Origin of the sequence: Sphingopyxis terrae subsp. terrae NBRC 15098 (genome assembly GCF_001598815.1) — a bacterium.
GTDB classification, from domain to species: domain Bacteria; phylum Pseudomonadota; class Alphaproteobacteria; order Sphingomonadales; family Sphingomonadaceae; genus Sphingopyxis; species Sphingopyxis terrae.
In genome coordinates, this window is the sequence record NZ_BCZQ01000021.1 from 1 (window position 1) to 107708 (window position 107708).

General features: G+C 65.6%; 102 protein-coding genes, 2 tRNA genes and 2 riboswitches. Of the genes, 34 read left to right on the forward strand and 70 right to left on the reverse strand.

Annotated features, from left to right (window positions below; genetic code table 11):
- Positions 1-110 precede the first annotated feature (110 nt).
- Genes STE01S_RS13720 through STE01S_RS13735 form a run of 4 tightly spaced genes read right to left on the reverse strand, consistent with a single transcriptional unit; the run spans position 111 to position 2407 of the window.
- Entirely contained in the window at positions 111-590 is a 480-nt protein-coding gene (locus tag STE01S_RS13720) for a GNAT family N-acetyltransferase (RefSeq protein WP_062768585.1), read from the reverse strand.
- Positions 587-1231 carry a tRNA (adenosine(37)-N6)-threonylcarbamoyltransferase complex dimerization subunit type 1 TsaB gene (gene tsaB, locus STE01S_RS13725; protein WP_062768587.1) on the reverse strand — a complete coding sequence of 215 codons (645 nt, stop codon included), beginning with the start codon at positions 1229-1231 and terminating at the stop codon, positions 587-589. The genes STE01S_RS13720 and tsaB overlap by 4 nt, the downstream gene beginning before the upstream one ends.
- Positions 1206-1799 carry a malonic semialdehyde reductase gene (locus STE01S_RS13730; protein ID WP_062768590.1) on the reverse strand — a complete coding sequence of 198 codons (594 nt, stop codon included), beginning with the start codon at positions 1797-1799 and terminating at the stop codon, positions 1206-1208. The genes tsaB and STE01S_RS13730 overlap by 26 nt, the downstream gene beginning before the upstream one ends.
- Positions 1800-1828: 29 nt before the next feature.
- Positions 1829-2407, reverse strand: coding sequence for a NifU family protein (locus STE01S_RS13735; protein ID WP_003039891.1), 579 nt, complete (start codon positions 2405-2407; stop codon positions 1829-1831).
- Between the two features lie 62 nt (positions 2408-2469).
- Between STE01S_RS13735 and STE01S_RS13740 the strand changes: the two genes are divergently transcribed.
- Together STE01S_RS13740 and STE01S_RS13745 are read left to right on the forward strand one after the other, a co-directional pair.
- The gene (locus STE01S_RS13740) at positions 2470-3342 is read left to right on the forward strand and encodes a hypothetical protein (protein WP_062768593.1); all 873 of its coding nucleotides are present in this window, start codon (positions 2470-2472) and stop codon (positions 3340-3342) included.
- Between the two features lie 18 nt (positions 3343-3360).
- Positions 3361-3436: transfer RNA gene (locus STE01S_RS13745), tRNA-Thr, on the forward strand.
- Between the two features lie 64 nt (positions 3437-3500).
- Here STE01S_RS13745 and STE01S_RS13750 read toward each other — a convergent pair.
- From STE01S_RS13750 to STE01S_RS13760, 3 genes are all read right to left on the reverse strand, one after another.
- The gene (locus tag STE01S_RS13750) at positions 3501-4628 is read right to left on the reverse strand and encodes a sensor histidine kinase (RefSeq protein ID WP_062768596.1); all 1128 of its coding nucleotides are present in this window, start codon (positions 4626-4628) and stop codon (positions 3501-3503) included.
- Positions 4629-4747: 119 nt separating this feature from the next.
- A complete protein-coding gene (locus STE01S_RS13755; protein WP_062768599.1) occupies positions 4748-6070 on the reverse strand; it encodes a sigma-54-dependent transcriptional regulator in 1323 nt (440 codons plus the stop codon).
- A complete protein-coding gene (locus STE01S_RS13760; protein WP_162928290.1) occupies positions 6067-7749 on the reverse strand; it encodes a sensor histidine kinase in 1683 nt (560 codons plus the stop codon). Before STE01S_RS13760 ends, STE01S_RS13755 begins: the two co-directional genes overlap by 4 nt.
- A 198-nt stretch (positions 7750-7947) precedes the next feature.
- On the opposite strand from STE01S_RS13760, the gene STE01S_RS13765 reads away from it, so the two are divergent.
- From STE01S_RS13765 to STE01S_RS13780, 4 genes are read left to right on the forward strand one after another with little or no spacing between them, the layout of a single operon-like run.
- On the forward strand, positions 7948-9333 hold the full coding sequence (locus STE01S_RS13765) for a dicarboxylate/amino acid:cation symporter (protein ID WP_082813341.1): 1386 nt from the start codon (positions 7948-7950) through the stop codon (positions 9331-9333).
- Positions 9330-10274, forward strand: coding sequence for an alpha/beta hydrolase (locus STE01S_RS13770; RefSeq protein WP_003039912.1), 945 nt, complete (start codon positions 9330-9332; stop codon positions 10272-10274). Before STE01S_RS13765 ends, STE01S_RS13770 begins: the two co-directional genes overlap by 4 nt.
- 29 nt (positions 10275-10303) lie before the next feature.
- Positions 10304-13369, forward strand: coding sequence for a TonB-dependent receptor domain-containing protein (locus tag STE01S_RS13775; protein ID WP_062768605.1), 3066 nt, complete (start codon positions 10304-10306; stop codon positions 13367-13369).
- A 4-nt stretch (positions 13370-13373) separates the two neighbouring features.
- The gene (locus STE01S_RS13780) at positions 13374-14576 is read left to right on the forward strand and encodes a M14 family metallopeptidase (RefSeq protein ID WP_062768607.1); all 1203 of its coding nucleotides are present in this window, start codon (positions 13374-13376) and stop codon (positions 14574-14576) included.
- Positions 14577-14652: 76 nt separating this feature from the next.
- On the opposite strand, the gene STE01S_RS13785 is transcribed toward STE01S_RS13780, so the two are convergent.
- The gene (locus STE01S_RS13785; RefSeq protein WP_062768610.1) at positions 14653-14832 is read right to left on the reverse strand and encodes a hypothetical protein; all 180 of its coding nucleotides are present in this window, start codon (positions 14830-14832) and stop codon (positions 14653-14655) included.
- Positions 14833-15102: 270 nt separating this feature from the next.
- Here STE01S_RS13785 and STE01S_RS13790 point away from each other — a divergent pair, with 270 nt between their 5' ends.
- Entirely contained in the window at positions 15103-15918 is an 816-nt protein-coding gene (locus STE01S_RS13790; RefSeq protein ID WP_255265961.1) for a hypothetical protein, read from the forward strand.
- 16 nt (positions 15919-15934) lie between these two features.
- Here the strand turns inward: STE01S_RS13790 and STE01S_RS13795 are convergent, their stop codons facing one another.
- Positions 15935-16768, reverse strand: a complete 834-nt coding sequence (locus STE01S_RS13795) for a TauD/TfdA dioxygenase family protein (RefSeq protein ID WP_062768616.1) — start codon at positions 16766-16768, stop codon at positions 15935-15937.
- A 75-nt stretch (positions 16769-16843) separates the two neighbouring features.
- On the opposite strand from STE01S_RS13795, the gene STE01S_RS13800 reads away from it, so the two are divergent.
- Complete coding sequence (locus tag STE01S_RS13800) at positions 16844-17584, forward strand: Crp/Fnr family transcriptional regulator (RefSeq protein ID WP_062768619.1); 741 nt, start codon at positions 16844-16846, stop codon at positions 17582-17584.
- A 16-nt stretch (positions 17585-17600) separates the two neighbouring features.
- On the opposite strand, the gene STE01S_RS13805 is transcribed toward STE01S_RS13800, so the two are convergent.
- The gene (locus STE01S_RS13805) at positions 17601-18236 is read right to left on the reverse strand and encodes a TetR/AcrR family transcriptional regulator (protein ID WP_231292851.1); all 636 of its coding nucleotides are present in this window, start codon (positions 18234-18236) and stop codon (positions 17601-17603) included.
- Positions 18237-18413: 177 nt separating this feature from the next.
- Here STE01S_RS13805 and STE01S_RS13810 point away from each other — a divergent pair, with 177 nt between their 5' ends.
- Entirely contained in the window at positions 18414-19271 is an 858-nt protein-coding gene (locus tag STE01S_RS13810) for a metal-dependent hydrolase (protein WP_003039937.1), read from the forward strand.
- Positions 19268-19693: a DUF2147 domain-containing protein gene (locus tag STE01S_RS13815; protein ID WP_062768622.1), complete on the forward strand. Its 426-nt coding sequence runs from the start codon at positions 19268-19270 to the stop codon at positions 19691-19693. Before STE01S_RS13810 ends, STE01S_RS13815 begins: the two co-directional genes overlap by 4 nt.
- 32 nt (positions 19694-19725) lie before the next feature.
- On the opposite strand, the gene STE01S_RS13820 is transcribed toward STE01S_RS13815, so the two are convergent.
- Together STE01S_RS13820 and STE01S_RS13825 are read right to left on the reverse strand one after the other, a co-directional pair.
- The gene (locus tag STE01S_RS13820; protein ID WP_003039943.1) at positions 19726-20664 is read right to left on the reverse strand and encodes a winged helix-turn-helix transcriptional regulator; all 939 of its coding nucleotides are present in this window, start codon (positions 20662-20664) and stop codon (positions 19726-19728) included.
- A gap of 100 nt (positions 20665-20764) precedes the next feature.
- Positions 20765-23050, reverse strand: coding sequence for a TonB-dependent receptor (locus tag STE01S_RS13825; protein ID WP_255265962.1), 2286 nt, complete (start codon positions 23048-23050; stop codon positions 20765-20767).
- A 124-nt stretch (positions 23051-23174) separates the two neighbouring features.
- Here STE01S_RS13825 and STE01S_RS13830 point away from each other — a divergent pair, with 124 nt between their 5' ends.
- From STE01S_RS13830 to STE01S_RS13860, 7 genes are all read left to right on the forward strand, one after another.
- The gene (locus tag STE01S_RS13830) at positions 23175-24146 is read left to right on the forward strand and encodes an NAD(P)H-dependent flavin oxidoreductase (RefSeq protein ID WP_062768627.1); all 972 of its coding nucleotides are present in this window, start codon (positions 23175-23177) and stop codon (positions 24144-24146) included.
- On the forward strand, positions 24143-25639 hold the full coding sequence (locus tag STE01S_RS13835; protein WP_062768630.1) for a carotenoid oxygenase family protein: 1497 nt from the start codon (positions 24143-24145) through the stop codon (positions 25637-25639). Before STE01S_RS13830 ends, STE01S_RS13835 begins: the two co-directional genes overlap by 4 nt.
- Before the next feature lies 1 nt (position 25640).
- Complete coding sequence (locus tag STE01S_RS13840) at positions 25641-27332, forward strand: class I adenylate-forming enzyme family protein (RefSeq protein ID WP_062768633.1); 1692 nt, start codon at positions 25641-25643, stop codon at positions 27330-27332.
- 1 nt (position 27333) lies between these two features.
- Positions 27334-28563 carry an acetyl-CoA acetyltransferase gene (locus tag STE01S_RS13845; protein ID WP_062768636.1) on the forward strand — a complete coding sequence of 410 codons (1230 nt, stop codon included), beginning with the start codon at positions 27334-27336 and terminating at the stop codon, positions 28561-28563.
- Between the two features lies 1 nt (position 28564).
- A complete protein-coding gene (locus tag STE01S_RS13850; protein ID WP_062768639.1) occupies positions 28565-29731 on the forward strand; it encodes an acetyl-CoA C-acyltransferase in 1167 nt (388 codons plus the stop codon).
- A gap of 85 nt (positions 29732-29816) precedes the next feature.
- The gene (locus STE01S_RS13855; RefSeq protein ID WP_062768641.1) at positions 29817-31025 is read left to right on the forward strand and encodes a serine hydrolase domain-containing protein; all 1209 of its coding nucleotides are present in this window, start codon (positions 29817-29819) and stop codon (positions 31023-31025) included.
- The gene (locus tag STE01S_RS13860; protein WP_062768644.1) at positions 31022-31513 is read left to right on the forward strand and encodes a MarR family winged helix-turn-helix transcriptional regulator; all 492 of its coding nucleotides are present in this window, start codon (positions 31022-31024) and stop codon (positions 31511-31513) included. The genes STE01S_RS13855 and STE01S_RS13860 overlap by 4 nt, the downstream gene beginning before the upstream one ends.
- A gap of 80 nt (positions 31514-31593) precedes the next feature.
- Here the strand turns inward: STE01S_RS13860 and STE01S_RS13865 are convergent.
- A tRNA-Trp gene (locus STE01S_RS13865) sits at positions 31594-31669 on the reverse strand.
- A 407-nt stretch (positions 31670-32076) separates the two neighbouring features.
- Here STE01S_RS13865 and STE01S_RS13870 point away from each other — a divergent pair.
- Together STE01S_RS13870 and STE01S_RS13875 are read left to right on the forward strand one after the other, a co-directional pair.
- Complete coding sequence (locus tag STE01S_RS13870) at positions 32077-33009, forward strand: DMT family transporter (RefSeq protein ID WP_062768646.1); 933 nt, start codon at positions 32077-32079, stop codon at positions 33007-33009.
- The gene (locus STE01S_RS13875) at positions 33006-33638 is read left to right on the forward strand and encodes a glutathione S-transferase family protein (protein ID WP_062768649.1); all 633 of its coding nucleotides are present in this window, start codon (positions 33006-33008) and stop codon (positions 33636-33638) included. The genes STE01S_RS13870 and STE01S_RS13875 overlap by 4 nt, the downstream gene beginning before the upstream one ends.
- On the opposite strand, the gene STE01S_RS13880 is transcribed toward STE01S_RS13875, so the two are convergent.
- From STE01S_RS13880 to STE01S_RS14035, 32 genes are all read right to left on the reverse strand, one after another.
- On the reverse strand, positions 33633-34841 hold the full coding sequence (locus STE01S_RS13880; RefSeq protein ID WP_082813344.1) for an acyl-CoA dehydrogenase family protein: 1209 nt from the start codon (positions 34839-34841) through the stop codon (positions 33633-33635). The genes STE01S_RS13875 and STE01S_RS13880 overlap by 6 nt on opposite strands.
- The gene (locus STE01S_RS13885) at positions 34838-36397 is read right to left on the reverse strand and encodes a fatty acid--CoA ligase (protein ID WP_062768652.1); all 1560 of its coding nucleotides are present in this window, start codon (positions 36395-36397) and stop codon (positions 34838-34840) included. Before STE01S_RS13885 ends, STE01S_RS13880 begins: the two co-directional genes overlap by 4 nt.
- Positions 36398-36521: 124 nt before the next feature.
- Positions 36522-37160 carry a DUF938 domain-containing protein gene (locus tag STE01S_RS13890; RefSeq protein ID WP_062768654.1) on the reverse strand — a complete coding sequence of 213 codons (639 nt, stop codon included), beginning with the start codon at positions 37158-37160 and terminating at the stop codon, positions 36522-36524.
- Positions 37157-37606 (reverse strand): ABA4-like family protein, encoded by a 450-nt coding sequence (locus STE01S_RS13895; RefSeq protein ID WP_062768657.1) that lies wholly within the window; start codon positions 37604-37606, stop codon positions 37157-37159. Before STE01S_RS13895 ends, STE01S_RS13890 begins: the two co-directional genes overlap by 4 nt.
- Before the next feature lie 12 nt (positions 37607-37618).
- A complete protein-coding gene (locus STE01S_RS13900; protein ID WP_062768660.1) occupies positions 37619-37963 on the reverse strand; it encodes a hypothetical protein in 345 nt (114 codons plus the stop codon).
- The gene (gene gcvPB, locus STE01S_RS13905) at positions 37963-39510 is read right to left on the reverse strand and encodes an aminomethyl-transferring glycine dehydrogenase subunit GcvPB (protein WP_062768662.1); all 1548 of its coding nucleotides are present in this window, start codon (positions 39508-39510) and stop codon (positions 37963-37965) included. Before gcvPB ends, STE01S_RS13900 begins: the two co-directional genes overlap by 1 nt.
- Complete coding sequence (gene gcvPA, locus STE01S_RS13910; RefSeq protein ID WP_062768665.1) at positions 39507-40865, reverse strand: aminomethyl-transferring glycine dehydrogenase subunit GcvPA; 1359 nt, start codon at positions 40863-40865, stop codon at positions 39507-39509. Before gcvPA ends, gcvPB begins: the two co-directional genes overlap by 4 nt.
- 3 nt (positions 40866-40868) lie before the next feature.
- A complete protein-coding gene (locus STE01S_RS13915; RefSeq protein ID WP_062768667.1) occupies positions 40869-41684 on the reverse strand; it encodes a glycosyltransferase family protein in 816 nt (271 codons plus the stop codon).
- Between the two features lie 45 nt (positions 41685-41729).
- On the reverse strand, positions 41730-42101 hold the full coding sequence (gcvH, locus tag STE01S_RS13920) for a glycine cleavage system protein GcvH (RefSeq protein WP_003039997.1): 372 nt from the start codon (positions 42099-42101) through the stop codon (positions 41730-41732).
- A gap of 3 nt (positions 42102-42104) precedes the next feature.
- Positions 42105-43259: a glycine cleavage system aminomethyltransferase GcvT gene (gene gcvT, locus STE01S_RS13925; RefSeq protein ID WP_062768669.1), complete on the reverse strand. Its 1155-nt coding sequence runs from the start codon at positions 43257-43259 to the stop codon at positions 42105-42107.
- 53 nt (positions 43260-43312) lie between these two features.
- Positions 43313-43432: riboswitch (glycine riboswitch) on the reverse strand.
- Positions 43433-43532: riboswitch (glycine riboswitch) on the reverse strand.
- Positions 43533-43591: 59 nt separating this feature from the next.
- Complete coding sequence (locus STE01S_RS13930) at positions 43592-44248, reverse strand: NAD(P)H-binding protein (RefSeq protein ID WP_062768781.1); 657 nt, start codon at positions 44246-44248, stop codon at positions 43592-43594.
- A complete protein-coding gene (locus STE01S_RS13935) occupies positions 44241-45413 on the reverse strand; it encodes a deoxyguanosinetriphosphate triphosphohydrolase (protein ID WP_062768672.1) in 1173 nt (390 codons plus the stop codon). The genes STE01S_RS13930 and STE01S_RS13935 overlap by 8 nt, the downstream gene beginning before the upstream one ends.
- Entirely contained in the window at positions 45410-47158 is a 1749-nt protein-coding gene (locus STE01S_RS20945; RefSeq protein ID WP_062768675.1) for an SPOR domain-containing protein, read from the reverse strand. Before STE01S_RS20945 ends, STE01S_RS13935 begins: the two co-directional genes overlap by 4 nt.
- Before the next feature lie 57 nt (positions 47159-47215).
- Positions 47216-48655 (reverse strand): cell division protein FtsZ, encoded by a 1440-nt coding sequence (gene ftsZ, locus STE01S_RS13945; protein WP_062768677.1) that lies wholly within the window; start codon positions 48653-48655, stop codon positions 47216-47218.
- A gap of 152 nt (positions 48656-48807) precedes the next feature.
- On the reverse strand, positions 48808-50064 hold the full coding sequence (gene ftsA, locus STE01S_RS13950; protein ID WP_003040016.1) for a cell division protein FtsA: 1257 nt from the start codon (positions 50062-50064) through the stop codon (positions 48808-48810).
- A gap of 5 nt (positions 50065-50069) precedes the next feature.
- Positions 50070-51008: a cell division protein FtsQ/DivIB gene (locus tag STE01S_RS13955; protein WP_062768680.1), complete on the reverse strand. Its 939-nt coding sequence runs from the start codon at positions 51006-51008 to the stop codon at positions 50070-50072.
- Between the two features lie 10 nt (positions 51009-51018).
- Positions 51019-51945, reverse strand: coding sequence for a D-alanine--D-alanine ligase (locus STE01S_RS13960; protein ID WP_062768685.1), 927 nt, complete (start codon positions 51943-51945; stop codon positions 51019-51021).
- A complete protein-coding gene (murB, locus tag STE01S_RS13965) occupies positions 51942-52841 on the reverse strand; it encodes a UDP-N-acetylmuramate dehydrogenase (RefSeq protein ID WP_062768688.1) in 900 nt (299 codons plus the stop codon). The genes STE01S_RS13960 and murB overlap by 4 nt, the downstream gene beginning before the upstream one ends.
- Positions 52838-54268, reverse strand: coding sequence for a UDP-N-acetylmuramate--L-alanine ligase (gene murC, locus STE01S_RS13970; protein WP_062768691.1), 1431 nt, complete (start codon positions 54266-54268; stop codon positions 52838-52840). The genes murB and murC overlap by 4 nt, the downstream gene beginning before the upstream one ends.
- A complete protein-coding gene (gene murG, locus STE01S_RS13975; protein ID WP_062768694.1) occupies positions 54268-55446 on the reverse strand; it encodes an undecaprenyldiphospho-muramoylpentapeptide beta-N-acetylglucosaminyltransferase in 1179 nt (392 codons plus the stop codon). The genes murC and murG overlap by 1 nt, the downstream gene beginning before the upstream one ends.
- A 10-nt stretch (positions 55447-55456) precedes the next feature.
- Positions 55457-56695, reverse strand: a complete 1239-nt coding sequence (locus STE01S_RS13980) for an FtsW/RodA/SpoVE family cell cycle protein (protein WP_120649342.1) — start codon at positions 56693-56695, stop codon at positions 55457-55459.
- 4 nt (positions 56696-56699) lie between these two features.
- Positions 56700-58007, reverse strand: coding sequence for a UDP-N-acetylmuramoyl-L-alanine--D-glutamate ligase (murD, locus tag STE01S_RS13985; RefSeq protein WP_062768697.1), 1308 nt, complete (start codon positions 58005-58007; stop codon positions 56700-56702).
- Positions 58004-59074 carry a phospho-N-acetylmuramoyl-pentapeptide-transferase gene (gene mraY / locus STE01S_RS13990; protein WP_003040039.1) on the reverse strand — a complete coding sequence of 357 codons (1071 nt, stop codon included), beginning with the start codon at positions 59072-59074 and terminating at the stop codon, positions 58004-58006. The genes murD and mraY overlap by 4 nt, the downstream gene beginning before the upstream one ends.
- Positions 59074-60450: a UDP-N-acetylmuramoyl-tripeptide--D-alanyl-D-alanine ligase gene (locus tag STE01S_RS13995; protein WP_062768700.1), complete on the reverse strand. Its 1377-nt coding sequence runs from the start codon at positions 60448-60450 to the stop codon at positions 59074-59076. The genes mraY and STE01S_RS13995 overlap by 1 nt, the downstream gene beginning before the upstream one ends.
- The gene (locus STE01S_RS14000; protein ID WP_062768703.1) at positions 60447-61886 is read right to left on the reverse strand and encodes a UDP-N-acetylmuramoyl-L-alanyl-D-glutamate--2,6-diaminopimelate ligase; all 1440 of its coding nucleotides are present in this window, start codon (positions 61884-61886) and stop codon (positions 60447-60449) included. The genes STE01S_RS13995 and STE01S_RS14000 overlap by 4 nt, the downstream gene beginning before the upstream one ends.
- The gene (locus tag STE01S_RS14005) at positions 61886-63580 is read right to left on the reverse strand and encodes a peptidoglycan D,D-transpeptidase FtsI family protein (RefSeq protein ID WP_003040048.1); all 1695 of its coding nucleotides are present in this window, start codon (positions 63578-63580) and stop codon (positions 61886-61888) included. The genes STE01S_RS14000 and STE01S_RS14005 overlap by 1 nt, the downstream gene beginning before the upstream one ends.
- Positions 63577-64173: a hypothetical protein gene (locus tag STE01S_RS14010; protein ID WP_062768706.1), complete on the reverse strand. Its 597-nt coding sequence runs from the start codon at positions 64171-64173 to the stop codon at positions 63577-63579. The genes STE01S_RS14005 and STE01S_RS14010 overlap by 4 nt, the downstream gene beginning before the upstream one ends.
- Entirely contained in the window at positions 64167-65159 is a 993-nt protein-coding gene (rsmH, locus tag STE01S_RS14015) for a 16S rRNA (cytosine(1402)-N(4))-methyltransferase RsmH (RefSeq protein WP_082813345.1), read from the reverse strand. The genes STE01S_RS14010 and rsmH overlap by 7 nt, the downstream gene beginning before the upstream one ends.
- Positions 65156-65656 (reverse strand): division/cell wall cluster transcriptional repressor MraZ, encoded by a 501-nt coding sequence (locus STE01S_RS14020; protein WP_003040056.1) that lies wholly within the window; start codon positions 65654-65656, stop codon positions 65156-65158. The genes rsmH and STE01S_RS14020 overlap by 4 nt, the downstream gene beginning before the upstream one ends.
- Positions 65657-65930: 274 nt before the next feature.
- Complete coding sequence (locus STE01S_RS14025) at positions 65931-67085, reverse strand: Gldg family protein (protein WP_062768708.1); 1155 nt, start codon at positions 67083-67085, stop codon at positions 65931-65933.
- Positions 67082-67468 (reverse strand): hypothetical protein, encoded by a 387-nt coding sequence (locus STE01S_RS14030; protein ID WP_062768711.1) that lies wholly within the window; start codon positions 67466-67468, stop codon positions 67082-67084. Before STE01S_RS14030 ends, STE01S_RS14025 begins: the two co-directional genes overlap by 4 nt.
- A complete protein-coding gene (locus tag STE01S_RS14035) occupies positions 67465-68445 on the reverse strand; it encodes a cysteine synthase A (protein ID WP_062768714.1) in 981 nt (326 codons plus the stop codon). The genes STE01S_RS14030 and STE01S_RS14035 overlap by 4 nt, the downstream gene beginning before the upstream one ends.
- A gap of 195 nt (positions 68446-68640) precedes the next feature.
- Between STE01S_RS14035 and STE01S_RS14040 the strand changes: the two genes are divergently transcribed.
- The gene (locus tag STE01S_RS14040) at positions 68641-70713 is read left to right on the forward strand and encodes a TonB-dependent receptor (RefSeq protein WP_062768716.1); all 2073 of its coding nucleotides are present in this window, start codon (positions 68641-68643) and stop codon (positions 70711-70713) included.
- 66 nt (positions 70714-70779) lie between these two features.
- Here STE01S_RS14040 and STE01S_RS14045 read toward each other — a convergent pair whose 3' ends face one another.
- The 4 genes from STE01S_RS14045 to STE01S_RS14060 form a co-directional block, all read right to left on the reverse strand.
- Positions 70780-71319 carry a hypothetical protein gene (locus tag STE01S_RS14045; protein WP_162928291.1) on the reverse strand — a complete coding sequence of 180 codons (540 nt, stop codon included), beginning with the start codon at positions 71317-71319 and terminating at the stop codon, positions 70780-70782.
- A gap of 29 nt (positions 71320-71348) precedes the next feature.
- Positions 71349-72089, reverse strand: a complete 741-nt coding sequence (gene fabG, locus STE01S_RS14050; RefSeq protein WP_062768722.1) for a 3-oxoacyl-[acyl-carrier-protein] reductase — start codon at positions 72087-72089, stop codon at positions 71349-71351.
- Positions 72090-72111: 22 nt separating this feature from the next.
- Positions 72112-73050 carry an ACP S-malonyltransferase gene (fabD, locus tag STE01S_RS14055; protein WP_062768725.1) on the reverse strand — a complete coding sequence of 313 codons (939 nt, stop codon included), beginning with the start codon at positions 73048-73050 and terminating at the stop codon, positions 72112-72114.
- A 127-nt stretch (positions 73051-73177) separates the two neighbouring features.
- The gene (locus tag STE01S_RS14060) at positions 73178-74005 is read right to left on the reverse strand and encodes an LD-carboxypeptidase (protein WP_062768728.1); all 828 of its coding nucleotides are present in this window, start codon (positions 74003-74005) and stop codon (positions 73178-73180) included.
- A 102-nt stretch (positions 74006-74107) separates the two neighbouring features.
- Between STE01S_RS14060 and STE01S_RS14065 the strand changes: the two genes are divergently transcribed.
- The 4 genes from STE01S_RS14065 (at position 74108) to rplI (ending at position 76899) form a co-directional block, all read left to right on the forward strand.
- Positions 74108-75487 (forward strand): Mur ligase family protein, encoded by a 1380-nt coding sequence (locus STE01S_RS14065; protein ID WP_062768731.1) that lies wholly within the window; start codon positions 74108-74110, stop codon positions 75485-75487.
- A 167-nt stretch (positions 75488-75654) separates the two neighbouring features.
- The gene (gene rpsF / locus STE01S_RS14070; RefSeq protein ID WP_003040085.1) at positions 75655-76020 is read left to right on the forward strand and encodes a 30S ribosomal protein S6; all 366 of its coding nucleotides are present in this window, start codon (positions 75655-75657) and stop codon (positions 76018-76020) included.
- Positions 76021-76031: 11 nt separating this feature from the next.
- Positions 76032-76256, forward strand: coding sequence for a 30S ribosomal protein S18 (rpsR, locus tag STE01S_RS14075; protein ID WP_003040094.1), 225 nt, complete (start codon positions 76032-76034; stop codon positions 76254-76256).
- A 13-nt stretch (positions 76257-76269) separates the two neighbouring features.
- Positions 76270-76899 carry a 50S ribosomal protein L9 gene (gene rplI / locus STE01S_RS14080; protein ID WP_003040099.1) on the forward strand — a complete coding sequence of 210 codons (630 nt, stop codon included), beginning with the start codon at positions 76270-76272 and terminating at the stop codon, positions 76897-76899.
- 172 nt (positions 76900-77071) lie between these two features.
- Here the strand turns inward: rplI and trxB are convergent, their stop codons facing one another.
- Positions 77072-78037 carry a thioredoxin-disulfide reductase gene (gene trxB, locus STE01S_RS14085; RefSeq protein WP_062768733.1) on the reverse strand — a complete coding sequence of 322 codons (966 nt, stop codon included), beginning with the start codon at positions 78035-78037 and terminating at the stop codon, positions 77072-77074.
- A 101-nt stretch (positions 78038-78138) separates the two neighbouring features.
- Between trxB and STE01S_RS14090 the strand changes: the two genes are divergently transcribed.
- From STE01S_RS14090 to STE01S_RS14105, 4 genes are all read left to right on the forward strand, one after another.
- Entirely contained in the window at positions 78139-78765 is a 627-nt protein-coding gene (locus tag STE01S_RS14090; RefSeq protein WP_062768736.1) for a class I SAM-dependent methyltransferase, read from the forward strand.
- Positions 78766-78829: 64 nt separating this feature from the next.
- The gene (locus STE01S_RS14095) at positions 78830-79303 is read left to right on the forward strand and encodes a hypothetical protein (protein WP_003040108.1); all 474 of its coding nucleotides are present in this window, start codon (positions 78830-78832) and stop codon (positions 79301-79303) included.
- Between the two features lie 184 nt (positions 79304-79487).
- Positions 79488-79733: a hypothetical protein gene (locus tag STE01S_RS14100; protein ID WP_040589328.1), complete on the forward strand. Its 246-nt coding sequence runs from the start codon at positions 79488-79490 to the stop codon at positions 79731-79733.
- 58 nt (positions 79734-79791) lie between these two features.
- Positions 79792-80553, forward strand: coding sequence for an alpha/beta fold hydrolase (locus STE01S_RS14105; RefSeq protein WP_255265963.1), 762 nt, complete (start codon positions 79792-79794; stop codon positions 80551-80553).
- Here the strand turns inward: STE01S_RS14105 and STE01S_RS14110 are convergent.
- Together STE01S_RS14110 and STE01S_RS14115 are read right to left on the reverse strand one after the other, a co-directional pair.
- Positions 80498-81541: an alpha/beta fold hydrolase gene (locus STE01S_RS14110; protein ID WP_062768741.1), complete on the reverse strand. Its 1044-nt coding sequence runs from the start codon at positions 81539-81541 to the stop codon at positions 80498-80500. The two genes, STE01S_RS14105 and STE01S_RS14110, sit on opposite strands and share 56 nt — an antisense overlap.
- Before the next feature lie 49 nt (positions 81542-81590).
- Positions 81591-82979 carry a DEAD/DEAH box helicase gene (locus STE01S_RS14115; RefSeq protein ID WP_062768744.1) on the reverse strand — a complete coding sequence of 463 codons (1389 nt, stop codon included), beginning with the start codon at positions 82977-82979 and terminating at the stop codon, positions 81591-81593.
- A 333-nt stretch (positions 82980-83312) separates the two neighbouring features.
- Between STE01S_RS14115 and STE01S_RS14120 the strand changes: the two genes are divergently transcribed.
- A complete protein-coding gene (locus STE01S_RS14120) occupies positions 83313-84785 on the forward strand; it encodes a glycerol kinase (RefSeq protein WP_062768747.1) in 1473 nt (490 codons plus the stop codon).
- A gap of 33 nt (positions 84786-84818) precedes the next feature.
- On the opposite strand, the gene rpmE is transcribed toward STE01S_RS14120, so the two are convergent.
- The 12 genes from rpmE to rpsB form a co-directional block, all read right to left on the reverse strand.
- Entirely contained in the window at positions 84819-85046 is a 228-nt protein-coding gene (rpmE, locus tag STE01S_RS14125; protein WP_003040127.1) for a 50S ribosomal protein L31, read from the reverse strand.
- A gap of 139 nt (positions 85047-85185) precedes the next feature.
- Positions 85186-85659, reverse strand: a complete 474-nt coding sequence (gene fabZ, locus STE01S_RS14130) for a 3-hydroxyacyl-ACP dehydratase FabZ (RefSeq protein ID WP_062768750.1) — start codon at positions 85657-85659, stop codon at positions 85186-85188.
- A 6-nt stretch (positions 85660-85665) separates the two neighbouring features.
- Positions 85666-86349, reverse strand: a complete 684-nt coding sequence (locus STE01S_RS14135; RefSeq protein WP_062768753.1) for an OmpH family outer membrane protein — start codon at positions 86347-86349, stop codon at positions 85666-85668.
- A complete protein-coding gene (bamA, locus tag STE01S_RS14140; RefSeq protein WP_062768756.1) occupies positions 86349-89012 on the reverse strand; it encodes an outer membrane protein assembly factor BamA in 2664 nt (887 codons plus the stop codon). The genes STE01S_RS14135 and bamA overlap by 1 nt, the downstream gene beginning before the upstream one ends.
- A gap of 73 nt (positions 89013-89085) precedes the next feature.
- Positions 89086-90219: an RIP metalloprotease RseP gene (gene rseP, locus STE01S_RS14145; protein WP_003040139.1), complete on the reverse strand. Its 1134-nt coding sequence runs from the start codon at positions 90217-90219 to the stop codon at positions 89086-89088.
- Positions 90212-91372, reverse strand: coding sequence for a 1-deoxy-D-xylulose-5-phosphate reductoisomerase (locus STE01S_RS14150; RefSeq protein ID WP_058812615.1), 1161 nt, complete (start codon positions 91370-91372; stop codon positions 90212-90214). Before STE01S_RS14150 ends, rseP begins: the two co-directional genes overlap by 8 nt.
- Position 91373: 1 nt before the next feature.
- Positions 91374-92051: a phosphatidate cytidylyltransferase gene (locus tag STE01S_RS14155; protein WP_003040145.1), complete on the reverse strand. Its 678-nt coding sequence runs from the start codon at positions 92049-92051 to the stop codon at positions 91374-91376.
- 3 nt (positions 92052-92054) lie between these two features.
- Positions 92055-92741, reverse strand: a complete 687-nt coding sequence (uppS, locus tag STE01S_RS14160; RefSeq protein WP_003040149.1) for a polyprenyl diphosphate synthase — start codon at positions 92739-92741, stop codon at positions 92055-92057.
- A 122-nt stretch (positions 92742-92863) separates the two neighbouring features.
- On the reverse strand, positions 92864-93418 hold the full coding sequence (frr, locus tag STE01S_RS14165; protein WP_003040152.1) for a ribosome recycling factor: 555 nt from the start codon (positions 93416-93418) through the stop codon (positions 92864-92866).
- A gap of 23 nt (positions 93419-93441) precedes the next feature.
- The gene (gene pyrH, locus STE01S_RS14170) at positions 93442-94164 is read right to left on the reverse strand and encodes a UMP kinase (RefSeq protein WP_062768759.1); all 723 of its coding nucleotides are present in this window, start codon (positions 94162-94164) and stop codon (positions 93442-93444) included.
- Positions 94165-94279: 115 nt separating this feature from the next.
- The gene (gene tsf, locus STE01S_RS14175) at positions 94280-95206 is read right to left on the reverse strand and encodes a translation elongation factor Ts (protein ID WP_062768762.1); all 927 of its coding nucleotides are present in this window, start codon (positions 95204-95206) and stop codon (positions 94280-94282) included.
- A 130-nt stretch (positions 95207-95336) separates the two neighbouring features.
- Complete coding sequence (gene rpsB / locus STE01S_RS14180) at positions 95337-96146, reverse strand: 30S ribosomal protein S2 (RefSeq protein WP_003040161.1); 810 nt, start codon at positions 96144-96146, stop codon at positions 95337-95339.
- A gap of 322 nt (positions 96147-96468) precedes the next feature.
- On the opposite strand from rpsB, the gene STE01S_RS14185 reads away from it, so the two are divergent.
- Positions 96469-96717: a hypothetical protein gene (locus STE01S_RS14185; RefSeq protein WP_058812614.1), complete on the forward strand. Its 249-nt coding sequence runs from the start codon at positions 96469-96471 to the stop codon at positions 96715-96717.
- Here STE01S_RS14185 and STE01S_RS14190 read toward each other — a convergent pair.
- Both STE01S_RS14190 and STE01S_RS14195 read right to left on the reverse strand, forming a co-directional pair.
- Positions 96701-97474, reverse strand: a complete 774-nt coding sequence (locus STE01S_RS14190; protein ID WP_062768765.1) for a CDP-alcohol phosphatidyltransferase family protein — start codon at positions 97472-97474, stop codon at positions 96701-96703. The two genes, STE01S_RS14185 and STE01S_RS14190, sit on opposite strands and share 17 nt — an antisense overlap.
- Positions 97474-98208 carry a phosphatidylserine decarboxylase gene (locus STE01S_RS14195; protein ID WP_003040171.1) on the reverse strand — a complete coding sequence of 245 codons (735 nt, stop codon included), beginning with the start codon at positions 98206-98208 and terminating at the stop codon, positions 97474-97476. The genes STE01S_RS14190 and STE01S_RS14195 overlap by 1 nt, the downstream gene beginning before the upstream one ends.
- 146 nt (positions 98209-98354) lie before the next feature.
- Here STE01S_RS14195 and STE01S_RS14200 point away from each other — a divergent pair, with 146 nt between their 5' ends.
- Both STE01S_RS14200 and STE01S_RS14205 read left to right on the forward strand, forming a co-directional pair.
- Positions 98355-99569, forward strand: coding sequence for an NADP-dependent isocitrate dehydrogenase (locus tag STE01S_RS14200; RefSeq protein WP_003040174.1), 1215 nt, complete (start codon positions 98355-98357; stop codon positions 99567-99569).
- A gap of 78 nt (positions 99570-99647) precedes the next feature.
- Positions 99648-101423 carry a cation:proton antiporter domain-containing protein gene (locus STE01S_RS14205; RefSeq protein WP_062768768.1) on the forward strand — a complete coding sequence of 592 codons (1776 nt, stop codon included), beginning with the start codon at positions 99648-99650 and terminating at the stop codon, positions 101421-101423.
- Here STE01S_RS14205 and STE01S_RS14210 read toward each other — a convergent pair whose 3' ends face one another.
- Positions 101424-104366 carry a M16 family metallopeptidase gene (locus STE01S_RS14210; RefSeq protein ID WP_082657413.1) on the reverse strand — a complete coding sequence of 981 codons (2943 nt, stop codon included), beginning with the start codon at positions 104364-104366 and terminating at the stop codon, positions 101424-101426.
- An 85-nt stretch (positions 104367-104451) separates the two neighbouring features.
- Here STE01S_RS14210 and STE01S_RS14215 point away from each other — a divergent pair, with 85 nt between their 5' ends.
- Positions 104452-105312, forward strand: a complete 861-nt coding sequence (locus STE01S_RS14215) for a carbon-nitrogen hydrolase family protein (RefSeq protein WP_062768771.1) — start codon at positions 104452-104454, stop codon at positions 105310-105312.
- Positions 105313-105439: 127 nt separating this feature from the next.
- Here the strand turns inward: STE01S_RS14215 and STE01S_RS14220 are convergent, their stop codons facing one another.
- Positions 105440-105766 (reverse strand): hypothetical protein, encoded by a 327-nt coding sequence (locus tag STE01S_RS14220; protein WP_162928292.1) that lies wholly within the window; start codon positions 105764-105766, stop codon positions 105440-105442.
- An 82-nt stretch (positions 105767-105848) separates the two neighbouring features.
- The gene (locus tag STE01S_RS14225; protein ID WP_062768773.1) at positions 105849-106640 is read right to left on the reverse strand and encodes an NUDIX hydrolase; all 792 of its coding nucleotides are present in this window, start codon (positions 106638-106640) and stop codon (positions 105849-105851) included.
- A 92-nt stretch (positions 106641-106732) separates the two neighbouring features.
- On the opposite strand from STE01S_RS14225, the gene STE01S_RS14230 reads away from it, so the two are divergent.
- Complete coding sequence (locus tag STE01S_RS14230; protein WP_082813346.1) at positions 106733-107395, forward strand: DUF4126 domain-containing protein; 663 nt, start codon at positions 106733-106735, stop codon at positions 107393-107395.
- Positions 107396-107398: 3 nt separating this feature from the next.
- Here STE01S_RS14230 and STE01S_RS14235 read toward each other — a convergent pair.
- The coding region (locus STE01S_RS14235; RefSeq protein ID WP_303745188.1) for an oxidoreductase C-terminal domain-containing protein at positions 107399-107708 on the reverse strand (310 nt) is incomplete at its 5' end.

Here is a 107708-nt window from a genome sequence, read left to right on the forward strand (position 1 = left end):
AACTCATTCCCCATATAAAGACCCGGATAATCAGCGATTTGATTATTGGGGGGTTTATACCCCGAGGAAATTCATGCCATTTTGGTGGGAATTTCGCAATGCCTCAATTGCTAATGATCGGCGTCCTTGACTGGGCGGCGCATCGTAATCGCATCGCGCATTACGCCGTCGCGCCCGCGATAATAAGCAGGGCGCCGTCCGCACTCCGTAAAACCGGATGTCCGGTAAAGATGAATAGCGTCATTGTCGGCCCGCATTTCAAGGAAATAGTCTTCGGCGCCTTCGCCCGATGCCCAATTCTGCCAGTCGGCCATGAGTTTTTTTGCGACGCCGCGGCCGCGAAAGGCCGGGTCGACGGCGAGCAGGAGCAACTCGCTTTCGGGACCGGCGATCCGCGCCGCATAAAAGCCGCACGCCAGCTCCCCTGCCCATGCCAGACAGATGCGTGCCGAAGGGAGCGCGAACAGCGTCAGCAGCTGACCTGCGCTCCATGCTTCGCCATAGGCGGGATCGAAGGCCGCATCCATGATCCGCATCGCCGCGTTCAGGTCCGCGACGCGCGCGGTGGCGATCCGCACCGCCTCGCTCATGGGGTCGCCATCGGTTTTGCGTCGGGCGCCCGCCCGTAAATGGGACGAGGGTCGTCGAACAGGGCTTCCGCCGGCAGCGCAGGCAGCGCCCGCGCGTCGGGCAGCATCGCCAGCGCCTCGCCGAAGCCGCGGCGCGCCACAAAGGCTTCAGCGCGATTACCGACGATCAACGCATCCCCGTTCGCGATGGCGGCGTCGGGCAACAGCGATTGCACCGGCCCGCGCGGCGTCAGGTCGGCGTCGAAGGGCTGGACGAACCATTGGCCGTGCCCGCCCTCCATGACGACGAGCGCGCCGCCTGCCGCCGCGATCGGCGCGGCCGCAGCCGCGGCGACGAGGGCCGGGGTCGAAAAGCCCCGCACGGGGACGCCCCAAGCCAGTCCCAGCGCGCGCGCCGCCGCGACGCCGATGCGCACGCCGGCAAAGCTACCGGGACCACAACCGACCAATATCCCGGCGGCCCGGCCGCCATCCTGAAGCTCGGCGATCAGGGGGACCAACCGCTCGGCATGACCGCGCCCGATCACCTCGTGCCGCGCATCCACCAAGCGCGCACCATCGATCAGCGCGACCGTGCAGGCCTCGCTTGCACAATCGATGACGAGCCGGAGCGCGTCAGGCGATGCGGTTGAAGCGGTCAAAGTCCGGCCGCGGGCTGCGGTCGAAGATGCTCGCCGGGTCGCCATAGCCCAGCGTCGAGATGAAATTGCTCTTCACATTGGGCGTATCGGCGAAAAAGGCGGCGTCGACAGCGTCGTTGTTGAACCCCGACATCGGCCCGGTATCGAGCCCCAGCGCCCGCGCGGCTAGGATGAAATAGCCGCCCTGCAGGCTGGAGTTGCGGAACGCGGTGGTCGCGGCGTGCGGCGCATTGCCCGCAAACCAGCTCCGCGCGTCGGTGTGCGGAAACAGTTCGGGCAGATGTTCGTAGAATTCATTGTCCATCGCGATGATCGCGGTGACCGGCGCCTTCAATATCTTTTCGGCGTTCGCGGGCATCGAGAGCGCGGCGAGCTTTTCCTTGGCGGCGTCCGAAACGCACCAGACGATGCGCGCCGGCAGACTGTTCGCGCTCGTCGGACCGAATTTCATCAGATCCCAGATCGCGCGAAGCTGTGTGTCCGACACCGGCTTGTCGAGATAGCCGTTATAGGTACGCGCGGTGCGGAAAAGCTGGTCGAGGGCGCTGTCGGAAAGCGGCTCGCTCATCGGGACATACTCCTGTGGCTGTGATCAGATCAGACCGCGTGGACGGCGGTGACTTCGGGAACATAATGTTTGAGCAGCGACTCGATCCCGTTCTTGAGCGTCGCGGTCGACGAGGGACAGCCGGCGCAGGCGCCCTGCATCTTCAGATAGACATTGCCCTTGTCGAACCCGCGATAGACGATATCGCCGCCGTCGTTGGCGACCGCCGGGCGGACGCGCGTTTCGATCAATTCCTTGATCTGATCGATGATGTCGGCATCGGCCGGGTCGTCGGCAAAGCCCCCCTCCGCCTCGCCCGGCACGCTGATCCCCGCGGCACTCGCCGGGTTGAACAGCGGCATGTCGCCCAGGAAATGATCCATGATGATACCCAGCACATCGGGCTTCGCCATCGACCATTCGGCGCCGGGCGCGATCGTCACCGACACGAAGTCGCGCCCGAAGAAGACGCCGCTCACATCGCCGAGGGTGAACAACGCCTGCGCCAAGGGCGAGGCTTCGGCCTCTTCGGGGCTGGCAAAGTCGCGGGTTCCCGTTTCCATGACCGGACGGCCGGGCAGGAATTTGAGCGTCGCGGGGTTCGGCGTCGATTCGGTTTCGATCAGCATGGGTCGCATTTGGGACCGGGCGGCCCTTTGTGCAAGGCGCCGCGCCGCGCTACACGCCAAATATGCGCCCATTCACCCATTTTGCCGCCATCGACTGGTCGGGCGCCCGCGGCGCGCGCCAGCGTGGTATAGCACTCGCCGTGGCGAGCGGCGCGGCGGCGCCCGCGCTCGTCCGGCCGGGGCATGTCTGGTCGCGCGCGGAAATATTCGACTGGCTCTGCGACGTCGCAGCACAAGGCACCGACATGCTTATCGGCTTCGATTTTTCGGCTGCTTTCGCCTTTGCCGACCGCGACGCCTATTTCCCCCAATGGCCCGACAGTCCGCCCGATATGCGCGCGCTGTGGGCGCTCGTCGCGCGCCATGCGGCGGACGATCCGCATTTCGAGGCGCATGGCTTTCTCAATCATGCGGAGGCCCGCCGCCATTTCCGTCACGCAAAGGGCGATGTCGGCGACTTGTTCGAGGGTGGCGCAGGACGGCTGCGTATCGTCGAACAGCATCAGCGCGCGACCCGCCAGGCGGCAAGCGTGAGCAATTTCAACCTCGTCGGTGCAGCGCAGGTCGGCAAGGCCAGCCTGTCGGGGATGCGGCTGCTCCACCATCTCGGCGGCGCCCTCCCGCTCTGGCCGCTCGATCCGGCGCCCCCGCGCGGCCCGCTGCTCGTCGAAATCTACACCGCGCTTGCCGCGCGCGCCGCGGGCGTGCCTGCCGGGCGCAGCAAGATCCGCGACGGCGCCGCGCTCGACACCGCGCTCGCGGCGCTCGGTTCGCCGCCGGCGGGACTTGCAGGGCCGGTCAGCGACCATGCGAGCGACGCGCTGCTCAGTGCCGCCTGGCTCCGGGCGATTGCCGCCGATGCCGCACCCTGGTCCCCCGCACCGCTCACCCCGGCGATCGCACGCACCGAGGGCTGGACCTTTGGCATAATTTGACGCAAGGGGCGCGAACGCGCCGGCTTAGCTCAGTTGGTAGAGCAACCGCCTTGTAAGCGGTAGGTCGTCAGTTCGAGTCTGACAGCCGGCACCATAGCGCTCTCGATGACACGCTCGTCGCGCCGTTCGCAATCTGCCTCGACAGCCAACACATTCCGTCAGGCCGTTCGCCAAGGCAGCTCCAGAGACACACCGAACCGGCCCTCGCCGACAGGCCCGGACTTCATGGCGTAGTTGCCTTGGAAGCGAGCGCGCAAACGCTCAGTCACATTCTTAAGGCCGACCCCCAGACCCGACGTCTTCGGCATATCCCCGTCATTTCGCGGCATGTCATTTTCGATTGCGATGCACAGCCGATCTCCCTCCCGGCAAGCCCTGAGCAATATTTCCACCCTGCCGCGGGTCGTCCCTACCCCATGCTTGAGAGCATTTTCGATGAGTGGTTGCAGGATAAGGCTCGGGACCAACGCATCGGCCACATCGGCGTCGGCGGCTATCGAAAAGCTCATGCGGTCGGAAAACCGCTCGCGTTCGATCTCCAGATATTCTCGCTGCAGGGCGATTTCGTCGGCAAGCGGAACGTCATGGAATGGATCGAGCGCCAATGTGGTTCGCAGAAAGATGGAGAGGGAAAGCACCATCCGTTCGGCACGCGTAGCGGCGCCGTCTTCGATCAGCCCGGCAATCGAATTGAGCGTATTGAACAGGAAATGCGGATTTATCTGATAGCGCAGCGCGCGCATCTGGGCACTCAGCGCCTCTTCTCGTATGGCGGCGAGACGCACCTTGCGGTCGTTCAACTCGAACGCATAGATCAACGCGACGAACAGACAGCCCCACGCAAAAAGAATCCCCCACGCAGCTCCGAAGTAGACCATGACGTTCGTCGTCCCCGTTGGCACGAGACTCAGAATTGCGGCGATTACAGGGTAGAGAGCATGGGAGCCTGCCCATAATGCAGCCAGCGCAACCGATAGAAAAAAGGACGCGATGATGAGGAGAGGTAGCGAATCTTCCGAAGTGCGGCGCTGTACCGATTTCTCGTGCAGCAAAAAGATGAGATACGACAGGGCAAGCGCCAACGCAGAGAGCGATACAAAATCGACGAATCTGTAAAACAGGAAGGATCGCGAGACATCGCTCGTCGCGCCGATGATGAATGACGCAACAATCATGACAAAAACCCAGAACGCGATGCCGAATCTGATCGTGGCAATACGAATGCCCCGCGCATTTGCCGGTCGGTTTCTGAAATTCACGTCCAGCGCTATGTCATCGGGATTCATGACAGCCCCCTCCGGCCCCTGTTGCACGCCGCAAGCTCTGCACCGGCGTTTCGGCCGACACCAGCCGAAACACCATATGTCGCGACTTGCCGTCCGTTGTGAACGATCATCGCGCCGCCTTACCGCCGATAATCCTTGGCCCTGAGGCCATATTTCGTCAGGCGGTCGTAAAGCGTCTTGCGCGGCAGCGACAATCGTTGCTGCACCTCGTCCACCTGTCCCTTTGCGTCGCGTAGCGCATCCTCGATCACCGCGCGTTCGAAGCGGGCAACCATTTCGCGCAGGCTTTGCGGCTCTGCACGGTCCGCCGAGCCTTGCGCGATGCGCGTCAGACCCGTGGCGAAGTTGCGCGCGAAGGTGCGCAGTTCGCGTATATTGCCCGGCCAGTCGTGGCTCAGCAGATGGCGCCATTCGGCTTCGCCGAGATCGCTCGTCTCCAGTTCCAGTTCGGCCTCGAACGCGGCCACAAATTCGCGGAAGAGATCGGGAATATCCTCGCGCCGGCTCGCCAGATCGGGCAGCGCGATGACAATGCCGCCGAGCCGGTGGAGCAGTGCGGGATCGAGCGGCCGGGCGCCTTCTCCTTCGCCCGCGCTGCGCGAGATGGCGATGATACGGACGTCTACCGAACGTGGTCGCTCGGCGCCGATCGCGAGGAAACGGCGCGTGTCGATCAGACTTAGCAACTGGGCTTTGGCGCGCTCGGGAATGCTCTCGATCTCGTCGAGAACCAGCGTGCCGCCTTGCGCCCGTTCGACGAGGCCCGACCGTGACAGCGCCACCGAAGGATCGCGCCCGAACAGGATCAGATTCGCGTCGTCGTGCATCAGAACGCCGGCATCGACGGTCACGAACGGCCTGTCGCGCCGCGGGCTGAGGTCGTGGACCAGCCGCGCGACGAAATTCTTGCCCACGCCCGTCGGCCCGGAGATCACCAGATCGACATCGGCACGCGCGACTTCGGCGATCAGGCGCTGCAGCCGCTCGGCGGTCTGCGACGAGCCGCCGATCCGCCGATGCTCCCGCTCGCGCAGCGCGTCGCGCAGGCGCCGGTTTTCGAGCACCAGCGCCCGCCGGTCGTGCGCCCGGCCGATCGCATGCACCAGCCGCGAGACCGAATAGGGCTTGGTGAAAAAGTCCGCCGCACCATTTTTCATCGCCTCGACGGCCATCGCGACATCGCCATGCGCGGTCGTGAAAATCACCTGCATTTCGGGATCGAGCGCGCGCAGATGGTCGAAAAAGGCGATCCCGTCCATTCCGGGCATACGGATATCGCTGACGATCACGCCGGCAAAGGCGGGGGTGACGGCGCGCAGCGCAGATAAGGCGTCGGCGTGGGCCGAGACCTCGAAACCTTCGAGCGTCAGCGCCTGCACCGTCGCCTCGCGCAGCGTCTCGTCATCCTCGACGAAAAGGACCGTTGGCCGCACGCCGGTCATGCGCGCGGGATCGTCATGACGAAGGTCGTCGCGGATGCATCCGCATCATAGGCAAGCTCGCCGCCAAGATCGCGCATGATGTCGCGCGCGATGACAAGGCCGAGGCCGAGGCCGTCGGGCTTGGTCGTCGCGAAGGGCCGGAACAGATCGTCGGCCTGCGCCAGCGAAAGCGGCGTCCCGCTGTCGATCACGCGCAGGCAGACGGCATCGCCGCCCGCATCGACGGCGACTGTCACCCTGCCCCCTTCTCCGGCGGCATCGAGCGCATTTTGCAGCAGGTTGACCAGCACCTGTTCGAGCCGGACATGTTCGGCGGCGACGACGACCTGCGTTGCCTCCTCGGGCGGCAGGTCGATGGCGACGTGCATCGACCGGATGCGATCGCGCAGCAGCAGCAGCGCCCCGTCGATCGCCTCGCCGAGCGGCATTTCGCGGCGGTCGGCCGGCTGCCGCCGACTGAAGCGCCGCAGTTCGCCGGTGATCCGTCCGATCCGATCCGCCAGATCGACGATGCGGGCAAAATTGCCCGACGCCTGCTCGACCTCGCCGGCCGCGAGCATCTTTTGCCCATTTTCCGCAAAAACCCGCGTCGCGGCGACCGGCTGCCCGATCTCGTGCCCCACGCCAGCCGATATCTGGCCGAGTGTCGCCAGTCGGTTGGCCTGCGATAGCTGTTCGCGCAGCGTGCGGGTTCGCTCGTCGAGCAGCGCCTGCGCGCGCGCATCGCGGCGTCGGCGCATCACGACGCCCGTCGCGGCAAGAACCGCCAGCACCAGAAAGCCGAGCGCCAGCGCCAGCCGCCCGGTCGCCACCGCCGCATCGACGCGCTGCGCCGGATCGGCGAGCAGGTGCAGCACCCATCCGTCGGGAAGGATCGGCTGCCGCGTGTCGAGCAGCGGGATACGCACCGCCTCGCCCTCATTGGGCGAAACGATCGCGAGCGGGCGCAGCGTCCGGATGCCGAACTGTCGCAGATCGGCCTCGGCATCGCGCGCGTCGGTGCTCGCGCCTTGGGCCAGATGAAACCGCCAACGCTCGTCGCTTGCCAGCAGCACTACCCCGTCGCGATCGGTCACATAGACGCGCTGGGCCGTGTCGCGCCAACTCCTCTCGAGCCCGTCGAACTCCACCTTCACCGCGACGACGCCGAGCGGCGCGGCGCGCGTCCCGATGCGCCGCGCGATGTATAGCCCCGGCTCGCGGCTGACGGTGCCGAGCGCGAACTGGGTGGCCGATCCGTTGGCGAGCGCATCGTGAAAATAGCGGCGAAAGGCGTATTTCGACCCGACGAAACTGGTCGGCAGCCGCCAGTTGCTCGCCGCGAGCGTCGTGCCATCGGCGCGCATCACATAGATCGCCGCCGCCGCCGATTGGCGCGCAAGCGCCTCGAGCCGCCCGTTGAGCGCCGCCACCGAAGCGCCGTCGCCCGCAGCCAGCGCGCGCACCTGCGGATCGTCGGCGAGCGCGATCGGAAGCAGGCTGAACTTGTCGAGCTCGCTGCGCAGGCTCGACGCCAATATCGCCGCGTCGTTACGCGCAAGTCCGGCCTGCTCGGACAACGCGCGATCGTGCATCACCCGATCGGTGATCGCGACCGCGAGCGCGACGACGAGCAAGGCGCATAGCCCCGCAGCCAAGGCCCAGCGCCGCGCGCGCAGATCGATTCCCAGCACCGTCATCGCTCGATTGATGTGCGAATATCCGCACTTTGTATATCCGAAATATGCGGAAATCTGCACAAATTTGATCGGAGATCATCATAAGCCGTTGTTTTATATAGAGCCGAAGGGAGGCAGCGCGATCGTTGCGCCCGCCGCGAACCATCCTAGAATTCCCGCAACGGCCGGTTCGAGCCGGCGGACAGGGGACAGGATGGCATGGGGTCGATCAGCATCGCGGCAGATGACGGCATGGGCGGACGCAAGCGCGTACCGCTCTATCGCCAGCTCTATTTCCAGGTTGTCGTGGCGATTGTGCTCGGCGCGCTGTTGGGGCATTTCTATCCCGATGCCGGCGAGGCGCTGAAGCCGCTGGGCGACGGCTTCATCAAGCTGGTGAAGATGATCATCGCGCCGGTGATCTTCCTGACGGTCGCGACCGGCATCGCCAGCATGAAGGACATGTCCTCAATCGGCAGCGTCGCGGCCAAGGCCTTCATCTATTTCCTGACCTTTTCGACGCTGGCGCTCATCGTCGGCCTGGCGGTCGCCAACATCGTGCAGCCCGGCGCCGGCCTCAACATCGATCCCGCCGCGCTGGATACCACCGCAGTCGCGACCTACACGCACACCGCCGAGGAACAATCGCTCGCCGGCTTCCTGCTCAACATCATTCCGACGACGCTGTTCAGCGCGATGACCGACGGCGAAATCCTGCAGGTCCTGCTCGTCGCGATCCTTTCGGGCGTCGCAATCTTCACGACGCGCCCCAAAAGCGACCTCGTGCTCGATCTGCTGACGTCGTTCAGCGAAGTGATCTTCAAGCTTGTTCACATGCTGATGAAGTTCGCGCCGATCGGCGCGTTCGGCGCGATTGCCTTCACCATCGGCAAGTTCGGGATCGGGTCACTCGCCAGCCTCGCGACGCTCGTCGCGACCTTCTACCTCACCTCGCTGCTGTTCGTGGTCGTCGTGCTCGGGTCGGTCGCACGCTTCACCGGCTTTTCGATCTTCGCGCTGATCCGCTATCTCCGCGAAGAGCTGCTGCTGGTGCTGGGCACCTCGTCATCCGAAGCGGCGCTGCCGAGCCTGATGGAAAAGCTCGAAGTCGCCGGCTGCCGCAAGACGGTGGTCGGACTCGTCGTGCCGACCGGCTATTCGTTCAACCTCGACGGTACCAACATCTACATGACGCTCGCCGCGCTGTTCATTGCGCAGGCGACGGGCATCCACCTGTCGCTCGGCGAGCAGCTCGCGCTCGTCCTGGTCGCTATGATCAGCTCGAAGGGCGCCGCCGGGGTGACCGGCGCGGGCTTCGTGATCCTTGCCGCGACGCTCTCGGTCGTCCCGTCGGTTCCCGTTGCGGGCATGGCGCTGATCCTCGGGATCGACCGCTTCATGAGCGAATGCCGGGCGCTCACCAACTTCATCGGCAATGCGGTGGCGACGATCGTCGTCGCCAAATGGGAAAAGGCGCTCGATACCGATCGGCTGGCGGCGGCGATGGCCGGCACGCCGATGGCGCTACCGAGCGAGGATAGCGAGCGCCACGAACGCTCCGGCCCGCACAGCCTTGCGATGAGCAAAGCAGGAGAAAGCGCATGATCTCGCGGCGGTCCATCCTTGCCGTCGGCGCGGCGCTCGCAGGTGTCGTCGGCGCCGCCAAATCAGCGCCGGCGCTTGCCTTTGCGGTCGAAGAAATTCCGCTCTGGCCCGGCAAACCGCCGGGGGGCAACGGCCCCAGCGGCCCCGAAAAGATCGGCGGCGCGGGGACCGGCTATGGCGCGGTATCGAATATCGCGACCCCGCGGCTGCGCGTCTACCGGCCCAATATCGCCAACGGCCGCGCGGTCATCGTCTGCGGTGGCGGCGGCTATTTCCGTATCCAGCTGTGGAAGGAAAGCACGCCCGCGGCGAAATGGCTCCAGCTGCACGGCTATACCGTGTTCGAGTTGATCTATCGCCTTCCGCGCGACGGCTGGGACGCGAGCGCGCCCTTCGCCGACGCGCAGCGAGCGATGAAGATCGTGCGCACGCGCGCCGCCGATTTCGGCATCGCGCCCGACCGCATCGGAATCATGGGCATGTCGGCGGGCGGGCACCTGGCAGGCTTCACGGCGCTGCGGCCCGACCAGAAATTCTACGACGGCACCGATCGTTTCGAAAACGCCCCGGCACGCCCCGACTTCGCGGCGCTGCTGTTCCCGGTGGTGCAGTTGCGCAAGCCGTTCGACACGACGCGGACGCGGCGCGAGATTATCGGCGAGCATCCGACTAAAGCCGCCGAAGACGCCTGGTCGCTCGATACGCTGGCGAACAGCGACGCGCCGCCGATGATCCTATTTTCGGCATCCGACGATCCGATCGCACCGCCCGGCCATAATCTGTCGCTGTTCCAGGCGCTGCTCGCCAAGGGCGCGAAGGCCGAGCTGCACATTTTCGAGGAGGGCGGCCACGGATGGGGTCTCGGCACGCCCGACCAGATCCTCAGCCAATGGCCCGATCTGTTCGAAGCCTGGATGACCAGGCGGCCATTCGATCGATGAATACAGACAACAGGGGAAGGGAAATATCCATGCGTGCAATCACCATCGCAAAGCTGGCGCTACTCTGCGGACCGAGCTTGCTTGCGGCGACCGTCGCACAGGCACAGGAACCGCTCGCCGCCGAAACCGCGGCGGACCAGAGCGCGGACCAGCCGGCACCGCCCGCAGACGCGAATGAGGCGATCGTCGTTACCGGGTCGCAGATTCAGGGTGCGAAGATCAACGACGTCCTGCCCGTCACGGTGCTCGACGAAACGGCGATCGAAAACACCGGGGCGTCGTCGGGCGACGAGCTGTTCCGGGCGATCCCGCAGGCCGGCACCGTCGCGTTCAACGAACAGAATTCGTCGACCGTCAACAATGTCCGCGGCGACGTCGGCTCGATCAACCTGCGCGACCTCGGCACCGGCAACACGCTTCTGCTGATCAACGGCCGCCGGATGACGCTTCACCCCGGCTTTCAGACCGAACTGCTCGTGCCGGTGGTGAGCTCCGACACCAATGAAATCGCGCCCGGCAGCGTCAAGCGGCTGGAGGTGCTGCGCGACGGCGCGTCGGCGATCTATGGCGCGGACGCGGTAGCGGGCGTGATCAACACCGTCCTCAAGGGCGACATGAAGGGCGGCTTCCTCGAAGGCGACTGGCGCGCCTCCGACGGCACCAGCCTCTACAGCTACCAGATTTCCGGCGGCTATGGCTTCGACTTCGGCGGCGGACGCGGCAACCTGACCGTCTATGGCGGCTATTTCTATGAAAACGGGCTGTCGAATGCCGCACGCGACTATGCCGCGGACGATAATCGCCTGCCGCTGGTCGAAGGCACCGATTTCGAGGGCGACGCGTCGTTCAACAATCGCAACACCTTCGGTCCGTTCGGACAATTCGATATTCAGGGTTCGTCGCCGTCGAGCCGGACGCCGATCGGCGACGATGATTTCTATCTCCAGCCGTCGAGCTTTCCCGGTTGCAAGCTGAGCTTCGGCGACGGTCTCTGCGCCCGCGACGGCACGACGCCGACCACTGCGGTCCGCTACAACACAATCTATGGCAACAGCCTGATCAGCCAGAAGCGTCGCTACAATGCGATGGCGCTGCTGAGCTACGAACTCAGCAACAATGTCGAGGCCTATTTCGAAGGCAGCTTCTACCGGTCGGAAAACAACCGCCAGCTCGATGCTTCGGCCATCCTGAGCGCGGTGCCGGTCGGCATTTCGAAAAATGCCTATTGGAACCCGTTCGGCCCGGTCGGCAGTCCCAACCGCCTGCCCGGCACCACCATCGCCGCAAGCGGTGTGGATGTCATCATGGAGCGCTATCGCTTCGTCGATGTCGGTAATCGCGATGTGTCGGTCGACAAGAATGTCTATCGCCTCGTCGGCGGTCTGCGCGGCAATATCGGCGCGTGGGACTTCGACACCGGCTTCGTTTATTCCGAAGCGAAGCTCAACGACCTGACGCGCAACCGTGTGTCGCTCACGCTGATGCAGAACCAGATCAACCTGACGACGCCTGACGCCTATAATCCGTTCAACGGCGGCTGCGTCACCTCCGATCCCGGCATCGGCGACTGCACACCCAACCCGGCCTCGTCGATCGATCCCTTCCGTATCGACGTCTACCGCAAGGGCGGTACCAGCCTCGCGCTCGGCGACTTCAAGATCAGCCGCAACGACCTCCTGTCGCTGCCGGGCGGCGATCTGGGTATCGCCGCGGGCGTCGAATGGCGCCGCGAAACCTTCTATGACGACCGTGATCCGCGGCTCGACGGGACGATCACTTTCACCGACAGCGTGACCGGCGAAGTTAATGGCAGCGACGTTGCGGGCACCAGCCCCTCGCCCGACACCAGCGGCTCGCGCGAAGTCTATTCGGCCTTCGCCGAACTGCTGGTGCCGGTCGTCAGCCCCGAAATGAATATCCCGTTGATCAACCGCTTCGATGTCCAGCTCGCCGGCCGCGTCGAGCATTTCAAGGATATCGACGCAACCGCCGCGGTGCCGCGCATCGCCGCATCCTGGTCGGTCTTTCCCGGCGTGACCTTCCGCGGCGCCTGGTCGCGCGGTTTCCGCGCGCCCAACCTGGTGCAGGTCAATGACGCCGGAACGACGCGGTCGAACACGCGCGACGATTTCGTCCTGTGCCAGGCACAGCTCGAAAAGGGGCTGATCTCCAGCCTCGGTTCCTGCACCGGCGCGGGCACGATCAGCTATCGTTCGGGAACCGAGAACCTTAAGCCCGAGGACAGCACCAGCATCAACCTGGGTATCGTGCTCGAACCGCGCTTCATTCCGGGGCTGACGCTGACTGCCGATTATTGGCGCGTCAAGCAGACCGGATTGGTCGGCACCTTCGGCGATGACAATGCCATCGCGCTCGACCTGCTGCGCCGCCTGAACGGCAGCAGCAACCCCAACGTGATCCGCGCCGATCCGACCGCGGAGGACATTGCGCTGTTCACCGGCACCAGCCTCGCCCCCGCGGGCAAGATCACCCAGGTGCTCGACCCCTATCTCAACCTCGACAGCCGCGTCTCGAAGGGGTGGGACTTCGGCCTGTTCTACAAGGTCCCCGATTTCGGGATGGGCAAATTCCGCCTGAGCCTCAACGTCGCGCACCTGATGAGCTTCGTCCAGTCGGCGGGTCCCGACGGTCAGGAAATCATCGACGGCATCGCCTCGGGCGTCCTGCCGCTCGACGTCACGGTCGGCGGTCTGGGCGAACTGGTCGAGATCGAGGGCCGGCCGAAATGGCGCGCGACCGGCGCGATCAACTGGGGAAGCGGCCCGGTCGATATCGGCCTGTTCGGCCAATATACGGGCAAGGTTTACGACACGAGCGTGATCCGCGACGTGCTGATCGATTCCGACGACCCGAACGCAAACTATTACCCGGTGCACGACCAGTTTACGCTGAACCTCTCGATCGCCTACACGATCAAGAATGACACCCCGCTCGACGGCACCCGCTTGCGCTTCGCGATCAACAATCTGTTCAACGAAGATCCGCCACTTGCTGACGAGGATTATGGCTTCTTCAGCAATCTCTACACCGCGCGCGGCCGCGTGTTCCATGTCGAGTTGCGCAAGAAGTTCTAGCGCAATGCGGCTGTCCAGCGCCCTGGCGCAGCGCGTCGCGCTTGCGCTGGTCATCGGAGGGACGGGGGCGTGCAGCGGCACACCCCCGCTTCCCCCGTCCCTCGCCGCCGCGCCGGTCGAGCGCGGTTCGGGGTGCGCGACAAGCACGGTACGGATCGACTTCGATTTCGACGAAGCGCCCGCATCGCGCTGCGTCATCCGGGGCGAGCGGTCGTTCGCGATATTGATCGGCCCTGAACATGCGCCGCCGATCAATCCAAGCCCTTGGTACGCCTTCCGCTACCGGTCGAGCGGGTCGGCCGATATTTCGGTCGAACTCGACTATCTTGGCGCGGCGCATCGCTATGCGCCCAAATTGACCGTAGGCGGCACCGTCGCGCCCCTTTCCGCCAGCGTTGCGGCGGACGGGATGAGCGCCACGCTCTCGCTGCCCGCCGGCGAAGGGATCGTCAGTGGGCAGGAATTGTTCGGCAGCGACCGCTATGATGCGTTGCTCGACCGGCTTGCGGCGCTTCCCGCAGCCGAGCGGCTGACACTTGGCGCTTCGCTCGACGGTCGGCTGCTATCGGCGGTCCACATCGGCGACACGAAGGCGCCGCGGCTCGTCGTCCTGATCGGACGCGCCCATCCGCCCGAAATTACCGGCGCGCTCGCGATGGATGCCTTTTTGCGCGCGCTCGCGGACGAGATCGCCGCGGGGCGCGTCGACACCGCAGCGACACAATTCCTTATCCTGCCCCTGCTGAACCCCGACGGCGTCCCGCGGGGTCACTGGCGCGCGAACCGCGGCGGCGTCGATCTCAATCGCGACTGGGGCATCTTTTCGCAGCCCGAAACGCGCGCGGTCAAAACCTGGCTCGATCGCCTCCCCGCAGGCGTGCGCCCGGTCGCCATGGTCGATTTCCATTCGACGCAGCACAGCCTCTTCTATGCGCAGGGCGCCGATGAAACGACGCCCGTGGAGGAGGCGTTCCTAGTGGCATGGCTTGGCGGGAAGGAGAAGGCGCTGCCCGGCTATCCCTTCACGATCGAGCGCCGCAATGCCAACCCCGGCTCGGGCACGTCGAAAAACTGGTTTCACGCGACTTATGGCATCCCCGCCTACACCTACGAAGCCGGCGACGAAGCCGACCGCGCCGGAATCGATGCCGCCGCAAGGAAACTCGCACGCGCCTTTCTGAGCGCGCTTCCGCTCCTCGCTCGATAATCTTCCGGCGCCGGACGCCGAAAGGCCGGCCCGCGTCGGCGGGCCGGCCTCGGCAACCAGGAACTGACGCTGGCGATCAGCCCTTGGTTGCGGCCTTCTTGTCGGCCTTTTTCATCTTGTGCGCTTGGTGGGTCGCCTTCTTGGCGGGCTTCGACGTCGCCGCCTTGGTCGGCGTCGCGTCAGCGGCGAAAGCCGAGCCGCTCACCATGGCGAGCGAAAGGACGGCGGCGGCAGCGAGTTTGCTATAGTTACGCATAAGACTTCCACTCCTTGACAGTTCAACCGCCCAAATCGGGGGCTGTCAGGGCGGCCGGTCCGTTCCAGGGACGGGGGAAACGGTTCGGATCGGCCTGCCCGACGACCGATCAATAGTCCCCGGCCCCTGCCCGGCCGATGGCGGCGGGATTACAAGTTGGTCATCTGTCGGCGCGCTCAGGCCGCGGCGAGCGTCCGCTTAGCGAGTAGCGCCCACGTCGGGCTTGCAGGCACCCTTGTCAAAAATCGCCCTCCCGCCTATCGCTTGCGCGTGCCTCCCCGGCCCGCGACCAGCGTGCGCCGCCACCGAAGATTGCGTCCGCTGAACCCTGTTCCAGCCACTCCCTACGTCGAACAGCTCAGCATCGGGGCGGGGCGCCGGCTGTTCGCGATCGGCCTCGCTGTCCTGATTCCGGCGCTGCTGCTCCTGCTGCTGCTCACCACCGGCCTGGGATCGCTGCCCGACAAGCAGCAGGAACGGATCACCATGGTGAGCCTGGAAGCCGCCGAAGTCGCCGAGCAGGCACCCGAGTCCGCCAGCAAGGCGCGCGAACAGCAGAAGGAGGCCCCGACACCGCCGGTGACGAGCACCCCCATCCCGGCGCCGCCGCCCACCCCGCTGCCATCGCAAGTCCCGCAGCCCGCGACGCCCCCGCAACCACCGGCGCCGCCAGCCACCCCGCCGACGAAACGCATCGGCGTCCGCCTCAACAGCGGGCAGTCTTATGGCCCGGCCGACAGCGGCGGGTCGGCGGCATCGCGCGACACGCCGCGCGTGGGAAGCGCGCCGAACGGCGAGCCGCTTTATGCCGCGGCATGGTATCGCGAACCGAGCCGCGACGAACTGCGCGGCTATCTGTCCACCGCCAGCGGGCCGGGATGGGGGCTGATCGCCTGTCGCACCGCCCCCGAATTCCGCGTCGAGGATTGCGTCGGGCTCGACGAATATCCGCAAGGATCGCAGATCAACCGCGCGGTGCTGGCGGCGGCGTGGCAATTCCGCGTGCGCCCGCCGCGGGTCGGCGGGCGCTCGATGGTCGGGGCCTGGGTCCGGATCAGGATCGATTACGGCATCGAACGACCTTAGGGGCTGGCCCCATAAATCAGGCGAGCGGTTCGCCCGAAATGGTGATGCGGTGCATCAGGCGGCGATGGCCGTGATAATCGTTCATCGCATAATGCCAGGTCGACCGGTTGTCCCAGATTGCCAGCGATCCGGGCGCCCATTGGACGCGGCAATGAAACTGCTCCTGCATCGCGACCTGATAGAGATAGGTGAGCAGCGGCACGCTCTCCTCGCGCGTCCAGCCGTCGAAATGCAGTGTGAAGGCCGGATTGACGTACAGGATCTCGCGCCCGCTTTGCGGGTGCCGGATCACCACCGGATGCACCGCGCGCGTTCGTTCCTCATGCCCCTTCAGGTCGACACCCTGATCGGTCTTCGAATAGAGGCCATCGGCGCTGTAGATATGGTCGGCCGAGTGGACGGCGCGAAGCGTCCGCAACATGTCCTTCAGGCCCGGTGACAACGAATCGAAAGCCGCGCCCATGCCCGCGAACAGCGTATCGCCGCCGGTCGGCGGGGTTTCGCGGGCGAGGAGGATGGAGCCCATGGCAGGGATCTGGTCATAGCTGTGATCGGTGTGCCACCCGCCGCCGATATTGGTCTGCTGGGTCTCCGACTTGCGGACCTCCGCAATTTCCGGGTGCCCGCCATTGGCAGGGAAATATTTGTTGATGTCGATCTCGCCCCAGCGGCGGGCGAAAGCGATATGCTGTTCGGGGGTGAGCGTCTGATCGCGCACGAAGAGGACGCCGTGCTCGGCGACGGCCTGCCGCAGAAGCCCGATATCCTGCTCGTCGAGATGGTTCAAATCGAGCCCGGTCGCTTCGACACCGACGTGCGGCGACAGGGGGTGCATCTGTATCGAGGTCATGGAACTCTCCCGCATTATCCCGGCAACGATAGCGCAAACGCTGGCAATCAAATGCCACTTTCGTTACAATTGTTCATGACGATTGCCGAACAGCTCCGCCAATGCCGATGGTTTGGTCGCTGCGATCCTGCGGTGCAGCAGGCGATTGCCGCCGATGGCCGGCTGGTAACGCTCGCGCGCGGGCAATGGGTCTATGGCGAAGGGGACATGGCGACCGGCATCGTCATCGTGCTCGACGGGATGCTGCGCCTCGAAGCCGCGGCGGGGGAAAAGACCGTGCTGGTCGGCATCGCCCGCGCCGGCGACGCCTTCGGTCAGTCGCGCCAGATGGGCGGCGGTCCGCGTATCGTGACCGCGATCGCCAGCCGGCCGAGCCGCGTCCTGACGATCAGCGACACGATGCTCGACCGGATCGGGCATCGCCTCCCCGCGCTCTGGAAGGCGACGAGCGAACTGGTGTACGGGCAACTCGACGCCAGCGTGCACGGACTGGCGCAGATGCTGTCGCTGAGGCCCCGCGGACGCATCGCCGCGCGGCTCCTGACCTTCGCGCGCGACGCCGACGTACCGCTCAGCCAGTCCGATCTGGCCGAACTCTGCGGCCTGTCGCGCAAGGTCGTGAGCGCCCATCTTGCCGCGCTCGAGCAAGCGGGCGCGATCCGGCGCGGCTATCGCACCATCCACCTGCGCGACATGGCTCAGTTGAGCCGCCTGGCAGGCGACGCGGATGGGTTCGTCAAGGCGATGGAACGCAGCGGCATCGCGCATCGCGTTTCGGCATCCGACGATAGCATCCTGCTCGCGGCCGGCCCCTGACCCCAAGATACTGCCCCTAGTCGTCCGCCAGCCCCAGAAAGCCGGGAGACAGGAACAGCGGCAGAAAGCGGGTGACGAGATCGCGCATCGCATCATCCTTCTGGCCCAGCATATCGCGTAGATAGGGGCCGATCACGGCATCGCCGAACGCGCTGACCGCGACCATCAACACTGCGGCGCGGACGCGCTCGCGCGCGGCGGCATCCTTCGACTGACCGACGATCGCGGTGACGAGCGCACCGACCGCTTCGCGGATCGGCTCGAGGCGGCCGACATCGCCCGACAGAACGATCCACGCCGCGAGCGGCCCGGCGCCGCCCTTGTCAAAGGCATCGAAAACATGATCGGCAATCGTACGCGGCGCCGCATCGTCGGTTTCCAGCAGGTCGACGACATTATCCAGCGCGCCCGTCAGATCCTGGATCATCGATCCCATCAGCGCCGATTGCAGACCCGCCGCCGAGCCGAAATGATGCAGCACATTGGCGTGCGACATGCCGATTGCTTCGCCGACGTTGGCAAGCGTCACGGCACCCGGACCGCCGTCGAGCAGCAGACGACGCGCCGCGGCCAGCCCTTCTTCGCGTACCTCCGCGCCCGATCGCTTGCGGCGTTTCGGGGCGGGCCGCGCCATCTTGTACATTCGCGCCATCGCTCTTTCCTCCACCTGCGGTCCACATGGCCTTAGACCAATGTACGCAAGCGAAACAGCCTTCCGATCGGCTTCCGAAAAAGCCGTTCTGAAACAGGATAGTAGCATCTCTTGCGAATGGCGAATATTTGCATTATAAACATTGATGTTAATGTTGATGATTCGCAGGAGTTGTTCATGACCCTCGACACGCCCACGCCTCCCGATCTCCGGATCGAGAAGCGCGACATGAAGTTCGGCCGCGAGCAGGCCCCGCCGCGCTGGTGGCACAGCGGCGACCCCGGTCGCACCGCCTTTTTCAACGCGCTGTCGTCCACCTTCCCTGTCGGCGAGAAATTCTTCATGACATCGGTCCGGCAGTATCGCGAAGGCACGCCGCAGCCGCTGCGTGGCCAGATCGACGATTTCATCTATCAGGAATCGATGCATTCGCGCGAACATGTCGTCTTCAATCGCCAGGCCGAAGATGTCGGCTACGACATCGCCCCGCTCGAAGAACGCGCGCGCCGGACGATCGCATGGGCGAAACGGCGCCCGCCGATCCAGCAATTGGCGGCAACCTGCGCACTCGAACATTTTACCGCGACGCTGGCGCATGACGCGCTCGCGAATCCCGGGCATCTCGGCGGCGCGAGCGAGGAAGCGCGGCGTTTGTGGCGGTGGCACGCGATCGAGGAAATCGAACATAAGGCGGTCGCCTACGACACCTATCTTCATGCGACGCGTGACATGATGCCGCTGCGGCGCTGGTTGAAGCGCTGCGCCGTCATGGGCGTTACGACTTTGCGCTTTCACTATGTGATTTTCCGCAATACCGCAGATTTGTTGCGGCAGGACGGTCGCAACGACTGGACGACGTGGCGGCACTTGCTCGCCTATCTCTATGGAAGGCACGGCCTGATGCGGCATCTGCTCAAAGGTGTGGTTGGCTATATGCGGCCGGGCTTTCATCCCTGGCAGCACGACGACCGCCCCCTCCTGGCCGAAGCGCTCGCTTTGCTGAACGCGCCCGCGAGCCGGGAGCAGGCGGCATGAGCCGCCGCGCGACCGCGATGGGCCTCGCTGCCGCCGCCGCCCTTGCCCCCGCAAGCGCCATGGCCGCCGATCCCGTTGGGCTGTGGGCGACGGGCAGCGAAGGCGGACGGGTCGAAATCTATCGCTGCGGCGCGGCGTTATGCGGCAAGGTGGTCGATGCAAAGCGGCTGCGCGCCAATCCCGATCTGCGCGACGTGCGGAACGGCGATCCCAAGCTGCGCCAGCGCCGGCTGATGGGACTGGTCGTGCTCCAGAATTTCAAGGGGGGCCCGTCCCAGTGGAAGGGCGGCCCCGTGTACGACCCCGAAACCGGCGACGGGGCGTCGCGCGGCGAACTGCGACTGCTCGGCAACGGCAAGCTGGAAGTGAAGGGCTGCCTCGCCTTTTTCTGTCGAACCAAGACGTGGACGCGGCTTAACTAGCGCGGCTGCGCTTCAATGCCGGCTCCTGACGCTCATTCGATCTCGAACGTCAGATTGTGTATGCCGATTTCGCCGTCGCAATGATTGCAGGCAACGACCATCCGAAGGTCGTGACCGCATGGCTTGTGCGTAAGGATCAGCGGCGGGCCGCGTTCGTCGGAAAACCAGCGGTCGCCCCACTGGAGCAGAGCCAGCAATACGGGATAAAGGTCGCGGCCCTTTTCGGTCAGCCGATATTCGACGCGGTCGGCGTGCGCCGAATAGGGAATGGTCCGCAATATGCCCTGCCGGATCAGCCGTTCGAGGCGGCCGGTCAGGATATTGGTCGCCATCAACGTGTCGCGCTGAATGTCATCGAAGCGGTTGATGCGCGTGAACATCGCGCGCACCACAAGCGTCGCCCATCGATCACCGAACAATTCGATCATCGTATCGACCAGCGGGCGTCCGCCCGGGCGGCGCGCCGTCACCGCGCCGTTGAAGCGCCGGCGTTCATAGTGCGGAACGACCTGGGCCAGCCCCGGCCCTTCGCGCCAGTCGACGTCGCGCGGGTCGATTTCCTTCCGGCAATGGGCGCAGATCGGAGTCGGCTCGGTTTCCGCGCCGCACGCGCTGTGCCGCAGGCGAACCCGAAAGTCGCGGCTCGCGGCTTCCCAGCGATGCTGCCAGCGCAGCATCATCAAGGCGTTGGGAAACTGGTCGCGCCCCTTCTGGGTCAACGCATAATAGGAACCGCGCCCTTCCTTCTTCGGCCGTTTGGCAAGGCAATCCTCGTCGACCAGCTTGCGTAGCCGCCCGCTGACGACCGACCGCGCGAGCCCGGTCCGCGCCACGAATTCGTCGAAGCCATGGGTGCCGAGAAAGGCCTGCTCCATGATGAGCAGCACCGGAACGTCACCGACGACATCGAGCGCGCGCCAGATCGAACAGGCGCGGATGGTGCGATCTTCTTTCACGGCTGATGCGTCCATTGCTGCGCCCGCCCTACTCCGCCGAACAGCACGCGACAAGGCCGGTCCGACGGAAGATGGGCGGTGCCCGCGCCCATGCTTCCGTCGGGGGAGAGCTGGTTCAAAAGCGCCCCGTGACCTGCACCGCTATCGTGCGCGGCCGATCGACGATCCCGTTATAGGCATTGCCCGCCCCGCCCGTGATCGTCGTCGCAAGCGGCATCGCGCTGCCGGTCTGAAGGATCCGCTGGTCGGTCAGATTGCGGCCAATCAGCGCCACTTCCCAGCGATTGTCGATCTGTCCCAAGGCGATGCGGGCGCCAAGCTTCGCATAGCTGCCCTGATAGGTCCGCGGGTCGAGATTCGCCGCCGCGATATAGGAGGAGGAAAAGTCGGCGTTGACGTTGAACGACAGCTTGAGGTCGCTGCCGACCGGCGTCCAGTAATCGACGTTGAGATTACCCGACCATTTCGGACTCAGCGCGTTACGCTTGCCGCTATAGTCGCAGAAGCCACCCGGTCCCGGCGTCTGCAGATAATAGCATTGGCCGTCGGTGAAGTTGGTGAATTTGAAATCGAGATAGGCGATCGCGCCGCTGATGGTCAGGCCTTCGGCGAGCGCCGCGCGAAAATCGGCTTCGATCCCCTGCGTCCGCGCCGCCGCCGCATTGCGGACGTTGAAGTTGAGCGTCCCGTCGAAGATGTTGACCTGCAGATCCTTGTATTTGGTGCGATAGAAGGACAGGTTGAAAGCGACGTCGCGGCCCTTGTATTTCAGCCCCGCTTCGAAATTGTCGGCGCTTTCGTCCTGGAATTCGAACGCGCCGGGCTTGGCGACCGTGGTCGACGTCGGCAAAGAATTGGACCGGATGTCGAAGCCCCCGGCCTTGGTTCCGCGCGCATAGGACGCATAGAGCATCAGGTCGTCGGTCGCGTCGAACTGGACGTTGACCATCGGATTGAAGCTGTCCTCGCTCAGCTTGCCGGCGATGCTGTGCGCCTCGATATTGAGCGCGCGGAACACCGCGGCGACAACGGCGGCGGGCGCGGTGCTGAGCGGGCCTTGCACGATGGCGAGCGATCGGCGGCCGCTCTTCTTCTCATGATTGAAGCGCGCGCCGGCCGTAACGCGAAGCTGGTCGGTCAACGACAATTCGCCCTGCGCAAAGGCCGAGATCAGGGCCGACGTCTGGCTGTAGTCGCGGTCGTTGCGCGTATCGCCGAGCGCGTTGAACGGCGCACCCAGCCCCAGAAAGGTCGGGTTGAAGAGGGTGAAATCCTGAACGTCCAGCTTGGCGTGCTGATAATAGACGCCGCCGATATAATTGAACGCCTCGCCGCCGGGCGACGTCAAACGCAGCTCTTGTGAAAACTGCCGATAATCCTCGCGCAAATTGGTGCCGTCGAGAAAGCTGATCCCCGAAAAGTCGACATCGACGATCTCGCGCGTCTTATAGTCGAGCAGCGACGTCACAGAGGTCAGCGTGTGCTCGCCGATTTCCAGATCGGCGTTCAGCGTCGCCCCGAACACCTTGTTGCGGCTTTCATAGCCATTATCCTCGCGCACATAGTCGGGGACAGTGCTGACGAAGAAGGGGCCCTGGAAGACCGCATTGTAATTCCCGACCGCGCCGAACACGTCGCGCGGCTGGCCCTTCATCGCAAAGTCTGCATATTCGAGCTTCAGTTCGGCCGCGAGCGGCCCGCCCTTGTCGAACTCAACCTTGCCGCGGACATAATATTCATCGACGTTGGGCTCGTTGCGCTTCAATTTCTGGTTGTAGAAATATCCGTCCATCGAGCGATGATAGCCAACCACGCGCGCTTCGATGCCGTCGCTCAGCGGCCCCGACAGGACGCCGGTCAGCTGCAGTTCCTTGTGATTGAATTCATAGAGGCCACTCACCGTCCCCTCGAATTCGTCGGTCGGGCTGCGTGTCGTGATATTGACCGCGCCGGCGATCGCATTCTTGCCGAACAGCGTCGGTTGGGGGCCTCGCAAAACCTCGACCCGCTCCATATCGACGAGCGGCAGGCGCGAAAGCTGGTCGCGTCCATAATAGACGCCATCGACGAACATCGCGACCGACTGTTCGAACCCCTTGTTGTCGCCCGAGGCGATGCCGCGGATCGCGATGCGATTGGCGATCGCGGTCTGGGTGATCTTTAGATTCGGGACCGACGAACTGATCTGTTCGAGGTTGGTCTGCCCATAGCTTTCGACCTGCTTGCCGCTGACCGCGGAAATCGAGATCGGCACATCGGACAAGCCTTCGGCACGCTTCTGGGCGGTAACGATGATGTCGTCGAGGCCGCCCTGGCTTTCGGCGGGGGCGTCCTGCGCGAACGCCGCCGTGGGACCGGCAAGCGCCGACGCGGCCAACAGCATGGCAAGTGAATGCTTCATGATTCTCCCTCTCCCCACTGCCGGCGACGGGCCGGCATGTTTTGCTTGCAAATGCCTCTTGAACGGGCATAAGTTCTGTTACGCAAGTTAGTATCACTATGCAAGTAAGTTTTGGGAGACAGGAATGAAGCCGAAGCACGGCCTTCCCGCAGCTTTGACGCGCAATTTACGCCTGCCCGCAATCGCGGCGCCGATGTTCCTCGTGTCGGGCCCCGACATGGTCATCGCCGCCTCGCGCGCCGGAATGATCGGCAGCTTTCCCGCCCCCAACGCGCGGACGACCGCCGATCTGGAAGCCTGGGTGAGCCGCATCGACGCGGCGCTGTCGAATGATCCCGACGCCGCCGCCTGGGCGGTCAATCTGGTAGTGCATCCGTCGAACAGCCGGCTTGCCGACGACCTCGCCTGCGTCGTGCGGCACAAGGTTCCGCTCGTCATCACCGCGCTCGGCAGTCCCGCCCGCGTCGTCGAGCAAATCCACGCCTATGGCGGCATCGTTTTCGCCGACGTCAATTCGGTGGGCTTCGCCCGCAAGGCTGCGGCGGCGGGCGTCGATGGACTCGTGCTCGTCGCGGCGGGAGCCGGCGGCCATACCGGCGCCACCGCCGGTTTCGCCTTTGTCGAGGAAGTGCGGCAGTTCTGGGACGGCCCCTTGGTGCTGGGCGGCGCAATCTCGACGGGCCAGGCGATTCGGGCCGCCGAAATATTGGGGGCCGACTTCGCCTATCTCGGCACGTCGCTGATCGCCTGCACCGAGAGCATGGCGGCGCAGCCTTACAAGGACATGGTGGTCGCGGCGGGGGCCGAGGACATTGTGCCGTCGAAGGGCATCACCGGCGTGACCGCCAACTGGCTGAAATCAAGCCTGATCGCTGCGGGCTACGACCCCGCGAACATGCCTGAGGACAAGCGCCCCAATTTCTCCGATGCGCTGGACGACGCCAAGGCATGGAAGAATGTCTGGTCTGCGGGTCAGGGCGTCGGCGCGGTTCGCGCGACCGAACCGGTCGCGGACATCGTCGACCGTCTCGTGAAAGAATATGATGCGGCCGTCGCCAGGCCGCGCTTTGCAGCCGCCGAAGGAGCCATCGCATGACCGCTCAGCTTGTCGACACGATCCGGACCACCGTTCAACCGAACGACCATCCCTATATGAAGGGCGCGTGGCGGCCGACCTATAACGAGTGGAATGCGGTCTTCGCCAATGGCGAGGTCGAGGTGATCGGCACGATCCCGACCGACATCGATGGCGTTTACGTCCGCACCGGCGAGAACCAGATTCACGAACCGATCGGCCGCTATCATCCCTTTGACGGTGACGGGTTCATCCATGCGATCTCGTTCAAGGACGGCCGCGCGAGCTATCGCAGCCGCTTTGTCCGCACCAAGGGGTTCGAGGCCGAGAAGGAAGCCGGCCGCTCGCTCTGGGCCGGGCTGATGGAACCGCCACACAAATCGACCCGCCACGGCTGGGGTGCGCAGGAATGGCTCAAGGATTCATCGTCGACCGACGTCGCGATCCACGCGGGCAAGATCATCTCGACCTTCTACCAGTGCGGCGAGGCCTATCGGCTCGACCCCTTCACGCTCGAACAGTTCGGCACCGAAAGCTGGGTGCCGCTCGACGGCATTTCGGCGCATTGCAAGGTCGACCTCGCGACCGGCGAACTGATGTTCTTCAACTATTCGAAGCACGCGCCCTATATGCATTATGGCGTCGTCGGCGCGGACAATAAGCTCAAACATTATATTCCCGTCCCGCTCGCCGGGCCGCGCCTGCCGCACGACATGGCGTTCACCGAAAATTACACCATCCTCAACGACATGCCGCTCTACTGGAACGCGGAACTGCTCGAAAAGAATCTGCACGTCGTCCAGTTTCATCCCGATGAAAAGACGCGCTTCGCGATCATCCCGCGGCACGGAAACCCCGAGGATATCCGCTGGTTCGAAGCCGCGCCGACCTACACGCTCCACTGGCTGAACGCTTGGGAGGAAGGCGACGAGATCATCCTCGACGGCTATTATCAGGAAGAGCCGATGCCGAAATCCTATCCGAACGCGCCCGAGGGGCTCGAACGGATGATGGCCTATCTCGATCAGGGACTCCTGAAGCCGCGCCTCCACCGCTGGCGCTTCAACTTGAAGACCGGAAAGACAACCGAACAAAGGCTCGACGACCGCGATCTCGAATTCGGCATGTTCAACCAGCGCTATGCGGGCAAACCCTACCGTTACGCATACAGCGCGATCCCCGAGCCAGGCTGGTTCCTGTTCCGCGGCCTCGTCAAGCATGACCTTAACGCCGGAACGAGCGAATCCTATGAGTTCGGCCCCGGCCGCTTCGGCAGCGAGGCCCCCTTCGCGCCGCGCATCGATGCGAAGGATGAGGACGACGGCTATCTCGTGTCCTTCATCGCCGACCTCGAAACCGACACGTCCGAATGCGTGCTGATCGACGCCAAGAATGTCGCGGCGGGGCCAGTGTGCCGGATCATCCTGCCCGAGCGCATCTGTTCGGGTACACACACCGTCTGGGCGAGCGGAGACGATATCGGCATGGGCGAAAACAGCGTGCTGGCTGTCTGAGATGATCGTCGCGGGAGAGGATAAAAGGCGGCGGCATCGTGGCAGCGGTTGGTGGGGCGACAAGACCTTTGCCGACCTGTTCGTGGCCAATGCGGCCGCGCATCCGGACAGGCTCGCACTGGTCGATGCCCCCAATCGCGCCGACTTCGCTTTCGGCGATCCGCATCGGTTGACCTATGCCGAGCTAACGGCGGAGATCGATCGGCTCGCGGGCGCGCTCGTCGCGGCGGGGATCAGCAAGGATGATGTGCTGCTCGTCCAGCTTCCGAACATCAGCGAGTTCGTCGCGCTCTATTTTGCGGCGGCGAAGATCGGCGCGATCGTCAGCCCGGCGGCGGTGCAATATCGCAGCCATGAGCTGAAAGGCATGATCGGCGTGGTCGAACCCAAAGCCTTCGTCTGCGCGACGCAAATGAAGGGTTGCGATCATGTCGGCGTAGCGGCGCCGCTGCTTGACGGTATCCGGCTGATGACCTTCGGCCCCACCCCGCCCGTCGGCGCGATCGACCTGTCGACCGCCAGCGGCGACGCCGAAGCTCTCGCAGCCCATGTCGCCGCCAACCCGGTCGATGCCGACGACATCTTCACCATCTGCTGGACCTCGGGAACCACCGGCGTGCCCAAGGGCGTGCCGCGCAGCCATAACCACTGGATCGCGGTCGCAGGGGCAGGATACGAGGCGATGAAGGTCGGGCCGGGTGATGTCCTGCTCAACCCCTTCCCGCTCATCAATATGGCAAGCATCGGCGGCATCACCATGTGCTGGCTGACCAGCGCGGGCACGATGGTGCTGCATCATCCCTTCGATCCCGGCGTCTATTTGCAGCAGATCGCGACCGAGCGGCCGAGCCTGACGATCGCCCCGCCCGCGGTGCTCAACATGCTGCTGCAGAATGAGGCTTTGCTGGCGAGCGTCGATCTCTCCAGCCTGCGTGTCATCGCTTCGGGCTCGGCACCGCTCGCGCCTGCAATGGTGCGCGGTTTTCAGGAAAAGCTCGGCATCGTCATCGTCAACGTCTTCGGGTCGAACGAGGGGATGAGCTTCATCACCGGCGAGGGCGACATGCCCGATCCCGACAAGCGCGCGAGCCTGTTCCCGCGCCGCGGCACCTATCGGCGCCCCTATGGCGAGGGCCGCGCGCCGAATATCGAAAGCCGCCTCGTCCCGCCCGGCGGCGGCGATCCGATCGAGGCGGACGGCATCTCGGGCGAACTTCAAATCCGCGGACCGACCTTGTTCGAGGGCTATCACAACGCGCCCGAGCGCACCGCCGAAGCCTTCACAGCCGACGGCTGGTTCCGCACCGGCGACCTGTTCGAAATTGCCGAAGGCGGCGATTTCTATCGCTTCGTCGGGCGCTGCAAGGATCTGATCATCCGCGGCGGCGTGAACATCTCGCCCGAGGAGATCGACCAGCTCTTGGGCGGCCATCCCTTGCTCGCCGAGGCTTGCTCCTTTTCGCTGCCCTGCGCGAAGATGGGCGAGCGGATCGGCCTCGCCTATGTCCCGCGCGGCGGCGTGGATGTGGGGCTGCCCGACGTAACCGACTATCTCCGCGAAAAGGACCTCGCGGTGTTCAAACTGCCCGAACGGCTGTTCCGCTTCGCCGCCTTGCCGCGCAACGTCACGAACAAGGTGATGCGCAGCGAAGTGCGCGAAATGGCGCTCGCCACTCTCGAAAAGGAAGCCTGACATGGCAAAGGACGTCTTCATCCTCGGCGGCGCGCAAACCGACTTCGCGCGCAATCTCGAACGCGAGGGCGGCGGGTTGTTCGAGCTGTTCCGCGACGTTGCCGAAGCCGCGTTCGCCGCGACCGGTATCGAACCCCGCGAGGTCGAAACCGCGCACGTCGGCAATTTCGTCGGCGAACTGTTCGCGGGCCAAGGCCAGCTCGGCGGCTTCTTCGGCCATGTCCACCCCGACCTTGCGGGCATCCCGGCGTCGCGGCACGAGGCCGCCTGCGCCTCGGGCAGCATCGCGATCCTCGCCGCCGCGGCCGAGATCGAAGCCGAACGCTACGGCCTTGCGCTCGTGCTCGGGATCGAACTGATGCGCAACGTCCCCGGCCAGCGCGCCGCCGAATATCTCGGCGCCGCAGCCTGGGCCGGGCGCGAGGCGCAGGAGGCGCGCTACCTATGGCCGTATATGTTCGCGCGCGTCGCGGAGGAATATGACGAGCGTTTCGGGCTCGATCGCGCGCATCTGCGTGCCATTTCGGCCAATAATTTCGCCAATGCCAAGAAGAACCCCAACTCGCAGACGCGGGGCTGGGCGGTGACCGACGATCATCTCGGCGAGAATGACGAGGTCAATCCGCTGATCGAAGGAAGCCTGCGCAAGTCCGACTGCGGACAGGTGACCGACGGCGCTGCCGCCATCTTCCTCGCCTCGCGCGCGGTTGCTGAGGCTTATGCAAAGCGCCGCGGCATCCCGCTCGACAGCATCCCGCGCATCAAGGGCTGGGGCCACGCCACCGCCCCCCTGCTCTATTCGACCAAGGTCGCCGACAGTCGCGGCGGCGACTATGTCTTCCCCAGCGTGCGCAAGGCGATGATGGACGCGCTGCGCCGCGCCGAGATGCCCGACATCTATGCGTGCGACGGGGTCGAGGTGCATGATTGCTTCTCGATCACCGAATATATGGCGATCGATCATTTCGGCATCACCAAGCCAGGCGAAAGCTGGCGCGCGGTCGAGGACGGGACAATTGCGCTCGGCGGCAAGCTGCCGGTCAATCCGTCGGGCGGGCTAATCGGGCTCGGCCATCCGGTCGGCGCGACGGGCGTACGGATGCTGCTCGACGGCTGGCGGCAGGTGACGGGCAATGCCGGCGACTATCAGGTCGAAGGCGCGCGCAATTTCGCGACCTTCAACGTCGGCGGCAGCGCCACGACCGCAGTCAGCTTCGTCGTCGGCACCTGATTTGACCGACGTCTATATCCACGACGCGGTGCGGACACCGCGCGGCAAGGCGCGGCCGGACGGCGGCCTTGCAAAGCTCAGCCCGCAGGAACTGGTTCGCCAGCAGATTGTAGCGCTGCGCGCGCGCGGCGGCGATGCGGCGGCCGCGCCCGACGCGCTGCTGCTCGGCTGCGTAACGCAGAGCGACACGCAGGGTGGCCACATCGCGCTGGTCGCCAAACTCCATGCCGGTCTGCCGCACGAAACCGCCGCGCACAGCATCAACAATTATTGCGCATCGGGACTTTCGGCGATCGGCCATGCGATTGCGAGGGTGGCGAGCGGCGAGATGAATTCGGTGCTCGCCGGCGGCGTCGAATCGATGAGCAGCGCGCCCTTTCTGGGCGACCGGGCGAGCTTCTACACCGCCGCGGACTTGCCGCCGCACGCCCGCTTCGTTCCGCCGGTTCTCGGCGCCGATCGGCTCGCGCATGCCGAAGGCATCGCGCGTGCCGACCTCGACGCGGTCGCCCTCCTGTCACAGCAGCGCGCGGTGGCGGCGGAGGACAGACCGGCGCTGCAACGCTCGCGCATCGACACCGGCGCGCTGTCGCGCGAGGAATGCCTGCGCCCGCAAACCAGCGCGGAGACCCTCGCCGACACACCGCCGGCCTTTGGCGACCTGCAGGATCAATATGCCGCGGCGCTCGGCGGCGTGCGCTTTGCGCCGCTGCACAGCATCGCCCACGCTCCGCCAATCTGCGACGGCGCCGGCCTCGCGCTTCTCGGAACCGACGGGCTCGGCGACGCCCCGCGCGCGCGCGTCGTCGCCTTTGCCGAATGCGGCGGCGATCCGGCCGCGTCGCTGACCGCCGGCTTCGCCGCGATGGACAAGGTATTGGCACGCGCCGGACTGACGATCGACGCCATGGATCGCATCGAATTCATGGAAGCCTTCGCGGTCACCATCGCCAAATTCCTGCGCGATTATGATGTCGATCCGATGCGGGTGAATGTCGGCGGAGGCCATCTGGCAAAGGGACATCCGATGGGCGCCAGCGGCGCGATCCTGACATCGGCGCTGCTCGACGCGCTCGATGCGTGCGACGGGCGTTTGGGGCTCGTGGTCGTAACGGGCGCGATGGGGGTTGGCGCCGCCCTGATCGTGGAACGAATCGATCGCTCCTGAAGCAGCGGTGATGCGACGGCGAGCGCATAGGGACGCACGAATTACCTGTCTTGACAATATATGTAGGTACCTACATTGATGGCCGATGATCGATGATCCTTCGGCCGCATTGACGGCTTCCATCCATGCCACGGCGAGCCGCCGATCCTTTCTTGCCGGAGCGCTTTCGGCCGTTGCGCTCGCGCCGCCAGCGCTCGCGCGCTCGCCCGCCGCCGAAAACCTCGACCGCTTCCTTGCGGACCAGAGGCGCAGCGGCGGGATGGCAGGCCTTGCCGTCGGCCTTGCGCGATCGGGCAAAGTGCTGCTGTCGCGAACCTGCGGCCATGCCGACATTGCCATGCGGCGGCCCGTCACCGTCGATTCGATGTTTCACCTCGCGTCGGTGACGAAAACGATTACCGCCACCGGGATCATGATGCTGGCGGAGGAGGGACGGCTGGATATCGACGCGCCGATCAACCGCTACCTCGACTTCGCGGTCGTTTCTCCGGCAGCGCCCGAGCAAAATATTACCGCGCGCCACCTTCTCATGCATATGTCGGGCATCTCGGATGCCACCTATTATGCGGTGGATTTCCGGACGCACGGCGACGATTCGCCGCTCGCACTCGGCGATTTCCTGGGCAGTTATCTGGTTCCCGGCGGAACGCACTATTCTGCGACCGGGAGCTTTTCCGGCGCGCCACCGGGACGGGCCTATGACTATTCCAACGTCGGCTATGGCCTGCTCGGCTATATCGGCACGCGCGTCGCCGGCGTCGATTTCAGGACCTATCTGCAGCGCCGGCTGTTCAGCCCGCTCGGCATGGATCATCTGCCGTGGACCCTCGCCGATGTTCCGGCCGGGCTTCGCGTCACGCCCTATGAAATCGACGCGCAGCGCCTTGTCCCTGTTGCGCCCGTCGGATTTCCCGATTGGCCTGCGGGCATGCTCCGCGCTTCGATCTCCGGCCTCATGCCCTTCGTCGCGGCGTCGGCAAATCACGGCCGCACCGGGTCTTGCCGGATGCTCACCGAAACCTCGATGGACGAGATGCTCCACATGCAAAAGCCGCCAGGTCTGCCGGCCTGGCTGACCGGTCAAGGGCTCGGCTGGATGGAATCCGAGGGCGAAGGCGCGCCGCGCATCAATCATTGGGGCGGCGATCCCGGCGTTTTCACGGCGGTCTATGTCGATCCCGCGACGACGACCGGGATCGCAATCCTCACCAACGGCTCGGCGACCGCATCCAGCAAGGCTGCGATCAAGGCCATCGCGCGCAAACTGTTCACGCTCGGGAACGCGCTCTCATGAGCGAACAACCCGATTACAGCCGACTCGCCGGCGGCGCGGCACTGGGCGCCAGGCTGCGCCGGCTGTCCGAACGGATCGATCGCGAGAGCGCTCAACTATATGCCGCATTCGGCATCGAATTCGAGCAGCGATGGTTCGGGATTCTCAATCAGATCATGCGCAACGGGCCGATGACCGTAGGCGACATCGCGTCGGCGCTGCGTCTAACCCATGTCTCGATAAGCCAGGCGCGGCGTTCGCTGGAGGCCAAGGGCTTCGTCCACAGTCTCACCGACGGCAAGGATGCGCGAAGACGTCCGATAGCGCTGACGCCGAAAGGCGAGGCGCTGACCAGAGAACTCGCCGGACTCTGGCAGGCGCTCAGCGACAGCGCCGCCGAACTCAATGCCGAAGCCGGCGATCTGATACCGCTCCTCGACCGTCTGGACGATGCGCTGGCGGAGCGCTCGCTTCTCGACCGCGCTTTGGCACATGCGGCGCGGCCTTGACCACGACGCCACGAAAGCTCCCGCCAATTGCAATATGTCGCTGGAACGGCGCACACTTGGAGAGCCGCCGTGGTCCGGCCTGGCAGGGGCAGCAGGATTCGAACCCGCGACCCTCGGTTTTGGAGACCGATGCTCTACCAGCTGAGCTATACCCCTAGGCCGGAGTGCGCCCTTAGCCGTAACGAGGGGCCGCGCGCAAGGGGATTGCGCGCGGTGCCCCAACATTGTTGCCGCCCTTACCGCGGCGCAGGAACCCTAGGGTCAGGACCCATTGATTCCGCGATCGAGGTTTGAAGCGATTTTGCTCAGGGCGAGGAGAAAAGGCGAAGGAATATGAATATATTTCGAAACTTTTCGACGACGCCGTGGGCAAAATCGGTCAAATCCCGCAGGGACGCCGAAATGGCTTCGATCTCGGGCCCGCGCGGCCTTGCGGGTAGCGATGCTACCCGCTGCACCCGCCCAGCCCCGATATCTTCGCCATTTCGACGCCTCGAACGTGGAATCAATGGGTCCTGACCCTAGCTTGCAAAGCATCGGCAGGCTGATATGCGAAACGGCGCATGAGCACCGCCCCGTCCCCCGAGGTTCCGCAGCATTATCTGGGCGGCATCGCGCTGCGGCTGCTCGCCATGCTCAGCCTCTCCCTGATGTTCGTGCTCGTAAAGCGGATCGACGCCGCGGGCATCCATATCGTCGAGAGCCTGTTCTGGCGGCAGGCGATCGTGCTGCCGATGCTCGTCGGCTGGGCGCTGACGCGGGGCGGCCTTGCCATCTATCGCACCCACCGGATCGGCACCCATGCGCGGCGAGCGATGATGGGGCTGACCGGCATGGCTCTCAACTTCGGCGGGATGATCTTTTTGCCCATGGCCGAGGCGACGACGATAAACCTGTCGGTGCCGATCTTCGCGGTGATCTTTGCCGCGCTGTTCCTCGGCGAGCCGACGGGGTGGCAGCGGTGGAGCGCCGTGCTGGTCGGTTTCCTCGGCGTCCTGCTCGTCCTCAATCCGACGACGCTGATTGCGCAGGGCTTCACCGGCCATCACGGGCTCGGCACGCTGATCGCACTCGGCGGGGCGGTGATGACCGCGCTGATCACCATCCAGGTCCGCGACCTCGCGCGGACCGAAAGTCCGATGACGATCGTCTTCTGGTTCAGCCTGATCTCAATGCTGCCGCTCGGTCTGGCGCTGCCTTTCGTGATGACCGCGCACGGCGCCGGCGAATGGGCGTTGCTGATCGGGCTCGGCCTGCTCGGCGCGGTGGTGCAATTGTCGCTGACCGGCGCGCTGCGCCTCGCGCCCGTCGCCGTGGTGACGCCGATGGATTATTCGAGCCTGCTGTGGTCGATTGCCTGCGGCTGGTTCTTCTTCGGCACTCTGCCCGCCGAGACGACCTGGGTCGGCGCGCCGCTGATCGTCGCGAGCGGGCTGTTCATCGCCTGGCGCGAGCATCGCCTGCATATCGAACGGATGAAGGATATCACCGCATGACCCCGCCGATCCTCTACCATTGCCCCGATGCCCGCTCGCTGCGCTGCCTGTGGGCGGTCGAAGAGGTCGGCGCAGACGTCGACCTGCGCGTCCTGCCCTTTCCGCCGCGCGCCTTTGCGCCCGAGTATCGCGCGGTCAATCCGCTGATGACGGTCCCGGGCTGGGTCGAAGGCGGACGGTTGATGACCGAATCGGCGGCCATATGCGAACGCATCGTCGAGGGCAGCGCGCTCGAGGTGCGCCGCGACGAAGCCGATTATTGGGACTATCGCAACTGGCTGCACCGCAGCGATGCCACGCTGACCTTCCCGCTCGCGATCATGATCCGCTACACGCGGGTCGAACCCGCCGAGCGCCGGCTCGCGCAGGCGGTCGACGATTACAAGGCCTTCTTCGGCGGTCGCGCCAAGAGCATCGAGGCGGCGCTCGCCGACGGGCGCGAATGGCTGGTCGCCGGGCGATTCACCGCCGCCGACATCGCCATCGGCTATGCCGCATTCCTTGCGACGACGCTGGGCGCGGCCGACGTGCTGGGCGAAGCGACGGCCGACTGGCTGCATCGCTGCACTGCCCGCCCCGCCTTCCTTCGCGCCCGCGAACGCCAGCGCACCGACGCGCCGCAGCTATAGCCCCAGCATCAGCTTGGCCATGATATTGCGCTGAATCTCGTTCGACCCGCCATAGATCGACGCGGCGCGACCGTTGAAATAGCGGGCCGAGGCGGTGAGATCATCCTCGGGCCCGACGAAGGGCAGATTGCTGCCCGCTGCGCGCGCCGCGAACTGGTGCGGCGCCGCGTAGGGACCGGCGATGTCGACCGCTAGTTCCTGAATCCGCTGCTGCGCTTCGGTGCCCTGCACCTTCAGCATCGATGACGCCGGGCCGGGGCTACGCCCGCGCGCGATTGCCGCCATCATCCGCTGCTCGGCGGCATGGATCGCGTGTACATCGGTATAGAGCCGTGCGAAACGCCGCCGGATCGCCGGATCGTCGAGCAAGGTGCCGCCCTCGCCGAAAGCGCGCGCCGCCGCGCCGGCCAGCAGGCGATCGAGCGCCGCGGTCAGCCCCGCAGCGTAAGCCGCCGAGCGTTCGAACTCGAGCAGATATTTGGCGACGCCCCACCCCTGATCCTCTTCGCCGAGCCGGCCCGATTGCGGCACGCGGACATTGTCGAAAAAGACCTGGTTGAAATCATGGTCGCCCGACAGCGTCAGGATCGGCCGCACCTCGATCCCCGGCAGCGCCATGTCGAGCAACAGGAAGGTGATGCCCTGTTGCGGGCGGCCGTCGCGGCTGGAGCGCACCAGGCAGAACATGCGGTTCGCGAAATGGGCGTGGGTCGTCCAGATTTTCGACCCGTTCAGCACATAATCATCGCCGTCGCGCTCGGCGCGGAGCGACAGGCTGGCGAGATCCGATCCCGCCTGCGGTTCGGAATAGCCCTGGCACCAGAAATCCTCGCCCGACAGGATACGCGGCAGATAATGCGCCTTCTGCTCGGGGGTGCCGAAGCGCATGATGCACGGCGCCACCATGCGCAATCCCATCGGCGACAGGCTGGGCGCGCCGGCGGCGGCGAGTTCGGAATCGAAGATATGCCGCTGCGTTTCGTCCCAGCCGGTCCCGCCATATTCGCGCGGCCAGTGCGGCGCCGCCCAGCCATGGCGATGCAGGATCGCCTGCCACGCCATTGCATGCGGCTTGTCGACGAACACGCTCGTCGCGCGCGCCGCGGCGTCGCGCAGATCGTCGGTCAGATTGGCCGCGATCCAGCCGCGAACCTCCTGCCGGAAGGCCTCCAACCCCTGCCTCTGCATCGGATCGGCCGTCAATTCACCATCCGCTCATAGCCTTCCCAATAGGGGGCGCGGAGATCCTTGCGAAGAATCTTGCCGCTGGCGTTGCGCGGCAGCGCCTCGATCACGTCGACGCTGCGCGGACATTTGAATGGCGCTATGCGCTCGCGCGCCCAGGCAATGATGTCGGCCTCTTCCACCGTCGTCCCGGGCTTGGGCACGACGACCGCCTTGACCGTTTCACCCCATTTGGGATCGGGGATGCCGATCACGGCGACTTCCTGCACCGCCGGGTGGCCGTAGATCGCGCTTTCAACCTCGGCCGGATAGACATTCTCGCCGCCGGTGATGATCATGTCCTTCACCCGGTCGTGGATGTAGAGATAACCGTCCTCGTCCATATAGCCGGCGTCGCCGGTGTGGATCCAGCCGTCGCCCGTCATCGTGCGCGCGGTCGCCTCGGGCAGGTTCCAGTAGCCGAGCATATTGTTCGAAGAGCGCGTGACGACTTCGCCCACCGCCCCCACGGGCATGTCCTGCCCGTCGTCGCCGATGATCCTGATCTCCACGCCGGGCAGCGGTTTGCCGGCCGACCGCATGCGCTTGTTGCCTTCGGGATCATGATCCTCGGGCGGCAACATGCAGATCGTGCCGGTCGTTTCGGTCATCCCATAAGCCTGGATGAATTCCGCCCCGAACATCTTGATGCACTGGCGCAGCAGTTCGAGCGGGATCGGCGCCGCGCCATAGAGGATATATTTGAGCCGGCTGTAATCGACGGTGCCGCAGCGCGGGTGGAGCAGCAGCATCTGAAGCGCCGCGGGAACGATGAAGAAGCGCGTCACGCCATGCTGTTCGACCGCATCGAAAACCCCGTCGGGATTGAATTCGGCGAGGATGATACCGGGCAGTCCTGCCGCCAGTGCCATGATCCCCAGCCCTGTTCCGCCGATATGTGCGCACGGCATCGCGACGAGGACCGCCTCGTCATCGTCCCATTTCGTATAGGCAAGGTCGGCGTCGGCCGAGTTTTTCCGCAACGCGAACAAATTGCGGTTCGACAGCACGGCACCTTTGGGATTGCCGGTGGTCCCCGAGGTATAAAGTTGCAGCACGGCATCGTCGGGACCGGACGGGGTGAAGGGCGCGCGCGGCGTCGCCTCGATCAGCGCGCGTGCCTCGGTATCGCCGACGATGCGCGGCGCATGGTCGAGCTTGCCCGCCAACTGATCGGGCACCGCGTCGAAGCCGGGGCCGGTGAAGACGATCTTCGCCCGGGTATCGTTGATGATATAGGCCCATTCGACGGGCGACAGCCGCCAGCCGATCGGCGCCATCACGATCCCGGCGCGGGCGGCTCCAAAGAAGAGCGTGAAATAGAGGTCGCTGTTCTTGCCGATCCACGCGATGCGATCGCCCTTTTCAAGCCCCGCGGCGCGCAGCGCGCTCGCCACGCGCGCCGTCCGCTCCTCAAGCTCGGCATAGGTGAACAATCGGTCCTCTTCGCGCATCGCAATGCGCGACGGCCGGTCGGCGGCCCAGTGGGTGATGAATTCGTCGAAACTGACAAGATCCGAAACGTCGGCAGCCATCGATCCTCTCTCCTCGAATCGCGTTGCTATTTGCAATCGAGAAGGACGCTAAAGCTTCGGCAGCCAAGGTAAAGCGCCGAACGCCCAACCTGACAGCAGTGACAGCTTGGGTATGCCGCCGAACTCAGCCGCCCTTGCGGAAGAGCAACATCAGATTGTTCGCCGGCATCGCGCGCCGCTCGGCAAAGCGAAACCCGTGCGGCGCGGCCGCATCGACGACCGCCTCTACTTCGCGCAGCCCCCACGCGGGATTGCGGCTGCGCAGGCTGGCGTCGAAAGCAAGATTACTGTCAGCGGTCGCAACAGCGGCTTCGATATAGGGGCCGTAAAGGATCAGATGGGCGCCCGGACCCAGCAATCGTGCCGCCCCCGCGAACAGGCCCAGCGTCGCCGCCCACGGGCTGATATGCACCATGTTGATGCACAAGAGGGCATCGGCATGACCCAGCGGCCAGTCCGGCGCCGATGCGTCGAGATGCAGCGGCGCGGCGATGTTCGACAGCCCTGCCTCGGCGCTCCAGGCCGCAATCGAGGCGAGCGCGGCGGGGTCGGGGTCGCTCGGCTGCCAACCAAGCTTCGGGAAGGCGGCGGCGAAATGGACGGCATGCTCGCCCGAACCGCTTGCCACCTCAAGCACCGTGCCCGACGCGGGGAGCCAGTCGACAAGCACCGCGGCGATCGCGTCGCGATTGCGCAAGGTTGCGGGGGCATGGCGCTTGTCGCCCTCGCCGCCGTCCGACGGCGTCCAGGGGCGCGGTATCACGCCGCCTTGGCCTGCGCCCGCGCGCGACGTTCGCGCACGATCAGCCACGCCAGCAGCCCGACCGGCCCGACCATCAGCGTCAGGAACAGGAAAGGGAACTGGACGATCCGGCTGAAACCCTTGGCATCGGCATCGCGGGCAATCCACATGCCCGTGAACAGGTCGAAGGCCAGATAATGCGTCCATCCGAGCGTCGCGCCGCCGGGACTGTCGAACAATTTCATAACCCCCGCCAGCGTCGTGAAATTGCCGCCGCCGGTTCCGCCGGCATCGATCGTGCCGGAGAGGAAGCCGCCGAGCATCACGGCATAGGCGAGGCACAGCAGGAAGACCCCGGCATAGAGGATCAGCGCCAGCACTTTCGGCCCGCGCGGCGCGAAGGCGAGGAGCAGCCAGCCACCGATTGCCCAATAATTGGTCAGCAGGAAAACGCTATCCCAGCTCATCGCTTCTCCCCTTCAGATCAGTCCGCCGACGCCGAGAAAGAGGATTCCGCCGAACAATGCAACCAGCCCCGCCGACAAAATCAGCAGCGTCATTCGCGCCGCGGCCCGCCGCCGCATCACGACGAAGGCGGTAAGCAGCGCGAAACCCAGCGCGATGAGCGGCGCATAGCCAAACACCCAGTGGTGCGCGAGCGCGCGGCGGGGCCGGACGATTTCCCACTGTTCGGCGACAAGACCGTAGCCGGTTACCGCGGCCAGCCAGATCGCGGCGAAGACGATGAGCGACAAGGCGGCGGCGAGACCGCAGCCGCCCCGGCGCGGCGCGGCCCCGCTTTCATCCTTGCCCGCTGCGCCCATCAATCCTCCCAGCGAAGCACCGGCTTGCGCGCCGCCAGCGTCTCGTCGAGCCGCGCGCGCGGCGCGAAATGCGGCGCCGACTTGAGCGCAGGATCGCCGTTCTTTGCGCGAAGCGCGATGCTGCGCAGCGCGCCGACGAACTGGTCGAGCACCGCCTTCGATTCGGTCTCGGTGGGTTCGACGAGCATCGCGCCGTGGACGACAAGCGGGAAATAGACCGTCATCGGATGATAGCCTTCGTCGATCAGCCCTTTTGCGATGTCGAGCGTCGAGAAGCCCTCGGCGAGCCCGCGATCGCTGAACAGCGCCTCGTGCATGCACGGCCCCGATGCGGCGAAGGGGGCATCGAGCACGTCCTCCAGACTGCGCAGGATATAATTGGCGTTGAGCACCGCATCCTCGGCCACCTGCTTCAGCCCGTCGGCCCCGTGGCTGAGAATATAGGTCAGCGCGCGGGTGAACATGCCCATCTGGCCGTGGAAGGCGGTCATGCGGCCGAAGGTGTCGGGGTGCTCGGCGCCCGCGTTTTCTTCCTCGATCAGCTTGAACGACCCGTCGGCGTAGCGCGCCGAATAGGGGATCGGGCCATAGGGCGCGAGCGCCTTCGACAGCACGACCGGCCCCGAGCCGGGACCACCGCCGCCGTGCGGGGTCGAAAAGGTCTTGTGCAGGTTGATGTGCATCGCGTCGATGCCAAGGTCGCCGGGGCGAACCTTGCCGACGATCGCGTTGAAGTTGGCGCCGTCGCAATAGACATAGCCGCCCACCGCGTGCACCGCGTCCGAAATCGCTTTCATGTCGCGTTCGAACAGGCCGCAGGTGTTGGGGTTGGTGATCATCACGCCCGCCACATCGGGGCCGAGCCGCGCCTTGAGCGCCGCGAGATCGACGCGCCCCTCCGCGGTCCCCGGAATATCCTCGACCGTGAAGCCGGCAAAGGCAGCTGTTGCGGGATTGGTCCCATGCGCGCTTTCGGGGACGAGCAGCACCCGCCGGTCCTCACCGCGCGCTTCGAGCGCCGCCTTGATGCACAGGATCCCGCAAAGCTCGCCGTGCGCGCCCGCCTTGGGCGACATGGCGACGCCGTACATGCCGGTGAGTTCGATCAGCCACACCGCGAGTTCGTTAATGACCGCAAGCGCGCCCTGCACCGTTTCCTGCGGCTGGAGCGGGTGAACATCGGCGAAGCCGGGCATCCGCGCGACCTTTTCGTTGAGGCGCGGATTATGCTTCATCGTGCAGCTGCCAAGCGGGAAAAGGCCGAGGTCGATCGCATAATTCTGGCGCGACAGGCGCGTATAGTGGCGCACCGTTTCGGACTCGCTGAGCCCCGGCAGGCCGATGGGATCGCGGCGCATCAGCGCGCCGAGATCCGCAGCGGGCGCTGCCTCGTCGAAATCGACGCCGGTGGTCGCGGTCGAGCCGATCTCGAAGATCAACGGCTCCTCGAGCATCAGTGCGCGGTTGCCGGTAAAGGTCGCGGTATCGGCGGCACCACCGGCGCCGTGCATTTCGGGGCGCCAGCCGGCGGGGTTGAGCGCGGTCATGCCAGCACCTCCTTCAGCGCCGCGGCAAAGGCGGCGATATCCTCTTCGGTCGCGGTTTCGGTGACGGCGACGACCAGGCCGTTCGCCAGCGCGTCATTGTCGGGATAAAGGCGCCCAAGCGACACGCCGCCGAGCACGCCCTTTTCGGCGAGCTTGTGAACCGTCGCGCGCGCGTCGACGGGCAGCCGCAGCGTGAATTCGTTGAAGAAGCCGCTGTTGACGACCGACACACCGGGCACTTGCGTCAGTTCGGCCGCTGCCACCTTGGCGCGCCCGTGGTTGATGCCGGCAAGCTGCCGCAACCCCGCTTCTCCGAGCAAGGTCATGTGGATGCTGAAGGCCAGCGCGCAAAGCCCTGCATTGGTGCAGATATTGCTCGTCGCCTTCTCGCGCCGGATATGCTGCTCACGCGTCGACAGCGTCAGGACGAAGCCGCGCTTGCCATTGGCATCGACCGTCTCGCCGCACAGCCGCCCCGGCATCTGGCGGACATATTTGGTCTTGCACGCGAACAGGCCCACATAAGGGCCGCCGAACTGGAGCCCGACGCCAATCGCCTGGCCCTCGCCCACCACGATATCGGCGCCCATCTCGCCCGGCGACTTGATGAGGCCCAGGGCGACGGGTTCGGTCACGACCGCGATCAGCAGCGCGCCGGCGGCCTGACATGCCGCGGCGAGCGCGCTCATGTCGTCGATGCGGCCCAATATGTCGGGATATTGAACGACGACGCAGCTTGTATCCGTGTCGACCGCGGCGGCGAGCACAGCCCAGTCGGTACCAGCCTCCAGCGTCGGGTCGCCGTCGACAAGCTGATCGCCGGTATATTTCGCCATCGTCCGCGCGACGCTGCGATAATGAGGGTGGAGGCCGGTCGAGAGCAGCGCCTTGCCGCGCTTTGTGATGCGCCGCGCCATCACGATCGCTTCCCAGCAAGCGGTCGAGCCGTCGTACATCGACGCATTGGCGACGTCGGTGCCAAACAGACGCGCGACCTGCGTCTGGAACTCGAACAGCATCTGCAGCGTGCCCTGCGCGATTTCGGGCTGATAGGGCGTGTAGGCGGTCAGAAACTCGCCGCGCTGGATCAGATGGTCAACACTCGCCGGCACATGGTGGCGATAGGCGCCCGCACCAAGGAAGAAGGGGCCGTCGCCGGCGGCGCGATTCTGCCGCGCGAGCGCGGCCATATGGCGCTCGACCGCCAGCTCGCTGGCATGGCCGGGCAAGCCGGTGATCGGGCCGTCGAGCCGCGCTTCGGCGGGCACGTCGACGAACAGATCGTCGATCGAGGCAGCGCCCACCGCCGCGAGCATCGCGCTGCGGTCATCGGGCGTGAGGGGGAGATAACGCATGAACTACTCCGTCGAAGAAGCTGATTTTATAGCAAGAAGTTGGGCCAGATCGGGAAGCGACCCGGTAAAGATCGCCGGCCCGCTATGTGTGGTCTTCACCCAGGGGGCGAGCCAGATGCGAAGCCCCGCATCGCGCACGCGGCGGCAAAAGGCATAATCGTCCGACAACTGCGCCCGGGTGTCGGGTTCGATCATCGGCAGGAAATAGGCATAGGCCTCCTCGCCGATCCCGTGCGCGGCGCGCTCGGCGGGATCGGTGCGAAAGACCAGTTCGGGATGACGCGCGCGCAGGCTGTCGAACACGTCGCGGCGGATCATCATCATCCCGCTGCCGACGCGCGTCAGTTCGACCAGATCGGTGAGCGCGAAGGATTGATCGGGATGCAGGAAATGCAGCGCAAACTCCCCTGCAAAGTGCCCGAGCGCCGCCGGATCGGCGTCACCCAGCCCTGCCTTGGCGGCCAGCGCCGCATTGCGCCAGTTGAGCATCCGCCGCGGACAAGCAGCCCCCAGAATCGCGCAATCGTCGCGGCCGACCATCGCGCGCAGCATTGCGAACACATCCTCGGCGCCGAAGTCGATGTCGGCATCGACGAACAGCAGGTGGGTGCAGTCGCTTTCCGTGAAGATCGCGGCGAGCATGTCGCGCGCGCGCGTCACCGAAGGCTGGTAGAGGATGAACTCGAACCGCACCGTCAGGCCAATCGCCTGCGCCCGCAACGCAAGGTCGAGCAGCGCGCGGACATAGCTACCCTGCGCCCCGTCATAGATGGGCGTCGCCACCATCAGGCGGCAATTGGCAAGCGCAGGGTCCGTCATGGTCTTGCGGCCTTTCCCTCTCCCGCGACCGGAAGGGGTTTGCGATCACAGATCGGCGATGAAATCCTTGTACGCCTGCGCATTCATCAGCCCGTCGAGCTGGCTCTTGTCGCTGAGCGTCATGCGAAAGAACCAGCCTTCGCCTTCGGGGTCCGAATTGACGAGCGCGGGGTCCTCCTCGAGCTGGCCGTTGCCTTCGGTGACGGTGCCATCGACGGGCGCATAGACATCGCTCGCCGCCTTCACCGATTCGACCACCGCGGCGTCGCCGCCCTTCGACAGTTCGGCGCCCGTATCGGGAACCTCGACGAAGACGATGTCGCCGAGCTGGCCCTGCGCGAAGTCGGTGATGCCGACCGTCGCGACATCGCCATCGACATCGATCCATTCATGCTCTTCGGTATAAAAACGCGGCATCGATCAGCCTCCCTGTTTGCGCACGTAACGATGTGGAACGAAGGGCATCGGCGTCACCGTCACGGCGACGCGCTTGCCGCGGACTTCGGCGGCGAGCGCCGTGCCGGGCTCGGACAGGCCGGTGGGCACATAGCCCATCGCGATCGGGGCGCCGACGCTCGGCGCGAAACCGCCCGAGGTGACGACGCCGACTTCGCTGTTCCCGTCGAAAATCTTGGCGCCCTCGCGCACCGGCATCTTGCCATCGACGGTCAGGCCGACGCGCTTGCGCGGACTGCCGTCGGCAAGATGGCCGAGGATGCGCGCGGCGCCCGGAAAGCCGCCTTCCTCGCGGCGGCGCTTGCTGATCGCAAAGGCCAGATCGCCCTCGACGGGGTCTATGCCCTCGTCAAGGTCGTGGCCGTAGAGCGGCAATCCCGCTTCGAGCCGCAGCGAATCGCGCGCGCCGAGGCCGATCGGTTTTACCGCCCCCTGCGCGCACAGCGCATCGGCGAGGGCCGAGACGTCGCTCGCCGGCACCGAAATTTCGAACCCGTCTTCTCCGGTATAGCCCGAACGGCTGATCCCCAGCCGCACGTCGCCCCACAGATAAGGGCCGGCCTGCATGAAGACGAGGCGATCGACGGGAAGAATGTCGGGAAATTCGGGAACCACGCCGAGCGCCGTCAGCGCGGCCGCGGCCTTTGGCCCCTGCAGCGCGAGCAGCGCCTGTTCGTCGAGCAGGTTCATCTCGATCTCGTCGGGCAGATGTTCGCGCAGATGCGCGATGTCGTCCCACTTCACCGCGCCGTTGACGACCATGTAGAGGCCATGCCCCGTATTGGTGATCATCAGATCGTCGAGGATGCCGCCATCGTCGGCGAGCAGCAGCGAATAGCGCATCCGCCCCGGCTTCAACGCCGAAATATCGCCCGGAACCAGCGCTTCGAGCGCTTCGGCGGCGCCTTCACCTCTGAACACGAGCTGTCCCATGTGGCTGACGTCGAACAGGCCCGCATTGTCGCGCGTCCACAGATGTTCGGCCATGATGCCATCATACTGGATCGGCATGTGATAGCCGGCGAATTCGACCATCCGCGCGCCCCTTGCACGGTGCCAGGCGTCGAGCGGCAGCGATTCGATCGCGACCGTTTCGCCCATTTCTTCGGTTTCGCTCATATCGGCCTCCCGTCGTTGACATGACGCGGCGCGGCCCGATGCCGTTCCTTCGCCATGCCCCCTCTGTCACGGGAACCTGAGAGTTTTCGTCCATGCGCCCACAATGACGGGCCGGCATGGAGTTACCCCTTCGGTGGTCCGGGCGACGCCCGAACGCTTTCCAGAGTGTCCGTTCCAGCCGCGCGGTCCGTTGACCTGAGAGTTTCCGGGGCGGTTGCTCCTTCGGTGGCGACGGCCGGTTTCCCTGCCCCCGCGCTCTCCCGCGTGGCCGGTCGAATCTCTATGACGAGGCTCGACAGACGCCCGAGCCTTGGCGCTCGCCTTCGGCAGAGTCAATCGGCGAGCTGTTGCATCGCATCATTTTCGTGGACGAACTGCCCTGGCGCCGCGAGCGACGCCGCCGCCACGATCGCGCGCGCCACCGTTTCGGCCGGAATCGAGCGATAGCGGCGCAGCGATCCGTGCAACAGCGCGTCGGTGAGCGGCGCGGCAAGCATCGCCAGCCCCTCGCCAATCCGCGTCGGCCCCCGCCGGTCACCGGTGAGCAGGCCGGGGCGCATCAGGTCGAGCCGCAGGAAATTCAGCGCGCGCAGCGCCTCCTCCACCTCACCCTTCGTCCGCAGATAGAAATTGGCGCTATGCGCCGCCGCGCCGACGCTGCTGACCGCGATCATGTGCGCGGTCCCCGCCGCCTTCGCCGCGCGGGCGCAGGCGAGCAGCAGGTCATGATCGACCGCGCGAAACGCCTCCTGCGAGCCCGCCTGGCGGATCGTGGTGCCGAGGCAGGAGATCAATATCCTGGGGCGCTCCGCCGCGATGATCTCGGCCCATTTGCCCGGATCGGCGGTCACGGCGCGGTGGCTGGCCCCCGCCTCGACCGGACGGCGCGCCAGCAAGGTCAGTGGCAGGGCATGGCCGCAGCGGGCAACCGCCTGTCCGACAAGCCCCGTCGCTCCGATCAGAAGCGCGCGGGGCGCGGCATCAGACATGCGCCAGCGCCTCGGGCACCGCGGCACGCCCATTTATCTCTGCAAAGCGATCGATCGCGAATCGGTCGGTCATCCCGGCAATATAGTCGCCGATGTGGCGCACCGTTGCCCCGTCCGTATCGGGCAGCCGCGATGCCCATTCCTCGCCCATCAGCGCAGGATCATCCCTGTAGGCCGCAAACAGCCCCGATACGACGGTGCGCGCCGCGTCGGCGGCGGCGATCTGCGACGGATGGTGATAGAGGTTCGCATACATGAAGCGTTTGAGATCGCGTTCCTGCCGCGCCAGCGTTTCCGAAAAGCCGCCGAGCGTGCGGCCCGCCGCGCGCACTTCCGCCACGCTCTCCACCCCCGCATCGGCAACATTGGCCTTGGTCGCGGCGATCACGTCGTTGACCATCACGCCGATCTGGTCGCGCACCAGCTCGCGCAGCAACCGGTCGCGCGGCGCGCCCGGAAAGCGGGCTTCGACGAGGCGGAAATTGTCGGCGACGAAGGGCTGCGCCATCAACTGGTCGATCGTAAGCAGTCCCGCGCGCAGGCCGTCGTCGATATCGTGATTGTCGTACGCGATGTCGTCGGCGACCGCCGCCACCTGCGCCTCCAGGCTGGCGTGGCTCGTCAGGTCGAGCGGAAATTCGGCGTCGATTTCCGCCAACGCCCAGCCGGGGTGCCGCACCGGACCATTGTGCTTCGCCAGCCCCTCCAGCGTTTCCCACGTCAGATTGATGCCATCGAAGCGCGGATAGGGGCATTCGAGCCGCGCGAGCGTGCGCAGCGTGTGCCCATTATGGTCGAATCCGCCATGCGCCATCATTGCGGCTTTCAGCGCGTCCTCGCCGGCGTGGCCGAAGGGCGGATGACCTATGTCATGGGCAAGGCATAATGCCTCGGTCAAATCTTCGTTCAGCCCCAGCGCCCGGGCGATGCCGCGGCCGATCTGCGCGACTTCGATGCTGTGCGTCAGCCGGACGCGATAGTGGTCGCCGTCGGGCGCCACGAAGACCTGCGTCTTGTGGCGCAGCCGGCGAAAGGCGATCGAATGGATGATGCGGTCGCGGTCGCGCTGAAAGGCGTCGCGCGGCCCGCGCACAACGCGTCCCGGTTCGTCATGACGGCGTCCGCGCGTCGCCCTGGGGTCGCTGGCACAGGCCGACAGCGTCATTTGAAGAGATCGACCTCCTGCCCCGCATCGCTCGTGAAGACGAAGCCGTCGCCGCCCGCCTTCTTATATTGCGCGAGCCAGTCCGCAGCCGCCTTCTTGTCCTTGAACGGCCCGACGAGCAGGCGGCGCGTACGGCCCCATTCGGTCGAACCGCCATCCTTACCCTTGAACAGCGCGGCATTCTTTTTGGCGAAGCGGTTGAAATCGAAGGCGAGCGCCTTCTGGTTCGACCCCGCCGCGACTTGCACCCAGATGCGCGAGGGATTGGCCTTTTTCTTCGCGGCCTCTTCCTTCGCCTTGGCGTCGGCCTCTGCCTTGGCCTTGGCCGCGGCTTCTTCCTTTTCGCGCTTTGCCGCTTCGGCGGCGTCTGCCTTGCGCTTGTCCTCGACCAGCTTGGCAAGCGTATCGGCGCCGACCGCTCCGCTGGTGCGCTCAAGCTCCTCGGGCGGAATCTCGATCGAGCTGACGATCTGCGCCAACGAGGCGAGCGGAGCCGCAGCACTGGGCGCTGGCGTGGTCGTCGCCGACGGCGGCGCAGCGGCAGCGGCCGGCGGCTGGCCGACATCGCTCAGCGAGAAGCCCGGACCGACCGGACCGGCACCGCTGTTTACCGCGACGCCCACCGGTTGGGCCGCCGCTGGCGCCGGTGTCGGCGCGGGAGGCTTCGCTGCCGGGACGGACGGCGTATCGGCACGGCGCACCGGCACGGCGGCTGGCGGCTGCGCCAAGGTCGGCGCAGGCGCTGGCGTGGGCGCAGGTGTCGGCTTCGAGGTCGGCGTCGGAGCCGGTCGCGTCGCCGGTGGCGGCGTGGCAGTGGCCACCTGCACCGGTTTGCCTTTGTCGCCGCGCCGTTTGCTCGGCGTCGAAGTCGGGGAAGGCGCTGGTGTCGGGGCCGGAGCGGCCGCAGCCACCTGCACGGGCTTGCGCACCGGGCCAAGTTCGCCGGCCGGGAAGCGCCCGAAATGCGCGGCGGCGGCCTGCTGCGCCGGATTGAGCCGGTCCATCTGGGTCAGATAGGGCAAAATGCTCTGCGCCAGCAGCGCCGGCATCGTCGCCTTGACGATCTCGGCCGCCTCGTCGTTGCGGCCGTTGATCGCGAGGATCATCGCGCGCGACCGCCATGCGGCACGGTCCTGGGTACGAAGCTGCGGCGTGAGGAGCTGAATCGCGCGGTCGGCTTGCCCCGTGATGCCGAGCGAGATCGCATAGCGGCGGATCACTTCGTCGCTCGGCGCGATCGAGAGGGCGAGTTGATAATCGCGCTGCGCCGCATCCTGCTGGCCCAGCAAATCGCGCGCAAGCCCGCGGTCGGCAAGGAACAGTCGCTCGGGGGCGCCGAGAAGCTGCGCCTCGCCGAAATAGTCTAGCGCCCGCGACGGCTTTTCGAGATGGAGCATCGCCGACCCGAGCGCCGCCTTGACCGCGCCGTCGCGCGGACTCGCCTGCTCGGCACGGGTCAAAAACCCGAGCGCGGCGCGATAATCCTCCAGCTCGATCGAGGCGCGTCCGGCATCAAGCAGCGCGGCGCTGTCGGTGGCGTTCGAGGCGAGCCGAGCGATCGCCGACGACAGCATCGTCCGCGCGGCGGTGCGCTTTTCCATCGCCGCCTTGGTGGCCGCATCGGGCGGTGTCACCTGAAATGCATGCGCCGCCGCGAACGGTGCGGCAGAGAGGAACAGCAGGCCGAGCGCGCCGACATGAAGTCGAACGCGCCGCGGCCCCGCCGTCAATTTGGATCGCCGCATGGGCAAATCATCCCGTGTTCGGGCCGCCTGCCCATCGGGCGGCCGCGATGTACCCTGTTACTGGTTGTTCTGGCGGCCCAGGAAGCGCGGAATATCGACCCCGTCTTCCTTGTCGCCCTCTTCGGCGGGGGCCGAACCGCCGCGCGACAGGCGCGACATGCGTTCGAACAAGGTGCCGCCACCGATCGGGCGTGCCGGTTCGGCCGCAGGGGCCGGATCGGCGGCCGGCGCGGGCGCCGGTTCGGGTGCATCGAGCACGAGCTCGTCGCTGGTATCGTCATAGGTCGCGGCGACCTGCGACAATTCCATCGGTTCTTCCTCGGCCGGCGCCGACACTTCGGCCGCGGGGGCATCGCCCAGCGAGAAGCCCGGTGCGGGGTCGGTGTCGACTTCGGGTTCCGCGGCTTCGACCGGTGCTTCCACAGCCGCCGCCTCGACCGGCTCCTCGGCAAAGGGCGCTGGGGCTGGGCTACGCGCGGGCGCGAAGGAGAAGCTGCGCGCTGCCGGTGCGGCCGGAGCCGCCGCATCACCCGAACCGTCGATGCCGGTCGCGACGACCGATACGCGAATCTTGCCTTCCAGCCCTTCGTTGAAAGCGCTGCCCCAGATGATGTTCGCATCGGGATCGACAAGCTCGCGAATATGGTTCGCGGCCTCGTCGACCTCCATCAGGCGCATGTCTTCGCCGCCGGTAATCGAGATGATGACGCCCTTCGCGCCCGCCATCGACACGCCGTCGAGCAGCGGGTTGGCGATCGCCTTTTGCGCGGCTTCGAGCGCGCGGCCGTCGCCTTCGGCTTCGCCGGTGCCCATCATCGCCTTGCCCATTTCGCGCATCACGCTGCGCACGTCGGCAAAGTCGAGGTTGATGAGGCCGGGCATGACCATCAGGTCGGTGATACCGCGCACGCCCTGCTGGAGCACTTCATCCGCCATGGTGAAGGCTTCCTTGAAGGTCGTGTTCGGGTTGGCGACCAGAAAGAGATTCTGGTTGGGAATGACGATCAGCGTGTCGACATGGTCCTGAAGCTCGGCAATGCCGGCTTCGGCCGACCGCATGCGGCGGTTGCCCTCGAAGGTGAAGGGCTTGGTCACGACGCCGACGGTCAGAATGCCGCGGTCGCGGGCCGCCTTGGCAATGACCGGAGCCGCGCCGGTTCCGGTGCCGCCGCCCATGCCAGCCGCGACGAAGCACATGTGCGCGCCGTTCAGCGCCTCTTCGACCTGCGCGATGCTTTCCTCGGCCGCCGCCCGGCCGACTTCGGGACGCGAACCCGCACCCAGACCCTGGGTGATCTGCGTTCCGAGCTGGATGCGACGCTCTGCCGGCGAGGCGTTGAGCGCCTGCGCGTCGGTGTTGGCGACGACGAAATCGACGCCCTCGACCTTCGCCGCGATCATGTTCGCGATGGCATTGCCCCCCGCGCCGCCGACGCCGATCACGGCGATACGCGGCTTCAGTTCATCGACCTGCGGCGGGCCAATATTGATGCTCATCAACCAATCTCCCTGTAGCGGCGGACCAACGCCGCTTCCCTCACCTTGCGACCCATTCGGGCGGTAGTCCGGCCGCCCGTCATTGATTTATCGCATTGCACTATTGTGACGCCGGAATCACCCAAAAAATTAACCTTTCGCGCAGCCGCGCGTCAGAAACTGCTCTTCAGCGCGGTGATAAGTCGGTTGATGATCGACGACCCCTTGGGACGGTACACATCCTGCGCCATCGTGGGCAGGTCGCGCAGATCCACGGGATCGGATGCGGCATAAAGAACCAGACCGGCAAGCGTCGCGAAAGCCGGTCCCGAATGGGCATCGGGCAAGCCGTGCAAGCCGCGCGGTCGCCCGACGCGCGCCGCCCGGCCGAGTGCGATCTGGGTATAATCGGCGATGCCTTTCAGATCGGCGCCGCCGCCGACGAGCACGACCTGACGGCCGATCGGGCCGACGAAGTGAAGATCCTTCAGCGTCCGTCCGATGTCGCCCATCATCTGGTCGAGCCGCTGACGGATGACCGAGATCAGCTGCGCGCGCGTGATGCGCGGCGCATCGCTGCCCGCGGGCGCGCCGGGATCGAGTTCGATCAAATCATTGTTGTCGCGCGGGCTGGCCGAGGCCGAGCCGTAGAAGCTCTGCAGCCGCTGCGCCTGGCTGCGCCGGATACCGAAGGCCGAGGCGATGTCGTCGGTGATGTCGCTTGCCCCGAACGGCAGCGAAACCATCTCGACGAGCATTCCGCCTGCATAGAGCGACACCGTCGTCACCGCCGCGCCGAGCTCGACAAGCGCCACGCCAAGATCGCGTTCCTCTTCCGACAGGCAGGCGAGCCCCGCCGCGATCGGCGAGGCGACCACCGCATTGACATCGAGATGCGCCTGCCGCACCGCGGCTTCCAGATTTCGTACCGGGGCGCCGTCGGCCATAATGATGTGGATGTCGACGCCCAGCCGGTCGGCGTGCAGCCCGATCGGATTCTTGACGCCGGTCAGCCCGTCGAGCGTGTAGAGCGCCGGCTGCGCGTGCAGGATCATCCGCCCTTCGGGATCGATCCCCGCGCGCCCGGCTGCGAGCAGATCGTCAATATCTTCCTGTTCGATGCGGTGACCGCCCAATTCGCTCTCGATCGGGGCGACGTCGCTCAAGAGGCTGCCCGCCGAGAAGCTGACCCAGACATCGTCGATATTGAGACCCGCGATACGCTCGGCCTGTTCGATCGCCTCGCGCACGATATGCTCGGTCTGCTCCATGTCGGCGACATAGCCGCGCTGGACGCCGCGGCTTTCGCGCTGGCCGGTGCCGAGCACGTGCAACTGCCCGTCGGCGGTCTGGCCCGCGATGAGCGCACAGACCTTCCACGACCCGACATCGAGCGCGGTGATAATCTTTTCGATGCGCGGCGGCGCCATCGCTTCTATCCCTCGTTCGCCTGACCCGCCGACACCGCGTCGGCGGCGGCACGCGCGTCGTCGATCTTCGACGGCGCCACCTGCCCTTCGTGCGGCATGCGTAGCACGAAACGGCTGGGATCGCGCATGTCGAAACGCAGGATACCGCGGCCAAGGAGGCGGTTTGCCCCGTCCATGTGGGCGAATTTCGCGAGCGCCGCCTTCGCTTCGGCATCGCCTTCGGGCAGCGACAGCGTTTCGCCGCTGCGGAAGCGCAGATCCCAGCGGCGGTTGCCGACCCAGGTCGCGCCCGCGAGCAGTTCCTTGAGCGAACTGGCCTCGGCGAGCAGCGCGTCGAGATCCTGCGCGCGCCGGTTGGCATTGGGGCCGATGACGAGCGGCAGGTCGGGCATGGTCGCGACCGTCACGGGTTCGAGGACGATCCCGCTGTCGTCGATCAGCGACAATCGGCCATCATTCTGCCAGATCGCCGCCGGGGTGCGCTCGACGATATCGACCACCAGCGTATCGGGCAGGCGGCGCGACACGCGCGCATCCTTGATCCAGCCATACTGCATCAGGTCGCGGCGCACATCGTCAAGCTCGACCGCGGCCATCGAGCGGTCCTTCTGCGCCAGCGCGATATCATAGACCTTCAGCCGGTCGATGCGATCGGCACCGACCACTTCGACCTTCTTTACCTGAAATCCGGCGCGCCCGACCGCCTGCGCCCACTCTTCGTGGATTTTCGCGGTCACGCCCGTCACCTCCGCACCGAGCACCAGCACGCCCGCCAGGCCGATACCGATCGTCCAGTTGGCGACGCGCTGAAGCTGCGCCGGGCTGATCGGCAAGGCGTTGATGACCATGTTGAGGCGCGACTGCTTGACCGACCGGCGCCTTTTGGGCGCGCGCGACGGACGGCGCGGCGGCGCCTTCGCGCGTTTGATCCTGGTGCTGCTCATGCTCCGCTGCTCATGCCAATGCTTCCCCCACGATGCGTTCGACGAGTTCGGCATAGTCCATGCCGATGGCGCGCGCCTGTTCCGGCACGAGGCTGAGCGGTGTCATCCCCGGCTGCGTATTGACCTCGAGCAGGAAAATACCCGCAAGCCCATGCTCGTCGTCCCAGCGAAAATCGGAACGCGACGCGCCCTTGCAGCCGAGCAGGCGATGCGCCTCGACCGCCAGATGCTTCATCCGCTGCGCAACGTCGGCGGGGACATCGGCAGGACAGACATGTTCGGTCAGACCGTCAGTATATTTGGCGTCATAGTCGTAGAATCCCGACTTCACGCGCAGTTCGGTGACACCGAGCGCCTCATCGCCGAGTACCGCGACCGTCAGTTCGCGCCCCTTGATGAAGGGCTCGGCGAGCAGCCGGTCGAACTCCTGCCACGGCCCCACCGCTTCGCGCGCAATCGGGTTGCCGTAGTTGCTGTCGTCCTTGACGATCGCGACGCCGACCGACGACCCTTCGTTGACGGGTTTCAGGACATAGGGGCGCGGCAGGGGATCGGCTGAAAACAGATTTTCGCTGTCGACCATCGTCCCCGTCGGCATGGGAATACCATGCGGCACCAGCGCCTGTTTCGTCAATTCCTTGTCGATCGCGATAACCGACGTGACGAGCCCGCTGTGGGTGTATTTGAGGCCCATGAGGTCGAGCATGCCCTGCACGGTGCCGTCTTCGCCCGGAACGCCGTGGAGGGCGTTGAAGACGACATCGGGCCGCGCTTCGGCAAGCCGCAAAGCGACGTCGCGGTCCATGTCGATGCGCGTGACCCTGTGCCCGCGGCTTTCCAGCGCGTCGGCAACGCCCTTGCCGCTCATCAGCGACACTTCGCGTTCAGCGGACCAGCCGCCCATCAGGACGGCGACATGCCACGGACCCCGGCTCACTTCGCCACTCCCACGCGCTGAATCTCCCATTGCAGTTCCACGCCGCTCTTCGCCTTCACCCGGCGGCGGACTTCCTCGCCGAGCGCTTCGATGTCGGCGCTCGTCGCCGCACCGGTGTTGATCAGGAAATTGGTATGCTTCTCGCTCACCTGCGCGCCGCCGATGGCGAAACCGCGGCAACCGGCCTCATCGACAAGCTGCCACGCCTTGTGACCCTCGGGGTTCTTGAAGGTCGATCCGCCGGTCTTCGAACGCAGCGGCTGCGACGCCTCGCGGCTCGCCGAGATACGGTCCATTTCGGCCTGGATCGCGGCGGGCTCACCCGGATGCCCGCGAAAGGTCGCGCCGATCACGATAGCACCCTCGGGCAATTCGCTGTGGCGATAGGTGTAGCCCAGATCGGCAAGCGGCAAGGTCCGGCGCTCGCCCGAGCGCAAGACGATGTCGGCTTCGACCAATATGTCCTTGACCTCGCTGCCATAGGCGCCGCCGTTCATCCGCACGAAGCCGCCAACGGTGCCGGGGATCGACCGCAGGAACTCCATCCCCGCGATTCCTGCGTCGCGCGCGGTCGACGAGACGAGGATGCCCGAGGCACCGCCTCCGCAGCGCAAGCTGGTCGCGTCGACGGCTTCGACCTTAGCAAAGGCCTTGCCGAGCCGGACGACGACGCCCGGAAAGCCGCCGTCGCGAACGATGAGGTTCGAGCCAAGGCCGAGTGCCATCACCGGAATCGCGGGATCGAGGTCGCGCAGGAAACCGGCAAGATCATCGGCGTCCTTCGGCTCGAACAGCCAGTCGGCAGGACCGCCTGACTTGAACCAGACGAGCGGCGCCAGCGGCGCCTTTGCGGTTAGCTTGCCGCGGACCGCCGGAAGCGTATCTGCGGTGCTCATACCGCCTCCACCGCGCTCGCCAGCCCCGCCGCCATCTTGGTGATGTCGCCTGCGCCGAGGCAGATGATCATGTCGTCCGCGCCGAGCGTTCCGGTGCGGATCGCGTCGGCGATCGTTGCAGCAAGCGCACCGGCGTCGGCAACGGTCGACGCATGGCGATGGCCGCGGTCGCGCAGCCCCTGCGCCAGCGCATCCGACGACACGCCCTCGATCGGGCTTTCGCCCGCTGCATAAACGGGCAGGGCGAGCACCATGTCGGCGTCGTTAAACGCCTGCTGGAAATCGTCCATATGGTCGCGCAGGCGGGTAAAGCGATGCGGCTGGACGACGGCAACGACGCGTCCCGCCCCGGCGCCCTCGCGCGCGGCCGAAAGCACGGCCCGGATTTCGACCGGATGATGGGCGTAATCGTCGATCACCGTCACGACGCCAGCACCGGCCGCAATCTCGCCGACCTTGGTGAAGCGACGCTTCACCCCGGCGAAGCCGTTGAAGCCCGACGCGATCTTTTCGTCGCTGACGCCCATGTGCAGCGCCACCGCAATCGCGGCGAGCGCATTCTGGACATTGTGGCGCCCCGACATCGGCAAATGAATGCCCCCTATCGTCCGGCTATTCCCATCGCGGTCGCGCACGACGACGTCGAAGCGGTTGCCATCAGGCCCCGGCGTCACATTGGTGCCGCGCACGTCGGCCTGCGCCGAAAAGCCATAGGTGACGATGCGGCGGTCGCGGATGCGCGGGATGATCGCCTGCACCTCGGGATGGTCGAGGCAGAGCATCGCGGCACCATAGAAGGGCACATTCTCGATAAACTCGACGAAGGCGTCCTTGATCGCGTCGAAACTGCCGTAGTGATCGAGATGTTCGGGATCGATGTTGGTGACGACCGCGATCGTCCCGTCGAGGCGCAGGAAGCTGCCATCGCTCTCGTCGGCCTCGACCACCATCCAGTCGCTGGCACCGAGCCGCGCGTTCGAGCCGTAATTGTTGATGATGCCGCCGTTGATGACGGTCGGGTCGATCCCGCCCGCATCGAGCAAGGCGGCAACCAGGCTGGTCGTCGTGGTCTTGCCGTGCGTGCCCGCGATCGCGACGGTGGATTTGAGGCGCATCAGCTCGGCGAGCATTTCGGCGCGGCGGACGATCGGGATGCGGTGCGCGAGCGCGGCCTCGACCTCGGGGTTGCCGCGCTTCACCGCAGTCGAGGTCACAACCACGGCGACGCCATCGACGTTCGCGGCTTCGTGCCCGATCGCGACTTTGATGCCGCGTTTGCGCAGGCCCTCGACAACATAGCTGTCAGCGATGTCGCTGCCCTGCACCTGATAGCCGAGGTTGTGCATCACCTCTGCGATGCCCGACATGCCGATGCCGCCGATGCCGATGAAGTGGATGATACCTATATCGGTCGCGACGCCGCGCATCAGTTCGCCTCCCGCCGCGCGGCGGCGACACCCGAAGCGGCGCGCTGCGTGCTGGCACCGACGCGGATGACGTCCATCATCGGCGGCGCGGCAAAGCTTTCGACAAGGTCGGCAAGGTCGCGGGTCGCATCGGGCAGGCCGCAGCTCGCCGCCCGATCGGCCGCCTCTTCGAGCGCGCCGGGTTCGAGCGCCATGCGCTGGATATGCTTGGCGAGCGCAGCGGGATTGAAATCGCTCTGCTGGATCGAGATCGCGCCACCCGCCGCGACGAGATCGCCGACATTATAGGTCTGATGATCGTCCATCGCGTGCGGATAGGGCACGAAAACCGCCGGCCTGCCCGCACAGGCCAGTTCGGCGACGGTCGACGCCCCCGCCCGCGCGATGACGAGATGCGCCCAGCGCAGCCGCTCGGGAAAGTCGGTGATATAGGGCGCGCACTCGGCCGCGACCCCGAGCGCGGCATATTTGGCGCGCACCGTTTCGATGTCGGCCTCGCGGCACTGCTGGACGACCTGCAACCGGTCGAGCAGCGCGCGCGGCAGCATGGCGACGGCGGCGGGAACGACGTCGCTCAGCACCGTCGCACCCAGGCTGCCGCCGACAACGAGCAGGCGAACGATGCCGTCCTCGGGCAGCGGCGGATAGCCGTCCTCGCGGATCGCGATAATTTCCTCGCGCACCGGATTGCCGATCAGGTGGCGCTTGTCGGCACAGGCGGGCGGGAAACGGCGGATATGATGGTAGGCGACCGCAATCGCATCGACCCGTCCCGCCATCAGCCGGTTGGTGCGGCCCAGCACGGCATTTTGTTCGTGAATGACGCTGGGCGTCTTGGTCGCGCGCGCGGCGAGCAGGCTGGGCAGCGACGGATAGCCGCCGAAGCCCACAACCACCGCCGGGTCGAAATCGCGGATCAGGTCGATCGCCATCGCGCGCCCCTTGCGGATCGCCAGCGCCGCCTTCACCCAGCCGACGGGACCGCCATGAACGCGCCCGGCAGGCAGAACATGCGTTTCCAGCTCGGCCGGCGCGCCCGGAATCCTGAGGCCGCGGTCGTCGCTGACCAGCGCGACGCGGTGCCCGCGCGCGATCAGTTCGCCCGCCAGCGCATAGGCGGGGAGCATATGACCGCCGGTGCCTCCGGCGGCGAGAAGATAGTGGCGCGTCGCGGTCATGGCCGGGCCGTCATTTCCTGTTCCAGTTGCGGGTCATCGATACCCGCGCCGCATAGGGGTTTCGCCGGGTCAGCGACAAGAGCAAACCCATACCGATCGACAAGGCGATGAACGACGAACCGCCATAGCTGATGAAGGGCAAGGTCATCCCCTTCGACGGAAAGAGCTGGGTATTCACCGCCATGTTGATCGTCGCCTGGCCGCCGAACTGTGCGATCAGACCCGCGACGGCGAGAATGAGGAAGCTGTCCTCTTCGTCGAGCAGCCGCACCAGAACGCGGACGATGATCGCCAGATAAAGGACGGCGATGGCGATGCAGGCGATGATCCCGAATTCTTCGCCGATGACCGAGAAGATATAGTCGGTGTGCGCCTCGGGAAGCTGGAACTTGGCAAGTCCCGCGCCCGGCCCGGTGCCGATCAGCCCGCCGGCGGTCAGCGTCGCATGGGCCTTGTCGACCTGAAAGCTGTCGCCCTCGGCGAACAGCCAGATGTTGATGCGCTGCTGCGCCACCGGGTAGAAGAAATAGGCAAGGACCAGCCCCGCGAGTCCCGTGCCCGCGAGCCCCGCCATGATCCGCATCGACAGGCCGGCGACCATGACGAGAACGAACCATGTCCCCGCGAAGATGATCGTTTGCCCCAGATCGGGCTGGCTCATCAGCAGGATCGCGATGATCCCGGTAAAGACGAAGGACAGCGGCACGACCGGCAGATTCTGATCGTGCAGCCGCAGCGACAATATCCACGCCAGCGACACCGCGAAGAAGGGCTTGAGAAATTCCGACGGCTGGAGGCGGAAGATGCCGCTGCCGATCCAGCGCTGTGCGCCGTTCACCGTCGTGCCGATCAGCGGCACCATGAACAACAGGAAGACGAAGGTAATCGTGCCATAGATGGCAAAGCGCCGCGCCTGCGGTTTGGGCAGCATCGATACCGCGAGCATGACCGGCACGCCGACCATGACCCACATGAGCTGGCGATAGAAATAATAGAGCGGGTCGAGGCTGGCGGTCGCGGTCGACAGCTTCTGCGCGGCGACCGGCGACGCCGCCGCCACGGCGACGAGGCCGATGGCGATCAGCATCGACACCAGCAGCAGCAGCACGCGGTCGATTTCCCAGAACCAAAGGCCCAGCGGCGTGCGGTCGGCGCGGCTGAGGCGCGGGCCGCGGCGCTTCGTCGTCCGCGTCGTCGCGATGACGGGCCGTTCCGTGGTCGCATCCATATTGTCCGCCCCCCCGTTCATATCGTCATCCATTCCCCAACGCCCGCACCAGTTCGCGGAAGCGATCGCCGCGCTGTTCATAATCCGTGAACTGATCGAACGAAGCGCAGGCGGGCGACAGCAACACGATGTCGCCGGGCGCCGCAGCAGTAGCGGCGGCGGCGACCGCAGCGGCCAGATCACCCGATCTTTCGACGGGCAGCGCGTCGCCGATCTCGGCCGCGAAAGGCTCCATCGCCTCGCCGATCAGATAGGCGCGCTTGACGTGGCCGAACCAAGGGCGACAGGCGGTCAGCCCGTCGCCCTTGGCCTGCCCCCCGGCAATCCAGTGGACACGCTGGTCCGGCGCCGGCGGGAAGGCCGCCAGCGCCGGTGCAGCGGAAGCCGCGTTGGTCGCCTTGCTGTCGTTGAACCAGCGGACGCCAGCGACTTCGCCGACCAATTCCATACGGTGCGGGAGCGCGCGATAGCTCGCGAGACCGCGCTCGATCTGTTCGTCGTTCAGCCCCAGCACGCGGCATACCGCGATCGCGCACACGGCATTCTGCGCATTGTGCGGTCCCTGCAGCGCGGGCCAGCGCGCCTGATCGGCGGGATCGATGTCCTTCGCCGAAACGCGGTGGAGCCGGTGATTGATGCGCCCCGCGATCATCCGCGACGGGTCATCGTCGACCGCGACGATCGCGACCTGATCGCGGTGCTGGAGCGCGAACAGCCGCTCCTTCGACGCGGCATAGCCGGCGAAACCGTCATAACGGTCGAGGTGATCGGGGCTGATGTTGGTCAGCACGGCGACATCGCACGCCAGGCTGTGCGCAAGGTCGATCTGATAGCTCGACAGTTCGAGCACATAGACGCCGTTTTCGGGGAGCGGATCGCGCGCAAGGATCGGCAGGCCGATGTTGCCGCCCATCAGCGTCGGGACGCCCGCGCTTTCCAGCATGTGGGTTACGAGCGCGGTCACCGTCGATTTGCCATTGGTACCCGTAATGCCGACGATGCGGTGCGGCGGCAGATCGGCCGCGGCCTCGGCAAACAGTTCGATGTCGCCAAGGATCGGCACGCCGGCTTCGCGCGCATGATCGGCGATCGGATGGCGGTTGAGCGGCACGCCCGGCGACACGACGACGCCGGCAAAGCCGACAAGGTCGATCGCCATAGGATTGCCGATGTCGGCGCCGAGCGCCATCGCAGCATCGCGCGCCGCCTCGCGTTCGTCCCAAGCGGTCACGCCTGCCCCGCTGGCGATCAGCGCCTCGCAGGTCGCCAGCCCCGAGCGCGCCAGTCCCAGCACCGCATAGCGGCGACCGGCAAAGGCGCGCGCGGTGATCACCGCAGCTTGAGCGTCGCGAGTCCCGCGAGCGCGAGGACGATCGAGACGATCCAGAAACGGACGACGACGGTGGATTCGGGCCAGCCCAATTGTTCGAAATGATGGTGGATCGGCGCCATACGGAAGATGCGTTTGCCGGTCCGTTTGTACCAGAAGACCTGGATGATCACCGACAAAGCCTCGACGACGAACAGCCCGCCGACCAGCACCAGCACCAGTTCGTGCTGCGCCGTCACCGCAATCGTCGCTAGCGCGCCGCCGAGCGCCAGACTGCCCGTATCGCCCATGAAGACAGCCGCGGGGGGCGCATTGAACCACAGAAAGGCAAGGCAGGCGCCGATAATGGCAGCGGCGAAGATCGCGAGTTCACCCGCGCCCGGCACATGCGGAATGCCGAGGTAACCGGCAAATTTCACGTTACCGGACAAATAGACGATGACGAGGAAAGCAAGGCTGGCGATCATCACCGGAAAGGTCGCGAGCCCGTCGAGCCCGTCGGTCAGGTTCACAGCATTGCCGAATCCGACGATCAGCACCATCGCGAAGACATAATAGAGCGGCCCCAGGGGAATATAGACTTCGCTGAAAAAGGGCAGATAAAGGTCAGTGCCGGTCCGCGATACGATCAGCAGCACCGCGATGCCCGCGATCACGAATTCGACGAGCAAACGCACGCGCCCCGGAATCCCGCGATGGCTCGACTTGGTCACCTTGTCGAGATCGTCGAGAAAGCCGACCAGCGCGAACCCGCCGGTGACGAAGATGCAGGCCCAGACGAAGCGGTTGGACAAATCCATCCACAGCAGCGCCGAAATCATTAGCGAGATCAGGATCATCAGCCCGCCCATCGTCGGCGTGCCCTTTTTCGCAAGGTGGCTCTGCGGTCCGTCCTCGCGGATCGGCTGCCCCTTCCCCTGCCGCATCCGCAGCATGAGGATGAAGCGCGGCCCGATCCACAGACCGATGATCAGCGCCGTCGCAACCGCGGCGCCCGAGCGGAAGCTCAGATAGCGGATGAGGTTCAGAACCCCCGGAAAGCCAAGCCATTCCGCCAGCCAATATAGCATCAATAATCCCCATTGGTCAGCGCGGTCACGACATGCGACAGTCCCACGCTGTTCGATCCCTTGACCAGCACCGTATCGCCGGGCCGGATCAAGGCCCCCAGCCGCCCTACCGCGGCCGAGTGGTCGGCCACATGCTCGAAATCGATCCGCCCCTCAAGCGCTTTGGCGAGCGGCGCCATCTCTTCGCCGACAAGCAGGGCGAACTGCACACCTGCTGCGACGAGCGGAGCGGCCAGACCGGCGTGATAGGCCTCGCCGCCATCGCCAAGCTCCTTCATCGCGCCCAGAATCGCGACCCTGCGCGCGCCGGATTCGCTGCCGAGCTGGCCGATGGTCGCGGCCATTGATGCGGGATTGGCGTTATAGCTTTCGTCGATGACGAGGATCGAACCGCCCGGCACCTCGACGCGGGTGCGTGCGCCGCGACCCGCAAGACCGCCCATCTCGGCGAAGGCCAGGCCCGCGGCGGGCAGGTCACCGCCAACTGCCTTGACCGCAGCTAGCACTGCCATCGCATTGGCGACCCAATGCGCGCCGCCCTGCGCGATGGTAAAGCAGAGCAGCGCGTCCTGCACCTGCGCCGTCACAAGCGATCCGCCCTGCCCGTCGGGCAGCCAGTCAACCGCGCGCACGTCTGCGCCTTCGCCCAGCCCGAAGCTGACGACATGCGCCGCATGCTGTTCGGCCTTGGCGCGCAGCCGCGCGTAATGCGGGCTGTCGAAGGGGACGATTGCAGTGCCGCCGGGTTCCAGCCCTTCGAATATCTCGCCCTTCGCGTCGGCGATGGCTTCCTCGCTGCCGAAAAATTCCATGTGCGCGGGCGCGATGGTGGTCACGATGGCGACATGGGGGCGCACCATCCGTGTCAGCGCCGCCAGCTCGCCCGCATGGTTCATCCCCATTTCGAAGATGCCGAAATCGGCGGTCGAGGGCATGCGCGCCAGGCTCAAGGGGACGCCGACATGGTTGTTGTAGCTTTTGACCGAACGGTGCGCCTTGCCGGGGCGAAAGCGGTCGAGCGCCGCGAACAGCGCCTCCTTGGTCCCCGTCTTGCCCGCCGAGCCGGTGACGCCGATGATCCGCCCGTGGCTGCGCGCGCGCGACGCGGTGCCGAGCGCGTTCAACGCGGCGGCGCTGTCGGCCACGCGGATGTGCGGAAAGTCGATATCGCTTTCGCAGATGATACCCGCCGCGCCGGCGGCGATCGCCTTGTCGATGAACTTATGGCCGTCGGTCGCCTCGCCCTTCATCGCGATGAACAGGTCGCCCTTCGTGACTTCGCGCGAATCAAAGGCAACGCCCTGCACCGTGAAATCGGCGCTGGCGGTGCCGCCGCACGCCGCCGCGATCGCGCGTGCGGTCCACAGCGGGGTCATGCCGCCACCTCGCGCGCGACGCTGACATCGTCGAAGGGGATGACGCGCAGCGCGTCGCCGCGGCCGACGATCTGCCCCTGTTCATGCCCCTTGCCCGCGACGCAGATAATGTCGTCGGCGCGCGCCATCTCGATCGCAGCAGCAATCGCGGCGCGGCGGTCGCCGATCACTTGCGCGCCGGGCGCGCCTTCGGCGATGGCGGCGCGGATCGACGCGGGATCTTCGCCGCGCGGATTGTCGTCGGTGATGATCGCAATATCGGCCTTGGCCGCGGCGATCCGGCCCATTTCCGGGCGCTTAGCCTGATCGCGGTCACCGCCGGCGCCGAACACCAGGATCAACCGCCCCGTGGCGTGCGGCCGCAACGCATCGAGCGCCGCCTCCAGCCCGTCGGGGGTGTGGGCATAGTCGACATAGACGGGGGCGCCCGCGCGCGTGATCGCCGCACGCTCGAGCCGTCCGCGCACCGGCTGGAGCCGCGCCAGATTGGCGAGCGTCTGCGCACCATCGCCGCCGGTCGCGATGACCAGCCCGGCCGCGACCAATGCGTTGGCGGCCTGATAGGCGCCGATCAGCGGCAGGTCGACTTTCTGCGTCAGGGCACCCGCCGCAACGGTCAGCGTCTGTCCAAGCTGCGTCGGCGTGCGCGCCGCGAGGCGCAGCTCCTCACCCTTCGTCCCCACGGTAAACAGGCGCAGTCCGCGCGCGCGCGCCGCCTCCACCACTTTGGGCGAATGGGCATCGTCGGCCCAGACCACCGCGGCTCCGCCGGGTTCGACAACCTCGGTGAATAGCCGCAACTTGGCGGCCAGATAGGCATCCATCGTGCCATGATAGTCGAGGTGATCGTGGCTGAGGTTGGTAAAGGCCGCTGCCTTCACCGGCAGGCCTTCGGTGCGATATTGGTCGAGCCCGTGGCTCGACGCCTCGAAGGCCGCATGGGTTACGCCTTCGGCCGCCAGTCCCGCCATGTTCGACAGAAAGGTCACGATGTCGGGTGTCGTCAGTCCGGTGACGACCCGGTCGGCGCCGGTGGTCACGCCGAGCGTACCGATCGAGGCCGCGTGGAAGCCCGCCATTCGCCAGAGCTGGCGCGTCATCTCGACTGTCGACGTCTTGCCATTGGTGCCCGTGACCGCGACGCAGGTCACTGGAAAGCGGTGAAAGAAGCGCGCCGCAAGCCGCGCGAAGGCACGCCGCGGATTGGCATCGGCGATATGTACCGCGCCCTCGACCACGGCTTCGGGCCGCGCGACGACGGCGACGGCGCCCGCCGCCACCGCGGCGGCAATAAAGTCCTCACCGTTGAATTTTTCGCCGACGAAGGCGCCGAAGACATTGCCCGGCGCGACCTTGCGATGATCGATGGCAAGCCCGGTCACCACCGGCCCCTCCCCATCGACATGGTCGCCGCCGGTCAGCGCCGCGAGCCGCATTATTCGCTTTCCCCGTTCTTCCACAGCAGCGGCGTCAGTTCCGACACGTCGACGTCGCGGCTTTCGTCGGGGAAGACGCCGAGCATCGGTCCCGCGCGCATCACCACCTTCTTGACCACCGGCGCGGCGGTGTAGCCCGCGGTGCGCTGCCCCGAGCTGAAGGCGTTGCCCTTGGGCTCGTCGATCATCACCAGCACCACGTAACGCGGATTGTCCATCGGGAAGACGGCGGAGAAGGTCGATACGAGCGAATGGCGACGATAGCCGCCGGCGCCCGGCTTTTCGGCGCTGCCGGTCTTGCCGCCGACGCGAAAGCCCGGAGCGTCGGCCTGGCGGCCCGTGCCGTCGGACACGATCAGGCGCAGGAGCTGGCGCATCCGCGCGCTCGTCGACGCCTTGAACACGCGGCGCCCCTGCGGCGGCGCCTTGTCGCCCAGCTTCAGGATCGTCGCAGGGCGCCAGATGCCGCCGTTGACCAGCGCGGCATAGGCGCTGGCAAGGTGTAGCGGGGTGACCGCGATGCCGTGGCCGTAGCTGGTCGTCATCGTCGACAGTCGGCCCCATTCGCGCGGCCACAGCGGGAACGCACGCTCCTTGAGTTCGATTTCGGGGCGCTTGTTGAATTCGAGGCTGCGGAACATAGCCTCCATCTTTTCCTTGCCGAGCTGGTCGGCGATCTGCGCGGTGACGATGTTCGAGCTGTGGATGAGCGTTTCGGGGACGTTGAGCCAGCGGTTCATCATGTGCGAATCGCGGATGCGGAAACCGGCGATCGCCAGCGGCTGCGTCGCATCGTAGCGCTTCGCCATGCTCGTCACGACGCCATTGTCGATCGCGGCGCCGATCGAGAGCGGTTTGACGACCGATCCAAGCTCATAGAGATTGTAGGTCACGGCGTTGCGCCGCGTCGTCGGATCGCTGCCCGCCAGCTTGTTGGGATTATAGGTGGGCAGCGACGTCATCGCCATCACTTCGCCCGTGTGGACATCGAGGATGATGCCCGCGCCGCCAATCGCCTCCAGATTGGTGACTGCGTTCGACAATTCGCTTTCAAGCACGCCCTGCACGCGCGCGTCGATCGACAGCGTCAGCGGATCGCCGCGCGTCGCCTTGTCGATCAGCCGCTGGTCGAACGCGCCCTCGACGCCGGTGACGCCATGGCCTTCGGCGTTGGTAAAGCCCAGCACATGCGCCGCGAGCGACATCTGCGGATAGAGGCGCTCCTTTTCGCGCGGATAGTCGAACCCGACATCGCCGATCGCATTCACCGCCGCCACCTGATCCGGCAACGCGCGGCGCCGGATGTAGGTCGGGCGCGGCCCCGTCAGCTTGGCGAGCAGTTCCTCGCGCGTCATGTCGGGAAATATCTTGTGCAGTTCGTCGGCAAGATACTGGCGGTCGTTGAGCAGTTTCGACGGCATCACCCGGATCGAATAGCCGTCGATCGTCCGAGCGAGCGGCACGCCATTGCGATCGACGATATCGGCGCGCGCGGGCACGAAGGCCGTGCTGCTGCTGCCGCGGCCGGCATCGCTGTCGAACAGCGCAAAATAGAGCAGCCGCACCGAAACGAGGAAAAATGCCGCCATGAACAGCAGCATGAGCATCATCAGCCGCTGTTGCGCGGTCAGCAATATCTGCTGCCGCACCCCAGCGGTTCGAACCCGGGTCGGACGGACGACCAGCGTGTTCATTGGCCCGATTTGCCCTCCTTCGCTTCACGCGCCGCGGCACGCTTGAGGTCGGCGAGAGTCGATTCGGCAAGGAGCTGATCCTCGATCATCTTGAGCTGTTCGCGGCGACGCGTCGGCGCCAGGCGCGGCGCGCTGTCGCTGCGCACCGGCGTTTCCGCCTGCGCCAGCACGACGGGCTTTTCGGCCGCGGGCTTCGCCTCCGCCTTGACCGGCGTTGCGGCGGGTTCGGGCGTTCCGACGGGGCTGACCATCGCCATCAGCACCGGCGCGACTTCATTGGCGCCGCGAGCGCGCGGCAGACCATCGAGCGAGGCAAGCTGGCGCTCGCTCGACAGATATTGCGAGGCATCCGGCGCTGAGTAGCCGAAGCTGTCGGCGTTCCACTGTTCGAGCTGGCGCATCGAGGCGCGCACCGCGAGTTCGGATTCGAGGTAGCGGATATTGTCGCGCGTGCGCTCGATCTGATGATTTATGCGCGCGAGTTCGCTGCGCGTCGCGGCGACCTTCAACGAGACCGGATAAAGCATCATCGCGAAGATGAGCACGAGCAGCACCAGGCCGATCCCCTGAAGCTTGCGGGCCGCCATCAGCATGAGATTGCCTCCTTCGTCGTCAATTGGGTCGGCCAGGCCGGGGCTGCGGTGCGCACCGCGCTGCGCAGCGTCGCGGAGCGCGCGCGCGGGTTGCGCGCCTCTTCGGCCTTGCCGGGGCGCACCTTGCGCGCCGGCGGCTGAAAGGTGGCGGCCCGCGCCGCTCCGATCGGCGCGGGCCGGTGGCGCGAGCCGGCGGCGTCACCGCCGCTACGCTCGCGCAGAAAGTTCTTCACGATCCGGTCTTCGGTGCTGTGGAAGCTGACCACTGCAAGCCGGCCGCCGGGGCGCAGGATGCGCTCTGCCGCGGCGAGCCCCTGCATCAGTTCGTCGAGTTCGCCGTTGATGTGGATGCGGATCGCCTGAAAGCTCTTCGTCGCCGGATCCTTGGGCGCGCCCGGCGGATGGCGCAGCGCCTTGCGGATCACCGTCGCCAGTTCGCCGGTGCGCGACAGCGGGCGCGCAGCGACGATTGCCCGCGCGACGCGGCGCGACTGACGTTCGTCGCCATAATGGTACAGCACGTCGGCGATCTCGGCCTCGTCGGCGCGATTGAGCCATTCGGCGGCAGTCTCGCCCTCCTGCGCCATGCGCATGTCGAGCGGGCCGTCCTTCTGGAACGAGAAGCCGCGCGCATCGCGGTCGAGCTGCATCGACGAAACGCCGATGTCGAAGGTGATGCCGTCAACCGCGTCGATGCCCCGTTCGGCGAGCAGGCGGTCGATTTCGCCGAAGCGGCCGTGGATCAGCATCAGCTTGCCGTCGGCTTCGGCGACGAGCGCCTGCCCCTCGGCAATCGCGTCGGGGTCGCGGTCGCACGCGATCACCTCGGCCCCCGCGGCGAGCATCGCGCGCGTGTAGCCGCCGGCCCCGAAGGTCGCGTCGACATGCCGCTCGCCCGGAGCGATGGCGAGGGCGGCGATGACTTCTTCGCGGAGGACCGGATCGTGGCGGGGATCCCGAGGCAGGTCGGGGGAAAGATCGGTCACTTGCGCCCCTTCCCCTTCGTCTCTTCCCAGGCTTTGGCCAATCGCTGGAGCACCGGATCGGCATCGACGCAGTCGGCGAGCGTCGGCAGCCACCAGACTTCGAACCGGCGGCCCGACCCGACAAAGGCGGTCGCGCCGGCATCGCCGACGCGGTCGCGCGCGGTAAAATTGGGAAGGAAGCGCCCGCTGTCGTCGAGCGTATAGGCTTCGGTATAGCTGAACCGCTTCTTGAACGCCTCGTCCTCGTCGAAATCGAGGTTGCGGGCGAGCGCGGTGTCGCGGTCGCGCTCGATTTCGTCGGTCAGGCGATCATATTGATCCTGGCCATAGGCGACCAGGCAAGGCAGCTTTTCATGGAAACCAACCCAAAGCACGCGCTGGCCGTCCGCATTGAGGGGCACATTGTTGCGGAACTGCGAGGGGACGGCGATGCGTCCCTTGCCATCGATCGCGGCGAAGTTGGTACCCGAATACCGGCCGGGCGTCACAACTGCCATCGCTGAAGCCCCCCGTTTCGCGCCTCCGGGCAAAACTTCCCCGTCCGCGAGAATCGCAGGATTTCGCGCCAAAAGACTCGGGTGGAGATTGCCCCTCTCCGATTCCTGAGTACCAAGAGTCGATTAGGGTGAAAAGGGGTATTTTAGGGTAAAACAGGGTGATTACGCCCCAAATGGTCAAAAATGCGCTCAATTGATGAAGCAAAGCGGGGTCCGGCGCCGAAACGCCAGCCGCGGGAAGCAGAAATTCGGGGTGTAATTGGCTTGCGACCTCTCAGTCGGCGGCGGCGCCTATCCAGAGCGGGCGCAACCAGCCGCGCGCGGCGCCTCCGCGCAAGCGCGCGTCCAGCCACTCCATCGTGTCGGCCCTGCGCAGATGCGCCGCCCAGCGGGGTTGCGGCTGCCACAGCGGGGCGAACAGCATATCGGCGTCGCCTACCAGCCACGCATCGCCCTGTCCGATCCGGCAATGGAGCAGATGACCGCCCGCGATCCGCATGCAAGCAGGCGGCGCCTGCGTGAAGCGGCCGGCGCTGAACAGCCGCAGGTGGGCGCCGCCGACGTCGACGGCGATCGGCCTTGTCTCGGCATTGGGCGCCGCAGCAAGTGTGATGCCCCAATGGTCGAGCAGCGGGGTGAGCAGACTCGTCACCGGCGGATTGCGCGGGTCGCCAAGCGGGTGGCGCGGCGGCCAGTTCGAAAGCGCATCGGCGAGGATCACCGCGCGCCCGCCGCCGCGCACAAAGGCGTCGATCGCGACAAGATCGCGCGGTGCAAGCGCGGGGGGATGCGCGAGCAACAGGGCATCGCCGCGCGCGAGCGGGTGATCGGCAAGACTGTCGACGAGCCGCAGCGGCCCGCCGCGTGCAATCCGGTCGAGCGCAGGGTCGTCGCGGGCGCCCTCGGCAAGCATCGCGGCCAGATCGCCGCCCGACCAGCGCAGCGGCAGGCTTGTCATCATCGTCACCGGCACGGCGCGCGGCGCCGGAGCGCGATAGGCGATCTCCAACAGCCCGTGTGCGGCGGCAAACCAGCCAAGGATCGCGGCGGCAATCAGCAGCACGCGAAAAAGCCCGCGCGGCCGCGCGGCCTGGACCATGCGGTCGGCCCCAACTGCCACCACGCTCCCGCAACCCGCGCTCAGCACGAGTTGCAGCCAGGGGAATGCGCCCGCGAGCCAGGCCGCAAGCAGCGCCTGCCCGATCAGCGTCAACGCAATCGCGACGATGAAGATGGCGCGGCGCTCAGTCCCGGAGGCGCGCCGCGCCGTCCACGCCAATCCAGCCAGCGGCAGCGGCCATAGGGGCAGCAGCAGCGCGGGATCGATCCGGCCGAGCGCCGCCTGTCCGCCGACGAGCCAGCAGAGCGCCAGTAATGCGGCCGCGGCCAGCGCGCCGCGCAGCAGAGCGCCGGGAGGCGGCAATGTCACTGTTTCGACTGGCGAACGCGCTCGAGTTCAGGATCGGGTTCGAGGTCGGGGACGGCGGGCGCGGTCGGCACCTTCGCCGCGGGGTCGTCATTCTGCTCCTTCGACACCGGCTGCACGCCCAGTTCCTCGAGCGGCGCGCTCGCGGGCTTCTGGTCGGCGCCCGGCACCTTGACCTCTGCCGCTGTATCGGGGTCTGCAGCGGCGCGTTCGCGCGCCCGGTCGCCGATCAGCCCCGCCATCCCGACGAGCAGCAGGACGGTCAGCACCCCGGCAATGCCAATCTGGAGCCGCCGCATCGCATCGTGCGGTGGCGGCGGTGGCGCTTCAGCGGGCGCCGCGGGGTTCGGCGCGATCGCTGGCTTGATCTCGGGCTTGCTGCTCATGCTGCCGCCTCGGCGAGGCCTTTGCTCGCCAGCCATTCGGGATTGTAGAGCGTCGACAGATAGCGAAAGCCGCTGTCGCACAGGATCGTCACGATGCGCTTGCCCGGACCAAGCTCGCGCGCGAGCGCCATCGCGCCCGCGACATTGATCCCCGACGACAGGCCGACGCACAACCCCTCGTCGTCGAGCAGGCTGCGACAGACCGCGAGGCCTTCGGCATCCGAAATGCGGAATTGCGTGTCGATCGGCGCGCCGTCCAGATTGCCGGTGATGCGGTTCTGCCCGATGCCTTCGGCGACGCTCGACCCTTCGGGTTTCAGCTCGCCGCACTTGTAGTAATTATAGAGGCCGGCGCCGTGCGGATCGGTCAGCGCAATGGTGATCCGCTCGTCCTTGGCCTTGAGGCCCAGGCCGGTTCCCGCGATCGTGCCGCCGGTCCCCGCCGCGCAGGTGAAGCCGTCGACGCGCCCCTCCATTTGCTGCCAGATCTCCTCGGCGGTGCCGCAGATATGCGCCTTGCGGTTTGCGATATTGTCGAACTGGTTGGCCCAGATCGCATTGTCGGTTTCTTCGGCGATGCGGCGCGAGGTGTGGACGAAATGGCCGGGGTTGGCAAAGGGCGCCGGCGGCACCAGCACCAGCTCGGCACCAAGCGCGCGGATCGTCGCCATCTTCTCGGCACTCTGATTGTCGGGCATGACAATGATCGTCCGGTAGCCGAGCGCGTTGCCGACAAGCGCCAGCCCGATACCGGTGTTGCCCGCCGTACCCTCGACGATCGTCCCGCCCGGCCGCAGCAGGCCGTTCGCTTCGGCATCGCGGACGATGTAGAGCGCGGCGCGATCCTTCACCGATCCGCCGGGGTTCGCATATTCGCACTTGGCCCAGATTTCGCAGCCCGTGGCTTCGCTGGCGCCCCGCAGCAACACGATCGGCGTGTTGCCGATCAGGTCGAGGCTGTTCTTCGCATTGATCATGTCCTTGATCTAGGCCCGCGCCCCTGCGCCTGCAAGACAGCTTCGCTTGCGGCGCGCATGACCGCGCTTTGTCGACGAACGGGGCACCGGCGCCGACCAACGACGGGGTCCGGTCCCAGCGCGGGGTTGCATCTGTAACAGTATATCATTACTGCGCCCATCGAACTCGTCACGATATAACAGGAAATTGTCGCCATGCGCTTGCTCCCCGCCACCAGCCTGACCCTCGCCCTGCTCCTCACTACCCCCGCTTTCGCGCAGCAGGGCGCCGCCCAGTCGGGCAGCGACGATGATTTTCACACCGACCAGGGCATCGTCGTCACCGCGCCCTATGTCCGTAGCCTCGACATCCTGGGCAATGTGTCGGTGATGCAGGGCGAAAAGCTGGCACAGGATATTCGCGGCCAGATCGGCGACACGCTCGCATCGCAGCCCGGCGTATCGTCGAGCAGCTTCTCGCCCGGCGCGTCGCGCCCGATCCTGCGCGGTTTCTCCGGCGAACGCGCGGCGGTGCTCGTCGACGGCCTCGGCGCGATCGACGCGTCTTCGACGTCGGCCGATCATGCCGTGTCGATCGATCCGCTGACCGCCGATCGTATCGAAATTCTGCGCGGCCCGTCGGTGCTGCTCTTTTCGAGCCAGGCCGTCGGCGGGGCGGTGAACGTCTTCGACCGCCGCATCCCGCGCGCCATCCCCGAAAGCCCCGCCCACATCGATGCGCTCGCCAGCTATGGCACCGCGGCGCAGGACAAGAGCATCGGCGCCTCGATCGACGTGCCGCTCGGCCAGCGCTTCGTCGTCCATGCTGACGGCAATTATCGCGATTCGAACGACGTGCGCGTCGGCGGGTTGATCTATGCGCCTGCACTGCGCGCGCATCTACTCGACCTCGCCGCCGATGCGAGCGCCGGCGGCGACGCCGAGGAAGCGGCGCGGCTGACTGACGCCGCAAACAGCCGCGGCCGTGTGCCGAACAGCCAGAGCACGAGCAAGAGCGCCGGCGTCGGTGCGGCCTTCGTCGACGATGGCGGGTCGCTCGGCATAAGCTTCGGCTATCTCGCGGACGAATATGGCATCCCGCCGCGCGCCGACATCAACGAACTGCCGACGATCAAGGCGCGCCAGTATCGCGTCGATGTGCGCGGCGAGGTCAATCTGGGCGACGGCCTGTTCGACAAATTGCGTATCCGCGGCGCCTATGCCGACTATGCCCACACCGAATTCGACGATGGTCAGCCCGGCACGCGCTTCACCAATCGTGGCATCGAGGCGCGCGCCGAACTCGCCCAGAATGATCGTGGCGGCTGGCGCGGTGCGAGCGGGGTCCAGTACAGCTTCCGCGATTTCGCGGCGATTGGCGACGAAGCCTTTCTTCCCGCCAACGAAACGACGCGCCTCGCCGCCTTCACGCTGCAGGAGCTCGAACGCGGCCCGGTGACGCTCGAAGGCGCGCTGCGTTTCGAAAATTCCAAAGTAGCGGCGAACAGCATCGGCTTCGACCGCTCGTTCGACAGCCTGTCGGGCGCGGCCGGCCTGTCGTATCAGCTCGCCGACGGCCTCAAGGCCAGCGTGTCGGTTTCGCGTAGCGAACGCGCGCCCTCGGCCGAAGAGCTGCTCTCGGACGGGCCGCATGCCGCAACGCTGACCTATGAACGCGGCAACCCCGATTTCGCCAAGGAAACGAGCTGGGGCGGCGAGGCATCGCTCAAGTTCGCCCGCGACGGCTGGTCGATGGGGCTGACCGGCTATGCAAGCTGGTTCGACAATTTCATCTATGAAACCGACACCGGCCTGATCGCCGACGACCTGCCGCTGTTCGAATTCCGCCAGAACAAGGCGCGTGTGTGGGGCTTCGAATTTCAGGGCACCGCCCCGCTGGCGCAGGCGGGGGGCTTCAACTTCGTTGCCGACGCGACCGCCGACATGACGCGCGCCAAGATCGTCGACGGTCCCTATGTCCCGCGCATCCCGCCGCTGCGCATCCGGGGCGGGCTCGAAGCGCAGAGCGACCGCGTCGATGCACGCGCCGAGGTCGAATGGACCGACGACCAGACCCGCATCGCGCCGTTCGAGACCGCGACCAAGGGCTTTACGCTGGTCAACGCCTCGCTGACCTGGCGCCCGCTTCCCGACACGAAGAATCTGTCGCTGACGCTGGCAGCCGACAATATCTTCGACGTCGATGCCCGCCGCCATGCGAGCTTCACCAAGGATTATGTGCCGCTTGCCGGCCGCGACATCCGCATTACCGCGCGCGCCAGCTTCTGACCGCGCGCCGAAAAAGAGGGCCGGGTTTCCGTGCGAAACTCGGCCCTCTTTTTTGCCCCTTGACTTCTAGTGGCTCAGAAACTGCTGGCGGCGGTTCCAGTAAATTGAACTGGCCGCGGCATAGGCGCCGACTTTTTCCCATACCGATTGATCGACGCTTTCGACATCGACGCCGGCGGCGGTATAGGCATTAATGATCGTGTTGATCTGATCCTCGGTCATCTCGCTGCTGAGATCCGGGTTGGCCCCCTTCGGCCCGAAGTCGAGCGAGCGATCGACCGGGTCGACCGACAGGCCGGCCTTCCTGATCTGACCTGCGAACCATTCGCGCGACACGCGGGCAAGATTATAGTCGAAATAGACATCCTTGCGATCGGCCGCGATTCCGTTCTTCGTCATACAGTCGGTCGAGAGCGCACCGAACTGTTCGAACAGCGGCCGCGCGGCGTCGCTGTCACTACCCGCCATCGCCGCGCCGATCTGCGCGCGCAGTTCGGGCGATATCGTCTTGGCGACGCAATCGAGCGCGGCGCCGTCCTGTGCCAGCGCGGCGCCGGGCACGCCCGCGAACCCGAGTGCAACCGCCGCTATCCAAATCCTTGTCATTTCTGCTTTCACCCCCTGAAACGCGCCGCTCAGGACAGCATGGCCATGCCGCCGTTCACGTGCAAGGTCTGTCCGGTGACATAGCCCGCTTCTCTCGACGCGAGATAGACAACGGCGGCGGCGATATCGCTCCCCTCGCCCATGCGGCCCGCGGGGATGCGCTGGTTGAGCGCTTCCTTCTGCGCATCGGGCAAATCGTCGGTCATCGCAGTGGCGATGAAACCGGGAGCGACGCAATTGGCAGTGACGCCCCGGCTCGCCAGTTCCTGCGCCAAGGCCTTGGTCATGCCGGTCACGCCCGCCTTCGACGCGGCATAGTTCGCCTGCCCCGGATTGCCGGTGGCTCCGACGACGCTGGTGATCGAGATGATGCGGCCGAAGCGCGCCTTCATCATCGGCTTGGCGGCAGCGCGCGCGAGGCGGAAATTGGCCTCGAGATTGATGCGGATGACGTCCATCCACTCTTCGTCCTTCATCCGCATGATCAGATTGTCGCGCGTCACGCCCGCGTTATTGACGAGGATATCGAGCTGACCAAGCGCCTCGACCGCGGCGGGCACGAGTGCGTCAACCGCCGCGGCATCGCCCAGGTTGCACGGGAGCGCGACATGATCGCCGCCCAGGCTATCGCGAAAGGCATTCAGCTTGTCGGCATTGGAACCCGACACCGCAAGCCGCGCGCCCTGCGCCGCAAGCGCCCGCGCGATCGCGGACCCGATGCCGCCACTGGCGCCGGTAACAAGGGCGGTCATGCCGGTAAGATCAAACATATTATTCTCCTGGAATCGGTATTCAGAGTGTCTTGAGCAATGCCTCGATGTCGTCCATCGATATCACGCTCACCGTCTCCACATCACCCGATGCGCTGCGCTTGACCATCGGGCCGAGCACCTTGCCGCCGAATTCGACGAACTGTGTCACCCCGATTTCTTCCATGGCGCCGACGCTTTCGCGCCAGCGGACACGGCCCGTCACCTGTTCGACGAGCAGGTTGCTGATGGTATCGGCATCGCTCACCGGACTGGCGGTGACGTTCGCGATCACCGGCACCAGCGGCGCCGTCGGCGGGTTGGCTCCCAGCGCCTCGGCCATCGCATCGGCGGCGGGCTGCATCAACGGGCAGTGGAAGGGTGCGGACACCGGCAGCAATACGCCGCGCTTGATGCCATAATTCTTCACCATCGCCACGGCGCGCTCGACTGCGCCCTTGTGGCCCGAGATGACGACCTGCGACGGGTCATTGTCGTTGGCAACCGTGCAGACCTCGCCCTCGGCCGCGGCGTCGGCGAGCTTCTGCGCAGTGTCGATGTCGGCGCCGAGCAGCGCCGCCATTGCGCCGACCCCGACGGGGACCGCCGCCTGCATCGCCTGCCCGCGCGTTTTCAGAAGCCGCGCAGTCGTCGCCAGGTCAAAGGCACCGGCAGCGCACAGCGCGCTATATTCGCCGAGGCTGTGGCCCGCGACATAAGCGGCCTTGCCCGACAGCGTCACGCCGCCGTCCCGTTCGAGCACGCGCAGCGTGGCGATCGCGTTCGCCATGATCGCGGGCTGGGCGTTTTCGGTCAGCGTAAGCTGATCTTCCGGCCCTTCGCTCATCAGCTTGAAAAGATGCTGGCCGAGCGCCTCGTCGACCTCCTGAAACACCTCGCGCGCATGCGCCGACGCCTCGGCGAGCGTCTTGCCCATGCCCACGGCCTGGCTGCCCTGACCCGGAAAGATGAATGCGCGCATGACCTAGCCCCTTCTCGTCGGCCCCGCGAAGACGGGGGGCCGCTGTCGTTTTACACCTTGCCGTCGGACCAGGCCGACGACGGCCCTCGCCTTCGCGGGGGCGACGGAAAGTGCCGCGCCTATTCGCTCACCCCGCGCGATGCAAGCCGAAGGGCACGACCTTGTTGGCGGCGTCATGGCCGATGTCGGCGCGGCCAAGCCAGGAAATGCCGGTGCGCGCGCACCAGTCCTGCGCGATTTCCTCGACCTCCATTCCGAACGGCCGGTCATTTGCGGGAATGTCGCTGACGCGTCCTAGCCGGATGCCCGCCAGACCGCGCGGCGCCAGACAGGTCGTGACATGAAAAAAGGTGCGGTCGAAGGCGTAGAGATATTCGCTCACCTCCTCGACGATCAGCACATGCCCCGAAAGATCTGGCTCGAGCGGGGTGCCGAGCAGCATCGACAACGTCATCAGGTTGAACGCGGCATGGCGCGCGCCGTGGAACAAGCCGGGTTCGCAGGCCGCCGGATCGCGCGCGACGAGCCAGTCGAGCGCCCGCGTCACCGCCGCTTCACCGCCTTCGCGCCGGATGTCGGCGACCATCGGGCCGTGCGCGACATGATCGAAGCCCTCGCGGTACAGGCAGCCGAGCAGATTGCCCTGATCCGAATAGCCGAGATAGGCCTTGTGGCGCGCCGCCTCGCCCATGGCGGGGACGGCATCCTCGGCGATGCGGCAGGCACCATAGCCGCCGCGCGCGAACCAGATCGCGTCGATGTCGGGGCGGTTCGCCATCGCCACCAGCGCTTCGCGCCGCACCGCATCGGCGCCCGCAAAATGCCCGTGAACGACAAAGCATTGCGGATCGAACACCAGTTCGACCTCGGGATAGCCCAGCGCCGCAATGGCCCGCACCGCTTCCGCATCGTCGGGAAGAATGGGGGTGGAGGGGGCAATGATGCCTATGCGCATGACTTGAAATAACCCAACGATCCGTTCGCATCGAGCGAAGTCGAGATGCCCCTCGGCCTTGCGCCAGTTGCAAACCCTTCGCCAACGCCATATCGCGCCGGCATGGCCGAAAACAAATCCTATTTCTTCTGCGGCATCGGCGGATCGGGGATGCTGCCGCTCGCGATGATTGTCGCGGCGCGCGGCGCGGCGGTCGCGGGGTCCGATCGCAGCCGCGATCAGGGTCGCAGCGCCGACAAGTTTCACTGGATCGAAAGCCGCGGCATTGCGCTATTCCCGCAGGATGGCAGCGGCGTTGCCGCCGGGCAGACGCTCGTCGCGTCGGCGGCGGTCGAGGACAGCGTGCCCGACGTCGCGGCGGCAAACCGGCTTGGCCTGCCGCGCCTGACGCGCGCCGAACTCAACGCGGCCCTGTTCAACGAAGCGGGCCGCGCGGTCGGCGTCGGCGGGACGAGCGGCAAGTCGACCGTCACCGGCATGATCGGCTGGATCCTCGATCGCGCGGGCGCCAATCCCACCGTGATGAACGGCGCGGTAATGCGCCATTTCGCCGACGATCAAACCCCCTTCGCTAGCGCACTCGTCGGCGATACCGCGACCTATGTCAGCGAAGTCGACGAAAGCGATGGGTCGATCGCCCTCTACCAGCCCGACGTCGCGGTCGTCACCAACATCAGTCTCGACCACAAGAGCCTTGCCGAACTGCACAGCCTGTTCGGCGATTTCGCGGCCAAGGCGCGCGTTGCCGTGGTCAACGCCGACGATCCCGAATCGGCGCCGCTGCTGGCGGGAGGAAACGTCCTGCGCTTTGGATTTTCGGAGAGCGCCGCGATGCGCGGCAGCGACTTCGAGGCGCTTCCCGACGGGTGCCGCTTCAAGGTCCATTTCGCCGGCGACACCCACGCGGCGGTGCTGCGGATGCCCGGCCGACACAATGCCGCCAATGCGCTCGCCGCAATCGCCGCCGCGCGCGCGCTCAACATTCCGGTCGCCCGCTCGGTCGAGGCGCTCGCCGACTTCGCCGGGCTCGCGCGCCGGTACGAGGTGCTCGGCCAGGCGAACGGCGTCACCGTGATCGACGATTTCGCGCATAATCCCGACAAGGTCGCCGCGACGCTCGCCGCCGTCGCTGAGCTTGCCGGCCGCGCCTTGCTCTTCTTCCAGCCGCACGGCTATGGCCCGCTCCGCCAGATGGGGCGCGAGCTTGCCGCCAGCTTTGCGCGCGGCATGCGTCCCGGTGACCGGCTCTTCGTCTGCGATCCCGTCTATTTCGGCGGCACCGTGGATCGCAGCATCGGAAGCGAAACGCTCGTCGCCGACATCGTCGCGCGCGGCGGCGACGCCGTCCATGTGCCGGTGCGCGCCGATTGCGGTACAACAATGGTTCAGGAATCGGCGCCCGGCGATCGCATCCTGATCCTCGGCGCGCGCGATGATACGCTTACCGAATTCGGGCGTGAATTGCTGGAAAAGCTTGCATAGCGCGCTTGATTAATCCCCGCGAATCTGTATAGGCGCGCTCATTCGGGGCGAGGCCACGTTGCCATCGCCCCGTTTGCTTTGCACCAATACGCAAAGCCGGACGACAGCCGGAGGGGTTTCGCGATTGGCGCGAAATCAGCGATCGGCCAAATCGAAGGACGCAAGCCATGCCGTTTTACGAGCATGTTTTTATCGCGCGTCAGGATCTGAGCCAGGCTCAGGTCGATGCGCTTGCCGAAGGCATCACGAACATCGTGACCGAATTTAAGGGTCAGGTCCACAAGACCGAAACCTGGGGCCTGAAGCAGCTCGCCTACAAGATCGCGAAGAACCGCAAGGGTCATTACGCGATGCTGTCGGTCGAAGCGCCGGGCGAAGCCGTCGCCGAAATCGAACGCCAGGCGGCAATCAACGAAGACATCATCCGCTGGATGACCATCAAGGTCGACGAACTCGAAAAGGGTCCGTCGGTAATGATGCGGAAGCAGGAACGTCGGGGCGGCCGTGGCCGTGACCGCGACGGCGAAGAATAAGGAAAACGACCATGGCACGACCCTTTTTCCGTCGCCGCAAGACCTGCCCCTTCAGCGCGAAGGACGCACCGGTCATCGATTACAAGGACGTCCGCCTGCTCCAGGGTTACCTGTCGGAGCGCGGCAAGATCGTCCCGTCGCGGATCACCGCGGTGTCCACCAAGAAGCAGCGCGAGCTGGCGAAGGCGATCAAGCGCGCCCGTCACATCGGCCTGCTCCCCTACATTGTGAAGTAAGGAGCGCGGACCGATGGAAATCATCCTGCTCGAACGCATCGAGAAACTGGGCGGTATCGGCGACGTCGTCACCGTCAAGAACGGCTTTGCCCGCAACTATCTGCTGCCCAACAACAAGGCCCTGCGCGCGAACGAAGCCAACAAGAAGCTCTTCGAAGCCAACCGCGCGAAGATCGAATCGGACAACGCCGACCGCCGCGCCGCGGCAGAAGGCCGCGCGAAGGACATCGACGGCAAGCAGGTCGTCCTGATCCGTCAGGCGTCGAACACTGGCCAGCTTTACGGTTCGGTTTCGGTGCGAGACATCCTCGACGCGCTGATCGAAGACGGTGCGGCGAACCTGACCAAGGCGATGTTCGAACTCGAACGTCCGATCAAGTCGCTCGGCCTGTTCGACGTCAAGGTGAAGCTGCATCCCGAAGTCGCGGTTACCGTGGGCGTCAACGTCGCCCGCTCGCCGGACGAAGCCGAAATGCAGAAGCAGGGCATCGACGTCATCGCCGCCATGTTCGAAGAAGAACAGGCTGCGGCGGCTGCGGTTGCTCTCGAACCCGACAGCGAAGACGAATTCGACGACGCCACGCCGCCGTCGGACGCTCCGGCCGCAGAAGCGCCGGCCGCTGACGAGGACGAAGACGCTTAACGCATCTTCGGCTCGCACGAAACAAAAGGCCTCGGAACCACGGCGGTTCCGGGGCCTTTTTCGTGCGCGGGCTATTTCGGGAGACCGGCTTTGGGGTGGGAGCCTGCGCCGGGATGACGATGGAAGAAAAGTCGGCCAACCTCCACAATCGGTCGCTGTCCGCCCTCAGCGTTCAAGCATCAACCATCGCATGATACTCCGCTTCCGCAAGGAAGCGTTCGGCGTCGAGTGCGGCCATGCAGCCCATACCCGCCGCGGTGATCGCCTGGCGATACACCTTGTCGGTCACGTCACCCGCCGCGAAGACGCCCGGCACCGCGGTCAGCGACGTGCCCGGCGTCACCGCAAGATAGCCGTCGGCGTCGAGCGGCAGCTTGCCCTTGAACAATTCGGTCGAGGGGCTGTGGCCGATGGCGACGAAGCCGCCGTCGGTGCGCTCGTGGCTCGCCTCGCCCGTTACCGTGTCGATCAGGTCGACTCCAACCAGCCCCGCCGTCCCTTCGCCCGCGACGAAGCGATCGACCTTCTTGTTCCAGAGCACCTTGATCTTCGGATTGGCGTGCAACCGGTCCTGCAGGATCTTTTCGGCGCGCAGGGTGTCGCGACGGTGGATCAGCGTCACGTCGTCGCTATGATTGGTCAGATACAGTGCCTCTTCGACCGCGGTATTGCCGCCGCCGATCACCACCACCTTTTTGCCGCGATAGAAAAATCCGTCGCAGGTCGCGCAGGCCGAAACGCCCTTGCCGCCCAATTCCTGTTCGCCGGGAACGCCCAGCCATTTCGCCTGCGCGCCGGTCGCGATCACCAGCGTTTCGGCGACATAGACGTCGCCGCCGTCGCCGGTCAGGCGGAACGGCCGCTGCGACAGATCGACGTCGACGATGGTGTCCCAGATCATGCTGGCGCCGACATGCGTCGCCTGCGCCGTCATCTGCTCCATCAGCCACGGACCCTGGATGACTTCGGCAAAGCCGGGATAGTTTTCGACGTCGGTGGTGATCGTCAACTGCCCGCCCGGCTGCAACCCCTGCACCACGATCGGCTGCATCCCGGCGCGCGCCGCATAGATGGCGGCCGAAAGCCCCGCGGGGCCGGAACCGAGGATCAGCATCTTGGTGTGGTGCGTGGTGGGCATGACGGTCTTTCGTGGCTGGCGACTATAAAGGAGCACGCTCAGATGGGTGTTGCCAATCGCGCTAGCAAGGGACAGGCTGCACGCCAAGGGGAGAGACGGGAATGGCGAGTTGGTGGGAACGTCATGGAGTGCCGCGGCTGATCAAATGCGCCTGCTCGCAGGGGCAGATCATGAAGGCGCGCAGCAAGGTGGTGCCGGCGGCGGCGGGCGATGTGCTGGAGCTTGGTTGCGGCGGCGGCATCAATATGGAATTTTACGATTGGAACCGGGTGACGCGCTTCACCGGGCTCGATCCGTCGCCCGAACTGCTCGCGATGAGCCGCGCGGCGGCGCAGGCGCGCGGCATCGCGGCGACGATCGAAGGCGGCGTCGGTGAAGCGATGCCCTTCGAGAGCGGCCGATTCGAAACCGTCGTCACCACCTTCACCCTCTGTTCGGTGCACGATCAGGCGGCGGTGCTGGCCGAAATCCGCCGCGTGCTCAAACCGGGCGGAACCGCCTTGTTTCTGGAACATGGCCGCGCCCCCGACGCCGGGGTCGCGCGCTGGCAACGGCGGATCGAGCCCGTCTGGAAACGCATCGGCGGCAATTGCCATCTGACGCGGCCGATCGCCGACGCCTATGCGGGCGCGGGCTTTGCGGTGGAACGGCAGGCGGCACATTATATGCCCAAAACCCCTCGCCCTTTCGGCTGGGTCGAATATGGAACCGCGCGCGCTCCCGCCTGATGACCGGACGCAGCAATTCCTTAATATGGGCCGCCTAGACTTGGGGGTGAAGGATCGGATTCGCGTGCGTCATCAATACCCTCTACCGCTGCATCACAGCTGGCCGCTTTTCGAGCGGGGACATCATTTCGATCTGGGCTGGGTCGACCGGCGATCGATCCGTCCGCCGGGCCGCACGCCAGCGACGGACGACGACGACGCTGCTGCGGTCATGGAGCGCCACGGCGTCGGCAGTTGGACCTGCGACCTTGCCGACGATCATCTTGTCTGGTCCGACACAGTCTATGACATCTTCGGCCTGCCGCGCGGCGTCGAAGTTGCGCGCAGTGATGCCGTCGCGCTCTATCGCGAGGAATCGCGCGCCGCGATGGAAAGACTGCGCGCGTACGCGATTACCCATCGTCGCGGCTTCACCCTTGATGTCGCAATCGAAGCGTCGCGGCGCAAACCACGCTGGGTCCGTCTGATCGCCGCACCGGTTTGTGAGGACGACCGCGTGGTTGCGCTGAACGGCTTCAAATATCTGATCGGCGCGTAGGCCAAGCCGGATTCCCGTTCCGGCATGGCCACGCCCGGTGCCTACCCCCGAAACCCGCTTCATAGACGGGCAATTACCGCCGCCCTTCCCTAACATGTCGGATTAACTTACAGTTTACCATAAGCTGGTGGCGGCGAATCCCCGATTTGCGCCACTGGCACATCCCTTGCTTCGGATGGTGGCGATGCTGAAGAAAATCGGACGGCTGTTTATCATCAAGACCAGGTTCGAGGCCTGCCTGATCATCTATGCGTTGGCGGCGGGTGCCATGGCGCGCGGAACAGCCTATCTCCATGAATTTCCGGGGTACGGCGGCCAGTTGCTGCTCGTCGCGTGCAGCGGCTCGGTATTTCTTGCTGGCGCCAAAATCTTCGACTGCCTGCGCTACGAACAGGCCGAAAGGCGGGCCACCGAGCCACCCGCCGGCTAGGGTCAGGAAACTGGCGAGGCGCTTCCGTCCACGTCCAAAACATGCCAAAGCCATGGGCATGAGCAGGATCAGCGGCCGCCCGGTCATCGGCACCGAACATCTTTATGGCCTCGCACTTCGCACGGCGCGCTGGCGTAAAGGCAGCACCGGGGTGCCGTTGCTGTTCCTCAACGGGATTGGCGCCGACATCGCCGCCGCGGCACCGCTGCTTGCGCAGATACATGGGCGCGAGGTGTGGACGCTCGACATGCCCGGCGTCGGCGGGTCGCCCGACGCAATCCTTCCCTATACCGCCCCGACAATGGCCGCGATCGTGATGGAGATTGCCGAACGCTTCGGTCACCCGCAGCTCGACCTTGCCGGCTTCAGCTGGGGCGGTGCGTTGGCGCAGCAGATCGCGGTGCAATTTCCGGCGCGCATCCGGCGCATGATCCTGATGGCAACGACGCCGAGCGTGGGGGCGCCGGGAATCGGCTGGGCCGCACTGCTCGACGACGACATGCTGGCGAGCGGACTGAAGCTTCCCACCGCAACGCCGCTTGGCCTGGCCTATCAGGCGATGGCGATGGCCGGCTGGACCAGTGCGCCTATGCTGCCGCAGCTCAAGAACATGCCGACGCTGATCCTGATGGGGCGGCGCGACGGCGTCGTGCCGGCGGCGCACGGCCAGGCGATCGCCGACCTGATCGACGGCGCGATACTGGAAGTCGTGCCAGGGTCGCACCTTTTCCCCTTCACCCACGCCGCGAACACGGCGGCGCGGATCAGCGCTTTTCTGGAGCAGCCGGCAGAGGCGACGGCGGAGCAAGCCGCCGCGTAAGGAAATCCGCGATCGTCATCGCGGTGGCGTCGGGCGCTTCCTCCATCGGCAGATGGCCGACATCGTCGAGCAGAACGACCTCCGATCCCGCAATCCGGTCGTGAAAGGTTAGCGCGGCGCTCGGGTTGATCAGCCGGTCCTGCTTGCCGAAAAGGATGAGCGCCGGCACCTTTATCTCGCCGATCCGGTCGGCCATCGCGGGCTCGCTGTCGAGCGTGGCGCGCAGCGCCGTCGCCTCGCGATTGCCCGGAAAGCGGAGCAACTCCCAATAGCGGTCGACCATCGCATCATCGACGATGCCGGTTTTCGCGACCGATTGACGGAGCGACTTTTCGACCAGCGAGCGCGGCGTGATCTGTCCGGCGAGCCAGCGTCCGACCGGATTTTTGAGAAGCCGGAAGCCGAGATTTGATTCGGGCGCCTTTTCGCCTTTTCGCAGCGGCATGCCCGCCGCATCGAGCAACAGGAGCGCATCGACGCGTCCCGGCTCGGCGAGCGCATAGCGCCACGCCACCCAGCCGCCCATCGAATTGCCGCCCAGGATGAAATGATCGAGGCCGAGCTTGGCCGCCACCACATCAACCGCGGCAATCATCCCCGCAGCGCTGTAATCCTTGTCGGGCGTGCCGCCGGTCAGGCCATGCCCCGGCAGATCGAGCGTCACGATCCGGTAATCGCCGCCGAGCCTTTTGACGAGCGGTTCCCACGTCTGGAGGCTGCTGTTCGACCCGTGGAGCAGCACGATGGCGCGGCCGTCGCGCCTGCCCTGATCGCGATAATGGATTCGCTGCCCTGCCGGCCCCGCCGCGAAGCTCGCGTCGGGGCCGCCATATTTGGCGATCATGGCATCGCGGTCGGCGTCGGGCGTGCGCAGCGCAAGGAAGATCGCGGCGATGACGAGCAACACCGCCAGCGGGATGAGCACCCGCTTGCGGCGGAAGAGCGGCCGCCGCGGCGGCAGTGGTTCATATTCGTCGTCGTCGATCATCGTCCGTCCCCTCGACCCGCGCGCAAACCTAGCGTGCCGGGGGCGGGCGTCAACCGACCCGCTTCACCGATCCCTTGTGCGCCCCGACCCCGCCGCGCGGACGAAAGCGACGCTTGCGCTGCGGCTGTGCGCCGTCGCCGGCCGCTGCCTCGCGGCGCGGGCCGCGATGGCCGCCGTCGCGCGAACCGCCCTCGCCATGCCCCTTGCGGCGCTGCGCATCGTCGCGCTGGCGCTGCGGGTCACGACCCTTGCTGCCGGTGTCGCGCGGCGGCTGTGCCGGCTTGGGCAGATTGCGAACCATCTCGCCGAAATTGTCGGGCAGCTTCGCCGGCTCGGCCTTGGTCCGCGTCACGCGTTCGATATCGCGCAGATAGGGGCGCTCGTCAGGCGCGACAAAGCTGATCGCAACACCCTCCGCTCCGGCGCGCGCCGTGCGGCCGATGCGGTGAACATATTGTTCGGGGACGTTCGGGATCTCGAAATTGATCACATGGCTGACCCCCGACACGTCGATGCCGCGCGCCGCAATGTCGGTCGCGACGAGCAAACGGACCTGACCCGAACGGAACGCCTGCAGCGCGGTCGTGCGCTGCGCCTGGCTCTTGTTGCCGTGGATCGCAAAGGCCTCGATGCCCGCGCCCTTTAAATGGCGGACGACGCGATCGGCGCCGTGCTTCGTGCGCGTAAAGATCAGGGCGCGGTCGATGTCCTCGCTACGCAGCACATGGTGGAGAAGCGCCTGCTTTTCCTTCTGCTCGACGAAGGTCACGCGCTGGCGAATCTTTTCGGCAGTCGTCGCCTGCGGCGCGACCGACACGGTGACCGGATCGTTCAGGAACTGATCGGCAAGGCCCGCAATCTCCTTCGGCATCGTCGCCGAGAAGAAGAGATTCTGGCGCCGCGACGGCAGCAGCTTGGCAACACGGCGCAGCGAATGGATGAAGCCCATGTCCATCATCTGGTCGGCTTCATCGAGGACGAAGATTTCGACATCGTCCATGCGCAGCGCGCGCTGATCGATCAGGTCGAGCAGGCGGCCCGGGGTGGCGACGAGAATATCGACTCCCTGCGCAAGGTCACGAATCTGCTTGTTGATCGGCACGCCGCCGAACACGGTCGAAACGCGCAGCTTGGTGAAACGACCATAGTCGCGGCAGCTCTGCGCAATCTGCGCCGCGAGCTCGCGCGTCGGCGCCAGCACCAGCATGCGGCAGCCGCGCGGATTGGCGCGATGCGGATAGGTCAGCAGATGGTGGATCGACGGCAGCGAGAAACCGGCCGTCTTGCCAGTACCCGTCTGCGCGATGCCACACAGATCGCGGCCCTTCATTAGCGGCGGGATCGCCTGCGTCTGGATCGGGGTCGGGGTTGTATAATCCTTGGCGGCAAGCGCGCGATTGATGTCGGCGTGCAGGCCAAAGTCGTTGAAACTTGTCATAACATACTCACAATGGGCGACGCGCGCAGCGCCCGTTCGCATCGAACGGACGGCGCACGGCCGCGGGTTCGAAACGACCCGCGTGAAAGGGTGCCTCAAGGGACAAAGCGCGGTGCCGGCTCGTCCCGCGCTGGCGGCCTTTACGGCGCCTCGGGCGGGAAAATCACGCTGCCGGTGGTTGCGGCGGTGAAGTCCGCCATGCTGCGCTGCACAAGCATATGGCGAATATTACGCGAAATTGCAAGATGATTGCTCGGGCCGGGATTGCCCCCCTCGCCAGTTCGTGCTGATCTTGTTCCTGCAAGACCGAATGAAGGGGAGAGCGGGAGCGCCATGCCGGAAAAGATTATCGTCATCGACGAAGGCACGACATCGACCCGCGCCATGCTTTTCGACGCGAGCGGCACGCCGCTCGGCAGCGCGCAGCGCGAGTTTCGCCAGCATTATCCGGGCCCCGGCCTCGTCGAACATGATGCCGAGGAAATATGGCAGGCGACCCTCGCGTGCACGCGCACGATGATCGACAAGGCCGGTGGCGCGGCCAATATCGCCGCGATCGGCATCACCAACCAGCGCGAAACGATCGTGTTCTGGGACCGGACGACCGGCCGGCCGCTCGCCCCCGCAATCGTGTGGCAGGATCGGCGGACCGCCGCCGATTGCGCGAAGCTCAAGGAGGCCGGGCACGAACCGGCGGTGCAGGCCAAGAGCGGCCTGCTGCTCGATCCCTACTTTTCCGGCAGCAAGATCGGCTGGGCGCTGCGCAACTGGCCGCAGTTGGCCCCGGCGGGCGATCGGCTCGCCGTCGGGACGATCGAATCCTATCTCGTCTATCGCCTGACCGGCGGCGCGCATGTGACCGACGCGACCAATGCCTCACGCACGCTGTTGATGGCGATCGACGGCGACGGGGGCTGGGACGGCGGCCTGTGCGACCTGTTCGGCGTTCCCATGCGACTGCTGCCCGAAATCGTCGATTGCACCGCAACGGTCGGCACCACCGACCCGGAGCTGTTCGGCGGCGCGATCCCGATTGCGGGGATGGCGGGCGACCAACAGGCGGCAACGATCGGCCAGGCCTGTCTGGACCCGGGACAGACCAAGGCAACCTTCGGCACCGGCGCCTTCATCCTGTCGGCGAGCGGCACGGAACGGCCGCATTCGGCCAACCGGCTGCTCGCGACCATATTGGTTCAGGAAAACGGGCGCCGCAGCTATGCGCTCGAAGGATCGGTATTCGTGGCGGGAAGCCTGATAAAGTGGCTCCGTGACGGCCTCGGCCTGCTTGCGAACGCAGGTGAGAGCGAGGCGCTGGCCCGCTCGGTTCCGGATAATGGCGGTGTCTATCTGGTCCCCGCGCTTGCAGGACTGGGTGCACCGCACTGGCGACCCGATGCGCTCGCTGCGATATCGGGGCTGAGTTTCGCGAGTGGCAAGGCGCATGTCGCCCGCGCCGCGCTGGAAGCGCAGGCCTATCAGGCGCATGATCTGAAAGCCGCCTTCGCGGCCGATGGCGTCGATTGGGCCGATCTGCGGATCGACGGCGGCATGGCGGCGAACGACTGGATGGCGCAGGATCTGGCCGATATGCTCGCCTTGATCGTCGAGCGACCCGAATTTGTCGAAAGCACCGCCCTCGGCGCCGCGATGCTGGCTGCCTGTGGCGCCGGACTCTACCCCGACCTCGCCACCGCAGCGGGGACGATGCGCGGGCGTGCGACACGCTTCATCCCGGCGTTGAACGACGCGCAACGCAAAACGCGCCTTGCCGGCTGGCAAAGCGCGCTCGCGAAAATCTTGACCTGATCTTCGCCCCCGACTTCGCGGGGGCGACGTCGATCAGCGCTTGAGGGTAAGGCCACCGAAGCGCTTGTTGAACTTGGCGACCTGGCCGCCCTGATCGAGCAGGCGCTGGTTGCCGCCGGTCCACGCCGGGTGCGCGGTGGGGTCGATTTCGAGCGTCATCACGTCACCTTCGCTGCCCCAGGTCGAGCGCGTCTGATATTCGGTGCCGTCGGTCATCTTGACCGTGATCATGTGATAGGCCGGATGGATGTCTTTTTTCATGTCTTAAGCTCCTGTGCCGCTGGTTTCCGACCAGCGGCGTGAGTCGGTACGATCCCCGCAGGGGGCCGCGAAGCGGCTGCCCCTAACGACGAACGGAAGGAATTGCAACCCGCCGCATGGCCGGGCGGGCGCGTATCATTCAATCGCTCGGCGGATCGGCGATCATTGCGGTGAACTGGCATTCGGTTGCCAGTTGATCGCCCAGCATCGCCCGGCCTTCGAACTTGCAGATGTTCCGCTTGGTCTGCAGGATCGTGACATGCAGGTCGAGCAGATGGCCCGGCTCCACGGGTTTGCGGAACTTAACCCCGTCGATCCCCATGAAATAGACGAGCTTGCCCGATCCCGCGAGGCCCAGTGATTCGATCGCGAGCACCCCGCCCGCCTGCGCCAGCGCCTCGATAATGAGGACACCGGGCATGATCGGCCGGCCGGGGAAATGACCCTGGAAAAAGGGCTCGTTGATCGTGACCGCCTTCACCGCATGGATGCTGATGTCGCGGATCATCGATTCGACGCGGTCGACGAGCAGCATCGGGTAACGATGCGGAAGCAGACTCAGGATCCGGCGGATATCCGCCGGACCCATCGTCTTGTCATCGCTGTCGGTCATGCGCGCTTAGCGGGTGACCGGCGGCGTGCCGCCCGACGCGGCCGGCTGGGTCGCCGCGGCGGCGCGTGCCTGGTCCATCGCCTGCTGGTTCTTCTGCTGCACGAGCTGGCCGGGCTTGTAACCCGCCGGCGGCGTGATCGACACGTTCGGCAGAATGCGGTTAAGTTCGGTAACGACCGCATCGGTGATGTCGGTGCTCGGGTCGCGCGCCAGCACGGCGTCGGGCTGCAGCAGCAGGTCGACCTTCTTGGCGGTCATCGCGGCGCGGATCGCCTCGTTCATGCGAACGCTGATCTGATCCTCAACATAGGCGATCGCGAGGTCGACAGGTTCGCCGATCTTGTTAAGCTCGGCGGAAGCCGACTGGCGCTTGTCCTGCACGGCCTTGGCAGCGGCCTGGAGCGCAGCCTGATTCTGCGGCGTCTTCTTCGCTTCTTCATTATATTTCGCCACCAGCACGTTCAGTTCGGCCTGCAGCGTCTGACCGCGGGTTTCCTGCTGGTCGATCTGCGCCTTGTAGGTCGTCTGGATCTGCTGCGATGCGACAGTGAAGGCGTTCGAACGCGAGGCCGCAACGCGAACGTCGGCGAGCGCGACCGATTTTGCCTGTGCAATGGCCGGAGCCGACAGAAGCGGCGAAACCGAAAGCGCGGCAATGGCGAGCGCCGAAGCGGCAATAATTTTCTTCATCAGAATTGTGTTCCTACATTGAATGAGAAGCGTTTCGTATCGTCACCCTCTTCTTTGCGGAGGGCGTAAGCGAAGTCGATCCGGAAAGGACCAAACGGAGAGTTCCAGTTGACGCCGGCGCCGATCGCCACACGCGGTTTCCAGCTGTCGCCCAGATAGCGTTCCTCGAACGGTGCCAAGGGGACATAACCATTCTCGAGCTCGCAGGTCGAGTAAATCGTGGTGCCGGTCGTCAGTGTCGCGAATTTCGTATCCCCGGTCGAGGCGTTGCGGCACTTGTATTTCGTCAAATTATCTGACGGATCCTTGAAATCGGCAAGCGTAGTCAGCGTCGGCCGCTTCACACCCCAGACCGAACCAAAGTCAAGGAACACCGAAGGCCGAAGTCCCAGCTCCTTCGCGCCGCTCCCGAGCGGGATATCGACTTCGAAGCGCCCCTTATAATAGGCGCGACCACCCAGAGCATCGTCAACACGCGCATTATTCGACGTGTCGAGGATCGGGTTCGCCGGATCAATCACGTTGACATTACCATAGCGCACGACGCGCGGGCCGACGCCGCGGATGTCAAACCCGCGCAATTGCGGTTCGCCGAGGAAAAAGCGGTCCGTCAGGCGCACCTTGTCGCTGTTCGGGCTTGGTGCGCTGCCGAGCGGATAGATGTAACCGCCTTCGGCAGAGATATTCAGAATGAGCTGGCCGCTGAGCCTGAAATGCTTGCTCGCCGTTGCGGTCGTCCGGACATATCGAACACTGCCGCCAAGCCCGGCAAAATCCTGTCCCAGCGTGAAGGACTGACCGCGCGTCGGGCGCAGGCGATTGTCGCGATCGTCATAGGCGATGGTGTAACCGACCAGCGACGTCGTGCGCTTGCCGATCGCGTCGCAAAGATAGCGGCCGGCGATCAGCGGGTCGCAGTTTCCGCCGAAATAATAGAGATTCTTGTCGAGCGTCACATCGTCTAGATTGAGGCTATAACGACCGAACACCGACATGAATTCGGTAAGCGGAACACCCATATTGACCTGGAAGCCCGTCGTAACCTGCTGGAAGGTCGTCTGGCGGTTGTTGTTGATGAAGTTGAACGAGTTGAGGTCACGGCGATAGATGCTGCCGCCGAGCGAGATATTGCGGTCGAACAGATAGGGTTCGGTGAAGCCAAGCTCGACCGACTTCGAATAGCTCGAATAATTGACCGACGCCTGAAGCTGCTGGCCGAGACCGCGGAAGTTGCGCTGGCGGATCGACGCCTGGAGCAGAAAATTCTCGATCGACGAGAAACCGGCCGAAAGCGACAATTCGCCCGTCGGCTTTTCCTCGACATTGGTTTCGAGGATGATGCGATCGGGGGTCGAGCCTTCCTTGCGCTCGATCTCCAACTTGTCCTGGAAATAGCCAAGGCTGTTCAGGCGGTTCTCGGTGCGCTTGACGCCGAAGCTGTTGAAGGCGTCGCCTTCGTTAAGGCGAAACTCGCGGCGCACCACCTTGTCATGCGTCAGCGTGTTGCCGTTGACGTCGATGCGCTCGACATAGGTGCGTGGGCTTTCGCCGACGTCGAAAGTGATCGCCATCGTCCGCGTTTCGGGATCGCGGCGGAATTGGGGATTGATGTCAGCGAAGGCATAGCCGAAGAGGCCGGCGGTTTCGCTCAGGCTTTCCACTGTATCTTCCACAAGCTTGGCGTCGTACCAGTCGCCCGTCTTCATCGGCAGCAGGCGCTTCAGCGTCTCCGGCTTGAAGTCGCGCAGCTGGCTCTTCACGTCGATGTCGCCGAATTTGTAGCGCTCGCCTTCCTCCACCACATAGGTGATGATGAAGTCCTGCTTGTTGCTGGTCAGCTCCGCCACCGCCGAAATCACGCGGAAGTCGGCATAGCCGTGCTGGAGATAGAAGAGGCGCAGCTTCTGCTGGTCATAGGCCAGACGATCGGGATCGTAGGTCGTGTTCGACGACAGGATATTGCCGAGGCTGGCCTGCTTCGTCGCCATTTCGCCGCGCAGTTCGCCGTCGCTGAACTGTTCGTTGCCGATGATGTTGATCTGGCGGACCTTCGACTTCGGCCCTTCGTCGATCTCGAACACCACATCGACGCGGTTCTGATCGAGCTGGACCATCTTGGGGTCGACGGTCGCGGCGAAGCGGCCCTGCCGCTTGTAGAGTTCGATGATGCGCGCGACGTCGGCGCGGACCTTCGAGCGGGTGAAAATCTGACGCGGCGCAAGCTTGATCTCGGGCCGGATCTTGTCTTCCTTCAGCCGCTTGTTGCCTTCGAGGATGACGCGGTTGATGACGGGGTTTTCCGTCACCTGGATCGTCAGCGCGCCATTGTCGTCGCTGATCTGATAATCCTTGAACAATTCGGTCGACGCCAGATCCTTGAGTGCCTGGTCGAGTACCGAACGGTCATAGGGCTGCCCCACGCGCAGGCGCAGATAGGAGAGGATCGTCTGCGCCTCGAGCCGCTGGTTGCCGACGACGGTGATCGTCTTGATCGTCGCCGCGGTCGGTGCCGCCTCGGTCGGCGGAACGGGCAGCGTCGATGTCACCGGCGGCGGGGCGACCTGAGCCAGCGCCGCAACCGGCCACGCCAGCATCGACCCGGTCAAAAGCACCGCGGTCAGTCGCGTCCGTGCCGAAAATTTCTGTGAAGCCACACCGTTCATCCCGCAAAAATCCGTATCCCTGCGCCCAGGCCCCGCTCCGGCCCAAGTGCGCGCTCTCCCTGCCTTAGTCTGGCTATCCAATCAAGCGGGCGATCCTGTCCCAAACGCCAATTGAGCCCAAATCGTTGAAAGTCACGACCAGCATCAACGTTACGATCACCGCAAAACCGAATCTGAACGCCCACTCCTGCGCCTGCGGCGGCGCCGGCCGCCGCCGAATTGCTTCATAGCCGTAGAAAAGCAGATGGCCACCATCGAGCATGGGCAATGGCAACAGATTTATGAACCCCAGATTGATGGAAACGAACGCGACGAAGAAGATCAGGCTGGAAAGCCCCAGCGTCGCCATCTCGCCCGATTGTTTCGCGATCTTGAGCGGGCCGCCCATTTCCTTGACCGACCGCTGCCCGGTGAGGAATTGCCCCAATATATCCCCAGTCAACCGCACGATACCCCAGGTCTGGGCCGCGCCAGCCTGAACGGCCGCGAGCGGATTGACAGGTTCCAAGGCAATCTCACCCGATCGGATGCCGATCACCGCGCGTTCGCCCTTGTTGCCGAAGCGATCGGTTTCGGTGATGACGCGCGGCCGCAGCAGCACATCGATGCGTTCGCCGCCGCGCTGGATCGCAAGCTCGGCGGGTTTGCCAAGGTCGAAGGCCACGGCCATCGGAATGTCGTCGAATTTCTCGATCGCGCCGCCGTTGATCGCCACGATCCGGTCGCCGACCCGCAGATCGGCGGCTTCGGCCGCGCTGCCCGGCTCCACCGCGCCAACGACGGGGGGCGTCGTCGGCACGCCATAAGCCATGTTGAAGGCGGCAAAGATCGCGATGGCGAACAGGAAGTTGGTCACCGGCCCCGCGAGCACGATGAGAGCGCGTTTCCAGACCGGCTGCGCGGGAAAGCTGTGCGAGCGTTCTTCGGCGGGCATATTGTGCCAGTTGGCGTCGGGCTGGCTCACCGCATCGCGGTCGCCCGCGAACTGGACATAGCCGCCGAGCGGCAGCCAGCCAATCTTCCATTCGGTGCCGCGCTTGTCGGTCCAGCCGAGGATCTTGCGCCCGAAACCGATCGAAAAGGTGTCGGCTTTCACCCCGCACCAGCGGCCGACGATGTAATGGCCATATTCGTGCACGAACACGAGCGGGCCGAGCACGACCAGAAACGCAAGAATGGTGAACAGGAAACCGGGCGACTCAAGCATGTTCGAGTTGGTCCACAAAATGCTGCGCGGCCGCGCGGGATGCGGCGTCGACGCTGAATATGTCCTGAAGCGCACCCGGCACGGCGGGCGCATCGGCATCGAGGACGCGCTTTACCGTGTCGATGATTGCCGGAAAGGATATCCGCCCCGCAAGGAAGGCGGCGACCGCCACCTCGTTGGCGGCGTTGAGCTGCGCCGGCCGCGCGCCGCCCTCGGCGATCGCGGCGCGGCACAGCGCCGTTGCCGGAAAGCGTGCTTCGTCGGGCGCTTCGAAATCGAGCCGCGCGATCGCGGCAAGATCGAGCGGCGCGCACGGCGTCGCCATGCGCTGCGGCCAGGCGAGCGCGCTCGCGATCGGAATGCGCATATCGGGCGATCCAAGCTGCGCCAGCGTCGAACAATCGACATATTCGACAAGGCTGTGGATCACCGATTGCGGGTGAACGAGGATTTCGATCCGGTCGAGGCCGACGGGAAAGAGATGATGCGCCTCGATCAGTTCGAGGCCCTTGTTCATCATCGTCGCCGAATCGACGCTGATCTTGGCGCCCATCGACCAATTGGGATGCGCGACCGCCTGCGCCGGGGTGACGCGCGCCATCGCCTCGGCCGACATGGTGCGGAACGGGCCGCCGCTCGCGGTCAGAATGATGCGTCGCACCTGATCAAGGCGCCCGCCCGCCAGGCACTGAAAAATCGCATTATGTTCGGAATCGACCGGCAGGATCGTCGCGCCGGACCGCTGCGCCGCCGCGATCATCAACTCGCCCGCCGACACCAGCGATTCCTTGTTCGCGAGCGCCACGTCGCACCCGGCTTCGATCGCCGCCATCGTAGGCGCGAGCCCGGCGGTACCGACAATCGCGGCGAGTACGAGATCGGCCGGCAACCGCGCAGCGTCGACCAATGCGTCGGCGCCCGCCGCCACGCCGATATGCGTGTCCGCCAGCGCCGTCTTGAGTTCGTCATGACGCGCGGGATCGCCGATCACGGCGACTTCGGGGGTGAACTCGCGCGCCAGACGCGCCAGTTCGGCAACGTCGCTGTTGGCGCTGAGCACGACGATCTGCCATGCATCGCGGTCGCGGCGTACGAGGTCGAGGGCCGATTGCCCGACCGAACCCGTTGCGCCAAAGACCGAGAGGCGGCGCATGTCAGCCGGCCGCCCGGACCGCGATCTGGCCCGCGACGGCGAGCGCACCGAGAATGAGCGCGACCGGCAGCAGGCCGTCGACGCGGTCGAAAATGCCGCCATGCCCCGGAATCAGCTTGCCCGAATCCTTGACCCCGGCGCGGCGTTTCATCCAGCTTTCGCCAAGGTCGCCGAGCTGCGCGAGGAGGCCCATGAACAGGCCGATCCACAGCGGGACACCGATAATCTGGCCGCGGTCGCCGATCGTCGCACTGGCGATCAACGCCGCGATCATGCCGCCGACGAGCCCCGACCAGGTTTTCGAAGGGCTGATCGTCGGCGCGAGCCGCGCGCCGCCAAAGGCGCGTCCGGCAAAATAGGCGCCGATGTCGGTCGCCCAGACCATGCCGAACACCCACAGCGCCGCCGTCATCCCCAGATTCTGCCGGATATACCAGAGCCCACCGATCGCCCCGATGACGAGCAGCAATCCGAGCGCCGAGAAGGCCGCCTTGCCGCCGCTGCCGAGCCCCATCGCGCGGACGAGCTGGAACCATTCGACCAGCAGCAGCGCGCCGCCGACGAGCAGGAGCAGGCCGAAGGCGATGCCGCCGAACCACAGAGCGGTGCCGGCGATCGCGAACAGGATGATCGCCGACCCGATGCGCACCCACAGATCCGACTTAGCTGCGCCCGCCATGCCTTATAATCCTCCGAAACGGCGCTCGCGCGCCGCAAAATGATCGAGCGCCGCCTTGAGGTCGGCGGGTTTGAAATCGGGCCATAGCCGATCGGTGAAATAAAGCTCGGCATAAGCCGCCTGCCACAGCAGGAAATTCGACAGCCTCACTTCGCCCGACGTGCGGATCAACAGGTCGAGCGGCGGCATGTCGGCGGTGTCGAGATGCGCCGCGATCGTCTCGGCACTGATCTCGCCTTCCGCCGCCGCGGCCTTTGCCGCCCGCACCAGTTCATCCTGCGCGCCATAATTGAGCGCGACCGCCAGCGTGGTGCGCCGGTTATGCGCGGTGCGCGCGATCGCATCCTCGATCAGTGCGACGACATCGGGCGCGAGCGCGCGCCAATCGCCGATGATCTTGAGCCGCACGTCATTGGCGGCAAATTCGTCGATATCGCTGACGATGAACCGCTTGAGCAGGCCCATCAGATCGCTGACCTCGTCCTCGGGCCGCTTCCAGTTTTCGGACGAAAAGGCATAGAGGGTCAGCGCCTCGATCCCCAGGTCGCCGGCCGCACGCACGATCGTGCGCACCGCCTCGACCCCCGCGCGATGACCGGCGATGCGCGGCAGGTGGCGCTTCTTGGCCCAGCGGCCGTTGCCATCCATGATGATGGCGACATGGCGGGCACCGTGATGCGTTTCGGACACCGGAAAAGCCTAAGACTCCGTTCGCCCTGAGCCTGTCGAAGGGCCGTTCTTTGCTGGGCAAGAAAAGGACGGGGCTTCGACAGGCTCAGCCCGAACGGCCGAGAGGGTAGCGCGGAGGAGCACTAGCCCAGAATTTCCTTTTCCTTCGCCGCCGCCGCCGCATCGATTTCGGCGATCGTCGCGTCGGTCAGCTTCTGCACTTCGGTTTCGGCGCGCTTGCGCTCGTCCTCGCTGATTTCCTTCTTCGCCTCGTCCTGCTTCAGATTGTCCATGCCGTCGCGGCGGACGTTGCGAGCGGCGACGCGCGCCTTTTCGGCATATTGCCCGGCAAGCTTCGACAATTCCTTGCGGCGTTCCTGCGTCATTTCAGGGATCGGCAAGCGGAGAAGCTGGCCATCGACGATCGGGTTGAGGCCGAGCCCGGCCGAGCGGATCGCCTTGTCCACCGGGCCGACGTTCGACTTGTCCCACACCTGCACCGCCAGCATGCGCGGTTCGGGCGCGCTGACCGAGGCGACCTGGTTGAGCGGCATATGGCTGCCATAGACCTCGACCGTCACCGGATCGAGCAGCGCCGAATTGGCGCGGCCGGTGCGCAGCCCCGCAAGGTCGTGCTTCAGCGATTCGACCGCGCCGTGCATGCGGCGCTCCAGGTCGGCCTTGTCATATTTCGCCATCTGTCTTTCCTCTCTTGATCGTTTCAGGCCGCGCCGCCGACCACGGTGGCGACGCCCTCGCCGGCCAGCACCCGCGCCAGATTTCCGGCTTCGCGAATGTTGAACACGACGATCGGAATATTGTTGTCGCGGCACAAGGCCACGGCGCTCGCGTCCATCACCTTCAGATTGTCGGCGAGGACACGGTCATAGCTCAGGCTGTCGTAGCGCACCGCGCTCGGATCCTGTTTCGGATCGGCGTTATAGACGCCATCGACGCTGGTGCCTTTCAGCAGCGCGTCGCATTTCATTTCCGCCGCGCGCAGCGCCGCGCCGCTGTCGGTCGTGAAATAGGGCGCACCGACGCCCGCGGCAAAGATGACAACGCGGCCCTTTTCGAGGTGGCGTTCGGCGCGGCGGCGGATCACCGGTTCGCACACCTTGTCCATCTCGATCGCCGACTGGACGCGGGTCTGGACGCCGAGCTGCTCGAGCGCATTCTGCATGGCAAGCGCGTTCATCACCGTCGCCAGCATGCCCATATAGTCGGCCTGTGCGCGGTCCATGCCCTTGGCCGCCCCCGCCATGCCGCGAAAGATATTGCCGCCGCCGATGACGAGGCAGATTTCGAGGCCGCGATCCTTCGCTTCCTTGACCTCGGCCGCCATGCTCGCGACCGTTTCGGGATCGATCCCGAAGGGCGTCGGCCCCATCAGCGCCTCGCCCGACAATTTGAGCAGGATGCGTTTCATGCCGGGCAATGCCATGTCGGGGGGAACCTCTTGCAAACTCGTAATATGCGAATGGCGCGCACCCTAGAGAGAGTGCGCGCCATTGCCAAGCGGACTGCGGCGCCCCAGGCGCAGCAATCCGGTTCTTCTTTTAGACGCCCGCGGCGGCGGCGACTTCGGCGGCGAAGTCGCTCTCTTCCTTCTCGATGCCTTCGCCGAGCTGGAAGCGGATGAAGCCGGTCAGCGTGATCGTCGCGCCGACATCCTTGCCCGCAGCGGCAACGACTTCGGCGACCGGCGTCTTGCCGTCCATCACGAAGAGCTGCGACAGCAGCGCATTTTCCTTGCGGAACTTGGCGATCGACCCATCGACCATCTTCGCGACGATCTCGGCCGGCTTGCCCGACTGGGCCGCCTTTTCTTCCGCGATCGCCCGTTCACGCGCGACGAGATCGGCGTCGAGATCATCGCCGTTCAGCGCCAGCGGGTTGGCGGCGGCGACATGCATCGCAAGCTGCTTGGCCAGCGGTTCGAGAACGTCGGCGCCAGCGGTCGATTCGAGCGCGACGAGCACGCCGATCTTGCCCATGCCCGGCGACGCGGCGTTGTGGACATAGCCGGTCACGACGCCCGAGTTCACCGACAGGATCGCGGCGCGGCGCAGCGACTGATTCTCGCCGATCGTGGCGATGTTGTTGGTGAGCTGTTCGGCGACCGTGCCACCCGTCGGGTAGCCGGCGGCGGCGAGCGTTTCGATGTCGGTGATGCCTTCGGCGAGCGCGACCTGCGTCACGTCGCGAACGAACGCCTGGAACTGTTCGTTCTTGGCAACGAAATCGGTTTCGCTGTTGACTTCGACGACGGCACCCTTGGTGCCGTCGGCGGCAACGCCGACCAGACCTTCGGCAGCGACGCGGCCGGCCTTCTTGGCGGCGGCGGCGAGGCCCTTGGTGCGCAGCCAGTCGATCGACGCTTCGATGTCGCCGTTGTTTTCGGCAAGCGCCTTCTTGCAGTCCATCATGCCTGCGCCGGTGCGGTCGCGCAGTTCCTTCACGAGAGCGGCCGTAATTTCAGCCATCGGATGTTCCTTTCAAAAGGGCGGGCGCAATTGGACCCGCGGGACGCCCGCGCGCATGGCGGGGCGATAAGTCAAAGGGATGACAGGAGCGACCGCCGATCGGCGCGCCGCCCCGTCATGCCGCACGGGCTCAGGCGTCGGCCTGGCGCTCGGTTTCGGCAGCCGCTTCGGCCGGGACTTGTTCGTCCTCGGTCAGCACGGGCTCGGCAACGGGTTCGACCGCTGCGCCCAGATCTTCGCCGCGATCGGCGCGGGCCTGCTGGCCGCCGCGGGTCGCCGCCTGGGCAACCGCTTCGCAGTAAAGACGGATCGCGCGCGCCGCATCGTCGTTCGCCGGAACGGGGAAAGCGATGCCATCGGGCGAGACGTTCGAATCGAGGATCGCGACGACCGGGATGCCAAGGACGTTGGCTTCCTTGATCGCCAACTCTTCCTTGTTCGCGTCGATCACGAACATCACGTCGGGAATGCCGCCCATGTCGCGGATGCCGCCGAGGCTGAGCTCGAGCTTGTCGCGTTCGCGGGTCTTGTTGAGCACTTCCTTCTTGGTCAGACCCGAGGTGTCGCCCGAAAGCTGTTCTTCGAGCGACTTGAGGCGCTTGATCGAGTTCGAGATCGTCTTCCAGTTGGTGAGCATGCCGCCCAGCCAGCGGTGGTTGACGAAGTGCTGACCCGAAGCGCGGGCCGCATCGGCGATCGGGCCCTGCGCCTGGCGCTTGGTGCCGACGAACAGCACCTTGCCGCCGGCGGCCGAGGTCGACGAGATGAAGTCGAGCGCACGCGCGAAGAGCGGCACGGTCTGCGACAGGTCGAGGATGTGGATGCCGTTGCGCGCGCCGAAGATATACGGCTTCATGCGCGGGTTCCAACGGTGGGTCTGGTGGCCGAAGTGGGCGCCAGCTTCGATAAGATTCTGCATCGTGACGACAGGAGCCGCCATAGTCTTTCTCCTTCCGGTTAGTCCTCTGAAAGGCAAGAACCGAGCGATCCGCTAGGGAATCATCCCGGCACCGGTATGTGCGCCTTCCATGTGGAATGGGCGGGCCGTTAGACGGCTTGCCCGCGAAAAGCAAGGCCCAAGCGTCGATTAGCCGCCCTGCCCGCTCGGTGCGCCTTGCGCCGCGCCCGACTCAACTCATCGACAAAACATAACGCTTCGCCGCATTAGCATTGAGAACAAATAGAGAACATGGAACGAAAAGGTCAGCAAAACCGTAGCTCCGGGCAAAGGTTTCGCACAGGGAAGCCGAAAGGACAAGAAAATGGTTCAGGTCGCCGCCGCTCTTCTCTTCGCAAGTGCCGCCGGACTGGGTGTGCTGGTGATTCTCGCCATGCTGCGCACCAATGGCGATGCGATCTTGTCGGCGCTTGCCGGCGAAGGCGCCTTCCCGCACGGCTCATCCCCCCAGACCGGCCCGGCCGCGACCGTCGTGCCGCTACGCCGCCGCGACATGCCGCGAGGCGTTCGCACCCCGGTTCGCGTTCAACCGCTGATCAGCCGCGCCGCCTGACTTTCGCGTAGCTCGCAAGTCCGAAGGGCAGCAGAGCGACATAGAAGACGCAGATCGCAAGCAAGGTCGGCCACGGCGCGGTGACGAGCGCCGCGCCGAGCAGCCCCACCCCCGCCAGCGCGAACAGCCGCCACGACCGGCGCAGGCGGATCGACGACCAGCTGTATGTCGGGATTGCCGAGATCATCAGCATCGCGACGCCGAGCGCCCACGGCATGACGACATACCATTCGCGGAACAGGTCGCTGCCGGTCGAAAGCCAGAGATAGACGGGAACAAAGGCAAGTCCCGCCCCCGCAGGCGCCGGAATGCCGGTGTTGAAGCCCGCCGACTTGTGCGGCTGGACATCGGCGTCCATCCGCGAATTGAACCGCGCCAGCCGCAGCGCGCAGCCGACCGCGAGCGCCAGCGCTGCGGTCCAGCCGAATTTCGGCGCGTCGTCCAGCGACCACAGAAACAGGATCATCGCCGGCGCGACGCCGAAGGCAATGACGTCGGAGAGGGAATCGAGTTCGGCGCCGAATTTGCTCTGCGCGCGCAGCAGGCGCGCGATGCGCCCGTCCATTCCGTCGAGCACCCCGGCGAAGATCACCGCCGCCAGCGCCTTTTCCCATTCCTCGCCGATCGCGAAACGAACCCCGGTCAGGCCGAAGCACAGGGCGAGCGCGGTAATCGCGTTGGGCGCAAAGGCACGCAGCGGAATGCCGCCGATACGGCGCGGGTCGACGCCCGTCCGCGGATCGCGATCGCCCGCCATTATTGCCCGATGCCGTCGATCGTGTCGCCCTTGCCGAGCCGGGCAACAATCGTTTCGCCGGCCAGCGTGCGCTGCCCCAGCAACACCTGCGGCGCCGTACCCTGCGGCAGATAGACATCGACACGGCTGCCGAAGCGGATCAGGCCGACGCGTTGGCCTGTCGCAAGCTCGGTTCCCATGCTGACGAAGGGCATGATGCGCCGCGCCACCAGCCCCGCAATCTGGGTGAAACCGATGCGCACCCCGTCGGCGCGTTCGACAACGAAATGCTGGCGCTCGTTTTCCTCGCTCGCCTTGTCGAGATCGGCGTTCACGAACTTGCCGGGGATATAAACCAGCTTGCGCAGCGTCCCGGCAACCGGGGTGCGATTGATATGGACGTCGAACACACTCATGAAGATCGATACGCGCAGCATCGGCGCATCGCCCAGCCCGTCGGCCCCAGCGATTTCGGGCGGGGGCGGGACTTCGGCAATCTGGGTGACAAGCCCGTCGGCGGGTGCGATGACCAGGTCGGCACTGGTCGGCGTCACGCGCACCGGGTCGCGGAAAAAGGCGCCGACCCACGCGGTGATTCCGGCCATCAGCCAGCCGGCGATTTCCCAGCCGAGCAGCCAGAAACAGACGGTGACGATCGCCGCGATCAACAGGAATTTGCGGCCCTCGGGGTGAATCGACGGCCAGCGCCACTTGATGCCGCCGCCGGGGCGGTTGGAAGAGATGGTGGTGGACATGGCGATTGTTCTAGGCCGCGCATCGGGCACTGACAATCGCTTATCCCGCCCCGCCCGCTCGTGGGACGGCACCAGGGCGGTTGAACATTGCCCCGGCTTTGCCTAAGGCCCCCTGCAATTCGACTCCCCAAGGAAAAGGCAGCAGCATGGGCAAGATCAAGGTAGTCAACCCGGTCGTCGAACTCGACGGCGACGAAATGACGCGGATCATCTGGCAGTGGATTCGCGAACGGCTGATCCTGCCCTATCTCGACGTCGACCTGCATTATTACGACCTCGGCATCGAGGAGCGCGACCGCACCGACGACAAGATCACCGTCGAAGCCGCCAATGCGATCAAGAAATATGGCGTCGGCGTGAAGTGCGCGACGATCACCCCCGACGAAGCGCGCGTCGAGGAATTCGGCCTCAAGAAGATGTGGAAGTCGCCCAACGGCACGATCCGCAACATCCTGGGCGGCGTCGTGTTCCGCGAACCGATCGTCATCAAGAATGTCCCGCGCCTCGTCCCCGGCTGGACCGACCCCATCGTCGTCGGCCGTCACGCCTTCGGCGACCAGTATCGCGCCACCGACTATCGCGTCCCCGGCCCCGGCAAGCTGCGCCTGGTGTTCGAAGGCGAGGACGGCACGATCATCGACGAGGAAGTGTTCCAGTTCCCCTCGTCCGGCGTCGCGATGGCGATGTACAATCTCGACGATTCGATCCGCGATTTCGCGCGCGCCAGCATGAATTATGGCCTCGCGCGCGGCTGGCCCGTCTATCTGTCGACCAAGAACACGATCCTGAAGGCCTATGACGGCCGCTTCAAGGATCTGTTCGAGGAAGTCTATCAGAACGAATTCAAGGCCAAATTCGAAGCAGCCGGCATCATTTACGAGCATCGCCTGATTGACGACATGGTCGCCTCGGCCCTCAAATGGTCGGGCAAGTTCGTCTGGGCCTGCAAGAATTACGACGGCGACGTCCAGTCGGACACGGTGGCACAGGGCTTCGGCTCGCTCGGCCTGATGACCAGCGTGCTGATGACGCCCGACGGCCAGACCGTGGAATCCGAAGCCGCGCACGGCACCGTCACCCGCCACTACCGCATGCACCAGCAGGGCAAGGCGACCTCGACGAACCCGATCGCGTCGATCTTTGCCTGGACCGGCGGGCTCAAGCATCGCGGCAAGCTCGACGGCACGCCCGAGGTGACGAAGTTTGCCGAAGACCTTGAGCGTGTGTGCATCGAAACCGTCGAAAGCGGCAAGATGACCAAGGATCTCGCCCTGCTGATCGGTCCCGATCAGAACTGGCTGACCACCGAGGGCTTCTTCGAAGCGATCGTCGAAAATCTCGAAAAGAAGATGGGCGCCTGAGCCAGCGGGCTTAAACAACCGAAAAGGTTGGGATAGGCATCTAGCCAATCGGGGCCGGCCTGCATAAGGTCGGCCCTTATGGTAAGTGAACAGGACACATCGGCTATCGGCAACGCGCTGGTGGTGCTGGGGGCGGCGGGAATCGTCATCCCGGCCTTTGCGCGCTTTCGCATCTCGCCGGTGATCGGGTTCATTCTCGTCGGGCTGCTCGTCGGGCCATCGGGGCTCGGCGCGCTCGCCGCCGATTATCCATGGCTGCGGCACATCACCATCGCGTCAAGCGAAGACATCGCGCTGTTCGGCGAATTCGGCATCATCCTGTTGCTCTTTTCGATCGGGCTCGAACTGTCGTTCCGACGCCTGTGGCAGCTGCGCAAGCTGGTCTTCGGCATCGGGGCCGCCGAACTGTTGCTCGGCGGCGCGATACTCGGCACGGCGCTGTTCCTGCTAGGCGATCATTCGACCGCCGCGGCCTATGGCCTCGGCATCGCCCTCGCCCTCTCATCGACGGCGCTGGTGCTGCCGATCGCGGGCACCAAATCGGCCGTCGGCCGCGCTTCCTTTGCGATGTTGCTGTTCGAGGATCTGGCGATCGTCCCGATCATCTTCGTTCTCGGCGCGCTGTCCCCCATCGCGGCGAGCGACAATACCGAGCTTATGCTGACGACGCTGTGGCAAGGCGCGCTGGTCGTGGCGATCCTCGCGGTCGCGGGCTGGTTCCTGCTGCCGCGCATCTTTGCGCAGGCCGCGCGCGCCAAGGATCCCGAGCTGTTTCTGGCGGCGAGCCTGCTGGTCGTGATCGTCGCGGCGCTGGCGACCGCCGCGGTCGGCCTGTCGCCGATCGTCGGCGCGCTGCTGGCCGGCCTGATGATCGCCGAGACCGAATATCATGGCGAGGTCGAAGCGATCACGGCGCCGTTCAAAGGCCTCGCGCTCGGCGTGTTCCTGATCAGCGTCGGCATGGGGCTCAACCTCAAGACGATCGCGGCGCAATGGCCCGAGCTGATCGCCGCCGTGGTCGGCGTGGTCCTGATCAAATCGATCGTGACCGCGGCGCTGCTGCGCTTTTCGGGCGCCGCGCGGCGCGGCACGGCGGCCGAGGTCGGATTGCTGATGGCCAGCCCGTCGGAAACGACGCTGATCGTCCTTGCAACGGCGCTGCAGGCGCAGCTCATAAGCCGCACCACCGCCGAATTCTGGCAGCTCGTCACGGCAATCGGCCTGACGATCACGCCGCTCCTCGCCCGCGTGGGCCACGATGTCGCGCGCCGGATCGAGATGCGCAGCGGCGACGCGCAGGAAGAAGAAACGCCCGAAGGCCGCACCGTCGTCGTCGGCTTCGGCCGCGTCGGGCGCACCGTCGCCGAATTGCTGCGCGAACATCAGCGACGCTATGTCGCGGTCGACGCCGATATCGACACCGTCGCGGCTGCGAGGCGCGACGGATTTTCGGTCCGCTTCGCCGATGTGGCGCGCCCGGGCAGCCTCGACCGGATGGGGATCGAAAATGCCGACGCGATCGTGCTGACGATGGACGATCCGGTGCAGCAATTGCGCATGACGCGCCAGCTTCGCCAAAAATATCCCGAGCTGCCGATCATCAGCCGCGCGCGCGACGCCGATCATGCCGCGGCGCTCTATCGGGCCGGCGCCACCGACGCGGTGCCCGAAACGCTCGAAAGCTCGCTGCAACTCGCCGAAGCGGTGCTGGTCGATCTGGGGGTTGCGATGGGCCCCGTCATCGCCTCGATCCACGATGTCCGGGCGCGCATGCGCCACGACATCATGACCAAGGGCGAGCTCGCCGACGAACCGCGCATCCGCAAGCTGCGCCGCCCCGATGGCAGCGTCTGACTATTTCCCGCCGCCGATGGCTCCGGCATCGAGCGCCGCCGCCTGCGCCAGCGTCATTCCCTTCGGCAACACCGCCAGCGACCATTTCCGTCCCGGCACCAGATATTGCCGCGCCAGACGCTGGATGTCGGCGGCGCTGATATTGGTCACATCATCCTCGATCGCCATCGCCGCCTTGATATAGCGCGGATCGCGCGTCGCCCCCTCGAGCAGATACATCCAGTAGAGATTGCCGGTCGTCGCGCGCGCGACCTGTTCGCGGATCGGCCCGGCGTTGCGCGCGAGTTCATCGGCGCTGACCGGCCGCGCGACGAGATCGGCGGCAATGTCGTCGGCGATGCTGTAGAGCCGGTTCACATCCTTTGGTGCCAGCAGACTGCCGACGAGCAGATAACCGCCGCTTTTTTCGAAACCCGTCGGCCAATGGCTGTCGACAACCGGGCCATAGCTTGCGCCCTGTTCAGCGCGCAGCCGGTCGAACAGGCGATCGTTGAAGATCGCAGCGAGCACATCCATCGCCCGCGCGTCGCGCATATTATCGATCCCGCCGCTCGTCGGCCAGGCGATCATCGCCGCCGCCTGCCCCTTGTCGCCGGTGTGATAGGCGACGAACGGCTTTGCATTATGCTGCGCGAAGGCAACGCTCTGTCCGCCCGGCGGTGCGAGCGGCTGGCGCGGCGCAAGCGCTCCGAAGCTTTCGGCAAGCAACTGCTTGTAATCGACCGATTCGAGATCACCGAAAATCTGGACCTCGATCGGGCCGCTCTTCAGGCGCGGTTCCCAGAAAGCGCGAAAGGCGGCGGGAGTCAGCCCTTCGATCGCGGCGCGCGACGGCGGCGCCCAGCGCGTGTCGCCGCCTGCCAACCACCCGCGCAGATTGCGGTCGAGCACCGCGTTGGGCGTCGCGTCATTGAGGTCGAAACCGGTCAGCAGGCCAACGCGCAGCCGCTCGATCGGCGAGGCATCCCAGCGCGGCGCCGCGAGCTTCGTCGCCATGAGGCGCAGCTGATCGCGCAGATCGGCGGGGTTGCTCTCTGCGGTCATTTCAAAGGCGTCGTCGTCGATGTCGAAGCCCATCTGGATCTGGCGCCCGTTGGTTGCCTGATCGAGCTCGTTCTGGCCCCAGGGACCGACACCGCTTGCCATCAACGCATAATCGCCGGTCCACAGCAGATTGGGCGCGTTCCCCGCGACGCTGCGATTGCCGCTGCCGAAGCGGACGTTGACGCGCACCTTGCCGGGTTCGACCTTGTTGTCGGCAACCAGCGCTGTCACGCCATTGGCGAATTCGAGACGCTGGACGCGCAGCCCGGGGAGCGGCGTTTCGGATGCGATCGTGCCGGGCTGCCCCAGCGCGGGAAGCTGGCTGAAATCGACCTTCGCCGCCGCGACGCGATCGTCGCGCGCGGTGACGGGCGCGGCAAGCGCAGCGAGCAACGCCTTGTCGCCGCCTTCGATCGGCGTCGGCGTCGTCAGCACGAGCCGCGTGACGGGCGCCGCGAAAATCGCCCGGCTGATGTCGAGCATCACCTGCGGCGTCGCCGACGCGCGGATCGCGGCGAACATATCGACCTGCCCCTTGGGGCTCGTCACCGTCTCGCCGATATCCACCGCGCGCACCATGTCATCGGCGAGGCGCGACCCCGGCTCGTTGGGCGCATTTTCCAGTTCCTTGCGCAGGAAAGCCTCGATCTCGTTCGCTTCGCGGTCGATATCGGCCTGCGACGGCGGCGTCTGGACGGCATCGGCGATAACCCCGCGCACGTCGGCGAGCGCGGCCTTCCAGTCGCCGAGCGGGACGATTTCGGCCGAGGTGACATCGGCGCTGCGGCTGACATAATCCTGGCTGACGGTGGCCACGAGGTAGCTGCCGCCGCTGCGCGCGCGATTTTCCAGCCGGCGATTGACGAGCGCCTGCGCGAGATATTCGAGGTAGAGGCGCCGGGTGTTTTCGACGGTATCGACGCGCTTTTTCCACGGCCGGATCATTGCGAGCGTCAGCGCGAGCGGCTGGTTCGCCTCGACGATTTCCTTCGCGACCGGTTGCGACGGATCGGGCTTGCCGAAATCGGGCTGCGCCGGATTCGCACCCGCTTCTTTCCAGTCGCCGAAATATTTGCCGATCAGCGCGGCGAACTGTGCGGGATCGCCATCGCCGACCATCACGACAACGGCGCGGTCGGGGCGATACCAGCGATCGTGAAACGCCTGAACGCTGTTGGCGTTAGCCGCACCGAGCGCCGCAGTGGTTCCGATCGGCGAGCGTTCGCCGAGCAACTGTCCTGCGAACAGATGCGCGCTCGTCGCATCGGCGATGCGCTTTTGCGGCCCGTCCTGTTCGCGCAGTTCGGACAGCACGACGCCGCGCTCGGCCGTCACCGCGGCATCGGTGATCCGCGGTTCGCGCACCATGCCCGACAGCAATTTCATGCTTTCGTCGAGCGTCGTCGATGTCACGCTGGGCAAGTCGAGTTGATAGACGGTCTGCGTCGGCGTCGTTTGCGCGTTCGAATCGCTGCCGAAGGTGACACCGAAACGCTGCCAGATGCGCTTCGTCTCACCATCGGGAATATGCAGCGAGCCGCGGAAGGTGAGATGTTCGAGCAGATGCGCAAAGCCGCGTTCGCTGTCCGTTTCGAACATCGACCCGACATCCATCCGCACCCGGATCGACACCTGTCCCGGCGGCACGCCGTTGTTGCGAACGGCGTAGCGCAAGCCATTGGGCAGCACCCCGAAGCGCCAGCCCTCATCGCGCGGAATATCGCTGCCTTCATAGAGCCAGTCGCTTGCTTGCCCCGCGAGCGTCGATGCTGCCGCCGGTGCCGGCGTCGTTTGCGCCGAAGCGAGCGGCGCGATCAGCAGCGCCAGCGCGCTGGCGCAGGCGGGAAGCAGGAAAAGGGAGAGCGATCGACGCGCAGTCGACGGGGGAGAGACGGACATTGCGGCTATTTATCGCTTTCGAACCTTGCTGGCCACTGAACTGTCACAGCTTGTCCTTCGCGAAGGAGGCGCCTAGCCAGAACCGATGCAACGCCCACCGCACGCCCCGGTTGCCGCCATCGTTCAAATGACGAGCGGAATCGATCCCGACGCCAATCTGCGAGTGATCGACCGCGCGCTGGCCGCGGCGGCCGCCGAAGGCGCCGCGATGGCCTTTTTCCCGGAGATGTCGCTGCTGCTCGACCGCGACCGGCAAAGATCGGCTGCGCATATCCGGCGCGAGGCCGACAGCCCGTGGCCCGCGGCGCTCGCGGACATGGCGCGGCGCCACCATATCTGGCTCCACAGCGGATCGATGCCCCTGCTCGCCGACGACGGCGGCCGCCGCGTCAACCGCAGCCATGTTATCGACGACAAGGGCGAGATTCGCGCGCGCTACGACAAGATCCACATGTTCGACGTGACCCTGCCGACGGGCGAGAACTGGACCGAGTCGGCCGCCTATGCGGGGGGCGAAACAATCGTCCTCGTCGATACGCCGCTCGGCCGGCTGGGACTTTCGATCTGTTATGATCTGCGTTTTCCCGAACTCTATCGCGCACTGGTCGACGGTGGCGCCGAACTGATCGCGATCCCGGCCGCCTTTACCGTGCCGACCGGCGAGGCGCATTGGCACCCGCTGCTCCGCGCCCGGGCAATCGAAACCGCCTGCCACGTCCTTGCTGCGGCGCAAGCGGGAACGCACGCCGACGGGCGCGCGACCTTTGGCCACAGCCTCGCCGTCGATCCCTGGGGGACGGTGTTGATGGACGTGGACGCGCAACAATCCAGTGGCGCGGCGAGCTATGATATCGGCTTCGTGGCGATCGACGCCGAGGTGCAGAACCGGGCTCGCGCGGCCATCCCCCTCGCCCGATCGCGCGCGGTGCGGAATATAGAGCTTTAGGCGGGGGGCCTTAAGTCAGGTGCTGCCATCATGCAGCATCGCAGCATGTAGAATCGGCGCATGCAGAATCACAAAGGGCCCCGAGCAAAGCCCGGAGCCCTTTGGTATCGGTTTGACCCGGAGCCTGTTACGGGCTGGTCGGGCTGTCTTCGTTGTTATCCGAAGCGATGATGATACCGCCGATGATAGCCGCGAGAGCGACAACAGCGATGATCCAGCCGCTGCCTTCCAGCTTGCTTTCACCGTTGAGTTCCGAATTGGCGCGAGCCGAGTCGAACGACTGAGCCGACGCGGCGATCGGCGCCGCCAGCATCGAGGTCGCCGCGAGGGAGATCGCAGCCTTCTTAAGCAGGTTCATCTTATTCTCCGTCCACTGGATATATCGTCTCGATCCACACCGCGAAATGGCTTTCCCGCCATGGACCTGCCCGATCGGTTTAAGCGTAATTGCCATCGATTGCAATCATCAATTCCCTATTTCGGTACTAGTTAGCAAATTGCTAAATATTGCAAAAGTTGCGCAACTGGTCGCGATTCTAACCCCGCCTGACTTGCTCGAACGCTTCGCTGGTCACGGGGTAGCCCAAATGACCCGGAATGCACAGATGCGGGGTGCCGTCCCGCTCCTCTATCCACGGCGTTACCAGTTCGACCGGATAATTTTCCGCGTGGCGCGCGAAGCCCGCAAAATCGTCGGCCTGCGCGATTCGTTCGAGGTTGCGGCGGGTGGGGAAGATAACCGACACATCGCCGCGATCGGCGAGCGTCAGCGTATCACGGGCGCTCGACCAGAAAATATGGCTATGCTCGGCTTCCTCGACCGTCAGTTCATGCCCGTGCGGCGGCGCCGCAACGGCATAGAAGCGCGTGTCGAAGGTTCGCGCTTCCTTGAAATTGGGGCACCAGCGCGCAAAGGGCACCAGCCCGCCGAGTTGGATCGGCGCCCCATGCGCAGCCAATATGTCCGACAGCAACGTGCCGCCCAGAAGCGCGCGGCGAACATCGGCAAGGTCGGGTTCGGCAAGGTCGGGGAGACCGACGCCAAGCCCCGTTTCCTCAAGCGTTTCGCGCAGCGCCGCGACCCGCGCCGCGCCTTCGGCCGGATCCTCGCCAAAGCCGTAACGCTCGGCGACCAGATGATCGTCGGGATCGACCCGGCCGCCGGGAAAAACCACCGCCCCCGCCGCGAATGCCATGTTGCTCGCGCGTTTGACCATCAATATCTCGTCGGGACCATCGTTGCCGGAAGGCCGCATGATGACGAGCGTGGCGGCCGGGATAGCCCCGTCGGGCAGCTTGGGCGATTGCGGTGGCGCGGGATCGGTCATGGAAATTCGATAACTAGGCTTTGCGCGCTTGTCATCTGCCATTGCCGCCAGCGACGACGGCCCCATTGCCGCGGCATTCAAGAGGGTGCAAGATGCCGTATCTTGGCGCGGCCGGAGGCAAGGCAATGGGATTGGCCGAAATATTGGGGGTCGCGGGCAGCATCAGCCTGTTGTCGGGCTGGCGTCTCTACCTCACGATCCTGGCGACCGGCGTCGCGATGCATTTCGGCTGGCTGCCGCTGCCCGAACATTTGCAGGCGCTGCAGATATTGGCGAACCCCTGGGTCATGGGCGTCGCCGCGATCGGTACGATCGCCGAGTTTCTGGCCGACAAGATCGCGTGGGTCGACAGCATCTGGGACAGCGTCCACAGTATTGTCCGCCCGCTCGGCGGCGCGTTGCTGGCGCTCGCGCTCGTCGACAGCGCCGATCCGGCGTGGCAGGTGATCGCTTTCATCCTCGGCGGCGGCGGCGCGCTCATCAGTCACAGCGCCAAGGCAACGACCCGCGCGGTCGTCAACATCAGCCCCGAACCCTATAGCAATGCCGCGGTATCAACCGGCGAAGACGTCGCGACGACGGGACTTCTCGCGCTGGTAATCGCCTTTCCCGCGGTCGCCATCGTCATCGCCCTATTGCTGCTGATCGCCGCTGTCCTCGTCATCATTGCGCTGCGAAAATTGCTCCGCAGCGTCAGAGGCGGGCTCAAACGCGCGCTCGGCGACCCGGCAGACGCCCCGCCGCCCATCGTCTGATCGTCAGCCTGTGATCAGTTCCTTGAGGGGCGTTTCGCTATCGGCGAGCTGTTCGGGGGTTGCGGCGGTGCCGGCGGTGACGAGCATGCGGCCCTGGACATAATCCTTGGTGGCGTTGACGCAGTCGAGCGCGATGACCTTGCCGGCCTTGAGGTAGACGACCGAGAAGCTGCGGCTGGCGGGATCGCCGCGCAGCACCGCCTGGTCGTGGCCCGTCGACAGCCCGGCGGTCTGCAGCTTGAGGTCATATTGGTTCGACCAGAACCAGGGGATGGCATGATAGGGCGCCTCGGCGCCGCAGATGCCCTTGGCG

Coding starts and splice junctions, on each gene's coding strand:
- STE01S_RS13720 (WP_062768585.1), bottom strand. CDS start 590: ATGAGCGAGGCGGTGCGGATCGCCACCGCGCGCGTCGCGGACCTGAAC.
- STE01S_RS13730 (WP_062768590.1), bottom strand. CDS start 1,799: ATGAGCGAGCCGCTTTCCGACAGCGCCCTCGACCAGCTTTTCCGCACC.
- STE01S_RS13735 (WP_003039891.1), bottom strand. CDS start 2,407: ATGCTGATCGAAACCGAATCGACGCCGAACCCCGCGACGCTCAAATTC.
- STE01S_RS13740 (WP_062768593.1), top strand. CDS start 2,470: ATGCGCCCATTCACCCATTTTGCCGCCATCGACTGGTCGGGCGCCCGC.
- STE01S_RS13750 (WP_062768596.1), bottom strand. CDS start 4,628: ATGAATCCCGATGACATAGCGCTGGACGTGAATTTCAGAAACCGACCG.
- STE01S_RS13755 (WP_062768599.1), bottom strand. CDS start 6,070: ATGACCGGCGTGCGGCCAACGGTCCTTTTCGTCGAGGATGACGAGACG.
- STE01S_RS13760 (WP_162928290.1), bottom strand. CDS start 7,749: ATGACGGTGCTGGGAATCGATCTGCGCGCGCGGCGCTGGGCCTTGGCT.
- STE01S_RS13765 (WP_082813341.1), top strand. CDS start 7,948: ATGGGGTCGATCAGCATCGCGGCAGATGACGGCATGGGCGGACGCAAG.
- STE01S_RS13770 (WP_003039912.1), top strand. CDS start 9,330: ATGATCTCGCGGCGGTCCATCCTTGCCGTCGGCGCGGCGCTCGCAGGT.
- STE01S_RS13775 (WP_062768605.1), top strand. CDS start 10,304: ATGCGTGCAATCACCATCGCAAAGCTGGCGCTACTCTGCGGACCGAGC.
- STE01S_RS13780 (WP_062768607.1), top strand. CDS start 13,374: ATGCGGCTGTCCAGCGCCCTGGCGCAGCGCGTCGCGCTTGCGCTGGTC.
- STE01S_RS13785 (WP_062768610.1), bottom strand. CDS start 14,832: ATGCGTAACTATAGCAAACTCGCTGCCGCCGCCGTCCTTTCGCTCGCC.
- STE01S_RS13795 (WP_062768616.1), bottom strand. CDS start 16,768: ATGACCTCGATACAGATGCACCCCCTGTCGCCGCACGTCGGTGTCGAA.
- STE01S_RS13800 (WP_062768619.1), top strand. CDS start 16,844: ATGACGATTGCCGAACAGCTCCGCCAATGCCGATGGTTTGGTCGCTGC.
- STE01S_RS13805 (WP_231292851.1), bottom strand. CDS start 18,236: ATGGCGCGAATGTACAAGATGGCGCGGCCCGCCCCGAAACGCCGCAAG.
- STE01S_RS13810 (WP_003039937.1), top strand. CDS start 18,414: ATGACCCTCGACACGCCCACGCCTCCCGATCTCCGGATCGAGAAGCGC.
- STE01S_RS13815 (WP_062768622.1), top strand. CDS start 19,268: ATGAGCCGCCGCGCGACCGCGATGGGCCTCGCTGCCGCCGCCGCCCTT.
- STE01S_RS13820 (WP_003039943.1), bottom strand. CDS start 20,664: ATGGACGCATCAGCCGTGAAAGAAGATCGCACCATCCGCGCCTGTTCG.
- STE01S_RS13825 (WP_255265962.1), bottom strand. CDS start 23,050: ATGAAGCATTCACTTGCCATGCTGTTGGCCGCGTCGGCGCTTGCCGGT.
- STE01S_RS13830 (WP_062768627.1), top strand. CDS start 23,175: ATGAAGCCGAAGCACGGCCTTCCCGCAGCTTTGACGCGCAATTTACGC.
- STE01S_RS13835 (WP_062768630.1), top strand. CDS start 24,143: ATGACCGCTCAGCTTGTCGACACGATCCGGACCACCGTTCAACCGAAC.
- STE01S_RS13840 (WP_062768633.1), top strand. CDS start 25,641: ATGATCGTCGCGGGAGAGGATAAAAGGCGGCGGCATCGTGGCAGCGGT.
- STE01S_RS13845 (WP_062768636.1), top strand. CDS start 27,334: ATGGCAAAGGACGTCTTCATCCTCGGCGGCGCGCAAACCGACTTCGCG.
- STE01S_RS13855 (WP_062768641.1), top strand. CDS start 29,817: ATGATCGATGATCCTTCGGCCGCATTGACGGCTTCCATCCATGCCACG.
- STE01S_RS13860 (WP_062768644.1), top strand. CDS start 31,022: ATGAGCGAACAACCCGATTACAGCCGACTCGCCGGCGGCGCGGCACTG.
- STE01S_RS13870 (WP_062768646.1), top strand. CDS start 32,077: ATGAGCACCGCCCCGTCCCCCGAGGTTCCGCAGCATTATCTGGGCGGC.
- STE01S_RS13875 (WP_062768649.1), top strand. CDS start 33,006: ATGACCCCGCCGATCCTCTACCATTGCCCCGATGCCCGCTCGCTGCGC.
- STE01S_RS13885 (WP_062768652.1), bottom strand. CDS start 36,397: ATGGCTGCCGACGTTTCGGATCTTGTCAGTTTCGACGAATTCATCACC.
- STE01S_RS13895 (WP_062768657.1), bottom strand. CDS start 37,606: ATGAGCTGGGATAGCGTTTTCCTGCTGACCAATTATTGGGCAATCGGT.
- STE01S_RS13900 (WP_062768660.1), bottom strand. CDS start 37,963: ATGGGCGCAGCGGGCAAGGATGAAAGCGGGGCCGCGCCGCGCCGGGGC.
- gcvPB (WP_062768662.1), bottom strand. CDS start 39,510: ATGACCGCGCTCAACCCCGCCGGCTGGCGCCCCGAAATGCACGGCGCC.
- gcvPA (WP_062768665.1), bottom strand. CDS start 40,865: ATGCGTTATCTCCCCCTCACGCCCGATGACCGCAGCGCGATGCTCGCG.
- STE01S_RS13915 (WP_062768667.1), bottom strand. CDS start 41,684: ATGACGGACCCTGCGCTTGCCAATTGCCGCCTGATGGTGGCGACGCCC.
- gcvH (WP_003039997.1), bottom strand. CDS start 42,101: ATGCCGCGTTTTTATACCGAAGAGCATGAATGGATCGATGTCGATGGC.
- gcvT (WP_062768669.1), bottom strand. CDS start 43,259: ATGAGCGAAACCGAAGAAATGGGCGAAACGGTCGCGATCGAATCGCTG.
- STE01S_RS13930 (WP_062768781.1), bottom strand. CDS start 44,248: ATGTCTGATGCCGCGCCCCGCGCGCTTCTGATCGGAGCGACGGGGCTT.
- STE01S_RS13935 (WP_062768672.1), bottom strand. CDS start 45,413: ATGACGCTGTCGGCCTGTGCCAGCGACCCCAGGGCGACGCGCGGACGC.
- STE01S_RS20945 (WP_062768675.1), bottom strand. CDS start 47,158: ATGCGGCGATCCAAATTGACGGCGGGGCCGCGGCGCGTTCGACTTCAT.
- ftsZ (WP_062768677.1), bottom strand. CDS start 48,655: ATGAGCATCAATATTGGCCCGCCGCAGGTCGATGAACTGAAGCCGCGT.
- ftsA (WP_003040016.1), bottom strand. CDS start 50,064: ATGGCGCCGCCGCGCATCGAAAAGATTATCACCGCGCTCGATGTCGGG.
- STE01S_RS13955 (WP_062768680.1), bottom strand. CDS start 51,008: ATGAGCAGCACCAGGATCAAACGCGCGAAGGCGCCGCCGCGCCGTCCG.
- murB (WP_062768688.1), bottom strand. CDS start 52,841: ATGAGCACCGCAGATACGCTTCCGGCGGTCCGCGGCAAGCTAACCGCA.
- murC (WP_062768691.1), bottom strand. CDS start 54,268: ATGCGCGGCGTCGCGACCGATATAGGTATCATCCACTTCATCGGCATC.
- murG (WP_062768694.1), bottom strand. CDS start 55,446: ATGACCGCGACGCGCCACTATCTTCTCGCCGCCGGAGGCACCGGCGGT.
- STE01S_RS13980 (WP_120649342.1), bottom strand. CDS start 56,695: ATGAACGGGGGGGCGGACAATATGGATGCGACCACGGAACGGCCCGTC.
- mraY (WP_003040039.1), bottom strand. CDS start 59,074: ATGCTATATTGGCTGGCGGAATGGCTTGGCTTTCCGGGGGTTCTGAAC.
- STE01S_RS13995 (WP_062768700.1), bottom strand. CDS start 60,450: ATGACCCCGCTGTGGACCGCACGCGCGATCGCGGCGGCGTGCGGCGGC.
- STE01S_RS14000 (WP_062768703.1), bottom strand. CDS start 61,886: ATGCGGCTCGCGGCGCTGACCGGCGGCGACCATGTCGATGGGGAGGGG.
- STE01S_RS14005 (WP_003040048.1), bottom strand. CDS start 63,580: ATGAACACGCTGGTCGTCCGTCCGACCCGGGTTCGAACCGCTGGGGTG.
- STE01S_RS14010 (WP_062768706.1), bottom strand. CDS start 64,173: ATGCTGATGGCGGCCCGCAAGCTTCAGGGGATCGGCCTGGTGCTGCTC.
- STE01S_RS14020 (WP_003040056.1), bottom strand. CDS start 65,656: ATGGCAGTTGTGACGCCCGGCCGGTATTCGGGTACCAACTTCGCCGCG.
- STE01S_RS14030 (WP_062768711.1), bottom strand. CDS start 67,468: ATGAGCAGCAAGCCCGAGATCAAGCCAGCGATCGCGCCGAACCCCGCG.
- STE01S_RS14035 (WP_062768714.1), bottom strand. CDS start 68,445: ATGATCAATGCGAAGAACAGCCTCGACCTGATCGGCAACACGCCGATC.
- STE01S_RS14040 (WP_062768716.1), top strand. CDS start 68,641: ATGCGCTTGCTCCCCGCCACCAGCCTGACCCTCGCCCTGCTCCTCACT.
- STE01S_RS14045 (WP_162928291.1), bottom strand. CDS start 71,319: ATGACAAGGATTTGGATAGCGGCGGTTGCACTCGGGTTCGCGGGCGTG.
- fabG (WP_062768722.1), bottom strand. CDS start 72,089: ATGTTTGATCTTACCGGCATGACCGCCCTTGTTACCGGCGCCAGTGGC.
- fabD (WP_062768725.1), bottom strand. CDS start 73,050: ATGCGCGCATTCATCTTTCCGGGTCAGGGCAGCCAGGCCGTGGGCATG.
- STE01S_RS14060 (WP_062768728.1), bottom strand. CDS start 74,005: ATGCGCATAGGCATCATTGCCCCCTCCACCCCCATTCTTCCCGACGAT.
- STE01S_RS14065 (WP_062768731.1), top strand. CDS start 74,108: ATGGCCGAAAACAAATCCTATTTCTTCTGCGGCATCGGCGGATCGGGG.
- rpsF (WP_003040085.1), top strand. CDS start 75,655: ATGCCGTTTTACGAGCATGTTTTTATCGCGCGTCAGGATCTGAGCCAG.
- rpsR (WP_003040094.1), top strand. CDS start 76,032: ATGGCACGACCCTTTTTCCGTCGCCGCAAGACCTGCCCCTTCAGCGCG.
- rplI (WP_003040099.1), top strand. CDS start 76,270: ATGGAAATCATCCTGCTCGAACGCATCGAGAAACTGGGCGGTATCGGC.
- trxB (WP_062768733.1), bottom strand. CDS start 78,037: ATGCCCACCACGCACCACACCAAGATGCTGATCCTCGGTTCCGGCCCC.
- STE01S_RS14090 (WP_062768736.1), top strand. CDS start 78,139: ATGGCGAGTTGGTGGGAACGTCATGGAGTGCCGCGGCTGATCAAATGC.
- STE01S_RS14100 (WP_040589328.1), top strand. CDS start 79,488: ATGCTGAAGAAAATCGGACGGCTGTTTATCATCAAGACCAGGTTCGAG.
- STE01S_RS14105 (WP_255265963.1), top strand. CDS start 79,792: ATGAGCAGGATCAGCGGCCGCCCGGTCATCGGCACCGAACATCTTTAT.
- STE01S_RS14110 (WP_062768741.1), bottom strand. CDS start 81,541: ATGATCGACGACGACGAATATGAACCACTGCCGCCGCGGCGGCCGCTC.
- STE01S_RS14115 (WP_062768744.1), bottom strand. CDS start 82,979: ATGACAAGTTTCAACGACTTTGGCCTGCACGCCGACATCAATCGCGCG.
- STE01S_RS14120 (WP_062768747.1), top strand. CDS start 83,313: ATGCCGGAAAAGATTATCGTCATCGACGAAGGCACGACATCGACCCGC.
- rpmE (WP_003040127.1), bottom strand. CDS start 85,046: ATGAAAAAAGACATCCATCCGGCCTATCACATGATCACGGTCAAGATG.
- fabZ (WP_062768750.1), bottom strand. CDS start 85,659: ATGACCGACAGCGATGACAAGACGATGGGTCCGGCGGATATCCGCCGG.
- STE01S_RS14135 (WP_062768753.1), bottom strand. CDS start 86,349: ATGAAGAAAATTATTGCCGCTTCGGCGCTCGCCATTGCCGCGCTTTCG.
- bamA (WP_062768756.1), bottom strand. CDS start 89,012: ATGAACGGTGTGGCTTCACAGAAATTTTCGGCACGGACGCGACTGACC.
- rseP (WP_003040139.1), bottom strand. CDS start 90,219: ATGCTTGAGTCGCCCGGTTTCCTGTTCACCATTCTTGCGTTTCTGGTC.
- STE01S_RS14150 (WP_058812615.1), bottom strand. CDS start 91,372: ATGCGCCGCCTCTCGGTCTTTGGCGCAACGGGTTCGGTCGGGCAATCG.
- STE01S_RS14155 (WP_003040145.1), bottom strand. CDS start 92,051: ATGGCGGGCGCAGCTAAGTCGGATCTGTGGGTGCGCATCGGGTCGGCG.
- frr (WP_003040152.1), bottom strand. CDS start 93,418: ATGGCGAAATATGACAAGGCCGACCTGGAGCGCCGCATGCACGGCGCG.
- pyrH (WP_062768759.1), bottom strand. CDS start 94,164: ATGGCATTGCCCGGCATGAAACGCATCCTGCTCAAATTGTCGGGCGAG.
- tsf (WP_062768762.1), bottom strand. CDS start 95,206: ATGGCTGAAATTACGGCCGCTCTCGTGAAGGAACTGCGCGACCGCACC.
- rpsB (WP_003040161.1), bottom strand. CDS start 96,146: ATGGCGGCTCCTGTCGTCACGATGCAGAATCTTATCGAAGCTGGCGCC.
- STE01S_RS14185 (WP_058812614.1), top strand. CDS start 96,469: ATGGTTCAGGTCGCCGCCGCTCTTCTCTTCGCAAGTGCCGCCGGACTG.
- STE01S_RS14190 (WP_062768765.1), bottom strand. CDS start 97,474: ATGGCGGGCGATCGCGATCCGCGGACGGGCGTCGACCCGCGCCGTATC.
- STE01S_RS14195 (WP_003040171.1), bottom strand. CDS start 98,208: ATGTCCACCACCATCTCTTCCAACCGCCCCGGCGGCGGCATCAAGTGG.
- STE01S_RS14200 (WP_003040174.1), top strand. CDS start 98,355: ATGGGCAAGATCAAGGTAGTCAACCCGGTCGTCGAACTCGACGGCGAC.
- STE01S_RS14205 (WP_062768768.1), top strand. CDS start 99,648: ATGGTAAGTGAACAGGACACATCGGCTATCGGCAACGCGCTGGTGGTG.
- STE01S_RS14210 (WP_082657413.1), bottom strand. CDS start 104,366: ATGTCCGTCTCTCCCCCGTCGACTGCGCGTCGATCGCTCTCCCTTTTC.
- STE01S_RS14215 (WP_062768771.1), top strand. CDS start 104,452: ATGCAACGCCCACCGCACGCCCCGGTTGCCGCCATCGTTCAAATGACG.
- STE01S_RS14220 (WP_162928292.1), bottom strand. CDS start 105,766: ATGGCAATTACGCTTAAACCGATCGGGCAGGTCCATGGCGGGAAAGCC.
- STE01S_RS14225 (WP_062768773.1), bottom strand. CDS start 106,640: ATGACCGATCCCGCGCCACCGCAATCGCCCAAGCTGCCCGACGGGGCT.
- STE01S_RS14230 (WP_082813346.1), top strand. CDS start 106,733: ATGCCGTATCTTGGCGCGGCCGGAGGCAAGGCAATGGGATTGGCCGAA.